This window comes from Kitasatospora sp. NPDC089509, assembly GCF_044749365.1.
GTDB lineage: Bacteria > Actinomycetota > Actinomycetes > Streptomycetales > Streptomycetaceae > Kitasatospora.
The window spans coordinates 1-113710 of sequence record NZ_JBIVHS010000004.1 but is presented as its reverse complement, the minus strand read 5'-3'; the positions used below and the strand labels follow the sequence as shown (position 1 = coordinate 113710).

Below are 113710 nucleotides of genomic sequence, written 5' to 3'. Positions count from 1 at the left end.
CCTCCCGGGAGGTGTCTCCGTAGGTGGTGATCTCGACCAGCTCGACGGGGCGGCCGGTGAGCCTGGTCACCTCGCGGGCGACCATGCCCGACTGGGCCATGGCGAGCGCGCTGCGCCGGGTGCCGAGCCGCAGGGCGGCGGCCGGAGCCTGCTCGGTGAGCGGTTGACCATTCATGAGGTGATCGTCCCGGTGGTACTCGTGGGATGGCTGACGGTTCATCTGGTGCCCCCGCCCGAAGGCTGGGGCGGACCGCCGACGGGCGTGCCCGACACGGCGTGCACGGCCGCCGGGTCGAGGTCGAACAGCTCGCGCAGGGCGTCCGCGTAGGAGGCCCCGCCGGGCTCGGCGGCCAGCTGCTTCACCCGGACGGTCGGAGCGTGCAGCAGTTTGTCGACGACGCGGCGGACGGTCTGGGTGATCTCGGCGCGGGAGCGTTCGTCCAGGTCGGGCAGCCGGGAGTCCAGCCGGCCCAGCTCGGCGGCGACCACGTCGGAGGCCATCGACCGCAGCGCGACCACGGTCGGCGCGATCCGGGCGGCCCGCTGGGCGGCGCCGAAGGCGGTCACCTCGTCGGAGACGATCCGGGTGACCTGGTCGACGTCGCCGGCGCCGGGGCTGGCGGCGTGCGCGTGGGAGAGGCTCTCCAGGTCGACCAGCAGGGCGCCGGCCAGCTCGTGCACGGCGTGGTCGACGTCGCGCGGCATGGCCAGGTCGAGCAGGGCGAGCGGCTGGGGCGAGGTGCGTACGGCGACCGCGGCGGCCACGTCCTCGGCCCGGACCACCACACCGGCCGCGCCGGTGCAGGAGATCACCAGGTCGACGTCGGCCAGCGCCTGGGGCACCTTGGCGAGGTCCAGGGTGCGGGCCACGTCCGGGCCGAGGATCTCCACCAGGCGCTCGGCGCGGGCCGGCGTCCGGTTGGCGATCAGCAGGTCGGTGACCCCGGAGCGGACCAGGGTGGCGGCGGCCAGCGAGCTCATCGAGCCGGCCCCGACCACCAGGGCGCGCTTGCCGGCGATCTCGCCCGCGCCCGCGGCGACCTGCTCCAGGCCGAAGGTGACCAGCGACTGGCCGGCCTTGTCGATGCCGGTCTCGCTGTGCGCCCGCTTGCCGACCCGCAGGGCCTGCTGGAACAGCTCGTTCAGGTCGCGGCCGGCGGTGTGCTCGTCCTGGGCCTTGGCCAGCGCGTCGCGCAGCTGGCCGAGGATCTGGCCCTCGCCGACCACCATCGAGTCCAGGCCGCAGGCCACCGAGAAGAGGTGGTGGACGGCGCGGTCCTCGTAGTGGACGTACAGGTGGGAGGTCAGCTCCTCCAGGTCCACCCCGCTGTGGTGGGCCAGCAGCAGCGACAGCTCGGCGACGCCGGCGTGGAACTTGTCCACGTCCGCGTACAGCTCGATCCGGTTGCAGGTGTTGAGCAGCGCGGCCTCGGCGACGGTCGAGGACGCCGCCGCGTCGTGCAGCAGCCGGGTCGGGACCTCACCGGTCAGCGCGGCGCGCTCCAGCACGCCGACCGGTGCCGTCCGGTGGCTCAGTCCGACGACGAGAAGACTCATGCCCGCCCCCCACGGCGTTCGGTGTTCATGCGGGCATCACCGCGGACAGCTCGCCCTCGCCGCCCTTGGCGGTCTTGCCCTTGACCGACTGCTCGGCCTGGTCCTTGTCCTTGGCCGCCGGCTCGGCGCCGGTGCGGCCCTTGCCGCTGCCGCCGGCCGCCCGGCGCAGCTTGGCCGCGGCCGCGCGGACCGGGCCGGGGGCGCGCTCCAGCACCGACTCGGCGCGGTCGGGCTCCTCGCCGGCCTTGCGCTGCTCGTGGAAGGCCAGGATCTGCAGCTCGATGGAGAGGTCCACCTTGCGCACGTCCACGCCGTCCGGGACGGTCAGCACGGTCGGGGCGAAGTTCAGGATGCTGGTGACGCCCGCCTCGACCAGCCGGTCGCAGACCTGCTGGGCGGCGCCGGGCGGGGTGGTGATCACGCCGATCGAGACGTGCTGGCTCTCGACGATCGACTCCAGCTCGTCCATGTGCCGCACCGGGAGCCCGGCGGCGGTGGAACCGACCACGTTCGGGTCGGCGTCCAACAGGGCGGCGACCCGGAAGCCGCGCGAGGCGAAGCCGCCGTAGTTGGCGAGGGCGTGGCCGAGGTTCCCGATCCCGACGATGACGACCGGCCAGTCCTGGGTCAGACCGAGCTCGCGGGAGATCTGGTAGACGAGGTACTCGACGTCGTAGCCGACGCCGCGGGTGCCGTAGGAGCCGAGGTAGGAGAAGTCCTTGCGCAGCTTGGCCGAGTTCACGCCGGCCGCGGCGGCCAGCTCCTCGGAGGAGACGGTCGGCACCGAGCGCTCGGAGAGCGCGGTGAGGGCCCGCAGATAGAGGGGGAGCCGGGCGACGGTCGCCTCCGGGATGCCCCGGGCGCGCGCGGGGCGACGCGCGGCGCCCTGGTCGGGCGTCTGCGAACTGCTCTGTGGTGATCGGCCGATTGCCACGGTGCTCCTGTGGGTGAAGCTGGGCTTTGGCAGCCAGGCTAAGCGTTTGTGAACGTGTGCACAAAGATGGTGTCCGTTTTGTCCCCGCACAGTGATGCGCATCACGCCGTCGAACCCATAGCACCGGCCCGGGTCAGGACCAGCTCCGGGGCCGTGGAACCGGGCAGCCAGGGCCCGTACGACGCCTCCCGGCGGAGCAGCCGGACGGCCGTGCCGGACGGACGGGACCGGGCCCGGCCCAGCCGCGGCCAGGGCACCCGGGCGGCCTCGCGAAGCGGGCCGGTCCAGTCGTCCGGCGGGCAGGACGGGACCCCCACGCAGTGCCGCAGCAGTTCCGCCGTCACCCGGGCGTCGCCCAGCGCGGTGTGCGCCGGGTACCAGCCGAGACCGGCCGCCTCCACACAGGCCGCCAGGCCGTGGCTGCGGGCCTCCGGCAGGTGGGCCCGGGCCAGCCCCATCGTGCACAGCAGCGGGACGGGCGGCAGCGGCACCCCGATCCGGGCGAACTCGCGGTCCAGGAAGGCGTGGTCGCAGCTGACGTGATGGCCGACCAGCACCCGGCCGGCCAGCAGCTCCAGCAGCCGGGGGGCGATCTCCCGGAACCGCGGGGCGCCCTCGACGTCGGCCTGGCGTATCCGGTGCACATGGGTCGGGCCGACCGGGCCCAGCGGGTCCAGCAGGGTGGCGAACTCGCCCTCGGGGCGGAGCCGCTCGTTCAGCAGCACCACCGCGACCTCGACCACCCGGTGCCGCCACGGGCTGCGGCCGGTCGCCTCCACGTCCACCACGGCGAACCCCCGGGAGCCGGGCAGGGCTTCGGGCGGACCGGGGGTCGGGCGGGGAAGCATGGCGGCACTCCTCGTGTGCTCAGCCCCCCACGGGCGCAAACGCGTTCGATCGTAAGCCGACCACGGCGCGCCGCCCCAAGCCGGAACGGAGTGTCTTTGGCAACGATTCGGCGAACCGCCCCCGCCGGTCGGCGGGGGCGGTGGTGCACGAACGGAGGTCGGCCGGACGGGGTCTAGGCGCCCAGGGCCTTGCGCAGGCGCTTCTCGTCGACCCGCCAGAAGTCGTGCTGCCGACCGTCGATCAGGGTGACCGGGATCTGCTCCCAGTAGCGGCGGTACAGCTCCTCGTCCAGGGTGATGTCCTTCTCCTCGAAGGTCGCGCCCAGCTCGGCCGTCACCCGGAGCAGCACCTCCCGGGCCTCGTCGCACAGGTGGCAGCCGGGCTTGCCGACCAGGGTGACGGTACGGTCGGCCGGCTCGGGGCTCTTACGTCGCAGCAGTGGGCTCACCCCGCCATTGTGGCGGGGCCGACGGATCGGCTGTTCACCCCACGGGCACGGCTCCGTCACGGCCGCTCCCCGCCCGGCTGGCTATGCTCGATGACATGGCCGTGCTCCGAAGGCTCACCCAGTCCAGACGCTCCACCACCGAGCGGAGCGCCCTGGCAGGCGAGGCCGCCGCCGCGGCGGCCGAGGCCGCACTGCGCGCCCCCGCCCTGGACGCCCCCGCGGCCCCCGCCCCGGAGGCCCCCGCGACACCCGAGACCGAGGCATCGGAGACCGCGACGCCGGAGACCGAGGCGTCGGCGGGCAGGCCGGGGAAGGCCCCCAAGGCCCCGGCCGGGAACCACACCCCCGACCCGGACGACCCGCGCGCCGCCGCCTTCTTCGACTGCGACAACACCATCCTGCGCGGCGCCGCGATCTTCTACCTCGGCGTCGGCCTCTACCGCCACGGCTTCCTCACCCGCCGCGACATCGCCCGCTTCGCCTGGCAGCAGGCCCTCTTCCGGGTGCAGGGCACCGAGGACCCGGACCACATCTCGGACGCCCGGAACACCGCCCTCGGCATCGTCGCGGGCAAGCCCACCGCCGACCTGGAGGCGATCTGCGAGGAGGTCTTCGAGCAGGTCGTCGCCGACAAGATCTGGCCCGGCACCCGCGCCCTGGTCCAGATGCACCTGGACGCCGGTCAGCGGGTCTGGCTGGTGACCGCCGCCCCGCTGGAGGTGGCCCGGATCATCGCCCGGCGGCTCGGCATGACCGGCGCGCTGGGCACCGTCGCCGAGGCCCGGGACGGCCACTACACCGGCCGACTGGTCGGCGACCTGCTGCACGGCCCGGCCAAGGCCGCCGCGGTGCGCGCGCTGGCCCGGCACGAGCGGCTGGACCTCGACCGCTGCGCCGCCTACAGCGACTCGGCGAACGACATTCCGATGCTCTCGCTGGTCGGCCACCCGTACGTGGTGAACCCGGACGGCGCGCTGCGGCGGCACGCCCGGGCGCAGGGCTGGCGGGTGCGCGACTTCCGGACCGGGCGCAAGGCGGCCCGGGTGGGGCTGCCGGCGGCGGCCGCGCTCGGGGTGCTGGCCGGTGCGACGGCCGCCGGGGTGGCGCTGCAGCGGCGTCGTCGGCGCGGCTGATCCCGGCCGACCCGGGGGTCCGGGGCGCCCCGCGCCCCGCCGCGCGCCCGCCGCGCCCCATCCGGGGAACCGTTTCTGCCTTCTCCCCCGCGCGGGTGAGAAAGCGTCAATCAGGGGCCTGACCTGGCCCCTCGTACGAGCGAACTCCCCGCCCCGACACGGCCGTCCGGGCTCGCTGACAGAACCTGTCACCCGGTGACCGGTTCTGATCGTTCGCCAGGCCGGGAAAGTCAGGGGTTGCGGAGCCCCAAGGCTGGGAAACCGCCCGCAGTACCGCCGAATTGGTCACCCTGGGCGCCCGAACGGTCACGTTGAGCCGGATGAACGATGACATCTCCGGTCAGTGTCAGCCGAATATGCACAACAAATGGATCCCAAACGACCACTTCGACCACACGGTGTAGCTGTCATTGCACAAAGCGTTATTCTCTCCTGGATGCACGTCACCCATGCATCCCGCTCGAACGGATGTCATGGGGAGTGCTCTCCGCGCAGGCGGAGGTGATCCGTCCACAGTTCTGCCTCTGGGAGTCCCGTGTACCCACCCGTCCGGAACGACGCGCCTGCACCCTCCCGCCCGTCGTCCGCGCCCCTGCGTCCCCGCACCGGCCTGCGCGGTCGGCCGGCCGAGCGGCAGATCTCCACCGGCCTGGACCTGCTGCGCACCCTGCTCCGCAGCCAGCTCGCCATCTCACCCCAACTCGTGCCCGCCGGTGTGCCGTTGGGCCACCAGCACGGCCCCGGCCTGGCGCTGCGCACCACCGCCGCCGGCTCGACCGGCACCGGTTCACGCGGCCGCACCGGCAGCACCGGAGTCGGCCGCGGCCGCACCCGCACCGCGCCGAGCCCCGGCTACGAGACCGAGCACAACCCGATCATGGAGCTGGTCGAACGGGCCCAGGCCGGCGAGAGCGACGCCTTCGGCCGGCTCTACGACCACTACGCGGACACCGTCTACCGCTACATCTACTACCGGGTCGGCAGCCGGGCCACCGCCGAGGACCTCACCAGCGAGACCTTCCTGCGCGCGCTGCGCCGGATCGGCACCTTCACCTGGCAGGGCCGGGACTTCGGCGCCTGGCTGGTCACCATCGCCCGCAACCTGGTCGCCGACCACTTCAAGTCCAGCCGGTTCCGGCTGGAGGTCACCACCGGCGAGATGCTCGACTCCAACGAGTGCGAGCGCAGCCCGGAGGAGTCGGTGCTGGAGTCGCTCTCCAACGCCGCCCTGCTGGACGCGGTGCGCCGGCTCAACCCCCAGCAGCAGGAGTGCGTCACGCTGCGCTTCCTGCAGGGGCTCTCGGTGGCCGAGACCGCGCGGATCATGGGCAAGAACGAGGGTGCGATCAAGACCCTCCAGTACCGCGCCGTCCGCACCCTGGCCCGGCTCCTCCCGCCCGACGCCCGGTGAGGCGGCGGTGACCGAGGGGGCGATAGCCCGGCGGTCCGACGGCCCGTCACCACGCCCGCCCGGCCGACACGTCCGGGTGAACGGTCGGTCCGATGATCAGCCGTGCGTAACCGACCGCCCGCACCACTCGTTGGCCAGCGTGCAAGCCCCCACCAGGCGTACGGTCAAGCCGAATTGCGACCGGTCACCCGATGGAGTGGCTTTGGCCCGCCGGGGCAACCGTCCGGCAGGCCGGGGTGTCGACAACGACGAAGGGAGGTGTGGCCCGTGACGGCAAACGTGCTGGAGCACCGGCGGGCGAAGGCCTTCGCCGAGGCGCTGGAGGCCCACCAGGCGGAGCAACGCCACGCGGCCGGCGCCGAATCGGCCAACGCCGCTACCGGCGAGGTCGGTTCGATGGCGATGGCCGAACTGGTCGGTCTGGCCGACGCGCTGGGGGCACTGCCCGGACCAGCCCTGGACCAGGAGGTCCGGACGGTCCAACGAGCCCAGCTGATGGCCGCGTTCGAGCAGGCCTTCGCCGGCGGACCGGGCGCCGCGGTGCCCCGCCAGCGACGCCACCGGGCGATCCGGACGGCGCCGCGCGGCCGGTGGAGCCGCCGCTTCGCGATCGGCGGGCTGGTCGCCGGACTCGCGGTCGGCAGCCTGGCCGGGGCCGCCGCCGCCAGCTCCAACGCCCTTCCCGGGGACACGCTGTACGGCATGAAGCGTGGCCTCGAAGGGCTCCGGCTGGACCTCGCGGACAGCGACTCGGAGCGCGGTGAACTGCTGCTCGGCAACGCGGCCACCCGGCTCGGCGAGGCCAACGCCCTGGTCGGGCAGCCGGGTTCGGCCACCGGGCTGAGCCCGGACACGGTCGCCCGGGTCCGCCGCGCGCTGGACGACATGCACGCCGACGCCCTCAAGGGCCGCGACCTGCTGCGCTCGGTCTACCGCAGCAACGGCTCGTTGGACCCGATGCGCGCCCTGGCCGGCTTCGCCCACGACGAGGACGGCCGCTGGAGCGAGCTGCAGGGCCGGCTGCCGGTCCAACTCACCGACCAGGCCAGCCTGGTGAACCAGCTCTTCGACGACATAAGCGAGGACGTCGCGCCCCTGCGCCTGGCCCAGCCCCCCGCCAAGAGCGGCGGCCCGGCCGGCACCGGAGCGGGCGACGACTCCTCCGCCACCACCGGCGGCTCCCCGGCCGACCCCGGGACGAACGGCGCCGCCCCCGGCTCCGCGCAGTCCCAGGGCGGCACCGGCGACACCAGCCGTCCCGGCGGCCCCGACCGCGCCCCGGCCGACCCCGGCGCCGGCAGCACGGCCGGCAACGGGTCCAAGGGCGGCGGCCTGCCGAGCACCCTGCCCAGCAGCGCCCCGGACGCGGTCAACGGTCTGGTCGGCAACCTCACCAGCGGGCTCACCGGTGCCGGCCGTCCCTCGCCGAGCGCCGACGCCGTCCCGCCGCAGGTGCCGCAGCAGCCGTCCGGCCCGCCCAGCACGCCGAGCGGCGCCCAGCAGGGCGTGGACGTGCCCCCGCTGATCCCGGGCCTGCTGCCCGGACTGCGGATCCTCGGCGGCAGCTGAGGAAGGTCGTGACGGGGCCCCGGCGGAGCGTTCCGCCGGGGCCCCGTCACGACCTCAGCAGACCAGCCGGATCAGCGGACCAGCCGGATCGGAAGACGCTGGATCAGAAGAACACCGACCGCCGCTGCACCAGCAGTTGGTACAGGGTGTGCTGGATGGTCTCGCGCACCTCGTCGGCCAGGTCGAAGACCAGCATCGGGTCGTCCGCCGCCTCCGGCGGGTAGCCGTCGGTGGCGATCGGCTCGCCGAAGCGGATCGTCCACTTGGTCGGCAGCGGCAGCATCCCGACCGGCCCCAGCCACGGGAAGGTCGGCGTGATCGGCACGTACGGCAGGCCGAGCAGCCGGGCCAGCGTCTTGGCGTTGCCGATCATCGGGTAGGTCTCCTCCGCCCCGACGATCGAGCACGGCACGATCGGCACCCCCGCCCGCAGCGCCGAGGAGACGAAGCCGCCACGGCCGAAGCGCTGGAGCTTGTAGCGCTCGGCGAACGGCTTGCCGATGCCCTTGAAGCCCTCCGGCCAGACCCCGACCACCTCGCCGCGCTCCAGCAGCGCCTGGGCGTCCTCGTTGCAGGCCAGGGTGTGACCGGCCTTGCGGGCCAGCTCGTTGACGCCCGGCAGCACGAAGACCAGGTCGGCGGCGAGCATCCGCAGGTGCCGGCGGCCCGGGTGGTGGTCGTGGACGGCCACCTGGGTCATCAGGGCGTCCAACGGCAGGGTGCCGGAGTGGTTGGCGACGATCAGCGCACCGCCCTCGGCCGGGATGTGCTCGACCCCCTGGACGTCGACCCGGAAGTACTTCTCGGCCAGCGGGCGCAGCAGCGAGAGCAGCACCTCCTCGGTGAGCTCCCGGTCGAAGCCGAACTCGTCGACCTCGTAGTCGCCGGTGATCCGGCGGCGCAGGAAGGCCAGCCGCTCGGCGGCCCGGCCCTCCCAGCCCTTGCCGAACAGCCGGGTGGCCGCCGGGCCGAGCTGCCCGGACAGCGCCCCGCCGACCGCGCCGGCCAGCCGGTCGGCCAGGGCGGGCGCCTCGGGCGAGGTGTAACTGGGGGCGGACTCGATCGGGATGACCTTGGCCTCGCCCGGCACGTTCTCGGCGGCGGCACTCATCGCGGGTTCAGCTCCTCGGGCGGTGGGGACGGTGCGGTACGGCGGTCGCCGTGCCGGCGGCCGGTTCCGGGCCGAGCAGGGCGGTCAGCCGGTCGGTGACGGCGGCCAGCCGCTCGGGCGGCAGCAGGCCGGGGCCCAGCGCGTCGGCGAAGTCGGCGAAGGCCTCCGGGGTGGTGAACGCCGGGCGGTAGCCGAAGGTCTCCCGCAGCCGCGTGGTGTCCACCACCCGGCCGTGGGTGAGCAGCCGCAGCTGCTCCGGCGAGACGTCCACCAGTCGGGTCTGCCGGGCCAGCGCGGCCATCCAGCTGACCGCGGGCAGCAGCAGCGGCAGGGTGGGGCGGCCGAGCCGGCGGGCGCACTGGGAGAGCAGCAGCACGCCCTCGCCCGCCACGTTGAGGGTGCCGGTGTTCACGGTGCCCGGCACGGGCTCGTCCGCGGCCCGGCAGAGCACCGCGACCGCGTCGTCCTCGTGCACGAACTGCAGCCGGGGGTCGTAGCCGAGCACGGTCGGCAGCACCGGCAGCGCGAAGTACTCGCTGAGCGGGGTGTCGGCGCCGGGGCCGACGATGTTGGCGAAGCGCAGCACCGTCACCGCGACGTCCGGGCGGCGCCGGGCGAAACCGCGGACGTACCCCTCGACCTCGGCCGCGTCCTTGGCGAAGCCGCCGCCGGGCGGGTCCTTCGGCTGGATCCGCTCGCTGAACACCGCCGGGTCGCGGGGCGCGGAGCCGTAGACGCCGGTGGTGGACTTCACCACCAGCCGGCGCACCCCGGGCGCCTTCTGGCAGGCGCCGAGCAACTGCATGGTGCCGATGACGTTGGACTCCTTCACCGCGGAGCGGTTGGTGGAACCCAGTCCGGTGGCGCTGACGCTCAGGTGCACCACGGTGTCCACCCGGTGCTCGGCGATCACCCGGGAGACCGCGGGCCGACGCAGGTCGAGCTGGTGGAAGGTGTACGGCGCGACGGGGCCGTCCGGCTCCTCGACCGGCAGCCGGGGCGGCTGCACGTCCACACCGACGACCCGGTCCACCCCGGGGCGCCGGCGCAGCTCGGCGGCGAAGCGGGCACCCAGATGACGGGCCACGCCGGTGACGAGCACGACCACACCCACGGTGCTGCACCCCATTCCCTCGACCGAGCGGCCTGCGTGCACCGTACCGCGCCGCCCGACCGGGCCGTAAAACGACACCGCCCGCCCCGGGCCACGAGGGCCGGGACGGGCGGTGGAACGTCTGAACCCCGCGAGGGCGGGGCCAACGAGTTCTTCCTGCGCCGCTGAACGCGAGTCCGCGGGTGACCCCCGCGATGGCGGGGCCGAGGCGCAGGCTCAGACGTTACTTCTTGTTACGACGCTGGACCCTCGTGCGCTTGAGAAGCTTGCGGTGCTTCTTCTTGGCCATACGCTTGCGACGCTTCTTGATGACAGAGCCCACGGAACAACCCTCGCTCACTGAGACTCTCGTCCGTGAGAGACGGAGTCCATACGACTGACGTGAGGGCCTAGCCTACCGTCCATGGCCGGAAGGCCGTAATCGCGCTCCCCTCAGCCGGAGAACTCACGGGAAATCCGGGGCGAACGGGGGCGGATCCACGGCTGTGGAACCACCCCCGCCCGCCCGTCGGCTACGCGCTCTCCAGCCGCACGTAGGACTCCTTGAGGTACTCGTGCACCGCCTGCTGGGGCACCCGGAAGGACCGTCCGACCCGGATGGCCGGCAGCTCTCCGCTGTGCACCAACCGGTACACGGTCATCTTGGACACCCGCATGACCGCGGCGACCTCGGCCACGGTCAGGAAGACGACTTCCTGCAGGGGACGCTCGACGGAACTCATGACCATCACCCGACCCTTACCCGTGTGCAAGGCACCGGCTTCCCCTCCGGTGACTCCACCGGCACACGTGTATCCCCAGAGTAGTTATGGGTGGTACCAGTGGGAAGAGGGGAGGTGCAGTCCTCGTACGGTGAGAGATAGGACCGTTGCAGTACGTAGTCGGTCGGCGGATCGCACCAGTGGGCGTACGCACGGCCCGCCCGGCGACCGGCGAAACGGCGGATTCAGGCCAGTAGACCGTGGTGGGGGAACACCGCGCGGCGGCTGGCGAGGATGGCCTGATCGAGTCGGTCGGCCGGATCGTAACCCGAGTCGAAGTCGCGCCAGGACGGGCGGGCGCCGTCGGTCATCCGCAACGGGGCGGGCCGGCGGGTGCGGCGGTGGACCTCGGCACGCCAGCTCTCGGGGGTCTCGGTGGCCGGGTCGACGGGGCGGCCGGCCGCGGTGGCGACCAGGTGGGTCCAGGTCCGCGGGACGACGTCCACCACGGCGTAGCCGCCCCCGCCGGTGGCCACCCAGCGGCCGCCGGTGAGCCGGTGGGCCAGCTCGTGCAGCTCCTCGGCGATCAGCCGCTGGGCGTCCACGGTGACGGCGAGGTGGGCGAGCGGGTCCTCCAGGTGGGTGTCCGCGCCGTGCTGGGTGACCAGGACCTGCGGGCGGAAGGCGGCGAGCAGTTCCGGCACCAGGGCGTGGAAGGCGCGCAGCCAGCCGGCGTCGCCGGTGCCGGCCGGCAGCGCCAGGTTGGCGGCCGAGCCGGGGGCGTCCGGGCCGCCGGTCTCGGTGGGCCAGCCGGTCTGCGGGAAGAGCGTGGCCGGGTGCTCGTGCAGCGACACGGTGAGCACCCGGGGGTCGTTCCAGAAGGCCTCCTGGACGCCGTCGCCGTGGTGGACGTCCACGTCGACGTAGGCGACCCGCTCGGCGCCGAGTTCGAGCAGCCGGGCGACGGCGAGGGCCGGGTCGTTGTAGATGCAGAAGCCGGAGGCCTTGCCGGGCATCGCGTGGTGCAGCCCGCCGGCGAAGTTGACGGCGTGCGGGGTCTCGTCGCGCCAGACCGCCTCGGCGGCGGCGACCGACTGACCGGCGATCAGCGCGGAGGCGGTGTGGACGGCCGGGAAGGACCAGTTGTCGTCGGTGCCGAGGCCGTGCCGGGGGTCGGACTGCTCGGGGTGCGCGCCGGCGTGCTTGACCGCCTCGACGTACTCCCGGGTGTGCACCAGGTGCAGGGTGGAGTCCCCGGCGGGCGGCGCGGAGCGGACCGTCACCCCGGGTCCGGAGGCCAGGCCGAGGTCCTCGACCAGGCGCATGGTGAGCGCCAGCCGGGTCGGGTCCATCGGGTGGCCGGGGCCGAAGTCGTAGGCGGTGACGGCCTCGTCCCAGAAGAGGTGCAGGCCGCAGGGGGTGTCACGCTCGGCTTCGGGCATGACCTCCACCGTAGTGGGTGGCGGCGCCCGGGCTCGCCGAGCCCCCGTCGTCACCCCGCGGCGGCGGTGGCCGGAACCGGCGCGGGCGCGAAGCGCTCGGCCAGCGGCAGCACGGCGAGCACCAGCAGCATCGGGGCGAGCAGCGCCCAGCGGTACGAGCTGGCGTCCGCGACCGCGCCGACCAACGGCGAACCGATCAGGAACCCCACGTAGTTGAAGAGGTTGAGCCGGGCCACCGCGGCGTCCGAGTCGGCCGGGAAGAGCCGGCCGCCGGCCGCGAAGACCTGCGGGATGATCGCGCAGATGCCGAAGCCGAGCACGGTGAACGAGGCGATGCCCGCCCAGGGCGCGGGGGCCACCGCGGCCAGCCCGAAGCCGAGCGCGGCCAGCGCCGCACCGCCGCGCACCACCGGGACGGCGCCGAAGCGCTGCACCGCGCGGTCGCCCAGGGCCCGGCCGAGCAGCATCGCCACCATGTAGCCGAGGTAGGAGAGCTTGGCCAGGTCCTCGCGGCTGCCCAGGCCGTCGGTCAGGTACTTGACGCTGTAGTTGGAGACCGAGGCGTCCGCGATGTACGCGAAGGCCATCGCCAGGCACAGCGGCAGCAGCGGGCGCCAGGGGATGGACCGGGCGGCGGCCTCGGCGGCCTCCCGGACGGCGTCGCCGAGTTCGGCCGGGCCGGCGAAGAACCGGCCGGTCAGCACCGCGAGCGGGGCGACCACCGCCGCGGCCGTGCCGAACAGCACCGGCAGCCCCAGGTCGTAGTGCGAGCCGAGACCGGCGACCGCCGCGCCGAGGATGCCGCCGAGGCTGAACGCGGCGTGGAAGCCGATCATGATGGAGCGGCCGTAGCGGTGCTGGAGGCCCACCCCCAGCATGTTCATGCTGGCGTCCAGCGCCCCCACCAGCAGCCCGAACGCGCCCAGTGCCAGGGCGAGTTGCCACAGCGCGTCGCCCAGCCCGACGCCCGCCAGGCTGAGGCAGACGGCCGGCTGGACGACCCGCAGCACCGCCCGGGCGCCGGTGCGCTTCACCAGCTGCTCGGAGAGGATCGAGCCGACCCCGGCCAGGATCGGCACCGCGGCCAGGAAGACCGGCAGCAGCCCGTCGCTCAGCCCGTACCGCTTCTGGATCTCCGGGATGCAGGTGACCAGCAGCGCGAAGGTGGTGCCCTGGAGCAGGAAGCTGACGGCGAGCGCGGCCCGCCCGACCCTCAGGCCGGGCGGGACGGTCGGGGACACGACGCTCATGCGGGACCTCGCTACTGGCCGGTAGAACGATGTTGGCCGAGAGCGTAGGGGCTGCGCCGCCTTTGCGGGAGGGGTCGTGCAGCGATCATTTCCCGCCGGAGGCCAGCTCCCGGGAGCGGTCCCGGGCCGCCTCCAGGGCGCCCAGCAGTGCGGCCCGCACCCCGTGGTTCTCCAGCTCGCGGATGGCCGCGATGGTGGTGCCGGCCGGGGAGGTGACCGCCTCGCGCAGCTTCACCGGGTGCTCGCCGGAGTCGCGCAGCATCACCGAGGCGCCGATCGCGGACTGCACGATCAGGTCGTGCGCCACCTGCCGGGGCAGGCCGAGCAGGATGCCCGCGTCCGTCATCGCCTCGACCAGGAAGTAGAAGTACGCCGGACCGGAGCCGGACAGCGCGGTCGCCGCGTCCTGCTGCGACTCCGGCAGCCGCAGCGCCTTGCCCACCGAGCTGAAGATCTCCTCGGCGCGCGCCAGGTGCTCCTCGCGGGCGTGCGAGCCGCCGGAGATGACGCTCATCCCCTCGTCCACCAGCACCGGCGTGTTGGGCATCACCCGGACCACCGGGGTGCCGGCCGCCAGCCGCTCCTCGAACCAGGCGGTCGGGACGCCGGCCGCCGCCGAGATCACCAGCCGGTCGGGGGCGATGTGCGGGGCCAGCTCCTCCAGCAGGGTGCCCATGTCCTGCGGCTTGACCGCCAGGATCAGGGTGTCGGCCAGCTTGGCGGCCTCGGCGTTGGAGACGGCCACCACCCCGTAGCGGTCGGCGAGTTCGGTCGCGCGCTCCGGTCGGCGGGCGGTCACCAGGACGTCCGACGGGTCCTTGCCGGCCCGCAGCAGACCGGAGAGCAGGGCCTCCCCGATCTTGCCGGTGCCCAGGAAGGCGATCTTCTGTCCGTGCGCTGCGCTGCTGCCCATGGTCCGCTCCTTGCCTCGGTACTGCGGTCATCCTCGCACCGTGCGGCGGCCGCCGGCAGGACCGTCCGCTCCGTGATCGCCCGGGGACGGCGACCCCTCGCCCCTAGGGAGAAAACTCGGGGGTTTCCCCTATGGCCTCCGGCCCCGCCCGGGCGCACCGTGGAGTCATGGCACACGACGGAATGTCCCGACGAGAGAACCGGCAACTCGCCGTCGCCTCGGCGACGGTGGGCCCGTGGCGGACGGCCGCGGGAGTCGGTGCGGTGGTGGGTGCGACCGCCCTGGGGGTCGAAGCGATCTCCGGGAACTGGTCACTGAGCATGCTGGCCGGACCGGCCGGCTGGGCCCTGTTCTTCTTCTTCCTGGTCGGCAGCGTCGGCGGTCAACTGCGCCGCGACACCGCCGACCGGCGGCTGCGCCGCTGGGCGGAGGCGCACCCGTGGCAGTCCGCCCTCCCGGTGGCCGGCGGACTGCTGGTGCTCAACATGCTGGCGCAGCTGTTCCTCGGCGACGCCGGGCTGTTCGGCGCCTTCTTCGTCTCGCTGCTCCCGGCCGGCATCCTGCTGGCGATCGCCGGGGTGGTGGGCTCGGTGAAGCAGGCCCGCGGCAAGGGTCAGGACCACTGACCGGGGCACGTTTCCGGACAAAGGGGTGGTGAACTCACCTGCCGCGCACACGGGTTCACCACAAGGTGTGCCCCCGATCAACGAATCGTCACACCCCGTCGGCATACTGGCGCGATGCCGATAGCCGAAGATCCGGAACCGCGCCCCTCCGAGGGCCGTGAACCGGACGGGTCCGACCCGTCCGGAGCGGGCGGGAAGGACCCGTTCGCCGACCTCGTCCTGGACGACGAGTTCGTCAAGGGCGCCACCGTCAAGGAACAGTCCGGGCGCAGCAGGATGCTGTCCGCCCGGTGGAAGCACACCCCGCCGGTCGACCCGGGCGGCCGCCGCTCGGTCAACGACGGCCCGCCGCAGGCCAAGCGCCGGTTCGGGCGCAAGCCCAAGCCCCAGGTGGTCGACCCCTGGGGCAACGTCCGGCAGGCCAAGCGCCGACGCGCCCTGGAGTGGCGCACGCCGCTGTTCGTCGTGCTGACCCTCGCCGTGCTGCTGGCCGCGCTCAACATCGACGGGCTGCGCGACTGGCTGCACACCGGCGGCTCCTCGGCCGCCCACGTGCCGGTGCCGACCGTCGCCCCGGAGACGGCCAGGCCGACCACGGCCCCGCCGACCGTTCCCGCCGACCAGCCCACCGTGGCCCACCCGTGGGCGGGCTCCCCCGCCGAGGGCTGGCCGAACGGCGCGGACGCCTTCGTGCTGCCCGAGGCCAAGGCCACCGGGGTCTTCTCCGCCGACCAGGTCGCCGACCAGCTGCAGCTGGTCAAGGACTACCTGACCGCCGGCAACCTGGACCCCAAGGTGGTCGCGGGCGGGCGGCCGGAGGCCGCGCTCGCGATGCTGCAGCGGGAGGAACGGGACGTCGCGGCCAACGCCCTGGACAACCCGTCCCAGAAGAACGACCCGACCAGCTGGTTCAGCCGGTTCGATCCGCGCGACGCCGTCCCGGTGGGCGACGTGGTCAAGGTGCAGGGCCGGATGACCTTCGAGGGGGACGGCGACAAGGGCGTCCTGGTCCACACCGACTTCAGCTACGTGTACCCGCTGCGCCCCGGCCCGGAGGCCGCCAAGCGGGCCGCCACGCCGGCGCCGCCGGCCGGCTCCCCGAAGCCGACCGAACCGGCCGCGCCCCGGGGCGGCACGGCCAAGCCGGTGGGGCTGCTCACGCCGGTCGACGACGCGCCCGCGGACACCTGGACCACCCGCACCATCGTGCGCCGGGTGGACACCTTCCGCTTCTACGACCCGGGCCGCTACTCGGTCAACCCCAAGAAGCTCGCGTTCGCCGGCCAGCAGACCGACCCGGCCAACTCCGCCTGCGACGTCTACGACGGCTTCTTCCACCCGCAGTTCGCGCAGTTCGACCAGCTCCGGCCGGACACCCCGGGGCCCCGGTCGACCGGTCCGGCGGAGGACCCGTACGACCGCAGCAAGGACATCCCGAAGGCCGAGGGGTGCGGCACGGTCAGCCGCACCTGACGGTCAGCGCTTGCGCTTCCCGCCGGGCCGGCCGCTGCGGCCGGTCCGGCGCTTCTCGTACTGCTCGACGGCCCGCTGGTGGGCGGCCCGCTTGACCCCCTCGCCGGGGGCCTCGACCAGGCTGCGGGCGAAGTAGGCGGCCAGGCTGCCGGCGCCGCCGATCAGCCAGACCGCGCCGAGCGACTTGTCCTCGGTCATCCAGCCGGTCAGCTGGTCCTTGCCCTCGGTGAGCACCTTCCAGGTGCGCCGGACGGCCAGCAGCGAGCAGACCGCGATGGCGGCGGTCAGCAGCCCGTTCAGGAAGCCTCCGCTGGAGGAGAGCGCGACGCCCTCGACGCCGAAGCGCAGCACCAGCACGGCGGCCGCGGTGGCGGCCAGGGAGCCGACCGAGACGGCGACCCGGCGCAGCCAGTAGCCGTTGTCCCGGTTGAACCAGGAGGTGCCGAAGAAGCGGATCGGCTCCGGCTCGGGGGCGCCGACGGGCTGGGGGGCGGGGGTGGGGGGCTGCTCGCTCACGCCGTCGATTATCACCCGGGCGCGGGATGCGGCGGAGGAGCCGTCCCGGGGGCCGGACCCGGCGGGTACGACGGAGGAGCCGTCCCGAACGGCGGGGCGGCTCCTCCGGTGCGTGCGGGCGGGGTCAGCCGAGCTTGCTGACGTCCCGGACGGCGCCCTTGTCGGCCGAGGTGGCCATCGCCGCGTAGGCCTTCAGCGCCTGGCTGACCTGGCGGTCGCGGCCGACCGGCCGGTAGCCGTGCCCGGCCTCCAGGGCGCGGCGGCGCTCGGCGAGGACCTCGGCCGACACCTCCAGGGAGATCGTCCGGGCCGGGATGTCGATGGCGATGGTGTCGCCGTCCTCGACCAGCGCGATGGTGCCGCCGGAGGCCGCCTCCGGGGAGGCGTGGCCGATGGACAGGCCCGAGGTGCCGCCGGAGAAGCGGCCGTCGGTGATCAGGGCGCAGGCCTTGCCGAGGCCGCGGCCCTTGAGGAAGGAGGTCGGGTAGAGCATCTCCTGCATGCCCGGGCCGCCCTTGGGGCCCTCGTAGCGGATGACGACCACGTCGCCCTCCTTGATCCGCTTGGCGAGGATCGCCTCGACCGCGGCCTCCTGGGACTCGCAGACCACGGCCGGGCCGCTGAAGGTCCAGATCGACTCGTCCACGCCGGCCGTCTTCACGATGCAGCCGTCCTCGGCGAGGTTGCCGTACAGCACGGCGAGGCCGCCCTCGACGGAGTAGGCGTGCTCGACGCTGCGGATGCAGCCCCCGGCGGCGTCGGTGTCCAGGGTGTCCCAGCGCTCGGACTGCGAGAAGGCCTCGGCGGAGCGCTTGCAGCCGGGGGCGGCGTGCCACAGTTCGACGGCCTCGGCGGAGGGCGAACCGCCGCGCACGTCCCAGGTCTTGAGCCACTCGTCGAGCGAGTCCGAGTGCACGGTGTGGACGTCCTCGTTGAGCAGTCCGCCGCGGTACAGCTCGCCGAGGATGGCCGGGATGCCGCCGGCCCGGTGCACGTCCTCCATGTAGTACGAGCCGTTGGGCGCGACCTTGGAGAGGCAGGGCACCCGGCGGGAGACCGCGTCGATGGCCCGCATGTCGAAGTCCAGCTCGGCCTCCTGGGCGGCGGCGAGCAGGTGCAGGATGGTGTTGGTCGAGCCGCCCATGGCGATGTCCAGGGCCATGGCGTTCTCGAAGGCGGCGCGGCCGGCGATCGAGCGCGGCAGCACCGAGTCGTCGTCCTGGCCGTAGTGGCGGTTGGTGATCTCGACGACCGTGCGCCCGGCCCGCTCGTACAGGTCCTTGCGGGCGGTGTGGGTGGCGAGCACCGAGCCGTTGCCGGGCAGCGAGAGGCCGATCGCCTCGGTGAGGCAGTTCATCGAGTTGGCGGTGAACATGCCGGAGCACGAACCGCAGGTCGGGCAGGCGTTCTCCTCGATGATCGCGATGTCCTCGTCGGAGACGTTCTCGTTGACGGCCTGGGAGATCGCGTCGATCAGGTCCAGCTTGCGCACGGTGCCGTCGACCAGGGTGGCCTTGCCGGCCTCCATCGGGCCGCCGGAGACGAAGACGGTCGGGATGTTGAGGCGCAGCGCGGCCATCAGCATGCCGGGGGTGATCTTGTCGCAGTTGGAGATGCAGATCAGCGCGTCGGCGCAGTGCGCGTTGACCATGTACTCGACCGAGTCGGCGATCAGGTCGCGCGAGGGCAGCGAGTAGAGCATGCCGCCGTGGCCCATCGCGATGCCGTCGTCCACCGCGATGGTGTTGAACTCGCGCGGGATGCCGCCCGCCTGCTTGATCGCCTCGGAGACGATCCGGCCGACCGGCTGGAGGTGGGTGTGGCCGGGGACGAACTCGGTGAAGGAGTTGGCGACCGCGATGATCGGCTTGCCGAAGTCCTCGCGGGCTACGCCGGCGGCCCGGAGAAGCGCCCGGGCGCCTGCCATGTTGCGACCGTGGGTGACCGTACGGGACCTCAGCTCGGGCACTGTGCTCCACTCCTTCGGGGCTCGCCGCCGGCGCCCCGCCGATGAGGAGGGTGCGGGGGCCGTTGTGGCTTACGAGCCTACGCCCGCCGTCCGGCCGGCGGACGGCGCGTCCGCGATGCGGGCAGCGGGCGGGCGGCGGGCGGGCCCGGGTGCGGACTCCCGGGCGGGCCCGCGCAGGTGCCCCGGGCGTCAGCCGGGCTTGACGGCCACGGTGAGGTTGAGGCTGAACGGCTCGACCACCACGCCGTCCGGGAACTCGGCCAGCATGGCCTCCCGTTCGGCGGCCAGCACGGGCGCGCGCCCCTCCGGACCGAGCGAGGCCAGGTAGGAGCGGGAGGTGAGGTCGGTAAGCACGTGCTCGACGGTGACCCGCCGCTCCCAGTGCAGCACCGCCTGTTCGACCACGAGGCCGGCCGGGGCGAAGTGGCTGGTGTGGCCGCTGATCCCGCCGTAGCCGTGGTAGCGGTCGGGCAGCGCGACGGCCATCCGCTCGCCCCGGGCCCGGACCCAGGGCACGGTCTCGTCGTAGACGTTCCACCAGGTGGCGAGGGCGCCGCCGGGCCGCAGCACCCGGATCGCCTCCGGGACGGACCGCTCGGGGTGGGTCCAGTGGAAGGCCTGGGCGTAGGTGACCAGGTCGGCGGAGCCGTCGTGGAAGGGCAGGTCGTCGCCGTCGCCGCGGACCAGCGGCAGGGTCGGCGAGGAGGCCAGGAACTGGGCGGCCATGCCGTCGCTGGGCTCGACCGCGACCACCTCGGCACCCCGGGCGGCCAGCAGCCGGGTCGCGATGCCGGTGCCGGCGCCGACGTCCAGCACCCGGGCGCCCTTGAGGCCGTGGCCCCAGAGCCGTTCCAGCTCGTCGAACAGTTCGTCGGGGTAGCCGGGGCGCCCCCGGTCGTACTCGGCGGCGACCGCGCCGAAGCTCACCGCGAGCTCCCGGAAGTTCCGATCCTCCGTCATCTCTCCCCCTCGGTACGGCAGTTCGCGCCCCGCTGGGCGCGGAGCTCAGCGTACGCGCGAGGGGGTCGCGAGGTGCAAGCGGGTGAAGGCGAGGGCCTCGGCGAGATCGGCCTCGCGTTCGGCGGGGGACGCGGAGCGGCGGGTGTTGACCTCCAGCACCACGTGGCCGTCGAAGCCGGTGCGGGCCAGGTGTTCCAGGAGCTCGGCGCAGGGCTGCTTGCCCCGGCCGGGGATCAGGTGCTCGTCCTTGCCGGAGCCGCTGCCGTCGGCGAGGTGGACGTGGGCGAGCCGGTCGCCCATCCGCTCGACCATCGCGAAGGCGTCGATCCGGGAGGTGGCGACGTGCGACAGGTCGATGGTGAAGTGCCGGTACTCCTCGTCGGTGACGTCCCAGCCGGGGGCGTACGCCAGCACCTCGCGGTCGCGGTAGCGCCACGGGTACATGTTCTCGACGGCGAAGCGGACGTCGGTCTCGCCAGCCATCCGGTTGATGCCCTCGACGAACTCGCGGGCGTACTGCCGCTGCCAGCGGAACGGCGGGTGGACGACGACGGCGCTCGCGCCGAGCTTCTCGGCCGCGGCCCGGGCCCGGACCAGCTTGGTCCACGGGTCGGTGGTCCACACCCGCTGGGTGATCAGCAGACAGGGCGCGTGCACCGCCAGGATCGGCAGCTGGTGGGCGTCGGAGAGCCGGCGCAGGGCCTCCAGGTCCTGGCTGACCGGGTCGTTCCAGACCATCACCTCGACCCCGTCGTAGCCGAGCTTGGCGGCCAGCTCGAAGGCGACGGCGGTGCTCGCCGGGTACACCGAGGCGGTGGACAGCGCCACCTTGGTGTCCGGGATGTGCAGGGTGGGGTGCGGGGGCAGCACCAGCCGGTCGGTGGTGCGCAGCAGCGGCGGGCGGACGGCGTCGCGCTTGGCGGCCTTGACCGAGCGGACGGACTGGACGGCGGCCTTGGCGGCGCCGGCGGCCCGGGCGGTGCGGGTCTCCTTGGGGGGCTCGGCCGGTGCCCTCCCGGCGGGAGCGGCCTGCGCGGGAGTGCTCTTCGCGGAGGTGTTCTTCGCCGGACCGTTCTTCACGGCGGCGCTCTTCTTCGCGGCGCCCCTGGCTGCGCCCTTCTTGGCGGCGGCCTTCTCCGCGGTCGTCCCGGCGGCCTTCTTCGCGGTGCGCTGGGCCGCCTTGACGGCCTTGGCGGCCTGCGCCGCGGTGGCGCCCTTGACGGCCTTGCCGAGGCCCGGCTTGCCCGGTCGGCGGCGCGGACCGTCCGGCCGCGGCTGCCCGTCGCCGGGAGCGCGGCCCTCCTGCGTTCCGTCCTCGCCCGCTGGTTGCACCACGGGAGACAGCGTAAGCGGAGCACGCCGCGAACGGGGTCGGATGCCCGGCGGAGTGACCACCGGCACGCCCCGCGGGGGCGTGCCCTACGAGGTGAGCGCCGGGCGGCGGCGGTCGGCGGGGCTGTCCATGGCGTCCAGCTCGCGCAGGATGATGCCCTCGCGCAGCGCCCACGGACAGACGTCCAGTTCCTCCAGCCCGAACAGGTCCATCGCGGCGTCGGCGACCAGCGCGCCCGCCAGCAGCTGCTTGGCCCGGCCCTCGGAGACGCCGGGGATCTGCGCCCGCTCGGCGACGGTCATCGTGGACAGCCGCGGCAGCCAGGCGGACAGCCCGCTGCGGGTGAGCCGCCGGTCCGCGTACGGGCCGGCGTCGGCGGGGGCGGCGCCGGTCATCCGGGCGAGCTGCTTGAAGGTCTTGGAGGTGGCGACGGCGTGCTGCGGCGGGCCGAGCCGGGAGACCTCGCCGACCACGCGGGCGATCTCGGCCCGGATGTGCCGCCTGAGGTCGCGCAGCCCGTCCGGGTCGGCGACGTCGCCGGGCAGCCAGTGGGCGGTCAGCCGCCCGGCGCCCAGCGGCAGCGAGCAGGCGACGTCCGGCTGCTCGTCCAGGCCGCAGGCGATCTCCAAGGACCCGCCGCCGATGTCCAGGTTGAGCAGTCGGCCCGAGGACCAGCCGAACCAGCGGCGGACGGCCAGGAAGGTGAGCCGGGCCTCGTCCTGCCCGGAGAGCACCCGCAGCTCGACCCCGGTCTCGGCGGCGACCCGGCGCAGCACCTGCTCGCCGTTGGCGGCCTCGCGGACGGCGGAGGTGGCGAACGGCAGGATGTCGACGACGCCCTTGTCCTCGGCGACCCGCAGCGAGGAGGCGACGTGCCCGATCAGCCGCTCGACGCCGGCCTCACCGATCGCGCCGGACTCGTCCAGCAACTCGGCCAGGCGCAGCTCCGCCTTGTGCGAGTAGGCGGCCAGGGGGGCGGCACCCGGATGGGCGTCCACCACGAGGAAGTGGACCGTGTTGGAACCTACGTCGAGTACACCGAGTCGCATAACTCTCCACGCTACGCGATCCGGCCCCGGCGGTGATCGGTCCTGCCGGTATTCGCGCTGGTCCCGACCGTTTTCGGTGTGGGTGCGATCGACTGCGCCGCCTCGATCGCCCGGCGGCTCGGCGGTTCAGTGACCCACCGGCGGTTCAGTGACCCACCGACCGGGCCGCGCGGCTCCGGCCCGGCGCCCGGTGCGGCAGTTGGCGTCCACCCAGCGGCGGGCCGGGCCCGGGGTGTCGGTGATCAGGCCGTCGACGTCCAGGCCGGTCAGCCGCCGCCAGGCCTGCGCGTCGTCCACCGTCCACCCGTAGACCTCGTGCCCGGCCGCGCGCTCGGCGGCGACCCGGGCGGCGGTGACCAGGCCGGACTCCAGGGCGATCCCGTCCAGCCGCAGGTCCCCCGGGGCCTCGGCGATCCCCCGGCCCTGGATCAGCACCACCGGCAGGGCGGGCGCCACCGCGTGGGCCTGGCGCAGGTGGTCGGCCGAGAAGGAGTAGAGCACCACGTGCGCCCGGCTGGCCGCCGCGATCCGGGCGATCGTGGCCACGTCCTGGGCCCGCTGCCACTTGATCTCCATCAGCAGGGTGGTCCTGCCGCCGGCGAGGCGCCCGAGCAGCTCCGCCAGGGTCGGGACCGGCCGGGCGGCGCCGGGGCCGACGGTCACCCGCAGGGCGGCGACCTGGGCGGCGGTCAGGTCGGCGACCGCGCCCCGGCCGTCGGTGGTGCGGTCCACGGTCGGGTCGTGCATCAGCACCGGGACGCCGTCCCGGGTGGTCTGGACGTCGGTCTCCAGCCAGTCGGCGCCCTGGTCGAGGGCGGCCTCGAAGGAGGCCATGGTGTTCTCCGGCGCGGTGAGCGGCGCGCCCCGGTGGCCGATCACCACCGGGGAGCCGCACACCGGCGGCGAGGCGGCCGGGCGGGCCCGCGACGCGAGGGCGCCGGGAGGGCCGGCGGCGCCGGGGGTACCGGGGGTGCCTGCGGCGCAGCCGACCGCGAGGGCGAGGGCGGCGAGCGCTGCGAGGCGGGCGGCCCGGGTCACCACGTCGCGCTCCAACCGGCGGGTACGGCAGGCGGGTTCATGCGGTTCACGGCATCCTCCGATCCGTCCACCCCCGCCCGCACCGGGATCAGAGCAGGCCGTCCCACAACTGTTCCACGATGACGGCCCACCAGTTCTCCGGATCGCCGTAGAGCGTGCCGTCCAGCTCCGCCAGCCCCCGCTGCAGGGCGTCCACCGCAGCGCCCGCGGCGACCGGGTCCAGCCCGCGCAGGGTCGGCCACCAGCCGGCGAACAGCTCCAGGCAGCGGAGGAAGGAGCGCAGGTCGGCGTTGCAGTGCCGGGCGGTCGCGTAGTCGGGGTCGACGGCCCGGACGGTGCCCCGGCTCGCATCGAGGGTGATCAGCGCCCACCCGTCCGTCCCCAGCACCGACTGCCCCGCCAGCGCCGACCGTTCCCGCTCGGCCGCCCGGTCACCGCGGCCGAGCGCCGCCAGGTGCGCGGCGAGCGGCGGCAAGGCGGCGCCCGGCCGGGAGCCGTCCGCGATCGCCGTGACGCCCGGGTGACGCAGTGCGAAGAACCCGTCCACCGCCTTCGGCACCCCGACCGCCAGCAGCAACGCGGCCGCTTCCCCGGGCAGTTCGGCCCGCGCCAGGTCCGCCGGGTCGAACCGCTGCACCCCCGCCGGGCCGAAGCGCCCGGCCAGCCGCTCCGCCAGCACGGCGTCCGGCTCCGCCGGCAGCGGCGGCACCGCCCGGGGGAACGGCACCCGGTTGCGGACCGGCCCGTCCGCCTCGACCGGCAACTCCCGTACGGCGGCCGCCCGGTGGTCGAAGCGCGGCCCGTACGGCAGGTCGAACTCCAGCCGGACGTGCGGCAGTTCGGCGGCCAGTGCGTACGCCCAGTAGCCGCCGGGCAGCGCGGCCGGCCGCAGGTCGGTCCGCACCGCCAGCACGTCCTCGGCGGCGACGCCCCGCTCCCGCAGCCACCACCAGCCGCGCAGCGCCGGGTGCGGCAGGCCGGGGGCCGAGCGCAACGCCAGCGCGGCGGTCCCGCCCGCACCGTCCCGGTACGTCAGCTCGGCCCGGGCACCCCGGCCGGTGACCGGCGGCCCGGTCGGGTCGTACCCGCCCGCGCCGACGAAGTCCCGGTACAGCACGACCACTTCATCCACCGGCACCGACGGCCACACCGTGCACCGCCCGCTCTCCCGGTCCACCACGGCACACCCGGCCCCCACCTCCTCCGGCGCCCGCCGCCGCCCCGTCCGCGGATCCACCGCCACCCCCGGCGGCTCCGCCCACACCACCCACCCGAGCTCGAACTCGTGCGCACGCACCCGCCGCACCGCCCCGACCCCCTGCGGCAGATCCCCGTTCAGCCACCGCTGCCCCGCCTCCACCGCCTGCGCCCGCGAGATCACCCGTCCACCCCCGTCTCCCGACTCCGTTCCTCACCATCCAACCCCGTCCGGCTACCGGTGCAGTCCGTCGGAGGAGGACACTGGTAGCGGCCCCGCCCGATGAAAGCCTCCGGAGGAACGGTGAGCGCAGCACCCCTGCACGGCCACCACGACAGCCACCAGCCCATCGCCCGCACCCAGGACGCCGTCGCCGCCGCGCTCCCGCCGGCCCAGCGGATGGAGTTCTACCGGGAGATGGGAGAGGCCGACGACGAGACGATCGGCGGCGTCCTGCGCCGCTGGTGGCTGCGCGCCCAGCTCTACCGCGACCCGGAGGGGGACCGCATCCACGCCGCCATCCAATCCGGCACCGCTCCCGGCAGCCCGGCGTCCGAGGTCCTGCGCCGGCTCGGTGCCGAGTGAGCGACCACGTCGAGGCACCGCGACGAGGTCGTTCCGACACGGTCACCAGGCCGCCGCCAGGTCCAGGGGGCGGCCGTCCGGAGTGAGGGCGACGGCCCAGAGGCCGTGGGTGGCGGGGTGGAGGGGAGCGGGGCCGCGGCGGGCGAGTTGGTGGTCGAGGTAGCTGACGGTGTCGCGGTGGTTGACGGCGTTCCAGGCGTGGGGGCGGCCGTAACCGTCGAGGGTGAGGAGGACCGCCTGGGCGCCGTGGCCGGCGCGGCGGAGTTCGGCGGCGAGGCGGGTGAAGGCCTGGCCGCCGTCGCCGAGGTCGTGGAAGGGGGCACCGAGTTCGCGTTCGGCGCGGTCCCGGCCGCCGCGTTCGCCGGCGGCGCCCTCGGTGGGGATGCGCGGCGCGGCGCAGGTGGGGCGGCCGGTGTAGGTGTCGACGGCGGAGAGGGCGATCTCCAGGCTGTTGTTGGCCCGGCCGGGTTCGCGGTGGCCGCCCGCGTTGACGGCCTCGGCCCAGTCGCCGGCGGCCGGGTCCGGGTGACGGACGGGCAGGCCGTCCTCGTCGCGCGGGGCCCGGCGTTCGAGTTCGGCCTGGTGCTGGGGGTCGACCGGGCCGAGCCCGCCGGGCAGGCCGTACGGGCGGCTGTCGGCGATGGTGCGCGGCCGGGGTCCGAGGTCGTCGGCGAGCGGGCCGCGACGGGCGCGCAGGGCGAGGTGGAGGGCCGTCGCGTGGGCGGTGGCGACCGGGACGGCGCCCCAGAGGAGGGTGGGGTCGGTGACGGCCGCGGCGGTGTCCCGGCGGCGGCCGTCGCCGTGCTGCGGCTCGGGTCGGCCGGCGACCGGGGCGATCGGGACGGTCCCGACGACCGGCGGCTCCGGCGGGGCCGGGAACGGCGCGGTGACCGGGTGCGGGGCGGCACCCACGGGGGTGCGGGGCGCTCCGGGGGGCTGCACGGGACCGCCGGGCACCGGCGATCCGACCACCGGCGTTCCGACCACCGGGGCGCCGCCGCCGGGCGCGCCCGTCCCGATGCCGCCGCCGAACGGCGCCCCGATCGGCCCGGGGTACCCCGGGGCCCCGCCGCCGACCGCGAGCGGGCCGGGCCCGACGGTGCCGCCCACCGGGTAGCCGCCCGGGTACGCCGGGGTCCCGAACTGCCCGGGACCGCCGCCGGCCGACGGCACCGCAGGGGCGGGCGTGGGCGGCGCGACCACCGAGTCGGTCCGTACGGTCACCGGCCCGCCCCCGCCGCCGGAGTCGCGGCCGGGCGCCTGGAGCGGGTAGTCGTCGTCCGACCGACTCGCCGCCACCCGGACCGCAGGCCGGTCGTCCCGCCCGGGCGGCGCCCAGTCGGCGGCGACCGCAACCGCGGCCCGGTGCGGGCCGGGGCCGTCGAACCCCGGCCCGGCCAGGGCGGGGACGACCGCCGGATCGGCCACCGTCACGACGGCCGACGGGGCCCCGGAACCGGAGACGGCGGAAACCGAGACGGCGGGGGCGAGCGCGGAGGAGTCGACCGTGAGCGCGGCGGGGATCGCCGACGCGGCCGGGTCCATCCCCGGCTCCGCACCGGACGCCTTCGGATCGGTCAGGTCGGCGAGCGGCAGCCCGTGCAGTTCCCGGCCCGCCCGGTCGGTGACCACCGGCTGCCCGTGCTCGTCCAGCCCGACGGCCAGGTCGGCGATCCCGACCACCGGTCTGCCGTCCGGCCCGGTCACCACGAGCAGTCCGCCGGCGTCGGCAACCACCGTGCCGTCGGAGCGCAGGATGACCGGCTTGCCGTCCGGGCCGAGGACGGGCTGCCCGTGCTCGTCGAGCTCGACGCCGAGGCCGGGCACGCCGACCAGGGGCTTGCCGTCCCGCCCGGAGAGCACGACCAGCCCGGTGCCGTCGCGGCCGAGCACCCCGGGCTCGCCGAGGGCGGCGGGCAGTCCGGCGGCGAGCGGGTCGAAGCCGCCGCCGGTGCGGTAGGAGGCCGGGGTGACGCCGGGCCCGGAGGCGGTGCCGAGGCGTAGCAGGGCGACGGCGGACGGGTCCTTAAGCGCGGTGGCCAGGGCGTCCTTCATGGCGCGGCCGAGTTCGGTGAGCAGCCCGGCGATCTTCAGTGCGGCGGCCTCCACCGCGACGGCCCCGACGCCCGCGGCGACCTGCCCGGCGGTGGCGGTCCGCACGTCCTGCGCGAGGCCGACGCCGGACTCCTCCGGTCCGCCGAACACCCCGGTCCGCCCGGTCCGCCCGACGTTCCGAGTGGCCGGGGTCGAGGCCGGGCCCGGGCCCGGGGCCGGGGCGGCCTGCTCCTCGGCCCGCGCGAGCTCGGCGGCCAGGTTCCGCAGGGTGGCGATGATCTCGGCCTTGGCGCCGTCGACGGCGTGCGCGGCGGCGTCGAAGGCGGCGGCGACCAGCCCGACCGCGGTGTGGGCGTCCACCAGGCGGCCCTTGCCGCCGTCGTCGAGCGTCCGCCAGTACGCGGTGAAGGAGTCGACCGCGTGGCCGGAGTTGTCGGCGGCCACCCGCCGGACGGACTCCGCGCCGCGGCGGGTGATCCGCTCGGCCTCGGCGGCGAACTCCCTCCAGTGCCCGGCCGCCGTGCGCAGGGCCTCCTCGTCGGCCTGCGGCCAGGGCTGGCCGGTCCTGGCCAGCAGCGGGACCAGGTCCTCGGGCAGTTTCCGGGACACGCGCCCCTCCCCCTCCGCGTCGCCTTCGAGCCGGCCGATCAGACCGACATGTCCTTGGGGACGGCCGGGACCGCCCCCGGGGTTGCCACGGCCCCGGACGACGTGGCAACCCCCGCCGTCCCCCCGAAGCCGTCCGCGGTCGTGGTGTCGGTGTCCGTGGTGCGCTCCGCCATGGTGTGCAGCCCGGCCCCGACGCCTCCCAGCTGACCGGCCAACGCCCTTAGCCCGCCCAGGAGTTCACCGCGCGCCGGACCGTACACGGCGGCGAAGGCGCCGCCCGGCCGGTCGGCGCCCCAGGGGGCGCCGAGCGCGGCGAGGTCCTTCTCCAGGGTGCCGACGGCCTTGCCCAGCTCCCGCCCGAGCTTCTCGAACTCCCGTCCCTCGCCGTGCAGTTCCCACGGCTTGAGGACGAACCCGGCACCGTCGTGGTCGGACGCCCCGGTGCTGCCGTCTGCCATCCCCGTACCTCCCCGTAGCGGACCGCCCGCCATCCTAGGGAGACCCCTCCCCCGCCCGCACCGACGGCACGCACCTCTTCACCCCGTCTCCACCGCACCCGGTCGGCACGCCCCCGGCGGCGCCCACCGGCCCGTACGCCCCCGGGAAGCTCTACCCTTGCCGGGTGGCACCAGCAGAAACCTCCAAGAAGAAGGCCAAGGCGAAGCCCGAGGCCTCCCCCGCCCCCGTCGACCTCGCGATGCCGACCCTGCGCCGCGAGATCCCGCGCGACGAGGTCCCGCTCGACTTCCCGCGCGCCTGGGTCGAGTTCGCCGACCCCGCCGACGAGGAGCAGGTCTTCCGCTGCGACCTCACCTGGCTGACCTCCCGCTGGTCCTGCGTCTTCGGCCAGGGCTGCCACGGCATCCGCGAGGGCCGGGGCGAGTCGGACGGCTGCTGCACGCTGGGCGCCCACTACTCGGACGAGGACGACGAGAAGCGCGTCCTCGGGCACGCGGCCCGGCTGACGCCCGAGCTGTGGGAGAACTTCGCCGCGGGCACCGACGCCAAGGGCCGGATCAGGAACGACGGCGGCGTGACCATGCTGGACGAGGACGGCGACCGCCAGACCCGCCGGGTCAACGGCGCCTGCATCTTCGTGAACAGCCCCGACTTCGCGGGCGGCGCCGGCTGCGCCCTGCACGCGCTCGCCCTCAAGGAGGGCCGGGAGCCGCTGGAGACCAAGCCGGACGTCTGCTGGCAGCTGCCGGTCCGCCGCACCTACGACTGGATCGACCGCCCGGACGACACCCGCTACCTCCAGGTGTCGATCGGCGAGTACGACCGCCGCGGCTGGGGCCCGGGCGGCCACGACCTGCACTGGTGGTGCACCGGCGCCCCGGCCGCGCACCAGGGCGCCGTGCCGGTGTACGTCAGCTACCGCCCGGAGCTCACCGAGCTGATGGGCAAGGCGGCGTACGACGTGCTGGCCGGGCTGTGCGAGGAGCGGATCGCCACCAAGGGCGACCGCAAGGTGGCCCCGCACCCGGCCGACCCCGCCCGGCCCAAGAAGGACAAGCCGGGCAAGAAGGACAAGTAGCGGCCCGATCCGGGCCGGGGACCGGCAAGAAGGAACCGGCACGTGGGGACCGGCAGGAAGGCCCGGTGGCGGCCTACTTGTCGATGTCCCCGACCACGAAGAACGTCGACCCGAGGATCGCCACCATGTCCGCCACCAGCGTCCCCGGCAGCAGTTCGGTCAGCACCTGGACGTTGTTGAAGGACGCCGAGCGCAGCTTGAGCCGCCACGGCGTCTTGTCGCCGCGCGAGACCAGGTAGTAACCGTTGATCCCGAGCGGGTTCTCGGTCCACGCGTAGGTGCTGCCCTCGGGCGCCTTGAGCACCTTGGGCAGCCGCAGGTTGACCGGGCCGGGCGGCAGGGTGGCGAGCTTGTCGAGGCAGGCGTCGGCCAGGTCCAGCGAGTTGAGGGTCTGCTCCAGCAGGCACTCGAAGCGGGCCAGGCAGTCGCCCTCCTCGCGGGTGACCACGGTGAGCACCTGCCGCAGTTCCTCGGATCCGTACGCGAGGTAGGGCTCGTCGCGGCGCAGGTCGAGGTCGAGGCCGCTGGCCCGGGCGATCGGGCCGCTGACCCCGTACGCCTGGGCCTTCGCCTTGCTCAGCACGCCGACGCCGGCGGTGCGGGCGCGGAAGATCTCGTTGCCGAGGACGAGGTCCTCGAAGACCGGCAGCTGCGAGCGGACGGTGGCGACGGCGGTGCGGACCCGGCCGAGCCAGCCGGCCGGGAGGTCCTCCTTGAGGCCGCCGACCCGGTTGAACATGTAGTGCATCCGGCCGCCGGAGGCCTCCTCCAGCACGTGCTGGAGGTCCTCGCGGCCGGTGAAGGCGTGGAAGATCGGGGTGATCCCGCCGAGTTCCAGCGGGTAGGAGCCGAGGAACATCAGGTGGTTGAGCACCCGGTTGAGCTCGGCGAGCAGGGTGCGGATCCACACCGCCCGCTCCGGGACCTCCATGCCGAGCATCCGCTCGACGCCGAGCACCACGCCGAGTTCGTTGGAGAAGGCGGAGAGCCAGTCGTGCCGGTTGGCCAGCATGATGATCTGCCGGTAGTCACGGGCCTCGAACAGCTTCTCCGCGCCCCGGTGCATGTAGCCGATCACCGGCTCGGCGGTGATGATCCGCTCGCCGTCGAGCAGCAGCCGCAGCCGCAGCACACCGTGGGTGGCCGGGTGCTGCGGGCCGATGTTGAGCACCATGTCGGTGGTGCCCGCCTCGCCGGTGAAGTTCTCGGCTCCCGCCCCGATGCCGACCGTGGTCTCCCTCATGACGACAGAGTCTGCCATCCCGGCAGCGGCTCCAGGCTCGTCGGTACCGACATGCGGACGGCCTGCACCAGCCACCCGAAGGCGCCCAGCCCGCCCGGGTCGGTGAGCTCGGCCGCCTCCCCCGCACCGCCGAGCGCCCGCAGGTAGGCCGCCGGGTCGGTGGAGGCGAGCGCCAGCGGCGGGCGTCCGCCGCTCACCCCGAGCGCGCGCAGGGCCGCGCGCTGCGTCGTCCACAGGCTGTGGAGACCGGGCACGGCGACGGCGTCCAGCGCGACGTGCGCGGTCACGTCGCAGGAGCCGTCCGGCACCGGGGCGACCTCCCGGCCGTCCCGGAACCCGGTGAAGGTCCCGAACTGCGGCCGCCGCCCCGCCGTGTGCCCGTAGTCGACGGCGACCGCCAGGCCGCGCTCCAGCCCGGCCACCGCCCGCGCCCAGGCGGCGTCCCGGGGGGCGCCGAACTCCACCACGTCCCCGGGGTCGCCGACCGGCCACCAGCGTTCGGCCCAGGCCGCGTCGGCCGCCGAGACCGGATCGCCCAGGCGCTCCTCGCCGGTCGCGGTGTCCACCTCCTGGTAGCGCAGCACCCCGTCCCCGTCCACCTCCCCGACGTCCAGCGGCACGTTGTCCAGCCACTCGTTGGCGAACAGCAGCCCGGTGACGCCGCGCGGCGGTTCCGTCGTCCACAGGGCTGTGGACGGAAGTCCGGCGGGCCGCGCCGCGAGCTCCACGCCGTACGGGCGCAGCCGGGCCAGCACCTCGCCGGGCAGTTCGGCCAGCACCCCGGTCAGCAGTTCCCCCCGCCCGGCCCCGACGTCGACCAGGGCCAGCTCCTCCGGACGGCCGAGGGCCTCGTCAACCTCCAGCAGCAGCCGGGCCACCGCACGGGCGAACCGCGGCGAGGCGTGCACCGAGGTCCGGAAGTGCCCGGCCGGCCCCTCCGGCCTGCGGTAGAAGCCGCCGTCCTGGTCGTACAACGCCCGTTCCACGGCGGGGGCCCAGCGCATCCACGTCATGGGGCGGGACGCTACCGGGACCGGACGTACCCCTCCCAACCGGCGCCGTCCCGTCTCCGACCTACGGAGTAGGACGGATCGCCCTACCGGCGGACCTGGGCACCTCACCCGACTGCCTAGGCTGGAGACGTGCATCGACTCAACGCCTGGCTCCGCCGTCACCCCATGGTGGTCGACGCCGTCTGGGCGTCGATGATCCTCCTCCTCGGCCTGGTCCCGAGCGGCACCGGGGACAACTGGCCGTACACCCCCCAAGTCGTGATCGCGGTACTGCTGCCGCTGCTGATGGTCTTCCGGCGGCGCCACCCCGACGTCACGGTCGCCACGGCCGCCGGCCTCGGGCTCGGCCAGGTGCTCGCCGACGTCGAACCGGGCGCCTCCTCGCTCGCCTACCTGGTCTTCGCCTACACCGGCGCCGCCTTCGGCCAGAAGTGGACCTCCCGGCTCGCCCTGGTGGCCGGCCTGGCCGCCGGGCCGCTGGAGTTCTGGCGGCTGCACCCGACCAAGACCGTCTCCACCGGCTCCGGGCACTACGTCTCCCGCCCGTTCGGTTTCGGCGAGGCGCTGCTGTACGCCCTGCTGATGAGCACCCCGTTCATCCTCTGCTGGGCCTGGGGCCGACTGACCCGGGTGCGCCGCGCCTACCTGACCGAACTGGAGGACCGCGCGGCCCGGCTGGAGCGCGAGCGGGACGCCCAGTCCAAGGTCGCGGTGGCGGCCGAGCGGGCCCGGATCGCCCGCGAGCTGCACGACGTGGTGGCGCACAACGTCTCGGTGATGATCGTCCAGGCCGACGGCGCCGCCTACGTGCTCGACAACTCCCCGCAGCAGGCGAAGGAGGCGCTCGGCACGATCGCCTCCACCGGGCGCCAGGCGCTGGTCGAGATGCGCCGCCTGCTGGGCGTGCTGCGCACCGCCGACACCGCCGAGGAGTACGTCCCGCAACCGGGCGTCGAGGAGCTGCCGGACCTCCTGGAGCAGGTCCGCACCGCCGGGCTGCAGGTGGACTACGCGACCTCCGGGCACCCGCGCGAACTGCCGCGCGGCGTCGAGCTGACGGTCTACCGGATCGTCCAGGAGGCGCTCACAAACGTCCGCAAGCACGGCGGCCCCGATGTGCACGCCCGGGTCGCGGTGGACTTCGGCGAACGCGAGCTGGCCGTCCTGGTGGAGGACGACGGCCGCGGCAGCACCGACGAACAACTGGCCACCGGCGGCGCGGACGGTCTGGGCCACGGCCTGATCGGCATGCGCGAGCGGGTCGGCATGGTCAGCGGCAGTCTCGACGTGGGCCCCCGCCCCGGCGGCGGCTTCCGGATCCGCGCCGTCCTCCCGCTCAAGGCGGCGCACTAACCCCCCGCCCCCCTTAGGAGCCACCTTGACCATCCGCGTGATGCTCGTCGACGACCAGGAGCTGCTGCGCACCGGCTTCCGGATGATCCTCCACTCGCAGGGCGACATCGAGATCGCCGCCGAGGCGGGCGACGGCGCGCAGGCCCTGGAACAGCTGCGGCACACGCCGGTGGACGTGATCCTGATGGACGTCCGGATGCCGCGGCTGGACGGGGTGCAGGCGACCCGCCGGATCTGCCTGGCCGAGGACGGCAGCCCGCTGCCGAACGCCCCGCACGTGCTCATCCTCACCACCTTCGACCTGGACGAGTACGCCTTCGCCGCGCTCAAGGCCGGTGCCAGCGGCTTCCTGCTCAAGGACGTCCCGCCGACCGAGCTGGTGGCCGCGATCCGCGCGGTGCACGGCGGCGACGCGGTGGTCGCCCCGACCACCACCCGCCGGATGATCGACCGCTTCGCCGAGGTGCTGCCCACCCCGCAGAACGCGCCCGGCTCGGACGTGCTGGGCCCGCTGACCGAGCGCGAGCGGGAGGTGTTCCTGCTGGTCGCCCAGGGCCTGTCGAACGGCGAGATCGCGGCCCGGCTTGTGCTCTCGGAGGCCACCGTGAAGACCCACGTCGGCCGGATCCTGGCCAAGCTGGCGCTGCGCGACCGGGTCCAGGCGGTGGTGCTGGCCTACGAGGCCGGGCTGATCCGGGCCGGGGCCACCGACTAGGGCCTGTCCGGGGCCTGGGCCCGGGCCGGGCCCGGCGGCGCCCGTACACTGGGGCGGTACGTCCGGTACCCGTCAGCGGACTGGAACGGTCATTCAGGACAAGGGTGGACATGGCTTCGTCCGACTTCACCGACTTCGCACCGCTCGACGACCCCAGCGACCCGGGCAACCGCCCGGCCCGGCTCGCCGTCGGCGTGGTCGGCACCGGTCGGGTCGGCCCGGCGCTGGGCGCCGCCCTGCAGCTCGCCGGGCACACCGTGGTCGCCGCCTCCGGGGTGTCCGCCGCCTCCCGCCGCCGCGCCGAGTCGCTGCTGCCGGGGGTGCGGATCGTCACCCCGCCGCAGGTGATGGCCGCCGCCGACCTGGTGCTGCTGACCGTCCCGGACGACTCGCTGGCCGACCTGGTGGCCGGCCTGGCCGCCACCGGCGCGGTCCGCCCGGGCCAGCTGCTGGTGCACACCTCCGGCGCGCACGGCGTCGGCATCCTGGAGCCCGCCACCCGGGCCGGGGCGCTGCCGCTGGCGCTGCACCCGGCGATGACCTTCACCGGCACCTCCGTGGACCTCGCCCGGCTGGCCGGCTGCCCGTTCGGGGTGACCGCCCCGCAGGAGCTGCGGCCGGTCGCCGAGGCGCTGGTGGTGGAGATGGGCGGCGAGCCCGAGTGGGTGCCCGAGGAGGTCCGCCCGCTCTACCACACCGCCCTCGCGCACGGCTCGAACCACCTGGTCACCCTGGTCGCCCAGGCGATGGACCTGCTGCGCACGGCGGGCGTCGCCGAGCCCGGCCGCTTGCTCGGCCCGTTGCTCGGCGCCGCCCTGGACAACAGCCTGCGCTCCGGCGACGCGGCCCTCACCGGCCCGGTCGCCCGGGGCGACGCGGGCACCGTACGGCGCCACCTGGCGCAGCTCAGTACGGTGTCCCCGGACATCCCGGCGGCGTACCGCGCGATGGCCCGCGCCACCGCGCAGCGTGCGCTCGCCAACGGGACGATCGACGACGCGTCGGCGGCGGCGCTGCTGGACGTACTGAACGAGGAGAAGCCCTAGATGGCACGCGGCAAGCAGTCGAACAAGCCCCAGAAGACGCCGAAGGTCCACCGGGCCGTCGTCACCCGCACCGTGGACGACTTCGAGGCCGCGTTCTGGCCGGACGAGCGTCCGGTGGACAACGCCGTGGTGATGACCATGGGCGCGCTGCACGAGGGCCACGCCGCGCTGATCCGGGCCGCCCGCAAGCAGGTCGGCCAGGAGGGCCGGGTCGCGGTGACGGTCTTCGTCAACCCGCTGCAGTTCGGCCCGTCCGAGGACCTGGAGCGCTACCCGCGCACCCTGGACGACGACGTCCGGCTGGCCGAGGAGAGCGGCGCCGACGTGGTCTTCGCGCCGTCCGTCGAGGAGGTCTACCCGAACGGCGAGCCTCAGGTGCGGATGGCGGCCGGCCCGATGGGCGAGCGCTTCGAGGGCGCCACCCGTCCCGGCCACTTCGACGGCGTGCTGACCGTGGTCGCCAAGCTGCTGCACATCACCGACCCGGACTTCGCGTTCTTCGGCGAGAAGGACGCCCAGCAGCTGGCGCTGATCCAGCGGATGGTCGCCGACCTGGACTTCGACGTGGAGATCGTCGGCGTGCCGACCGTCCGCGAGGAGGACGGCCTGGCCCGGTCCTCGCGCAACCGCTACCTCTCCGAGGAGGAGCGCGGCCGCGCCCTCGTCCTGTCCGAGGCCCTGTTCGCCGGCCGGGACGCCGCCGCGCAGGGCCCGAAGGCCGTGCGCGAGGCCGCCTCGGCCCTGCTGGACGGCGCCGACGGCGTCACCCTCGACTACCTCGCCCTGATCGACCCGCACGACTTCTCGGAGGCGGCGGACGACTTCCAGGGCGAGGCGGTGCTGGCCGTCGCCGCGAAGGTGGGCTCGACCCGCCTGATCGACAACGTCCGCATGATCGTCCGGTAGTTCCGGCAAGTCCGGCGACACCGGCAGCAAACCCTTCCGGCATGCACTCACAGGAGGCGTGACCACATGCTCCGCACCATGCTCAAGTCCAAGATCCACCGGGCCACCGTGACCCAGGCCGACCTGCACTACGTCGGTTCCGTCACGGTGGACGAGGACCTGCTCGACGCCGCCGACCTGCTCCCCGGCGAGCTGGTCCACATCGTCGACATCAACAACGGCGCCCGGCTGGAGACCTACACCATCGCCGGCCCGCGCGGCACCGGCGTGATCGGCATCAACGGCGCCGCCGCCCGCCTGGTCCACCCCGGCGACCTGGTCATACTCATCGCCTACGGGCAGATGGACACGGCCGAGGCCAAGGGCTACCAGCCGAAGGTGGTCTTCGTGGACGAGCACAACCGGGTCACCGGCCTGGGCGGGGACCCGGCCGAGGCCCCGGAGGGCAGCGGACTGCTGCGCGGGGACGCGGCGTACCGTGACGAGGACGGCGCGGCCACCGCGGCCACGCGCTGAAGGAGCCCCTGAGCCATGTCCGCTACGCACCGCCTCACCGCCCCGGCCCCGGGCTGGACCGCCACCACCGACGTGGTCGTGGTCGGCTCCGGCATCGCCGGCCTCACCGTCGCCCTCAACGTCCGCAAGGCCGGCCTGCGGGCCATGGTGGTCACCAAGGCGGTGCTGGACGAGGGCTCCACCCGCTGGGCCCAGGGCGGCATAGCCGCCGCCCTGGGCGAGGGGGACACCCCGGAGCAGCACCTGGACGACACCCTGGTGGCCGGCGCCGGCGTCTGCGACGAGGAGGCCGTCCGCACCCTGGTCACCGAGGGCCCGGACGCCGTCCGCCGGCTGATCGCGGTCGGCGCCGCCTTCGACCGCGGCGAGGACGGCGAGATCCTGCTCACCCGCGAGGGCGGCCACCACCGCCACCGGATCGTGCACGCCGGCGGGGACGCCACCGGCGCGGAGGTCTCCCGCGCCCTGGTCGCCGCCGTCCGCAGCGACCCGGACCTCGAACTGATCGAGCACGCGCTCGTCCTCGACCTGCTGACCGACGCCGAGGGCCACACCGCCGGCCTCACCCTGCACGTGATGGGCGAGGGCCAGCGCGACGGCGTCGGCGCCGTCCGGGCCCGCGCGGTGGTGCTCGCCACCGGCGGCCTGGGCCAGGTCTTCTCCGCCACCACCAACCCGGCGGTCTCCACCGGCGACGGCGTGGCCCTGGCCCTTCGGGCCGGCGCCGAGGCCGCCGACCTGGAGTTCGTCCAGTTCCACCCGACCGTGCTCTGGCTCGGCCCGGACGCCGCGGGCCAGCAGCCGCTGGTCTCCGAGGCCGTGCGCGGCGAGGGCGCCCACCTGGTGGACGCCGACGGCGTGCGCTTCATGGTCGGCCAGCACGAGCTGGCCGAGCTCGCCCCCCGCGACATCGTCGCCAAGGCGATCACCCGGCGCATGCAGGAGCGCGGCTCCGACCACATGTTCCTGGACGGACGGCACTTCGGCGCCGAGATGTGGGAGAACCGCTTCCCCACCATCCTGGCCTCCTGCCGCTCCCACGGCATCGACCCGGTCACCGAGCCGATCCCGATCGCCCCGGCCTCCCACCACGCCGCCGGCGGCGTCCGCACCGACCGGCACGGCCGCACCTCCGTCCCCGGCCTGTACGCCTGCGGCGAGGTCGCCTGCACCGGCGTGCACGGCGCCAACCGGCTGGCCTCCAACTCGCTGCTGGAGGGCCTGGTCTTCGCCGAGCGGATCGCCGCCGACCTGGCCGAGCGGCACGCGGCGGGCGAGCTGCCCGAGCGCACCGTCGACGTCGCCGCCGCGCGGGCCGCCCGGCCGGTGCCGCTGCCGGCCTCCGAGGCGCGCGCCGAAATCCAGCGGCTGATGTCGCGCGGCGCGGGCGTGCTGCGCTCGGCCGCCTCGCTGGCCGACGCCGCGGCCGGGCTGGCGCTGCTCGCCGAGCAGGCCCGCGGCCACGTGGCCGAGGAGAAGCCGGCCGACCCCCGGGTGGAGACCTGGGAGGCCGCCAACCTGCTGCTGGTCGCGACCGCCCTGGTCGCGGCCGCCGCCCAGCGCGAGGAGACCCGCGGCGGGCACTGGCGCGAGGACTTCCCCGAGCGCGACGACGCCCACTGGCGCCGCCACCTGATCACCACCCTCGCCGCCTCCGGCGACCCCGTCAGCACCCCTGAGGAGCAGTAGAACCATGACCCACTCCCACGAGGAACTCCCCCTGGCCGACCAGGGCGGCTGCGGTGACGGCTGCGCCTGCGGCGACGGCGAGGGCTACGAGACCGGTCTGGACCCGCAGCTGGCCGAGCTGCTGGAGGAGGCCGGGCTGGACCCGATCGAGGTCGAGGACATCGCCACCCTGGCGCTGGCCGAGGACCTGGCCGGCGGCGAGGACGTCACCTCGGTGGCCACCGTGCCCGCCGACGCCGTGGCGACCGCCGACTTCACCGCCCGCCAGGCCGGCGTGGTCTCCGGCCTGCGGGTCGCCGAGGCCGTCGTCTCGCTGGTCTGCGAGGAGGAGTTCGAGGTCGAGCGGCACGTCCAGGACGGCGACCGGGTGGAGGCCGGCCAGGTGCTGCTGTCGGTCCGCTCGCGCACCCGCGACCTGCTGACCGCCGAGCGCAGCGCGCTCAACCTGCTCTGCCGCCTGTCCGGCATCGCCACCGCGACCCGGGCCTGGGCGGACGCCCTGGCGGGCACCGGCGCGGTCGTCCGGGACACCCGCAAGACCACCCCGGGCCTGCGCGCGCTGGAGAAGTTCGCGGTGCGCTGCGGCGGCGGCGCCAACCACCGGATGTCGCTCTCGGACGCCGCCCTGGTGAAGGACAACCACGTGGTGGCGGCCGGCGGCGTGGCCGAGGCCTTCCGGGCCGTCCGCGCGGCCTACCCGGAGCTGCCGGTCGAGATCGAGGTGGACACCCTGGAGCAGATCCCGCCGGTGCTGGAGGCCGGGGCGGACCTGATCCTGCTGGACAACTTCACCGTCGAGCAGCTGAAGGAGGCCGTCGCGCTGGTGGCCGGCCGGGCGAAGCTGGAGGCCTCCGGCGGACTGACCCTGGCCACCGCGCGCGAGGTCGCCCAGACTGGTGTCGACTACCTGGCCGTGGGCGCGCTGACCCACTCCTCGCCGGTCCTGGACATCGGCCTGGACCTTCGCGCCTGACCGTCAGGTCGAGAGCAGTCCCGTCCCGACTCGCAGAAAGCGTCCTCGTGCTCCTCACCATCGACGTCGGCAACACCCAGACCACACTCGGCCTGTTCGACGGCGAGGACGTGGTGGAACACTGGCGGATCTCCACCGATCCGCGCCGCACGGCCGATGAACTGGCGGTGCTGCTGCAGGGGTTGATGGGCAACCACGCCGCGGCCAAGGACGCCGTGGTGGAGGGGCTGGCGATCTGCTCCTCCGTCCCCGCCGTGCTCCACGAGCTCCGCGAGGTGACCCGCCGTTACTACGGCGACGTCCCCGCGGTGATCGTGGAGCCCGGGGTGAAGACCGGGGTGCACGTCCTGATGGACAACCCCAAGGAGGTCGGCGCGGACCGGATCGTCAACGCGCTGGCCGCCAACCACCTGTACGGCGGCCCGTGCATCGTGGTCGACTTCGGCACCGCGACCACCTTCGACGCCGTCAACGCCCGCGGTGACTACGTCGGCGGCGCGATCGCCCCCGGGATCGAGATCTCGGTCGAGGCGCTCGGCGTCCGCGGCGCCCAGCTGCGCAAGATCGAGCTGGCCCGCCCGCGCAACGTGATCGGGAAGAACACCGTCGAGGGCATGCAGTCCGGCATCCTCTACGGCTTCGCCGGGCAGGTCGACGGTCTGGTCGAGCGGATGGCCCGGGAGCTGTCCAAGGATCCGGACGACGTCCAGGTGATCGCCACCGGCGGCCTCGCCCCGCTGGTCCTCGGCGAGGCCACCAGCATCGACGTGCACGAGCCCTGGCTGACCCTGATCGGCCTGCGCCTGGTGTACGAGCGCAACCGCCCGAGCTGAGCACCCGCCGGGGCCGTCCGCCCGGCCGGAGCACCCGGCCGGGCGGACGCACGGAATTCCACGCGACGTTACCGACAAATCGGATATTCGTCACGTAGTGTCAGTCCATGCCTACGCCACACGGATCGCGCGGCGGCATGGCCTTCAGCGCCGACGAAGTCCGCGTGCTGCGCCGAGCCCTCGCCCAAGCCCTGCACCCCGCCGTCCCCGTCCACCTCCAGGGACCCGACCGGACGGCGCTCGCCGGGCCGGGCGCCGAACTGTGGGCCGAGGACGTCCAGGACGCCCTGCACCTGACCGAGGCGATCGACGAGGCCGTCCAGGAGGGCGGCCGACTGCGCGCCTTCCTGCTCGCCGACCTCTGCCGCTACCGCGCCGCGCTGCCCGGCACCGCCGCCGGCTACCTGGAACGGCTGGAGGAGGCGGTGACCGACGGCTACCTGCCCGGACCGGAGGACCTCACCGCGCTGCGCGGGCTGACCCGCCAGCCCTGCGGCCACGGCGAGCGGGCCCGCCGCTCCCGGCTGGCCGGGCGCTGCCACGCGCTGGCCGAGGCCGCCGTCCGCGAGCGGCTGGCGCTCACCGCCGGGCACCCGCGCCACCTGGTGGCCGTACCGAACCCCGCCGCACCACCTAGCAGTCACCCCACCCCTGTAGGAGGACGGACCACGATGAGCAGCACCGACTCCCGGGACTCCCGCCCGGAGCAGCCCGCCGCCGCGCAGACCCCGCCCCGCCCGCACCGGATGCCCACCCCGGCCGAGCTGTTCGGCCGCCGCCCCAAGCCCCCGGCCCACCCGGCCCCGCCCGCCGACGGGGCCCCGGAGGAGATCGAACTCCGCACCGGCACCGGCTGATCCGGCCCCGCCGCCGAGGGGAGACCGTCGCCACGGTCTCCCCTCGGCGCATCCGGGCGCGGAGCACGGTGTACGGCTGGCTACCCTTGTGGGGTGAGCGATCAGAGCCTTGTTCCCGCGACCGACGACCTTCCCGAGCAGATGCGCGTCCGGCGCGAGAAGCTGGACCGGCTCCGGGCGGCCGGCGTCGACCCGTACCCGGTCGGTTTCCCCCGCACCAGCACCATCGCGGACCTGCGTGCCAAGCACCCGGACCTCGAACCCGACACCGCGACCGGCGAGCGCGCCGGCATCACCGGGCGGGTGATCCTCTCCCGCACCGGCGGCAAGCTCTGCTTCGCCACCCTGCGCGACGGCACCGGCGACCTCCAGGTGATGTTCTCCCTGGACAAGCTCGGCCCCGAGCGGCTGGCCGCCTGGAAGGCCGACATCGACCTCGGCGACCAGGTCGGCGTCGAGGGCGAGGTGATCACCTCCAAGCGCGGCGAGCTGTCCGTGATGGTGGACCGCTGGGAGCTCACCGCCAAGTGCCTGCGCCCGCTGCCGGACAAGCACAAGGGCCTGACCGACCCGGAGGCCCGGGTCCGCCAGCGCTACGTCGACCTGATCGTGAACCCCGAGGCGCGCGAGATCCTGCACCTGCGCAGCAAGGTGGTCCGCTCGATCCGCCGCACCTACGAGGACCGCGGCTACATCGAGGTCGAGACCCCGATGCTGCAGCCGGTGCACGGCGGCGCCAACGCCCGTCCGTTCAAGACGCACATCAACGCGTACGACATCGACCTCTACATGCGCATCGCCCCCGAGCTGTACCTCAAGCGGCTGGTGGTCGGCGGCGCCGAGAAGGTCTTCGAGATCAACCGCAACTTCCGCAACGAGGGCGCGGACTCCACCCACAACCCGGAGTTCACCTCGCTGGAGTCGTACGAGGCCTACGGCGACTACGACACCCAGGCCGAGCTGATCCGCGCGACGATCGTCAACGCCGCCCGGGACGCCCTGGGCACCACCGTGATCAAGGGCCTGGACCCGCACGGCGTGGAGCACGAGATCGACCTGGCCGAGCCGTGGGAGGAGGTCAGCGTCTACCCGGGCATCTCCGCCCACCTGGGCGTCGAGGTCACCCCGGAGACCACCGTCGAGGAGCTGCGCAAGCTGGCCTTCGACCACGACATCCCGTTCGAGAAGAACTGGGGCCACGGCCAGATCGTGCTGGAGATGGTCGAGCGCCTGCTGGAGGAGAACGCCGTCCGGCCGACCTTCATCAAGGACTACCCGACCGAGGTCTCCCCGCTGACCCGCCAGCACCGCTCGGTCGCCGGCGTGGCCGAGAAGTGGGACCTGGTGATCTTCGGCACCGAGATCGGCACCGCCTACTCCGAGCTGATCGACCCGGTCGAGCAGCGCGCCCGCCTCACCGCCCAGTCCCTGCTGGCGGCCGGCGGCGACGTCGAGGCGATGCAGGTGGACGAGGACTTCCTGCGCGCCCTGGAGTACGCGATGCCCCCGACCGGTGGCCTCGGCCTCGGCGTGGACCGCCTGATCATGCTGCTGACCGGCAAGAACATCCGGGAGACGGTGCTCTTCCCGCTGGTGAAGCCGGAGCCGAAGGCTTCCGCCGCGACGGCGGAGAAGACCGAGGAGGAGTGACCTGATGGACTACGTCAGCGCGATCGTGCCGCCGCTGGTCATGGCGATCGGCTTCGGATTCCTGGTGCGGGCCATCATCCGCAGCCAGGGCGGGGCCCAGAAGGCCAAGGAAGACATCGACTGATCCGACTGACGTCGTCAGCCGCCACGCACCACCCGCGCCGCCATTCCCGATTCCCGGGGGTGGCGGCGCGCCGGTTTGGCGCACTTCACAAGATTTGCCCCATTCACTCCCTATCCTGGCGGCACTATGGTCCGGCAACTCGGCGAACTTGAGAACGCCATCATGACCCGGGTGTGGCGGTGGAACCGACCGGTGACGGTTCGCGAGGTTCTCCTGGATCTGCAGTCGGAACGGGAAATCGCGTACACCACGGTGATGACCGTCCTGGACAAGCTGCACAGAAAGGGCTGGTTGCGTCGCGAGCGGGTCGGCCGGGCCTATCGATATGAACCGGTCTCCTCGCGTGAGGCGTACACGGCGGCCCTGATGAACGACGCCTGGGCCACCGGTGACAATCCCGCGGCGGCCCTGGTGCACTTCTTCGGCCTGATGTCGCCGGAGCAGCGCGAGGCACTCCGGGACGCCCTGCGGGTGGCGGCGTTGTTCCCGTCCGATCCGGCGGCGGATCCGCCCGCCGGGGATTCCGCCGGGGACGGCCCGGATACCGGCGGCGCGGATACCGGGGAGACCGCGCCCGGCGCGACGCGATAACGTCCCGCCATGGAGGTCACCATCCGCCGCGCGCGGACCACGGACGTACGGGCCGTACGCGGGCTCATCGACGCCTACTCGCGCGACGGCATTCTGCTCGACAAGCCCACAGTCACACTGTTCGAATCCGTCCAGGAGTTCTGGGTCGCGGAACGCGACGACAACGGCGCGGTGGTGGCCTGCGGCGCCCTGCACGTGATGTGGGAGGACCTCGCCGAGGTCCGCACGCTGGCGGTCCATCCGTCCTGCCGGGGCTTCGGGATCGGGCATCTGCTCTTGGAGAAGCTGGTGCAGACGGCGCGCTGGCTGGGTGTCCGTCGGATTTTCTGCTTGACGTTCGAGGTGCCGTTCTTCGCGAAACACGGTTTCGTCGAGATCGGGGAGCTTCAGGAAACCGATGATGGTACGACAGATCCGGCGGCGATCGCTACGGACGTCTATGAAGAACTTCTCCGCTCGTACGATGAAGGTGTCGCGGAGTTCCTCGACCTGGAGCGGGTGAAGCCCAACACGCTGGGCAACTCGCGCATGCTGCTGCACCTCTGAGCGGCTCCGTGCCGGTCAAGGGTTTGTGTTTTCCGGAGAAAGGCGCTTTCCTTTCCTTAGGCAATGGGTCGTTTAGCGGAAAGGGAAGCCCGTGGCACAGAGGGTGCAGGTCATTCTTGAAGACGATCTCGATGGCGGTTCGGCGGACGAGACGGTGACGTTCGCGCTCGACGGCGTTGCCTACGAGATCGACCTGAAGAGCGCCAACGCGGACAAGCTCCGCGGTCTGCTGGCGCCCTACCTGGAGAAGGGCCGCAAGCAGAGCGGCCGACTCGCCGGCCCCCGTCGTCCGGGCCGCGGCCCCGCGACGCGTCCGGCCGGCAGTGCTCCCGACACCGCGAAGATCCGCGCGTGGGCCAAGGAGCAGGGCATGGACGTCAACGACCGCGGCCGGGTGCCGAGCACCGTCCGCGAGGCCTACGACAGGGCCAACGCGTCCTGACCCCGGCGCCACCGGCCCGCCGGAGCGGATGCGGGGCCCCGGCGGCCGTGCACGGCGCCGACGACACACGCGCGGGGCGCGGAGGGAACACCTCCGCGCCCCGCGGCGCGCACCCGGACGACCACGGCACCGCCGGTGCCGTGGCCCGGGGCGGCCGGACCGGCCGGGGCGGTGGGCTCGGGCGGCGGAACAATCACGAGCTGTGCAACGCTGTAGGGGCGAAGCGGTAACGCGGACACCCCCGGGACGGCGTACGACCACTCCGGTCGCCGTTGAACCACCGCCACCGCGGCCCGACTTCTCGCCAGGCGAACACCGCCACCGCGGAAACTGCGCGAGAACCGCCCCGATACCGGGTATGAATGCAGGTGGACGGGTTCTTCGACCCGTCCAGGGGCAGCGTGTGCGACCGGCCGCAGGGGGTCCGGCTCCGCCCCGGCGGCTCTTGTTCGCCGATGGCGTAGCGGATTCCGGTGCATCCGGCCCACCTGTGGGAACACCGATTCCCAGCATCAGGTTGGGATTGGTGTCGGCTGGTCGCGCAGCATCTCGCTCCTCTACCGGGGAGTGAATCCGTGGGCCGCGCCGCTGAGCGGGACTAGCATGCGGAAGGACAGGGCGGGGACGGACCCCGAACTGCCCGACCGCTCTGAGGAGCGATAAACGATGTTCGAGAGGTTCACCGACCGCGCGCGGCGGGTTGTCGTCCTGGCTCAGGAAGAAGCCCGGATGCTCAACCACAACTACATCGGCACCGAGCACATCCTCCTGGGTCTGATCCACGAGGGCGAGGGCGTCGCCGCCAAGGCCCTGGAGAGCCTCGGGATTTCTCTTGAGGCCGTACGCCAGCAGGTCGAGGAGATCATCGGCCAGGGCCAGCAGGCCCCGTCCGGCCACATTCCCTTCACCCCCCGGGCGAAGAAGGTCCTGGAGCTGTCGCTCCGGGAGGCCCTGCAGCTCGGCCACAACTACATCGGCACCGAGCACATCCTGCTCGGCCTGATCCGCGAGGGCGAGGGCGTCGCCGCCCAGGTCCTGGTCAAACTGGGTGCCGACCTCAACCGGGTGCGCCAGCAGGTCATCCAGCTGCTCTCCGGCTACCAGACCAGCGGCGGCAAGGAGTCGGCCACGGCCGGCGGGCCCGCCGAGGGCACCCCGTCGACCTCGCTGGTCCTGGACCAGTTCGGGCGCAACCTCACCCAGGCCGCCCGCGAGGCCAAGCTCGACCCGGTCATCGGGCGCGAGAAGGAGATCGAGCGGGTCATGCAGGTGCTGTCCCGCCGCACCAAGAACAACCCGGTCCTGATCGGTGAGCCCGGCGTCGGCAAGACCGCCGTGGTCGAGGGCCTGGCGCAGGCGATCGTCAAGGGCGAGGTCCCGGAGACGCTCAAGGACAAGCAGCTCTACACGCTGGACCTGGGCGCCCTGGTGGCCGGCTCGCGCTACCGCGGTGACTTCGAGGAGCGCCTGAAGAAGGTGCTCAAGGAGATCCGCACCCGCGGCGACATCATCCTGTTCATCGACGAGCTGCACACCCTGGTCGGCGCGGGCGCCGCCGAGGGCGCCATCGACGCCGCCAGCATCCTCAAGCCGATGCTGGCCCGCGGCGAGCTGCAGACCATCGGTGCCACCACCCTGGACGAGTACCGCAAGCACCTGGAGAAGGACGCCGCGCTGGAGCGCCGCTTCCAGCCGATCCAGGTCGCGGAGCCCTCGCTGCCGCACACCATCGAGATCCTCAAGGGTCTGCGCGACCGCTACGAGGCCCACCACCGGGTCTCCATCACGGACGCCGCCCTGGTCGCCGCCGCCACCCTGGCCGACCGGTACATCTCGGACCGCTTCCTGCCGGACAAGGCCATCGACCTGATCGACGAGGCCGGCTCCCGAATGCGCATCCGCCGGATGACCGCGCCGCCGGACCTGCGCGAGTTCGACGAGAAGATCGCCGACGTGCGCCGCGAGAAGGAGAGCGCGATCGACGCGCAGGACTTCGAGAAGGCCGCGTCCCTGCGCGACGACGAGAAGCAGCTCCTGCAGGCCAAGGCCAAGCGCGAGAAGGAGTGGAAGGCCGGCGACATGGACGTCGTCGCGGAGGTCAACGAGGAGCTCATCGCCGAGGTCCTGGCCACCGCCACCGGCATCCCGGTCTTCAAGCTCACTGAGGAGGAGACCTCGCGTCTGCTCCGCATGGAGGACGAGCTGCACAAGCGCGTCATCGGCCAGAAGGACGCCATCAAGGCGCTCTCCCAGGCCATCCGGCGCACCCGTGCGGGCCTCAAGGACCCGAAGCGTCCCGGCGGTTCGTTCATCTTCGCCGGCCCGTCCGGCGTCGGTAAGACCGAACTGTCCAAGACGCTCGCCGAGTTCCTCTTCGGCGACGAGGACGCGCTGATCGCGCTCGACATGTCCGAGTTCTCCGAGAAGCACACCGTCTCCCGGCTGTTCGGCTCCCCGCCCGGATACGTGGGCTACGAGGAGGGCGGCCAGCTGACCGAGAAGGTCCGCCGCAAGCCGTTCTCGGTCGTCCTCTTCGACGAGGTCGAGAAGGCCCACCCGGACATCTTCAACTCGCTGCTGCAGATCCTGGAGGACGGTCGCCTGACCGACTCCCAGGGCCGCGTGGTCGACTTCAAGAACACCGTCATCATCATGACGACCAACCTCGGCACCCGGGACATCTCCAAGGGCTTCAACCTGGGCTTCGCGGCCACGGGTGACTCCCAGAGCGGGTACGAGCGGATGAAGGCGAAGGTCGGCGAGGAGCTCAAGCAGCACTTCCGCCCCGAGTTCCTGAACCGCGTCGACGACATCGTGGTGTTCCACCAGCTGTCCGAGGACGACATCATCAAGATCGTCGACCTGATGATCGACAAGGTGGACGAGCGGCTCAAGGACAAGGACATGGGCCTGGAGCTCAGCGTCGAGGCCAAGAAGCTGCTGGCCAAGCGCGGCTACGACCCGCTCCTGGGCGCCCGTCCGCTGCGCCGCACCATCCAGCGCGAGATCGAGGACCACCTCTCCGAGAAGATCCTCTTCGGCGAGCTGCGGGCCGGCCACATCGTGGTCGTCGACGTGGAGGGCGAGGGCAAGGAAGCCAAGTTCACCTTCCGCGGCGAGGAGAAGTCGGCCGTCGCGGACACCCCCGCCGAGGTCGCTTCGTCCGGTCCGGACCTGACGAAGTAAGAGCAACATTTAACAGACAACTTCACAGCCACCGAGCCCCCGGCGTTCGCGCCGGGGGCTCGGTGCGTTCCCGCCTCCCGCACCCCGCCCCGGACCTGGGACGTTGCCGACGGGCCGTCAGCTGACGTGAAATCGGCGAGCATAGCGCCGTGCCCATGTCAGGGTCAAGGTCTATCTTTTCCCGCCCCACTTCGGTCAAATGACGTCCACCTGTCTTTCATATTGGTTTACCGGGCCTTGGCCAAGAGTCGGCTCGGTCGGGGAGGGCGTCACAACGTTGAAGACCACCAGGAGAGCCGCAGCGGTCGCCACCGCCGCGGCGGTCATAGTCACGCTCGGCGCGGGTCTGTTCCCGAGCAGCGCCGTCGCGGCCGGCTCGGCGCCGGTCCCGAGGGACCCCGCCGACGCCGTCCAGTCCGTCACCACCGAGCACAACATCCCGGGCCCGCTGACCGCCAAGGTCGAGGCCGAGAAGAAGGCCGCCACCGAGCAGCTGCTCAACGGCACCGCCCAGGTCGAGCAGCACAACGGCAGCACCAGCGTGAAGCTCGGCAAGGACAAGTACGTCGAGCTCGCCCGTGAGCGCACGGACAAGATCTTCACGATCCTGGTCGACTTCGGCGACCAGGTCGACAACACCACCAAGACCGCCGACGGCAAGGTCAAGTACGGTGGCGAGCCCGGCCCCAAGCACAACGAGATCGCGGCGCCGGACCGGGCCACGAACAACTCGACCGCCTGGCAGGCCGACTACAACCAGCAGCACTACCAGGACCTGTACTTCAGCAAGGACAAGCCCTCGCTGAAGACCTTCTACGAGAAGCAGTCCTCGGGCCGCTACTCGGTCGACGGCGTGGTCTCGGACTGGGTCCGGGTGCCGTGGAACGAGGCCCGCTACGGCTCGGACTACTGCGGCTCCAACGTCTGCTCCAGCGCCCAGGACCTGATCCGCGACGCCGTCGACATCTGGTACAAGGACCAGGTGGCGAAGGGTCAGACCGACGCCCAGATCAAGGCGACGCTGGCCCAGTACGACCAGTGGGACCGCTACGGGTCGCACCACGACGGGAACTTCAACCAGCCCGACGGGTACATCGACCACTTCCAGATCGTGCACGCCGGTGAGGACAAGTCGGCCGGTGGCGGCAAGCAGGGCAGCAAGGCCCTGTGGGCGCACCGCTCGTACGTCTACGGCAACCTGACCGGCCAGGCCGGTCCGGACAACAACAAGCTCGGCGGCGTCCAGGTCGGCAACACCGGCTTCTGGATCGGCGACTACACGATGCAGCCGGAGAACGGCGGCCTCGGCGTCTTCGCCCACGAGTACGGCCACGACCTCGGTCTGCCGGACCTCTACGACACCGCGGGCAAGGGCATCGACAACTCGGTCGGCTTCTGGTCGCTGATGTCCTCCGGCTCCTGGCTCGGCGAGGGCAAGGACAGCATCGGCGACATGCCGAACGACCTCGACGCCTGGAGCAAGTACCAGCTCGGCTGGCTGAAGGCCGACCGCGCCAAGGCCGGCACCGAGTCGACCCACCACATCGGCCCGGTCGAGTACAACACCAACCTGCCGCAGGCGCTCATCGTCGACCTGCCGAAGAAGAGCATCACCACCGACATCAACAAGCCCTTCGGGGGCAACAACGAGTGGTGGAGCGGCAGCGCCGACAACCTGAACGTCACGCTCACCCGGGACATCGACCTCACCGGCAAGACCAAGGCCAGCATCAACGCCAAGGCCTGGTACGAGCTGGAGCAGGACTTCGACTACGCCTTCGGTGAGGTCTCCGCCGACGGCGGCAAGACCTGGACCGTGGTGGACGGCACCTGGAACGGCGCCGCGCTGCCCAAGGAGAACGGCCGCCCGGCCCTCAGCGGCCTGACCGCCGCCTGGGGCGACCTGTCGTTCAACCTGGACGCCTTCGCCGGCAAGAAGATCCAGTTCCGCTACCACAACACCACCGACGGCGGCCTGCACTACCGCGGCTTCGCGGTGGACAACATCGCGGTGGTCGCCGACGGCGCGACCGTGTTCAGCGACGACGTGGAGAACGGCGACAACGGCTGGACCGCCGCCGGCTTCACCCGCTTCGGCGGCTCGTACACCAAGGACTACGCGCAGTACTACATCGCGGAGAACAAGCAGTACGTGTCGTTCGACCAGACGCTGAAGACCGGCCCGTACAACTTCGGCTCGGCCGCCAAGCCGAACTGGGCCGAGCACTACTCGTACCAGCCGGGCCTGCTGATCTGGTATTGGGACGAGTCGCAGACCGACAACAACGTGAGCGCCCACCCGGGCCACGGCCTGGTCCTGCCGGTCGACTCGCACCCGACCCCGATGAAGTGGTCCGACGGCACCCTGATGCGTCCGCGCATGCAGGGCTTCGACTCGACCTTCGGTTCGCGCCGCGTCCCGGCGCTGACCCTGCACAAGGCCGACGTCGAGACGGTCATCCCGAAGTCCAAGGGCGTCGACGAGTTCAACGACCTGAAGTCCTGGTGGTCGAAGGACAACCCGTACGCCGGTGTCGACGTCCCCAAGACGGGCACCAGCATCGAGGTCGAGAACGAGTCCGCGAACTACCTGGAGACCTGGATCCGGGTCCGCCCGGTCGACAACTGATCGCACCCGGTGTGATGGCAGTTTGACCCCAGCCTCCACGGCCGGCCCGCCCCCGCTTCCCGCGGGGGCGGGCCGGCCGCTTTTTCGGGCATCAAACCCGGTTCACGGGTGGCGATCGTCACAGCGATTCGCCGCGGTACGACCGGGCCTAGTAGTCGGGCGGGCGGGACGACGGGGCGGATCGGGCCGGTCGTGGACGATCCGATCGCATGATCATTACTCCGTCGGCTTGAATATCCGGCGCCACGATGACTACACGCCGTAGTACGTCACGCCGTTTGGGACTCCGCTCGGTGACCGTTACACCTGAGTGGTCCCCCGCTCAGCGAAGCGCCCGATCGGGCGCTTCGTGCTGCCCCCGTCCGACCGTGAGGTACGCCGGCGATGTCCACCGTTCCGCCCGTGGGACCGGCCCTGCGCCGGCTCGCCGTCCGTGCGACGGCCCAGGCGGCCGTCTGGCAGCCGCGGATCGGCCAGGCCGTCCGCAGCCGTGCCGTGCCGCCGCTGCGCCTGCTGGCCACCCCCCGACACGCCACTCTGCCGGGCAGCCGGCAGCGCACCGAGCGCGACCACGCGGTGGTCTCGGCCGGGTCCGTCGCGGTGCTGCTCGCGGGCGCGCTGCTGGTGGCCGCACCGGGCAGCGCCTCGGCGCAGACCGTGCTGCCGACCACCCCGGGCAGTTCGGCCTTCACCGCCCCGCGGGCCGAGGTGCCCAACCCCGGACTGGTCCAGGTGGCCGGGCCCAGCCCGTACAAGCTGCCGGACGACGGCGCCTCGGCGCAGGCCTTCGTGGCGGTCGCCCCCAACCTGCTGCCGTTCGACCCGCCGGCCCCGGAGCCCGGGACCGCCGATCCGGCCGCCCCCGAACCCGCCGCCGACCCCGCCGAGGCCCAGCCGGAGGCCGCCCCGGCCCCGGCGCCCGCGCCGGACTGGTCGGCGCCGGTACCGGACGCACCGACCAGCAATCCGTACGGGGTGGCCAACTCCGAGTACGCCGCCGGGTACCACACCGGGGTGGACTTCGCGGTGTCCCCGGGCACGCCGGTGCTCGCGGTCGGCGACGCGACCGTGGTCTCGGCCGGCTGGGACGGCGCGTACGGCAAGGAGGTCGTGCTGCGGCTCGCCGACGGGCACTTCGCCCAGTACGCCCACCTGTCCGCGCTCTCGGTCTCGGCGGGCCAGCAGGTGTCGGTGGGCCAGCGGATCGGGCTGTCCGGGAACACCGGCAACTCCACCGGGCCGCACCTGCACTTCGAGATCCGCACCAGCAACCGCTACGGCGCGGTGATCAACCCGATCGCCTACCTCTCCGGGCACGGCGTCACGGCGTTCTAGGGCCTGTCCACCGGACAGGCCCTGGCCCCCGGCACCTCAACTGGTGCCGTCGGCCCGCTCACCGATCCGGGCGCTGATCTCCAGCGCGACCTCCCGGGCCGCCTCCAGCGCCTCGTCCATCTCGGCGTGCGGCATCTTCTCGCCCCACACGTTCAGGGCGTCGCCGCAGTCGGCGTCGTCCTGCTTGAGCAGGAAGAACGCCGAGTGGGCGGTGAACAGCGCCATGGTGGCCCGCAGCCGGTCGCGGAACTGCGCCTCCGGTCCGTGCACCAGCTGCATCATGGTGATCACGCGGTCCCGGAAGGCCAGCCCGGCCGGGGACTCGCGCAGCGCGGGCTGGTTCTCGTGGAAGAACCGCAGCAGCGGGGCCCGCTCGGCCATCCCGTCCGCGTAGCGGCGGATCAGCTCGTCGCGCATCTCCGGGCTCCAGGCCTGCTCCCGGCCCCACGCGATGATCTCGTCGATCGGCGCGGCCATCCGCTCGACGATGCCCAGGACGATGTCGTCCTTGGTCTTGAAGTGGTAGTAGAGCGCGGCCTTGGTGACGCCCAGGCGGTCGGCGATCTCGCGCAGCGAGGTCTGCTCGTAGCCCTGCTCCGAGAAGAGCTCCAACGACACCTCGATGATGCGAGCCCGGGTGTCGCTGCGGGGGCTGTGCGGAGTGCCCATGGCCTGCCTCATGACTGCGTCGGTGACTACTTGCTGCGGACCCCGGGATGGCGTCCGCCCCGGGTCCATTCTCCCTGCCCAGGCGGCCGGTATCGAAACTGGCTTGACGACCGGCTAGGAAACAACTTACCGTGCCGACGATCGATAAACTAGCCGGGCGTCAAGTAAGTGAGCCGCCACCCGGCGGGACGCCCCTCCGAAACACCCCTCCGGGAGACCCACCCCATGTCACAGTCCAAGACCGCCGGCCAGGCACCGGAGGAGAAGACGGCCGAGGAGGAACAGCCGCGGTCGCCCCGCGAGATCCGCCTCGTGATGGTCGGCTTGGTCGTCACCATGCTGCTGGCCATGCTCGACAACCTGATCGTCGGCACCGCCATGCCGACCATCGTCGGCGACCTCGGCGGTGCCGAGCACCTGTCCTGGGTGGTCACCGCCTACACCCTGGCCACCGCCGCCTCCACCCCGATCTGGGGCAAGCTCGGCGACCTCTACGGCCGCAAGGGCGTCTTCCTCACCTCGATCGTGATCTTCCTGGTGGGCTCGGCGCTGTCCGGCCTGTCGCAGAACATGAACGAGCTGATCGGCTTCCGCGCCGTGCAGGGCCTCGGCGCCGGCGGTCTGATGGTCGGCGTCATGTCGATCATGGGCGCGCTCGTCGCGCCGCGTGACCGCGGCAAGTACCAGGGCATGTTCGCCGCCGTGATGGCCCTCGCCACCATAGGTGGGCCGCTGGTCGGCGGGTTCATCACCGACCACCTGAGCTGGCACTGGACCTTCTACATCAACCTGCCGCTCGGCGTCATCGCGCTCGCCGTGGTCGTGGTGACCCTGAAGCTGCCGAAGGTCCGCAACACCGCCCGGATCGACTACCCCGGCGCCGTGCTGCTCACCGTCGGCATCACCTCGCTCGTGCTGATCACCACCTGGGGCGGCCAGCAGTACGCCTGGGGCTCCAAGGAGATCCTCGGCCTGGCCGCGCTCGCCGTCGCCTCGCTGATCGCCTTCTGCTACGTCGAGCAGCGGGCCCAGGAGCCGATGCTGCCGCTGGGCCTGTTCCGGAACCTGAACTTCACCCTGGTCTCGATCATCGGCTTCGTGGTCGGCTTCGTGATGTTCGGCTCGACCGTCTTCCTGCCGCTCTACCAGCAGATCGTCCAGGGCGCCTCGGCCACCAACTCCGGCCTGCTGCTGATGCCGATGATGTTCGGCATGCTGGTGGTCTCGCTGGTGGTCGGCCAGGCCGTCACCAAGACCGGCAAGTACCGGATCTTCCCGATCATCGGCACCATCGTGATGACCGGCGGCATGATCCTGCTCTCCACCATGGGCACCGAGACCAGCAGCTTCACCTCGGCCTGCTGGATGGTCGTGCTCGGCGCCGGCATGGGCTTCCTGATGCAGATCACCATGCTGGTCGCGCAGAACAGCGTCGAGCTCAAGGACATGGGCGTGGCCAGCTCCACCGCCACCCTGTTCCGCACCATCGGCGGTTCCTTCGGTGTCGCGCTGTTCGGCGCCCTGTTCAACAACCGGGTGAAGGACACCATGACCGCGCGGCTGGGCGACCACGCCTCGGCCGGCGGCGGGGCGAAGGACCCGGGCCAGATGAGCCCGGTCGAGCTGCGCAAGCTGCCCGAGGTCGTCCAGGACGCCTACCACCACGCGGTCTCCAACGGCCTGCACACCGTCTTCCTGTGGGGCGCCGGGGTGGCCGTGATCGCCATCGCCGCGGCGGTGTTCCTGCGCGAGGTGCCGCTGCGCGGCACCGGCAAGGACGAGAAGCCGGCCGAGGTCTCGCTGGAGGCGGCGGCCGTCTGACGGTCCCCTCGGCCGTCCGACGGCCCTTCGTACGACGGTGCCCCCGGGAGAGCTGCTCTCCCGGGGGCACCGTCGTTCAGCGGGCGCCGTCGTTCACTGGGGCAGGCGGTAGACGCCCTGCTCGACGGGCTCGACCAGGCCGTCGGCGACCAGGCCGTCCAGCGCCCGGGCGCGCTGCACCGCGTCCGGCCAGACCGCGTCCAGCCGGGCCTGCGGCACCGTGCCGTGCGCCTCGCGCAGGACGGCCAGCAGCTTGCCGCGCACCTGGCGGTCGGTGCCCTCGTAGGACTGGCCGCGCCGGGCCGGGCCCTCGTACGGCGGGCGGCCGGCCCGCTGCCAGGCGCAGACCGTGAACAGCGGGCAGTCCCCGCACTCCGGGCCGCGGGCGGTGCAGACCAGCGCGCCCAGCTCCATCACGCCGACCGCCCAGGTGGCCGCCGTCGCGGCGTCGTCGGGCAGCAGCGTCGTCGCGGTGCGGCGCTCGGCGGCGGTGGTCGCGGTGGCCGGGTACTCGACGCCGGTCACGGCGCGGGCGAAGACCCGGCGGACGTTGGTGTCCAGCACCACGTGCCGCTGGCGGAAGGCGAAGGAGGCGACCGCGGCGGCGGTGTACTCCCCCACCCCGGGCAGCGAGAGCAGCGTGGCGTGGTCGTCCGGGACCTCGCCGCCGTGCTCGTCGGTGATCGCCACGGCGGCCGCGTGCAAGCGCAGCGCCCGACGCGGGTAGCCCAGTCGGCCCCACATCCGGACCGCCTCGCCGGGCGCGTCGGCGGCGAGGTCGGCGGGGGTGGGCCAGCGGGTCATCCAGGCCTGCCAGGCGGGCAGCACCCGCTTCACCGGGGTCTGCTGGAGCATGAACTCGCTCACCATGACCGCCCAGGGCGTCGCGTCGGGGGTCCGCCAGGGCAGGTCACGCTTGCTGGCCTCGTACCAGTCGATGACGGTCGAGTGCAGCAGCGGCAGGGGCAGCGGCGGCGCGGGGGCGGCTTCGGCGGCGGTGATGGCAGTCATGGCCCTTCGATCCTCCCACGGCCGCGGATCCGGCCGAAGTGGAGGGAGCTACTCCGGATCGACCGGATCAGTCGGCTGCCGGCCGGGAAATCAGCCTTTCGGGGCTCCCTCGAACGGATCAAATGGCGGATCATGTGAAAGAAGGGGCGACTGTGCGGTGTTGGTGAGTCAATCACCACACGGAGTCCCATAGAGTTTGATCGTGCCCTCTCTGCGTCAACCCGTGGGACCGTTGCCGGCCTCGATCTACTGGCGTCGGCGCGTCGTCGTGCTCGTCGCCGTCGCGGCGGTCGTCGCCCTGATCGCCTGGCTGATGTCCGATCAGGGCGGAGGCGGTGACGACGGCTCACAGAGCAAGGCCGCTCAGGCCGTTCCGTCCCAGAGTCAGACACCCGCCCAGGCGATCACGCCGGGCGCCTCGCCGAGCGGCCCCGCGGCGCACCCGGCCGGTGGCGGCTCCAGCGGCGGGCCGGTGGCCAGCGGCGGCGGCAGCGAGGTCGGCCTCAGCGGCGGCGGCACCGGTGGAGCCGGTGGCGCGGGCGGGTCCGGTGGCACGGGCGGCTCCGGCGGCGGCGCGAACGGCGGGTCCGGCGGCGCCGGTGGCACCGGAGGCTCGGGCGGTTCCGGCGGCCCCCCAGCGGTGAACACCACCGAGGTGATGGCGCTTCCGGTCTGCTCCTCCTCGCAGGTCGCCCTGGAGCTGGCGGGCACCCAGAACTCGTACCAGCCCAAGGACAAGCCCAAGCTGGCCCTAACGGTCAAGAACTCCTCCGGCGCCAACTGCCGGGTGGACCTGGGCCGTACCGCCTCCGTGATCACGGTCAGCAGCGGTGGCAACAACGACCGGGTCTGGTCCTCCGGCGACTGCCCGCCCGACAAGGGCAACATCTGGGTGCAGATCCCGGCGAACGGCAGCCAGACCGAGACCTTCACCTGGGACCGCAGCCGCAGCAAGCCGCAGTGCGCGACCGCCGACCAGACGGCGCCGGCGAACGGGACGTACGTGGTGCTCGCCGAGCTCACCGGGCTCTCCGGGGACAAGGTGTCGGCCCGGACCTCGATCCGACTGGACGGCTGAGCGACCGTCAGTTCCGTACGGAGCCCCCGACCGCCGCGGCGGTCGGGGGCTCCGGCGTTGTGGAGCTCCGACTCGGCGCGCCAGACATGGGACGGCCCCCGGGGAAGCGTTTCTCCGGGGGCCGTTGCCGCTCTGCGCCGCGTGCGGTCAGACGTAGCGCTCCAGAATGGACGATTCGGCAAGCCGGGACAGGCCCTCGCGGACCGAGCGGGCCCGGGTCTCGCCGACGCCCTCGACCGTCTGGAGGTCGTCGATGCTGGCGGCGAGCAGCTTCTGCAGGCCGCCGAAGTGCTCGACCAGGCGCTCTATCACCGTGTTGGGCAGGCGCGGGATCTTCGCCAGCAGGCGGTAGCCGCGCGGGGACACCGCGGAGTCCAGGGACTCCGGCGAGCCGGAGTAGCCGAGCGCCTTGGCGACCGTCTGGAGGTCCAGCAGCTCGGCGTGGGTGAGCGCCTCCAGGTCGGCCAGCACCTCGGTGACCGTCCGGCCCTTCTTGGCGGCGCGCTCCGGGAAGTAGTCCCGGGCGACCAGTTCGCGCTCCGGCTCCACGCCCGCGATCAGCTCGTCCAGCTGGAGCGAGAGCAGTCGGCCGTCGATGCCGAGCTCCAGCACGTAGCCGGCGATCTCGGTGGCGATCAGCCGGACCATCTCCAGCCGCTGGGCCACGGCCGTGACGTCCCGGACCGTCACCAGGTCCTCGATCTCCAGGGCGGAGAGCGTGCCGGCCACCTCGTCCAGGCGCAGCTTGTAGCGCTCCAGGGTGGCCAGCGCCTGGTTGGCGCGGGAGAGGACGGTGGTGGAGTCCTCCAGCACCCGGCGGGTGCCGTTGACGTACATGGCGATCAGCCGCATCGAGTGCGAGACCGCGACCACCGGGTACCCCGTCTGCCGGTTGACCCGCTCGGCGGTGCGGTGGCGGGTGCCGGTCTCGTCGGTGGGGATGGTGGAGTCCGGCATCAGGTGGACGCCGGCCCGGACGATCTTGGTGATGTCCTTGTCCAGCACCACCGCGCCGTCGAGCTTGCACAGCTCGCGCAGGCGGGTCGCGCTGAACTCGACGTCCAGCACGAAGCCGCCGGTGCACAGGGACTCGACGGTCTTGTCGAAACCCAGCACGATCAGGCCGCCGGTGTTGGCCCGCAGGACCCGTTCCAGGCCGTCACGAAGCGCGGTACCGGGCGCGATGGCGGTGAGGGAGGCCCGCAGCAGGGCCTCCTCACGGGAGGCCTTGTCCGCCCCCCGGTCGCTGGCTGCCACGTGACTCCTCCGGTCGACCCCGTGCCGCGCGCCTCGCGCCGTGCGCCGGTCCGCGGTCTGTTGCTCTGTCGCTCAGTACCGCTTCGGTACTGCCTTCTGGCCAATGAGACTGGGGAAAGTCTAACTGCGTGCGGCTTCGGCAGGGCTTGGGTCAGCGCAGTTCGTCGGAGTCGAGCGGCTCCCAGCCGTCCATCAGCTCGTCCGGGTACGCCGGGACCCGGGCGGAACGGGGTGCGGGCGGGGCCGACGGAGCCTCACCACGGGCTCCGGTACGGGCCTCGGCGCGATCGTCGGAGCGCGACTCGGAGCGTGCCTCGGCACGCGGTTTGGCGGCGGCCCGGCGGCGGCCCGGGATGGCCCGCAGCGCCTCGCCGATGTCGGCCACCTCGACCACCTTCATGCCCGGCGGCACCTTGCCCGGGTCCGGCGGGACCAGGGCGTGGGTGAAGCCCAGCCGGTGCGCCTCGGCCAGCCGGCGCTGCACACCCGTCACCCGCCGCACCTCGCCCGCCAGACCGACCTCGCCGATCGCCACCAGGTTGCTGGGCAGCGGGGTGTCGGTGGAGGAACTGGCCACCGCGAGCGCGACCGCGAGGTCCGCGGAGGGCTCGGTCAGCTTCACCCCGCCGACCGTCGCGGTGTAGATGTCCTGCTTGCCGAGCTTCACCCCGCCGTGCCGCTCGACCACGGCCAGGATCATCGCGATCCGGGGCGACTCCAGGCCCGAGGTGGTGCGCCGCGGGGAGGGGATCTGCGAATCCACCATCAGCGCCTGCACCTCGGCCACCAGGGGGCGCTTGCCCTCCAGGGTGACGGTGAGGCAGGTGCCGGGGACGGGCTTGTCACGCCTGGTCAGGAAGAGGCCGGACGGGTCGGCCAGGCCGACGATGCCCTCGTCGTGCAGCTCGAAGCAGCCCACCTCGTCGGTGGCGCCGTAACGGTTCTTGACCCCGCGGATGAGCCGCAGCCGGGCGTGCCGGTCGCCCTCGAAGCTCAGCACCACGTCCACCAGGTGCTCCAGCAGGCGCGGGCCGGCGATCTGGCCGTCCTTGGTGACGTGACCGACCAGCAGGGTGGCCATGCCGCGCTCCTTGGACGCCCGGATCAGCGCGCCGGCCACCTCGCGGACCTGGGCCGGGCCGCCGGGGGCGCCGTCCAGCTCGGCGGAGGCGATGGTCTGCACCGAGTCCAGGATCAGCAGGCCGGGGTTGACCGCCTCGATGTGCCCGAGCACCGCGCCGAGGTCCTGCTCGGCGGCGAGGTAGAGGTGCTCGGAGAGGGCGTTGATCCGGTCGGCGCGCAGCCGGACCTGGCCGGCCGACTCCTCGCCGGTGACGTAGAGGGTGCGGTGCCGGTCGGTGGCCGCCTTGGCGGCGACGTCCAGCAGCAGGGTGGACTTGCCGACGCCGGGCTCGCCGGCCAGCAGCACCACCGCACCGGGGACCAGACCGCCGCCGAGCACCCGGTCCAGCTCCGGGACGCCCGTCGAGCGGGCCGTCGCGACCTGGCCGTCCACCTGGGCGATCGGGCGGGCGGGGGCGCTGACCGGGCCGGCGGCCGTGGTGCGGATCGGCACCGCGCCGTACTCCTCGACCGTGCCCCAGGCGTTGCACTCCGGGCAGCGGCCGACCCACTTGGGCAGCTGGTTGCCGCACTCGGTGCAGCGGTAGGCCGGGCGCGGCTTGGCGGTGGTCTTGGAACGCGGAGGCATGCGGCCCACGGTAGCGGCTGGGTGTGACAGCCGTGGTCCGCGACGGAGTGCCCCGGCGGGGGCGCGCCGGTGCGGGGCGGGCGCCCACACAGATGGGCGATGTTGTTACCCGAAAGAAGTACATACGCGGTGAATGGCGGGGTCGGGCCGCCCGGTGTCCCTACCGTCGGACGGGTGACAACGCGAACTGTTGGGCCCGTCGGGGCGCCGGACGCCGTGCTCGCGGCGTACGACCGGCAGGTGGACGGCCTGTTCACCTACTGCCTCTCGGTGCTCTGCGAGCACGACGCGGCCGCCGACGCCCTGCGCGAGGTCCGCGAACTGGCCGGACGGCACGGCGCCCGGCTGGCCGAGCCCGGACTGGTGCGGGCCTGGCTGTTCTCGCTGGCCCGGTACTGCTGCCTGCGACGGCTGGCGGACGGCGGCACGGGCGCCGGGACGGAGCCCGGGGCGGGGGCGGGGTCTGGGCCTGCGGCGGGGCTCACGGCGGAGGTGGACGAGGTCGAGGCGGTCCGGCGGCGGCGCGAGCTGGCCTCGCTCGCCTGGCCGGAGGCGGCCGGGACGGACCCGGAGCAGCGCGAGGCGCTGGAGCTGTCCGTCCGGCACCGGCTGACCCCGCTGGAGGTGGCGGCCGTCCTGGGCCTGCCGTTCGAGCGGACCCGCGGGCTGCTCGTGGCCGCCGAGGCCGAGGTGACCCGGACCAGGGCGGCGCTGCTGGTGCTCGGGGTGGGCAGCTGTTCCGAGCTGGACCGGCTGGGCGGGGCCGGAGCGGAGTCCTGGCGGGACTGGGTGCTCGGCCCGGCGCTGCGGCGGGAGCTGGTGCAGCACGTGGTGGACTGCCCGACCTGTCGCGGGACGGCGGAGCGGGTGGCCGCCGGGGAGGCGGCGGAGGGTGCGGCCGGGCTGTCGGGGCTGCCGCTGCTGGCCGCGCCCCCGGTGGCCGGCGGGGCGGCGACCCCGGCCGGGGTGGTGGGACCGACCCCGGCCGGGGCACTGGGGCGGCGGCGGGGTGCGGCGGCGGCCGAGCCGGGGCTGCGGTTCGACCACGGCGGCTTCCCCCGGCACCGGGCGCCCGACGCGGGCCGGGGGCTGGCGGTCCGGCGGCGGGTGGTGACCACCGGGGTGCTCGCGGCCGTCCTGGCGGCGCCGGTGGTCGCGCTCTGGGCCGGGCACCGGGGCGGCGGCGGGGCGGGGACGGCGGCCTCGGTCTCGGCGGTGCGGGTGGACGGGCCCGGCCGGGACGCCGGGCAGCGGCCGCCGTGGTCGGCGGGGGCCGCGGTGGCGGCGGGAGCGGCGGCGGTCGTGGGCTCGGGGGTGCCGGGGCTGGAGCTGGCGGGCACGGGCGACCGGGGTGCGGGCGGCGGGGGCGTCGGGGGCGGCACAAACGCTGCAGAAACGTTGCTGCACGGTTCTCCGCGACTCACCCTGCAGGGGCCGCTGGTCCCGGTCCCGGCCCTCGGCGCGACCCCGCTCGGCAGCCCCGCCCTGGTCGCGGCCCCGGTCCCCCCGGCCGAACGGGCCTCCGCCCCGGGCCCGGGCGACCCGGCCCCGGCCGGACTGCTCACCGTCGAGGCCGGGGAGTACGGCAACCGGACGGTGCTCACGCTCACCAACTCCGGTACCACGGAGATCCGTTGGCACGCCGTGACGGACGCCGGCTGGCTCCGGCTCAGCCGCGACGCGGGGACACTGGCCTCCGGGCAGCGGATCACCGTGATCGTCACCGTGGACGAGGAGCTCGCGCCGGCCGGCCACTGGACCGCCCGGATCGCGCTGCCGCCCTCGGAGGCGGTGGTCACCCTGGAGGGCGGGCCGCAGGACCGGGGCGGGTCCGCGTCCTCCTCGGCGGAGCCGTCGTCGGGCGCCTCGCCCGGGCCGTCCGCCCCGCCTTCCGCTCCTTCTTCGTCGGCGCCTTCCTCGGCACCTTCCTCGGCGCCGGCCACGGCTTCACCGACCCCGGCCCCGACGCCGAGCCGGACGGACTCGCCGTCGCCCTCCGGATCACCGAGCGGTGCGCCGACACCGACGCCCACGGCGGCCCCGACCGGCGGCGCCTCCCCGCACCCGACGGGGGCGGGGACAGCTTCGGGGCACTAGCGCCGTGCTAGCGCGGGGGCCTCGGGGTGCGGTCGGCGGCGGAAGGTCAGGAGCGGTGGATCGGGGGGATCCGGTAGGTGCCGTCCAGGACCACGGGTTCCGGTCGGTAGAGGCGGATGATCGGGCGGAACTCGCCGAGGGGGGTGGGGAGCCAGTTGGCGGCGGCGGTCGGGTCCTCGGGCGGCTCGTGCTGGAGGGTGATCGTGAGGGATCCGTCCGGGTCGTGGACCAGGCCCGGGGTGCGGTCGCCGATCGAGTAGCGGTCGATCGGGTTCTCCACCAGGTAGTAGTCCGGCACCGAGTACATCGTGACGGACCAGAACGCGTGGGCCGGCGGGGGCTGTTCAAAGCGCAGGGTGTAGCTGTTGGCGCCGGTGAGCGGGCGGCCGTCGGAGTCGTCGTAGGTGGTCGCGTACGAGGCCTCGTAGGCGTGGTTGCCCCAGAGGCCGGCCCGGGCGGCGGCGGCACGGCTGAGGTAGGCGGCGCGGCGGTCGGGGATCCGCCACTCGGGGTCGTCCAGGGTGCCGGGGCCCAGGTGGTCGATGCTGTAGTCGAAGAGGTGCAGCGCGGAGCGCCATTCGCCGAGCGGGTGCTCCTCGGGCGGGCGGGTGGCGTCCTCGACCCGTTCGCGCCCGGAGGCCAGGCCCTTGGCGAGCGCGAGGGTCCACTCCGCGGCCGCCGCGCGGTACGGGGAGGCGCCGTCGTCCAGCAGGCCGAGCGGGGCGAAGCGGCGCTGGTACTCGATGTCGGGGGTGGCCGGCAGGAAGGCCTGCATCCACACCCGCAGGCGCTCGAAGAAGGCCAGCCGCTCGGGGACCTCCGGGTCGGGCTCGGGCAGTCCGGCGACCAGGCCGCCCGGCTCCAGCGGCTCCAGCTGCAGGCCGGCCTGCAGGGCCTTGACCCGGGGCAGGTCGTCCGGGCCGTTGCAGGCGAAGCGGCCGACGATCGTGCCGACGGTGGTGGGCAGTTCGATCACCCGGTCCGGATCCGGCGCGGTGCCGTGCCAGTCGGGCGGGACGACCAGCCAGGTCTGGGCGTCGGTGCCGGTGGCGCGGCTGCCGAGGTAGGCGATGTTGTCGGTCCAGGCACCGAGGAACTGCAGTACGTAGTAGGCGCCGGCGGTGTCCGGGACGTGCAGCACCTGGGGGCCCTCGGAGAGGTCGAGCTGGGCGATCGAGTAGACCGTGTCGTTGTTGACCGAGACGAAGTGGTCGCCGGGGCCGGCCAGCCGGGTGGCGTGGCTGAAGTGGTTGAACGGCGCCGCCGGGAGGGTGCCCAGGCCGCCCTTGGCGAAGCGCTCGACCATGGTGAGGCCGGCGACGAGCGGGTAGCCGTAGACATAGGCGTCGGCGGCCAGGGCCTCCAGCTCGGGCAGGTTCATCGGGGGTCCTTCGTCGGTGCGGGCGGGGCGGGATGGGACGGCGCGGGGCGGCGTGGGGCGGGTCAGCGCGGGGTGAGCGGCGGAGGCTGCCAACGGCCGTCCAGGACGGACGCCTCCGGGCCGTGGATCCGGAGCACGACGGCGAACGGACCGTCCGGGGCGGGCAGCCAGTTGGCGGAGTGCTCGGCGTCGACGGGGCGTTCGCGCTGGACGTAGAGGGTGAGGCCGCCGTCCCGGTCGTGGACTAGGCCGGGGGTGTGCCCGCCGACCGAGTAGCGGTCCAGGGGGTTGGCGACCAGCCGGTGGCCGGGGAGCGCGTACGCGGTGGCGGACCAGAAGAAGCGGGCCGGCGGCAGGGCGTCCGGGGCGAAGCGGATCAGGTGGTCGCGGTCGCCGGCGTCCGGCGGGCGGCGGCCCTCGCTGTCCGCGGCCCAACGGCCGTACCAGACCTCCTCGGTGGGCAGACCGTACGGGCCGAGCTCGGCGCCGACGGCCTGCCGGAGGAAGTCCCCGCCGAGTTCCGCGCGGGTGCCGAAGAGGCTTACGGAGTCGCGGAGTTCGGCGACCGCGCGGGTCAGTCGGGCACGGCCGTCGGCGATCCCGCGGTCGAGCTCGGCGCGGACCTCCAGCGGGAGGACGGCGGGCTCGAACTCGCCCCGTCCGTCGATCCCGAGGTCGGTCAGACGGCCGCGCAACTCGGCTTCGGCGGGCGGGAGTTCATCGGTCAGCGGGAAGAAGCCGAGCAGGAAGTCGAGGAAGGTGAGGAACTCGACGCCGTCCAGGACCTCGTCGCGCCAGACCGGCCAGACCGGCTCCGGCGCGGGGGTGGGGGCCGGGGTGCCGGCGTACTCGTGCAGCGGGCGCAGCCGGTACCGCTCCTGGACGGCCTTCAGGGCGGCGAGGTCGGCGGGGGCGGTCCCGGTGAGGCGGGTGTGGGCGAGGACGCCGACCAGTCGGGTGGCGGTGCGGATCACGCCGGTGATGCCGGGCGGGGTCTCCCCCTGCCAGTCCGGACCGGCCACCAGGTAGTCCCCGGCCTGCCGGCCGGTGGTCCGGGAGCCGATCAACCCGGCCTGGAGGGTGTCGAGTTCGTGCACGGCGAGGACGTGGTAACGCTCCTCGGCGGGGACCGAGAGCACCCAGGGCTCGGCGCGCAGGTCGAGCCAGGCGCGGGAGGGGAGGGTGTCGTTGTCGGGGGTGACCGCGTCGGTGTCGGCGGGGGTGGCCGGTCGGGTGGTGTGGCGGAAGACGCCGAAGCCGCCGACGTAGCCGGGGTCCGCGTCGTCCACGGCCTGGGCGTAGAGGGTGCGGTAGTTCCGCAGGATGGGGTGGGCGCGGATCCAGGCCTCGGCCGCGGTCGTGCGGATGGTGGCCGGATCGACGAGTGCCGGGTTGACCATGCTGTCGTTCTCCCAGGCCGAATCAGGGCAGATCGGTACATCTGGGATGCTAAGGGGGGTGGGGTGGGGTGGCATGTCGGACAGCGGGGCCGGGCGGCGGGCGGTGGGGCCGGGCGCTCTGCTCGGCGCTAACCCGGGCGTACCGGCGGGGCACCCTGGACAGGCTGGACGGTATGAGGATCCTCCTGCTCGGGGGTTCGTCCTTCCTGGGACGGGCCTACGCCGTCGAAGCACTCGCCCGCGGCCATCAGGTCACCACTTTCAACCGCGGCCGCCGCGCCCCCGACCTGCCCGGGGTCGAGGCCGTCCGGGGCGACCGCGACAGCGCCGAGGATCTCGCCCGGCTGGTCGGGGGCCGCCGATGGGACGCCGTCGTCGACACCTCCGCCCAGCAGCCGGCGCAGGCCGCGCTCTCCGCACGACTGCTGCGCGACCGGGCCGACCACTACACCTTCGTCTCCTCGGTGCACGCCCACACCGACTGGGCCACCCAGGTGATCACCGAGGACTCCCCGCTCCTCCCCTGCCCCGCCGACACCCCGCCCGACCAGCCGTTCGGCCGCGAGCTGAAGGCGGGCTGCGAGCGGGCGGTGGCGGAGGGCTTCGGCGCCGGGCGCAGCCTGGTGCTCAGCAGCGGGCTGCTGGTCGGACCGTACGAGTTCGGCGGCCGGCTGCCCTGGTGGCTGGAGCGGATGGCCCGCGGCGGGCGGGTGCTCGCGCCCGGGGACCCGGGCCGGACCATCCAGGTGATCGACGTCCGGGACTTCGCCGCCTTCGGGCTCGACCTGTCGACGGCCGGGACGACGGGACGCTTCCTCACCACCGCGCCGCCCGGGCTGCTCACCTTCGGGCAGTGGCTGGAGACCTGCCGGGAGGTCGCGGGCGCGGTCGGCACCGAGCTGGTCCGGGTGGACGACGGCCCGCTGCTCGCCGAGGGGCCGGACCGGGTCGAGCCCTGGAGCGAACTCCCCTTCTGGGCACCGGACCTACTGGACTGGGCGTACATCTGGGAGGTCGACAGCAGCCGCGCCCGGGCGGCCGGACTGCGCTGCCGCCCCTTCGCGGAGACCGCGCGGGACACCTGGAAGTGGCTGCGCACCCGGGGGCCGGTCGAGGACACCGACGCCGAAGGGCGCAAGGGCGCGCCGGGATGGCCGGCCCGGCAGGGCATCGAACCGGCCAAGGAGCAGCGGCTGTTGGCCGCGTACGGCTGAGAGGTGCGGAGGCGTCGCGGGGCGCCGGAGTGGGAAGTCGGACCGGCCGACTTCCCACTCCGAACGGGCTCAGCAGATGCGCAGCGGGGTGCGCAGCGGCCGCTCAGTGGGTGCGCAGCCGGTGCTCAGTGGGTGCGGCGGGTCACCAGCTCGGCGAGCGCCAGCAGTTCGTCGGCCGCAGCCGGCTCCGGGACGGCCGCGGCCAGCTGCGCCATCGCCGCCGCCATCCGCTCGCAGGACTCGCCCTGCGCCCAGCCGCGTCCGCCGGCCGCGTCCACGGCGGCCGCGCAGTCGGCCAACTCCTGGGCGCTGAGCGACCGTTCGAGCGCGTAGAGCTCGGCGAGCCGGGCGCCCGCGGGGGTGCCCGAGCCGAGCGCCTTGACCACCGGCAGCGACTTCTTCCGGGCGACCAGGTCCGCGCCGACCGGCTTGCCGGTGACCGTCGGGTCCCCCCAGATGCCGATCAGGTCGTCGATCAGCTGGAAGGCCAGGCCGATCTCCCGGCCGAAGCCGTCCATCGCCTGCGCCGCCTCCTCGGAGCCGCCGCCGTACAGCGCGCCCATCGCACAGGCGGCGCCGAGCAGGGCGCCGGTCTTGGCCTCGGCCATCGCCAGGCACTCGGTGAGCGAGACGTCGTTGCGCTGTTCGAAGGCGCAGTCGATCTGCTGGCCCTCGCAGAGTTCGACCACGCAGTCGGCGAGCCGGCGGATCGCGCCCCGGGCGGCCGGGTGGGCGTCCTCGGCGACCAGCCGCAGGGCGAGGGAGTGCATCGCGTCGCCGGCCAGGATGGCCTCGGTGGTGCCGAACACCCGCCAGGCGGTGGGCCGGTGACGGCGGGTCTCGTCCCGGTCGATGACGTCGTCGTGGAGCAGGGTGAAGTTGTGGACCAGCTCCACCGCGGCGGCCGCGGCGGCGGCCCTGGCGGGGGTGCCGCCGAGGGCCTGGGTGGCGGCGAGGACCAGGGCCGGGCGGATCGCCTTGCCGGAGGAGGACTCGGAGGGCGTGCCGTCCGCCTCCCACCAGCCGAAGTGGTAGCCGGCGACCTTGCGCATCGTGCCGGGCAGCGAGTCGACGGCGGCCCGCAGGACCGGGTCGACCAGCCCGCGGGCGCGGGCGAGGATGTCCGCCGCCTCGTGGCCCTCTTTGTGGTCCCGCTCCAGCGTGGAGCTCGTCATGGGTGTTCTCCCCCTGTAGGGCGCCTGTCGTGGGCCGGCCGGCCCGGTCGGGGCGGTCGGGTGGTGCTGGGGCGTGTCTGAGGCGTGGGGCGGGCCTGAGGCGGCGGGCGGCTCTGCTGCGCAGGGCGGCTCCGAGGCGGCGGGCCGGTGGCCGTACGCGCCGCAGCGCGCCGCCCGGCCGGGGCGGATCTCCCCGGTCGGACGGCGCGGATGCGCAGCGGATCCTCAGTGGGCGCGGCAGCTCAGCGCGGCGGCTCAGCGCCGGGCCGGCGGCTCAGCGCTGGGCGATGTCCACGTTCTCCAGCACGCCGACGGCGTCCGGGACGAGGATCGCGGCCGAGTAGTAGGCGCTCACCAGGTACGAAATGATGGCCTTCTCGTCGATTCCCATGAACCGCACCGAAAGGCTCGGCTGGTATTCGTCCGGAATTCCGGTCTGGTGCAGGCCGACGACACCCTGGTTGTCCTCGCCGACGCGCATCGCGATGATCGAGCTGGTGTGCCCGCCGACGATCGGGATCTTGTTGCACGGGAAGATCGGCACCCCGCGCCAGGAGCCGATGTGCTTGCCCTCGACCTCGACGGTGCCCGGGTAGAGGCCGCGCTTGCTGCACTCCCGGCCGAAGGCGGCGATGGCCTTGGGGTGGGCCAGGAACATCTTGGTGCTGCGGCGGCGGCTGAGCAGCTCGTCCATGTCGTCCGGGGTGGGCGGGCCGGAGTGGGTCTGGATCCGCTGGTCGTACTCGGCGCTCTCCAGCAGCCCGAACTCGGGGTTGTTGACGAGCTCGTGCTCCTGGCGCTCGCGCAGCGCCTCGATGGTCAGCCGGAGCTGGTGCTCGGTCTGGTTCATCGGCTGGTTGTAGAGGTCGGCGACGCGGCTGTGGACCTTGAGGATGGTCTGCGCGACGCTCAGCTCGTACTCGCGCGGCTTGAGCTCGTAGTCCACGAAGGCGCCGGGCAGGTCGTACTCGCCCTGGTGGCCGGCGGAGAGGTCGATCGCGGCCTCGCCGTGCTTGTTCTGCGCCTGCTGGAAGCCGTTCAGGTACTCCATGATCTGCAGCTGCAGCGACTCGGAGCGGTCGTGCAGCTCCTGGAAGGAGGGCCAGGTGAGCGCCATCACCGTGCCGGCCGTGGCGGCGCGGACGGTGTACGGCCAGACGCCGTCCTCCTCCTGGAGCGCCTCGTCGCCCAGGTGGTCACCGTCGGCGAGGGTGCCGACCACCGTCTCCTCGCCGTACTTGCCGGTGCCGAGGCGGTCGAGCTTGCCGTGCGCGATGAGGAAGACCTCGGTGATCGGCGCGCCCGCGCTGACCAGGACGTCCCCCGGGTTGAACTGGCGCTGCACGAAGCGGCCGGCCAGCTCCTGCAGCACCGCCTCGTCCTCGTACCCGCGCAGCACCGGCACCTCGGCCAGCGTCTGCGGGACGACCCGCACCTCGGAACCGGTCTTGACGAAGCTCACCCGGCCGCGGCCGACCTTGTGACGCAGTCGGCGGTTGACCCGGTACGTACCGCCGGAGACCTGCACCCAGGGCAGCATCTTGAGCAGCCAGCGCGGACTGATGCCCTGCATCTGCGGCGCGGACTTGGTGGTCGTGGCGAGGTTCCGCGCGCCCGCCGTGCTCAGGGACTGCTGCTGCCGGATCTCCGGTTGCGCGCCCGGAGCAGGAACACCGGCATTGGTTTCGGTCGACATATGGGGAGCCCTTCGCAAACCCGATGAAGTGTCGCCTTGCACATTCATGTTGCAGCTTCATGGTGGGCCCGTTCGGAGGCTGACCGCAATCACTCATTCGAGTGGTTCCGAATAACCGAACAAATAGTACGACTAGATCACCTGATCGATATCTGTTCGACTTTTTATTCGAACTGATCGGAATGCCGGGCCCCATCTTCCCCCATCGACCGCCCCGTCCGCGTCACCCCTTGACACCTCCCGTACGCGTCGACCCCACCGTTCGAAGCCGTCGAACAGGCCGCTAGGGTGCCCTGACCCTTCGTCAACTACGGTCCTGGAGGCGTCGCATGACCTCACCCGTACGGGTCTGGCTGAACCGCACCTACTCCGAGAACGTCTTCTTCATCGAGCAACTCCGCACCGCCGCCCGCCCGGTGGTGGTCCACGCCACCCACGCCGACCCGGACTCGCCGGTCCTCGCCGCCGCCGACCACGGCGGCCCCGAACCCGCCGACCTGCCCGCCGACGCCTACGTCGACTACGCCCTGGACTACTGCGCCCGGCACGCCGTCGACGTCTTCCTCCCCCAACTCCACCAGCTCGCCGTCGCGCTGGCCCGGCCGGAGTTCGAGGCGATCGGCACCGCCCTGCTCTGCCCGCCCGCCGACGCGATCGCGACCTTCCGGAGCAAGGCCGACGGCTACACCGCGATCGACGCCGCCGGACTGCCCACCCCGCCCCGGTGGCGGGTCCGCACCCCGGACGAACTGCTGGCCGCCGTCGACCGGATCGAGGGCGACGGGCACACCGCCTGCCTCAAACCCACCACCGGCGCGGGTGGCGCGGGCTTCCGGGTGCTCACCCGGGAGCCGTACGGCCCAACCCGGTTGCGGGGCTGGGACCACCGGGTGCAGGTCGGGCAGGTGGCGGCGGCACTGGCCGTGCCCGGGCACGACGTCGACCTGCTGGTGATGCCGTACCTGGACGGGCCGGAGGTCTCGGTGGACTGCCTGGCCGACCGGGACGGCCGCCCGCTCACCGTGGTCGGCCGCACCAAGGACGGGCGCCGCCGGGGCTTCACCACCGCGGAACGCCACCTGGAACCGGTGCGGCGGCTGGTCGGGGCGAGTGCGATGGCGTACCTGAGCAACGTCCAGTTCCGGCAGTGGGAGGGGCGGCCGGTGGTGATCGACGTCAACACCCGCCCGGCCGCCGGGCTGTACCAACTGCGGCTGTGCGGGCTCAACCTGGCCTGGGACGCGGTGCGGCTGGCGCTCGGGGAGCGGGTCGAGGCCCGCGCGGTGCCGGCGGCGTCGGTGGAGGGCGTCGAGTACACGCTGGTGTCCGGGATCCAGCCGGTGCTGCCGCGCACCGCCGCGGTACCGGCCCGGCGGGCCTGACGGGCCTGACAGGCCTGGCGGTCGGCGCGGGCACGGAAGGCATGGCGGGCGCGGTGGCTACAGCGGGCCGGTCCAGTCCAGCGTCGGCTCCAACACCCCTTCCAGGGTGAGCAGCCAGCGCTTGACCTCGATCCCGACCCGGCCGCCGCCGAAGCCGCCGATCCCGTCCGCCGCCACCACCCGGTGGCAGGGCACCAGCAGGGCGACCGGGTTGGCGGCCATCATCTGCCCGACCGTCCGGGCGGCCAGGCCGGGTTCGGTGACGTCCTCGAACACCCCGCTGCGGGCGGCCAGTTCGCCGTAGGTGACGGTCCGGCCGTACGGCACCTGCTCCCAGAGCGTCCGCAGCACCGTGCGGTGCGGTCCGGAGCTCAGGCTCCAGTCGATCGGCAGGCCCAACTCACGGGTGCGGCCCGCCAGGTAGGCGCCGATCCGCTCGGTGACGGCGTCGGACTTCGCCGGGTCGGTGCACGGCGGGGCCGCGTCCGCCCGCACCCCGTAGCCGGCCGCGGCCACGCCCAGCGGCGTCACACCGATCTGCATCGGGCCGCTGGGCAGCGGGGTCGGCACGGTCAGCCAGGACACGGACGACGACCGGGACTGCGACACGCTCGGGCCCCCACCCTCCACCGGTCCGACCGCCGGGGCTCCCGGCGGCCAGGGGGCGGGCACGCCCCACTCGCCATCGTACGGCGGGCGGGGCGGGCCACCGACCGGGCCGGTCGGGGCCGGGGCGGTCCGGGCCGGGGCGGTCTGGGCCGCTCCGGTCGGGGCCGGGGTCGCTCCGGTCAGAGCTGCCGCTTCAGCGTGCGGGCGGTCGAGGCGCACCAGTGCACCAGTTCGGAGCGGTCCGGGCTGCGTCCCTCGCACAGGACGGCGACCTGGGCGTCGGAGATCCGGTCCGGCCCCGGTATCTCCAGCAGGTACGCCAGGTCGGCCAGGACGGTGGCCAGCCGTTCCGTGGTCTCGTGGTCCAGGGTGGCCGCGGCCTGGTGGTGGCCGATGGTGAGCGAACCGGGCATGATCGAACCTCCTCCGTCACCCCCGTGCCTCCACCGTACGACCGTCCCGGCCACCCCGCCCGCCGCGGAGGCACGCACGCGTGGGCGGAGCGACCGGCGGTACTCCGGGGCCGGCCGGGCACGGTGCGCGGTGGGCCGCACCGGTGGCCGGGGGTGCGCCCCGGAGCCGTCCGAGGGGTGCGTCAGGTGTCCGGGCCTTCCTCCCAGCGACGATTCCGTACGGCCGGTACGGCCAACACTACGACCCCGGCCACCACTTGCCAGACCGACCCGAGCAACAGCACCCCGCCGGTGCCGAACCGGGCCGCGGCGGGACCGGCCGCCGCCAGCCCGAGCGGACCGAGGACGAAGGAGCCGAGCGCCCCGAAGGAGGTCAGCCGGCCCAGCAGGGCCGCGGGCACCCAGTGCTGCATCGTCGTGCCGTACAGGCTCCCGCAGACCGCCGAGCCGACCCCCGCCACCAGTGCGCCCGCGACCACCCAGGGCAGCGCCGCCCCGGCCGCCAGCGCGGCGGACGGCAGCGCCCAGAGCAGGCCGGCCGCGGTGGCCAGCGCGAGCGGGCGGCCGGGGCGACGGCCCAGCATCAGCAGCCCGCCCAGCACCGCGCCGGCCCCGTACAGGCCCATCACCAGGCCCCAGGCCCGGGCGCCGCCCAGCTCCCGCTGCGCGGTGAGCGGGCCGAGCACCAGGAACGGGGCCCAGACCAGCAGGTTGAACAGGCCCATCTGCGCGGTGGTGATCCACAGCCACGGGCGGGCGGCGAACTCCGACCAGCCGGCCCGCAGTTCGTGGACCACCGAGCCCCCGCCGCCCGCGGGTGGGCGGTCCGGGAGCCGAAGCCCGGCCAGCGCGAGGGCGCCGACCCCGTACGTCAGCGCGTCGATCAGCAGCACGGCGGCCGGCCCCCGGGTCGCGGTGACCAGGCCGGCCAGCGCGGGCCCGGCCACCGTGGACACCGAACGCGACAGGCCCAGCAGGGTGTTGCCGTCCGCCAGCAGCTCCCTGCGGCGCACCAGGTCGGGCACGATCGCGCCGAGGGCGGGCATGAACAGCCCCTCCCCGATCCCCCAGACCGCCACCAGGACCACCATCGCCCCGACCGGCGCGTGCCCGGCCGCCAGCAGCGCGGCGAACAGCGCCTGGACCAGGCCGCGCAGCACGTCCGAGCCGAGCATCAGCCGACGGCTGCCCAGCCGGTCGGCGATCACCCCGCCGGCCAGCAGGACCAGCACCAGCGGGAGGATCCGGGCGGCCATCACCCAACCGAGGTCGGTGCCCGTCCCGCCGCCGTCCAGTACCGCGAAGGCGACCGCGACCGGCGCCATCGAGGAGCCGAGGAGGGAGGTCGTGTAGCCGATGAAGAAGCGGGTGAATTCGCGCTCGCCCAGCACGGCGAGACGGTCTCCGAGCGGCCTTCGGCGGGCCCGGATCCGTTCTGTTTCCACTGCCATGGACAGCCAGTCTGCGGCGGGGCGGGAACCGGGTTCAAGGGTTTCCGGGAAAAACCTGAGCCTGGTGGCATCAATTTCTCCGGAATTCCTCACTGCCGCAGTAAATCGCTCTCCATAAGCCGATTCACCTGCGGTTTACTGCGCTCCTTGGATACCCTTGAGTGAAAGGTTCCTCGGGCATTTACTGCGGCAGAAGGCGGCGCACGTGACGGAACTCCCCCCGGTCGAGTACGGCCTCGCCGTCGAGCGCTACCTCGCCGCCTCCGGGCTCACCGAGGGCTCCCGGCGGATCTACCGGATCGCGCTGGACACCTGGGCCTGGGCACTCGCCGACCGGCCCGCCCCCACCGGCCCCGAACGCCGGCGCGCCCGCCCGCCCGTGCTGCCGCTCGCCCTGCTCGACCACCCGGACGCCGCCGCCCGGCTGCGCACCGCCGTCGCCCGACGCGGCGCCGACACCGACCCGCGCACCCTCAGCCGCGAACTCTCCACCCTGCGGGCGGCCGTGGCCTGGTGGCGCGGCCGGGGCTGGATCGACGGCGACCCCAGCGTCGGGCTGCGGCCCGGGCCGTTGCCCGGAGCGTTGCGCGGAGCGGCCCATCCCGGCAGCGGGGACGCCGCCGGAGTTGCGGTCGGGGTCGCGGTCAGGGAGGCCGGTTCGACGCCGTTGACCCCCGAGCAGCTGCGTACCCTGTTCGCCGGCCGCGCCCCACTGCGCGAACAGACCCTCTGGCACCTGCTGCACGAGTCCGGCGCCGGCATCGAGGCCGTACTGGCCCTGAACACCGACCAGTTGGACCTGCCCGGCCGCCGCACCCACCCCCGGCCCGGCCGGGCCCGGATCCACTGGGGCGCCGGCACCGCCCGGCTGCTCCCGCTGCTGATCGCCGGCCGCTCCGGCGGCCCGCTCTTCCTCACCGACCGCCGGGCCCGGACCGGCACCCCCGCCGCCGACCGCTGCCCGCACACCGGTCGCGCGCGGCTCTCGTACCGCCGGGCGGCCGAACTCTTCGGCGCCCGGGCCAGGTTGCTCGGGGAGGAGTGGACGCTGCGGCAGCTGCGGGCGGGGCGTCGGGCGGGGACCACGGCCCGGCGGGGGCGGGTCAGCGGTTGAGCCTGGTCGCCAGTCCGGCCGCGCGGTCGAGCCGGGCGTAGCCGTCGTCGTGGGCCAGCAGTTCGGTGTGGCTACCGCTGGCCGCGACCCGGCCCTCGCGCAGCAGGATGATCCGGTCGGCGTGCCGTACGGTCAGCAGGTTGTGCGAGATGATGATCGTCGTACGGCCGCTCATCAGCCGTCCCAGCGGCTCCAGGATCCGCCGCCCCGACTCCGCGTCCAGCCCGGTGGTCGGCTCGTCGAGCAGCAGCACGGGCGCGTCCCGGATCATCGCCCGGGCGATCGCGATCCGCTGGCGCTGGCCGCCGGACAGCAACCGTCCGTGCTGGCCCACCACCGTGTCGTAGCCCTCCGGCAGCCGACTGACGAACTCGTGCGCGTCGGCGGCCCGGGCGGCCGCCGTGACCTGGGCGTCGGTGGCGCCCGGGCGGCCGTAGGCGATGTTCTCCCGGATGGTGCCGTGGATGACCAGGGTCTCCTGGAGCAGCACCGCGATGTGCTCGCGCAGGTCGGCCATCGCCAGTTCGCGCAGGTCCGTCCCGTCCAGTCGGACGGATCCGCGCTCCGGGTCGTAGAAGCGCAGCAGCAGCTTGGCGATCGTCGACTTGCCCGCCCCGCTCTCCCCGACCAGCGCCACCGTCTCGCCCGGTTCGGCCCGGAAGGAGACGTCGTCCAGCGCCGCCCGGACCGTGTCCGGGTAGCTGAACCGCACCCCGTCGAAAGCCACCGCCCCGCGCACCCGGGCCGGGCGCAACGGCCGCGGCGGATCTGCCACCTGAGGGCGCTGGTCCAGCAGTTCGATGATCCGCTCGGCGGAGGCCGCGGCGGAGAAGAAGGCGTTGCTGAGTTGCCCGATCCCGTGGATCGGTTCGTAGAGGCGGGTCAACAGGGCCACGAAGACCAGGAGTTCACCGAGGGTGAGGCGGCCGTGGGCCATCTCCCAGGCGCCCAGCCCGAGCACGATCAGGCCGCCGATCAGCTCCAGCATGTCCACGATCGGGGTGAACGTCGCACGCAGCCGGGTCGCCGACATGGTCGCCCGGAAGCGGCCCAGGTTCTCCCGCATGAACCGGTTCTGCTCCCAGTCCTGCCGGTTGTACGCCTGCACCAGGGCGACGTTGCCCAGCGTCTCCTCGGCGAGGGCGCTGACCGAGCCGCTGCGCCGCCGCCGCTCGCGGGAAGCCGTCTTCACCCGGGCCGAGAAGTGCCGGGCGGTGACCCAGAACAGTGGCACGACCACCAGTGCGGTCAGCGCCAGGTCCCAGCGCAGGTAGAACAACACGCCCAGGAAGACCGCCAGTTCGGCGACGTACGCGACCGCTTCCAGGATGCCGGACAGCAGAAAGGTCTCGACCGCCTCGATGTCCGAGGTCACCCGGGACAACACGTCGCCCAGTCGGCGCCGTTCGAAGAAGCTCAGCGGCAGGTCCTGGAGGTGCTGGAAGACGTCCGCGCGCAGTTCGAGCAGGAAGCGTTCGCTGACCCAGGTCGAGGCCATCTCGTCCACGAAGCCCAACGCGCCGGCCAGCAGGGCCAGTCCGGCGTACGCCAGCGCCACCGGCAGGAACAGTCCGTACCGGTGCGGCACCAGCACGTCGTCGATGACGATCTTGAACAGCCAGATCATCGCCGCGTCGACCACCGGTCCGAGCAGGACGAGCACCAGCAACGGCACCAGCCAGCGCCGTCCCCCGCGGGTGTAGGGCCAGAACCGCCGGAAGGTCCGCCGCAACGACACCGCCGGGGCCGGAGAGACGACCGGATCAGCCCGGTCCTCTCCCTCGCCCGTATCGACGGCCAACCACTGCCGCGGTGACCACACCGGCTCGTCCTGGCCCTACGCCATCATCGGTCCGTCAGCCGTCAGTACCGGCCGTGCCGACGGCCCCGACCACGCCCACGACCACGACCACGACCACGACCACGACCGTAGTCGTCCCGGTCGTACCAGTCATCGCCGTAGCTGCGTCCGCCACGACCGCCGTAACCGCGTCCACCGCGGCCACGCCACAGCGACGGCACCAGGTTGGACAGCACACTCATGGCTGCCACCCTTCTCTCGATCGGCCCCCTGATTGATCGAACCTTCCCCGGGTCGCCCCGGTTTCTCCCCCACCGAGGGATACGGACGAGCGGGCGGGGGTGCTCAGTGCGTGCGCGGAGAAAATTCGCGAGCACCGGCCCGGCCCGCCAAGGCGCCCGTCGTCACGGGCCCGCCGATCGTCACGGGCCCGCCGATCGTCACGGGCCCGCCGATCGTCACGGGCGCCGCAAAGACCGTTACGGGCGCCGCGAAGACCGTTACGGAGCCGATGGGCGGCCGTGACGCGGCCGGGCGGGCACCGCGACACGGCGCTCCTACTGTCGCTGGCGACGCACCGGCCACCCCCGGCCGGGCGTGACGCAGACCAAGGAGAACCGCCCATGAGCAGGACCCCGCGCCGGACCCGCACCGACCGTTCGCCCGCCCGTCGCATGCTGGCGGTCTGCGCCCTGACCGGCGCCGCGCTGGTGACCGTCGTCACCGGCGGGCAGGCCTGGGCCGACGGCACCCCGCAGCCGGCCTCCGCCAAGCCGACCGCCGCCCCCGCCGACGGGTCGGCCGCCGGCGCGACCTCGGCCCGTCCGACCCCCTCCGCGGCGGCCGTCGAGCCCGGCTCCGCCGCCGCCCCCGGCGTCGTCGGCACCGCCAAGCCGGCCCACCCGGGCGCCACCGGTCAGCCCACCCCCGCCCCGGCCGGCGGCCAGCCGCAGGTCCGCGAGGTGCCGAAGGGTGCCGCCCAGGCCGGTGACGGCTCGGGCGCGACGGACGGCAACGGCCTGATGCTGGCGGGCGGCGGCGCCGTCGCGGCCGTCGGCGCCGGTGCGCTGGGCTTCGCCCTGCTGCGTCGCCGCTCCGGTGCGCGTGGCTGACACCGGTCCCGAGTCCGCCGGGCACCCCGGCGCCCTTCCCCCGCACCCGGCCGGGCGGGGAAGCGGCGCCGGGGTGCCCCGGGGGGCGGGGACCGACCGGCGGGGGACCGGCCGACGGCGCACCGACGGGCGGGGCGCCGACGGGCCCGCGGGCGACCGGCGGGGCGGCCGCGGGCGGCGGCGCGCCGCCCGGCCCGGCCCGAACGTCCTGCAGCGGACCGTCTTCGGCACGGCCGGCCTGCTCTGCCTGACCCTCGGCGTCTCGCTCGCCCTCTCCGGGCGGGACACCCCGGTGGTGCGGATCGAGACCTCCGGCCACGACCCGGCGCCCGCCGCCACCACCCCCACCACGCCGGCCGGTGCGCCGACCACCGCCGACCGCGCCCGCACCGCCTCCCCGCCCACCCGCCTGCTGATCCCCGCCATCAAGGTGGACGCCCCGGTGACCGACCTCGGCCTGAACACCGACGGCACCGTCCAGGTGCCCTCGGCCGACCGGGCCGACGAGGTCGGCTGGTACCGCAACGGCCCCACCCCGGGCGAGAACGGCCCCGCCGTCCTGATCGGGCACCTCGACACCAAGCACGGCCCGGCGGTCTTCCAGCACCTCCCGGAACTCCACCCGGGCGACCTGCTCCGGATCCGGCGCGCGGACGGCGGCACCGTGGACTTCAAGGTCCGCAGCCTGATCCAGGCCACCAAGGACCGCTTCCCCACCGACACGGTCTACGGCGACACCCCCGGGCCCGCGCTGCGGCTGATCACCTGCGGCGGGCGGATCGGCCCGGACGGCCATTGGACGGACAACATCATCGTCCTGGCGGACCCGGCCTGACCCGGCCCCGCCCGGGGCGGGGCCGGGTGGAACCACCGGTCCGGGGCGGAACCGGCGGTCGCCGCCCGGGCGACCTACCACCGGCGGAGCAGTACCGCTACAACCGGAACCACGAGAATCATGGGGACCACTGGCACCCCCGGGACCCACAGAGAGCACCGCAGCGACCACCGCACCACCGCGGACGAGGAGGACGAGCACCGACCGTGGCACCACCGTCCCCGCCCCCGCTCCGCCGCCGCCCCGGCGCCGTGTCCGCGGCCGCCCTCGCCGCCCTGGCCGTGCTGACCGTCCTCGGCGTCCTGGCCTTCGGCCGCCCCGCCCCCGGCGGCCTGCGGGACGACGGTCCGCGCTCGGCGGTCACCCCGCCGGCGTCCGCCAAACCGCTCTGGCCCGACCTGGCCACCGCCCCGCCGCCGACCACCCCGCCCGCCGCCGGCTCCACCACCCAGGCCCCGCCGCAGCCCGTCCCCGACCTGACCGTCCCCGGGCACGACCTCACCGCGGTCGACGTCCGTGCCCTCCTCACCAAGGACCCGGCGGTGAGCACGGAGGAACGGCGCGCCCTCGACTCCTGCGCCGACTGCGGGGTGCGGGCCCCGGAGTTCCGCGACCTCACCGGCGACGGACGGCCCGAGCTGATCACCGTCGTCACCACCCCCGGGCAGGTGGTGCTGCACGTCTACACCCTCGCCGGCGACCGCGTCCTGCCGATCCTGCGGGTCCAGGTGCAGCCGCAGTTCGGCGCCGCGACCGTCGACTCCGACCTGCTGCTGTACGAGTCCACCACCCTCTCCACCCGGACCACCAGCCGCTACCACTGGGACGGCAGTCGGCTCACCCTGGTCGAGCGACAGGTGGACGGCGTCGGCCCGCTCCCGTCCGCCGAACCGGGCGGCGACCAGCCGTCCGTCACCGGCGCCGACCGGGCACCCGCCCCGGCGCGCCCCACCGCCGGGCCGAAACCGGGCCCGGGCGCGGTCGTCCCGCCCGCACGCTCCGCCCAGCCCACCCCCCAGCCGTCCGCCCCCGCCGTCCAACCGGAAGCCAAGCGATGACCAGCGCAGCCGCCCCCGCCCAGCCGCACATCCTGCTCGTAGAGGACGACGAGGTGATCCGGGAGGCGACCCGGATGGCCCTGGAGCGCTACGGCTTCCCGGTCACCACCGCCGCCGACGGCCTGGAGGGGCTGGAGGCCTTCCACGCCGTCCGCCCCGACCTGCTGCTGCTGGACGTCATGCTGCCGCTGCTCGACGGGGTCGGCCTCTGCCGCCGGATCCGGGAGGAGAGCCAGCTGCCGATCCTGATGATGTCGGCCCGCACCGACCCGGTGGACGTGGTGTCCGGCCTGGAGGCGGGGGCGGACGACTACGTGGTCAAACCGTTCGAGAGCGCCGTGCTGGTCGCCCGGATCCGTACGGTGCTGCGCCGCGTCCCGGTGGCCCCGCCGACCGCCCCCGCCCCGACCGCTCCGTCGTCTACCACCCCTCCCCCGCCTGCCCCTCCGTCCGCAGCCCCGGGCGCCACCCCCGCTGCCGCCGCCCCGTCCGCCGCCCCCGCTGCCGCCACCCCCGCCGTCCGCAACCTCGACGGCCTCCAGGTGGACACCGACAGCATGGAGGTGCGGGTGGACGGCCGACTCGTCCCGCTCACCCCCACCGAACTGCGGCTGCTGCTGGAGTTCACCGCCGCGCCCGGCATCGTGCTGGAGCGCTCCGTGCTGCTGGAACGGGTCTGGGACTACGAGTGGGGCGCCGACACCCGGGTGGTGGACGTCCACGTGCAGCGGCTGCGCGCCAAGATCGGCTCCGGCCGGATCGAGACCGTCCGCGGCTTCGGCTACAAGCTGCGACGTCCCGCATGACCCTGCGCCGCCAGATCGCCACCGCCGTCGCCGCCATCTCCGTCCTGGTCGCGGTGGCCGTCGGCCTGCTGGTCCACCAGGCGATGATCCGTCAGCACGTCGACCAGGCCCGGTCCTCGGCGCTCACCGCCCTCGGCACCGCCCTGACCGACTACGGCCGCGGCATGGCCGTCCCCGGCGCCGCCCTCGACGACCCCGTCCTGCCCACCCGGCTGCACGAGCTCGCGGCCGGCGGCCGGCAGGGCTCGCTGCTCGCCACCGACGCCCAGGGCGAGGCGATGTGGGCGGCCGGCCCGGTCCGGGGCGGGGTGCTCTCCGTCCGGCTGGACTTCACCCAGGACCGCCGGGCGATCGCCGACCTGGACCGGATCATCCTGATCACCGTCGTCGCCGCGGTCTTCACCACCGTGCTGGCCGGCGTGCTGGTCGCCGACCGGATCAGCCGCCGGCTGCGCACCGCCGCCACCGCCGCCCGGGGCATCGCGGCCGGCGGCACCGACACCCGGATCGGCGAACTCGTCGACGGGAAGGACGAGGTCGCCGACCTCGCCGCCGCCGTCGACCTGATGTCCCGCACCCTGCACCGCCGGCTGGCGGACGAACAGCGCTTCACCGCGGACGTCGCCCACGAACTGCGCACCCCGCTCACCGGCCTGGTCACCGCCGCCGAACTGCTGCCGCCCGGCCGCCCCACCCAACTGGTGCAGAACCGGGTCCAGGCCCTGCGCGCCCTGGTCGAGGACCTGCTGGAGGTCTCCCGGCTGGACGCCGACGTCGAGTCCCCCGACCTCTCCGCCGTCCCACTGGAACGCGCCGTCCGCCGCACCGTCACCCTCACCGGCCTGGACGTCGCCGTCGAGATCGCCGCCGACACCACCGGCCAACAGGTCCGCACCGACCTGCGCCGGCTGGACCGCATCCTCGGCAACCTGCTGCTCAACGCCCACCGCCACGGCGCCGGCCCGGTCGAACTCCACGTCGACGGCCGCCGCATCACCGTCCGCGACCACGGCCCCGGCTACCCCGACGACCTCCTCCACCACGGCCCCCAGCGCTTCCGCACCAACGCCCCGGAACGCGGCCGCGGCCACGGCCTCGGCCTCACCATCGCCACCGGCCACACCCGCGTCATCGGCGCCACCCTCACCTTCACCAACCACCCCACCGGCGGCGCCCTCGCCACCCTCACCCTCCCGCCCGACTGACCCCCACAACGCCGGAAGGGCCGACCCGATGACGATCGGGCCGGCCCTTCCGGCATTCCAGCACTGAGCCCCCTGTCGGGTTCGAACCGACGACCCCCGCTTTACAACGGCAGGCGTTCGGCACCTAGCGTGACCTGCGACTTAGCTAGCCTGCTGGTCACCCGCCCACCGCACCGCCAGCACCCGCAACTGACCGCCACGTACCGCCCGTTCTGGCACGCCTGTGGCACGGGGCTGGTCAACGGAACGCCGAGAAGCCGGTTAGTTGAGCAGGTCTGGCCGGGTGCCTACGTACCCCTTACCCTCGGGCCAGATGACTGCGACGTCTTGGCTCTTCGCAAGTTCGAGCAGGTCTTCGCGTGGCTCACTCGGCACCAGAATGGCGCTCGACTTCACCTCGACGAAGCGGCCATAGTCGGCGAGCTGCCCGATCGCCATCCGGAAGTTTTCGCGGGTGACGCTGCCCTTGGCCTCGATCAGCAAGCCCTGAGCTGAGTCGTAGAGGTCCGTGAATAGCGGACGGCTCTCGCCCGTCGGAAGGATCATCTGTCGTACGACTTCATGTCCACGGGATCGCAGGTAGTCACTGAACGCTAGGACGAGCTTCGCTTCGCGCCGTTCAGCCTCATAGGGATCACGGCTTGGGTCCACGAAGGACTTCTCGGTCTCCTGTTGCTCGATCCCAAGGGTCTGCACCTGCGTCTGCTGGCTCTCTAGGATTCGACCCAGCTTTGTTGCTGGCCGCTGCGGCTCGATATCGAGCGGGCGGAGGCGAAACACGATCACCTTCCGAAGCGGACCGTCGCCGAACTCTGGGGCATCAGCCTGGTACCACCCGTCCGCGGCGAACTCACCTACGTACCTGACCCTGCCGCGTGCTCCTTGGAAAACACGGAGCGCTCGACCTTCGGCCTGGTGGTTCAGGATGCTGGCGTTTCCGGAAAGCATGCGCTGATCGCCGTACTGGCCTTCGCCGGTGTAGTGGAAGAGCCCGTCCGGCATCCACCCGTCGTAGTAGCCAAACTTCTCGCCGGCGACTGGGTCAGCAAAGATCATCACGTTCGGCGTCCGAGCCGAGGGGCCGATGCCACCCTGCGTCCGACCGCCGTAGACCGAGTGCAACTGCTTCCGCTCGATCTCGTCACCTGGCTGCAGGACCCACTTGCTCCCGGGCACCTCTCCCAGGCCGATGTCCGTCATGGACATGCCTCCCTTCCAGCCGCGCATCCACCACGGCGCCCCGCAGTCTACGCCGATCACGAAGGCGGGGCACAGAAATGCGAATCTGATGCCAGATTTCGGTATACGATTCGGACACAGGCCGTGCCCAGACAGGGTGCGCAGCAAGCCGCCTCCCAAGGGGGATCCATGCCCGCACACGACATCGAGCCCAACCGTCCGCCGCGTCGTCCGCTCTCGCCCAAGGCGCGCTTCTACATGGCGGTCGGCGCGGCGGGGGTGGCAACCTTCGCCATCACCCTGGCGGCACCCCCGGTCGGGGGCCCGCTGCTCGCCGCCACGGCCGTGGCGGGGCTGCTCGTGTCCTCCAAGAAGGAGTAGCGACCCAAGCGCCGCGGCCGCCCAAGCCAGACGCGCCGCAGGCCCGGAGCCGCACCTGGCGCACTCCGGGCCCCTCCCCATCACTAGCTACCAGCGAGGTCGCTCAGGCCCGCCGGCCTGCACCTCCCGTGGTGAGAGCTATCTACGCGCGACACCGGTCAATCTACGCAAGATTTAAGGGTTTTGACGCCGGCAATCTGGCGTAGTAGCTTCGGCGGTCAGCGCCTGACGGATCGTCTGTTCCCTTGGGGGGGAGCTTCCGTCGGCATGCTTGGAGGGCTCTGTGCCCAAGATCCAACTCCCTGTCATCGGCTACATGCAGGGCGGCCGTCGAATGATGACCACCGCCATGTGCGCCCCCGACCTAGTGTCCATGGTCTCTAAGCCGGCCCCCTGGAACCCGGCCAAGACCGACGCTCATGGCAACCGTCCCCGCGACACGACCCACCTCAAGGCGATCGTGAACTATCTGGAAGGTGTAGAGGACTTCGTGCTCGGCGCGGCCGTTCTTTACCTCACTTCGCGGGAAGCACACTTCGAACCGGTCAAGCTCCCCGGTGTCACGACCGACTTCGACGCCGCCCAGTTCGGCGTGCTGTCCATCGACATCTCCGCGAAGTTCGATATTGGTGACGGCCAGCACCGCATCGGCGCGTACGAGCACATCGTGCAGACCCGTGACGAGGAAGACGACCCGGTGATCACGCGCCTGCGCGATTCTGGACAGCCTCTGATCATCGTCATCGACGACGATCACAAGCGTCGCGCCCAGGACTTCGCTGACCTCCAGCGCAATGTGAAGGCGCCTACTCAGTCGCTCGGCCAGTCGATGGACCGGCGGCAGCCGATCAACCGGGCCCTGTCCGACCTGTTTGACACCGTGCCGCTCTTCGAGGAGCGCGTCGAGTATCTGAAGGACAACCCTGGCAAGCTCTCGGCCAAGCTCTTCAGCTTCAAAACGATCCGCTACGTCTCTGGATTGCTGCTGGTCGGCAACAAGTACCGCTCGCCCTCGACGATGGACAAGGCTGTCACCGACTACTTCGAGCACGGCACTGCTGAGGAGGAGCTGACGGCGTTCTGGACGACTCTCGGTGACAACCCGAGGTTCGCTGATGTCATCGACAACGAGGTGACGGCAGCTGAGGTCCGCGAGGCCACCTACCTCACCTCGGCCGGCGTGCTGTATGCCATTGCGTTCGCTGTCTTCACCGCTTCCGCGCTCATCGCCGAGCGTCTGAAGGGCGATCGGGACGAGGAGTTGGTGACCTTCCGCGAGAACGCAATCGAGCACTGTGTGCGCGCCCTGGACGACGTGGACTTTTCTCGGGTCCCGGACAAGCGCCTGGCCACGATCAGCGACATGCCGCTGACCGAGAAGGACAGCATCTTCGCTGGAAATCTGATCGACCCGATCTCCGGGAAGCTGGTGGCCGGTCGCACAGCTTGGGAAGCTGCCGCGGCCGCCCTCGCCCGACACATCGCGGCCAACGAGTACATTCGCGAATTCATCGAGGCGCAGTAGCCTGCGCCAGAGGTCCCCGTCTCCCGGCGGGGACCTCTGCTCATTCCTGCCTAATGCAGCCTTCTCCAGGGACGGAGGCCGGCGCGGCTCTTTGGGGCCAGACAGATCAGGTTGACCTCAGCCATGATTCAGCCTGAGCGGGTGGTCCCCTCCGAGGAGGGCCCGGCGGAGCCTCACGCCTTGACCCGCGCTGTCCGCCCGGCGGGCTCTCACATCGGCATCCACGGCCGCACGCTCGCGTGCGCGCCCTTGAACCAGTAGCGAAACTCGTAACAGTCACCCTCCCACCCCACCTCCTCGCCCCAACTCCCCTGCTAACTATCCCCATCCCACACACCACCCGCCTGGTCTGCACGGCGTCGGCGCTCACGCCTAAAACACGTAGACACCGTCGCTCGCTCCGGCCGCACCTCCTAGCCACTGGCTGAACTGACTTAGCTGGCCGACTCTCGCGTTCCTGCTGAGCGGTGCGTGGGCATGCTGACCCTGGTCAGGGAGGCCATGCCGGAGGGGGACGAATGACGGAGCTGGTGGTCAAGCCTTGGCGGGTGCCCGGGAAGGAACGGCTCTACGTCAACAAGACTGGCGCCCGCGGGGATTCAGTGGCCTGGCTGGACTGCAAGACCGGGGTCGTCACGGTCGACAATCCGGAGTTTGAGGCGCTCGCGCTGGCCAAGGTCGAAGAGTGGTGCAAGTCCTTCGGCAGCCACGTGCCGGCGCGCACCGTCCAGTACCGGGGAACGAAACCGCCGGCGAAGGCAGCACCCGTGCCCATGCCACAGCCTCGGGCAGAGGTCCCATTCCTTCCCTCGATGCAAGACGAAGACGACCTTGCGCGGAACCTGCCCGGTGCCGGGCTGGAAAGTCTCGTGCGCGAGGGCGAAGAGCGGTACGGGCTACTCGTCCGGCTTGCTGCCAAGATCTCCCGCCAGCGCCTCGGTGATTCGAGCACACTCCGCGGCCTGGAAGGTGAGCAGGTCGTCGGGGCTCGGCTGGAGCTGCTTAGAGCCGCTGGCTGGAAGGTCCTGCACGGGGTGCCGCTGCCGTCCGGGTCCGACATCGACCACGTGGTGATCGGCCCGCCGGGCGTCTTCACGATCAACTCGAAGCACCACCCGGGCGCCACGGTGTGGGTCGGCGACAAGATGGTAAAGGTCAACCGCAACAGCTTCCCGTACCTGGAGAACTCGGAGTTCGAGGCGAGTCGTACCACCAAGCTGCTCACTGAGTGGTGCGGCTTCGAGGTCCCCGTTCACCCCGTCATCGCCGTCGTCGGCGCTCGAAAAATCACGCTCGGCACGGCACCGAGGGTGACGGTCATCGATGGTGAGCAGATCGCCTCGGCTCTGCCCTCCCGGCCGGCGGTGCTGTCTCCGAACAGGGTGGATCGGGTCTTCACCATCGCCCGCCACCGGCACGTCTGGAGCCAGATGGGCAAGCGCGGCAGGAAGACGGGCTGACTCAGCTCGCCTGCGGCATATCGATGAGCGTCCGGCCGTCGTGTGTCCGGACGTGCGGAGCCACGTCACCCTGGACGGCGTCGAGCAGACGGACCGCGTAGACCTCGCCCATGCGGTTGGCGATCTCCTCCGGGGTGAGCCACGCGACGGCCGTCGACTCGTCCGACAGCTGCTCGCTGCCGCCCTCGGGGTGGCACCGAAAGACCAGGGCAACGATTCCACGGGTCACGTTCTTGTAGACCCCGGTGAGCCGTTCCACCGAGACCTTGATCCCCGTCTCCTCGTACACCTCGCGGCGCACGCCGTCCTCGACGGTCTCCGAGAGCTCCAGCACCCCGCCTGGGGGCTCCCAGGTGCCGTTGTCGGCCCGCCGGATCGCGAGAATCCGGCCGTCCTCACGCACCACCGCTCCAGCCACCGACACGGAGTGGCGAGGCCGCATCAACGGCGAAGGCGAAGTACCAGCAGATCGCGGACGACTTGGCGTCGCAGATCCGGTCCGGGGTCGTGGCCCCCGGCACGGCGATCCCCAGTGAAGCCGAGCTCATGGAGCGCTACGGGGTGGCCTCCGGCACGGTCCGCAAGGCAGTCGCGGAGCTGCGGACGACACAGCTGATCGAAACGCACCACGGCCGCGGCTCCTTCGTCCGCTCCCGCCCCCCGGTGCAGCGCAAGTCCTCGGACCGCTTCCGCCGAGCGCATCGGCTCGCCGGCAAGGCGGCGTACCTCACCGAGGCCGAGCAGTCCGGCGGCAAGCCCTCCGTGAACGTGCTCTTCGTCGGACCGGTCGACGCCCCGGAAGAGATCGCCGAGCGCCTGAACGTGCCCGCCGGCTCGAAGGTGCTGGCCCGCAAGCGCCGCTACTTCCGCGACGGGACACCGACCGAGGAAGCCACCTCATACCTGCCCTGGGACGTGGTGAAGGACATCCCGGAGACGTTCGCCGAGAACCCCGGCGGCGGTGGCATCTATGCGCGCCTGGAGGAGCACGGCCACACCTTGGCCGAGTTCACTGAGACCGTCCGGGCCCGGTTGGCCACCAAGGCCGAGACGGCCGCGCTGGCGCTGAGCCCCGGCTCCCCGGTGATCCGCATCGTTCGGGACGCCGCCACCGATGCCGGCCGCGTGGTCGAAGTCTGTGACGCCGTGATGGCCGCTGACCAGTGCGTTCTCGACTACCGTTTCCCCGCTCGCGACTGACGCTCGCTCAACTCTCTCAACCCACCGCAAGATTCTTTCTCGCGGCGGGCTGACTCATATACAGGAGTCGGAAACTCTTCTATCCATCAGCTCATATACATGAGTGCATGAGATCACCTCCGTTAGAGGAGATGCACCGGGCTGCCTAATCGGCCCCGGCACTCGATGAAGGAGCCAGAAGATGCGCTTCATCCCCGTCGACACGACCGCCGCGCTGGTGATGGTCGCCCAGGCGCCCCGCCCGAAGCTCAAGAACCGCCAGACCGGCGAGATGGCCATGGACGCCGAGACCGGCGTGCTGCTGATCACCCTGGACGTCACGTTCGTGGCCAACGGTGAGGCCGACATCCTGTCCCTGACCGTGCCGCAGCCGGGCGTCCCGGACGGTCTCGTTCCCGGACCTGATCGTCCCCAATCTCGAACGCCACCTGGAGCACCACGCGGCCAAGGGGCAGGACGGCCTGTTCTTCGTCGGCCCCCGGGGCGGCAAGCTCCGCCGGAGCAACTTCCGGGACGACTGGACGGCCGCCAAGGCCAAGGCCGGCGTTTCCCCGGACATCCACTTCCACGACGTCCGGCACACCGGCAACAACCTGGCGGCCCAGAACGGGGCCAGCACCCGGGAGCTCATGACCAGGACGGGTCACAGCACCACCCGAGCCGCGCTGATCTACCAGCACATGACCAGCGACCGGGACCGTGCCATCGCCGACAAGATGGGCGAGGCCGCCCGCAAGGCGCTCGGCGGGAACAACGATCCGCCCGCGGGCCCATCGACCGAAACAACGCCTTCTACGCAGGTTGATTGACATCACCGTCCACCGGTCCCGCTGGCGTGGTTCCCACCAGCGGGACCGGCTTCTTCGCGTCGAAGACACTGCCATGGATCTGTAGCTCGCACCCCAACCTGTCGGAGCCATGATCTAGGGTCTGGCCATGACGACTAGCCTCAGCCCGATCGTTCCCGGCGACGTCCGCACTCGGGCGGAGATCCGGCAGGAGTTCGGCGGAAGCCCTCAGGGCGGCATCTGCCCCTCCGATGAAAAGGAGAGCGTTAATCTCTATTCTGATCCGACCGTCGGCGAGCAGTACGGCTACTATGACGGTTGGCTAGCAGAAGAAGATGACCAGGGCCCAGTTTTCGAATACACCGGAGCTGGACAGGTTGGCGACCAGACGTTTGATGGCGCCTTTGGCACCGGAAACCGGGCCATCCTCCGCCATGCTGAGCAGAACCGCAAGCTTCGCGTTTTCGTCCTCGCCGAGAAGCCAAAGGGCGATGGACCCAAGAAGCATCGCTATGTCGGCATCTTTAGCCTTGACCAGGCTCTCCCGTACGTCTGGCGGAAAGTGCGTGGCGATAACGACACGTTCCGCAACGTCATTGTCTTCCGGCTACGCCCAGATGGTGAATTCGAGAACTCTCCAAAGGATGCCATCCCGGCAGCCGAGGAAACTGCAGCAGAGTTCGTGCCATTTCAGCCGATCCTGGCATCAATGCTGAATTCTGGCCCGGCAACCACGGGAGCCCTCTCCCTGCCTAAGCAGCGGACCAAGCCCAAGCGAAACGCTACCAAGAAGGCGCCGCACGCGTCGACCGAAGGCGTCTTTGTCGCATCCGAGGAATTTACTACAAAGATGAGCCTGCGGGCAGCTACGGCCGCAAGCATTGCTGTTCGGCGCGAGGCTGAACTGACAAAGACTTACCGGGCTGTACTGGAGTCACTTGGGCATGAAACCGGTGCATTCCAGATCAAGGTCGAGGGAATGAGTTCAACACTTCGCACCGACCTTTATGACGCCACTGATCACGTCCTCTACGAAGCCAAGGGCTCAGGCTCTCGGGAGGACGTACGAATGGCGATTGGTCAGCTGCTCGACTACAGCCGCTACGTGAAGACGCCGACACGGCAGCATGAGCCCCACATGGTTGTACTTCTGCCTGCACCTCCCGCGGCGGACATGCAGGCTCTGCTGGCCCACCATCGGATCGGACTGGTTTACCAATCAGACGACGGCAAGTTCGTCGGCCCGGACGCTCCAGAGCTGGGCTAGCCGGCGAAGGCGTTGCTCCGCCTCGCACCCGAAGCGGAGCAACGCCCGTCAGCTACTGTGAATCCCACTTCCTGACACCGAGGCCCAATGGCGCCGCCCCAGAATACGGCACCAGATCGAGCGGGTTCATCCATGCATCCGAGAAGTGGATATTCAGATGAAGAGCCAGAGGCATCAGGATGTCATCCTCTGGCATTGCATCGACCTGCAGCAGCGAGGCCCCAGGTGATGGAGATCTGTCCAGATTTCCATTCCTCGGATCCGTCCATTGCAGATGCCCCTTTCCGAGAACCCAGACGCTGTCGGGCCACTCGATGGGGTCGCGCTTCCTGCACCACTCAATCAAGTGTCCGCCGATCGTCTCAAGATCGAGACTACCGAAGGCCACGATCATGCCTGACGTCGGAAAGAAGTCAAATGTCCTACCGTAGGCAGATACAGAACGAGGGATCAGGCCGGGAATGGGCCTGTAGGCGGTTTTACCGATTCGGCGGACCTTGGCAATCTTCTCGCAGGCGTCCAATAATTGCGCCTTGTCTAGCTTTGTCTTCACCTCAACAACGCCATACACGCATTCGTTCGGAATGATGCGGTAGCCGTTGAGGGTAGTAAATGGCGGCGTCCCTCTATCGATGAGCACAACATCGCATTGAGGCGACACCTCCCCAGCGGAAGCCACAATCTCGGCATTGTGAACCGCTTCAACGTGCGACGGCAAATAGCCTGAGAGAAACTCGCGAATAAGTGCTTCTCGCGAGGTTCCTGCCTCACCGTTGTGGTTGAAGTTCCTGGACTGCTCAAAGTCGGCGCGCATCCGCTTGGCCACGGAGCTGAGGATCCTGCCGAGCTTCTCTTGGGTCATGCCCGGATCCTAGGCTCCTCGACCTGCCTGCGACCGGCCGTTCCCGTCACCGGCCGGCGGCTTCTGGCACGCCTGTGGCACAGCCCGGGGAGGACCGCGGCAACGACGAAGGGCCAGCTCCCCCCGGATCACACCGGTGAGCTGGCCCTTCTGCCGTGTCTGGCGCTGAGCCCCCTGTCGGGTTCGAACCGACGACCCCCGCTTTACAAGAGCGGTGCTCTGGCCAGCTGAGCTAAGGAGGCACGGTGACCGTCCGCGAAGGATCACGGCGGCACCGGGGGCAGTCTACCGGGCCGGGATGGCGGGGTGGGGGGATATCCGGGGGTTGCCGGGGTGGGGCGGGCCGGCGGCGGGACGAGGGCCGGGCGGGGAGCGGGGCCGGGGCGGGGCCGGGTGGGCGTGATGGAACCGATGCCGAAATCGGGGCGGAGGGGGGCTGACAAGCGACGGAAGCGCAGGTAGCGTCGCCGGGAGTCGGTACGGGCAGTGGTTCAGACCACTGGCGGGCCGGCGGAGACGAACGCACACCCCCCTTTACTCGGATCGTCCGGCACGTTCCTGCCGGTGAAGGAGAAGAACGACGATGGCTTCTGTCACGTACGACAAGGCGACCCGTGTCTACCCCGGGGCGACCAAGCCCTCGGTGGACGCGCTGGAGCTGGAGATCGCCGACGGCGAGTTCCTGGTGCTGGTCGGTCCGTCCGGCTGCGGCAAGTCGACCAGCCTGCGCATGCTCGCGGGTCTGGAGGACGTCAACAGCGGCGCGATCCGGATCGGCGACCGGGACGTCACCCACCTGCCGCCGAAGGACCGGGACATCGCGATGGTGTTCCAGAACTACGCGCTCTACCCGCACATGACCGTCGCCGAGAACATGGGCTTCGCGCTCAAGATCGCCGGCGTGAACAAGGCGGACATCCGCACCAAGGTCGAGGAGGCGGCGAAGATCCTCGACCTCACCGAGTACCTGGACCGCAAGCCGAAGGCCCTCTCCGGTGGTCAGCGCCAGCGCGTCGCGATGGGCCGGGCGATCGTCCGCCAGCCGCAGGTCTTCCTGATGGACGAGCCGCTGTCCAACCTGGACGCCAAGCTCCGCGTCTCGACCCGCACCCAGATCGCCGGCCTGCAGCGCCGCCTGGGCATCACCACCGTCTACGTCACCCACGACCAGACCGAGGCGCTCACCATGGGCGACCGGGTCGCGGTGCTGAAGGACGGTCTGCTGCAGCAGGTCGACACCCCGCGCAACATGTACGACCGGCCCGCCAACCTGTTCGTGGCCGGCTTCATCGGTTCGCCGGCCATGAACCTGGTCGAGGTGCCGCTGGTGGACGGCGGGGTGAAGTTCGGCGGCTCGGTGGTCAACATCTCCCGCGAGGACCTGGCGGGCGCCCTCACCGAGAAGACGGTGACCGTCGGCATCCGCCCCGAGCACTTCCAGATCGTCCCGGCGGGCGGCATCGAGGGCGTCGCGGTGACCGTGAACGTGGTCGAGGAGCTCGGCTCGGACGGCTTCGTCTACGGCACCACCCAGATCGGCGGCGTGGACAAGGAGCTGGTCGTCCGGGTGCCCGGCCGCCAGATCCCGGCCCGCGGCGAGACCGTCCACGTCGTGCCGACCGCCGAGGAGACCCACGTCTTCTCCACCGGCACCGGGGTCCGTCTGGGCCGCTGACCCGCGGCGCGCCTCCCCGCGCACGGACCACTCCACGGAGCCCGTCGGACCCTTTCCGGTCCGGCGGGCTCCGTCCGTACACCCCCGCGTCAACACGGTGCAGGGACGAACCCGGACACCCTGTCACCCGATGGCGTGACGGAGGGCGATCCTGCCCGCACCCACCGCTACTCTCCTGAGGGTGAAGCAGCTTGTGCGCCGAATCGGCCAGACCGTCGCCCTGACCCTGCCGGTCGTCCTGGTGACCACCGGCACCCTCGCCGTGACCCGGGTCCCATGGGCCCCACCGACCGCGCTCGACCAGCAGGTCGTGGCGGCGTCCAGCGGCGACGGCGCCGGGATCGGGCGCTCCACCACGACCGCCGCCAAGACGGACGGGCTCGCCCCGCAGGAGTCGCTGCGGGTGGCGCTGCTGGACGAACTGCGCGCCAAGAACCCGTCGGCCGCGCTGGACCTGCTGGAGCGCTCGATGCGCGAGCAGCCGTCGCTGACCCCGTACTGCACCTCGCTGGCCACCGAGTTGGGCAAGGCCGCGGTCCGCAAGTACCAGGGCGACGTGCAGCGGGCCCGCTCCTTCGCCCGCCCGGTCTGCGACGGCTCCTTCTCGGCCGGCGTCGTCGGCTGACGGTCCGCCCCTCGACGGACGCCCCGACGGGACGCCAGACGGACGAGGAACCAGCGCGGAGCCAGTGCGAGGGCGCGACGGGCAACCGCCGAGGACGGCCCTCAAGACCCTTCCGGCGCCCTATTGTTCAGGCATGACCGCTGACTCCGGCCCCGTCGCCGACCTCGCGTCCCCGCAGTCCCAGCCGCCCCGGCCGACCACGACGCCCGTCACCCAGGCCGTGATCCTGGCCGGCGGCCAGGGCTCCCGGCTGCGCCCCTACACGGACGACCGCCCCAAGCCGCTGGTCGAGATCCCGGGCACGGGCACGCCGATCCTCGGCCACCAGCTGGCCTGGCTGGCCGCGGAGGGCGTCACCGACGTCGTGGTGTCCTGCGGCCACCTCGCCGACGTGCTGGAGGAGTGGCTCGACAAGGCCGAACTCCCGCTGCGGGTACGGACGGTGGTCGAGGCCGAGCCGCTCGGTCGCGGCGGCGGCCTGAAGTACGCAGCGAAGGCGCTGCCCCGCCCGGACGAGCCCTGGTACGCCACCAACGGGGACATCTGGACCCGCTTCAGCCTGCGCGACATGGCCGCCTTCCACCACGAGCGGGACGCCGTCGCGACGCTCGCCCTGGCCCGGCCGCGGATCCCGTGGGGCGCCGTGGAGACCGACCAGTTCGGCAACGTGCTGGACTTCATCGAGGCCCCGCCCTCGCCCTTCCTGATCAACGCCGGCCTGTACGTGTTCAGCCCGGAGTTCGCCGAGCTGCTGCCGGACGTGGGCGACCACGAGCGCACCACCTTCCCCCAGCTCGCCCGCAGCAAGCGGCTGGCGGGCTACCAGCTGCCGCAGGGCGTGTACTGGCGGGCGATCGACACCGCGAAGGACCTCACCGAGGCGGCCAAGGAGCTCGCCGCCTACCGCGACCGCTCCAACTGATCGCACGACGCGCGACGCACGACAGACGACGCACGACGCACGGCACACGACGGTCCGCGACAGTCAGGGCCCGCACACACGCTACGGCCGGGTGCTCCCCCACGGAGCACCCGGCCGTAGCGCGTCCGGCGGCCTCAGGTGGCCGTCGGCGTCCCCGGACGGGAGGACTGCCCACCGGACAGGTCGGCCAGCGGTCCGCTGCCGAGCACCGGCCCGCTGCCGAGCACCCCGCCGAGCAGCCCGCCGCCGCTGCTGGGGGTGGGCTTGGGGGCCGCGCCGCCGCCGGAGCCGCCGGGCGCCGGGGTGCGCTGGGCCGGCGCGGAGCCGGGCCCGGCGGCCGGGGCGGCCGGGGCCGGGCTGGAGCCGCCGGTCTCGGGCTTGCCCGAGTGCTTGCCGCTGGGCGTGGCCCCGGTCGGCTTGGCGGCGGGGGCGGTGGCCGGCGTGCTGGCGCTCGGCGGCGGACTGGCCGGGTGCGGGGCGGCGGCCGGGGGCGGGGTGGACGTGCCCTGGCCGCCGGGGGCGCCGGCGGGGCTGCCGGAGGGCCAGACCGGGGTGCCGTAGTCGGTCGACGGGCGGGCGGGCGCCTGCTGCCGGGCGCCGGTGCGGACGGCCGCGCCGAGCATCGAGCCGAGCAGCAGGGTCAGGCCGACCACGATCGTGGTGACCACCGCGCCGCGGCGCAGCACCCGACGGCGGAGCGCCCCGGGCGCGCCCGCGCCGATCCGGCGCCAGGCCTCCAGGTTGAGCCGTCCGTCGAGCGAGGCGAAGGGCGCCCCGGCGATCAGCAGCGGGCTCCAGGCGGCGAGGAAGATCAGGTCGGGGGTGTCGTAGACCGGGACGGCCCGCCAGCTGACGGTGAACAGCAGCGCGGCGGAGAGCAGCATGGCCGCCCCGGCGGCGAGCCGCTGCCACAGGCCGAGGACGGTCAGCACGCCGACCACGATCTCGGTGAACGACACCACCAGGCCGGAGCCGACCGGGTGGGCCATCGCGAAGGCCAGCAGCGGCTCGGCGACCTTCCACGGGTGCAGCGAGGAGAGCCAGCGCATCATCGAGCCGCGCTCGCCGCCGTCGAAGTACACCGGGTCGCAGAGCTTGCTGAACCCGGCGTAGACGGAGAGCGAGCCGAGCACGGCGCGCAGCGGCAGCAGCACCAGGCCGAGGTCGACCCGGCGGCCGGGGTACCAGGGCTGCTTGCCCTCGGCCTCGGCGGCGGAGACCTCGGGCAGTTCGCCGCTGGGGGTCCAACCGTGCGGCTGGCCGACCGGGCCGACGCCGGCGTCGGTGGCGGTGCCGGCGCCCTCGCGCGGCTGGCGGGGGACGGACCGGGCGCCGGCGTAGGCGGGCAGCACCTGGGTGTCCTCGTCGAGGGCGCCCCCGGCCGGGGAGCCGTTGGTCCGCACCGCTTCCAGCAGCCGGGTGGCGGCGAGGTCGCCGGGGGCGGCCTGGCCGGTCCAGGTGACGGCGGTGACCCGGCCCTTGCGGCGCGGCGCGCCACCGGCGGCCGCGCCGGCCAGCGCCGGGACGGCGGAGGCGGGCACGACGACCTGCGGGGTGACCAGCGGACGGCGGATCAGGCCCTGGTTGGCGTACGGGTCGCCGAACGCGGCGCCGGTGGACAGCAGTCCGGCCGGGGCCTCGATCAGCGGCGCCACCGGGGTGCCGAGCCGGAGCCGGAAGCTCGCCTGGGTGCTGCTGAGGCGCGCGGGGTCCGACGGCACCTTGACGGTGTCGAGCCCGGGGCCCGAGCCTGCGTCTATCCCGGTGCTGCCGCCGCCGAACAGGGGGCGCCGAGGTGTTCTGGTGTCCACGTCCACGCCCGTCTAACCGGGTGACGGCCGCTTAGGACACTCTCTCGGGTGGATGTCCGGCGCATACTTGAAGTGATCATGAGAAAAGCGATCGGACCCGGTCGGGCCCGATCGCTTTTCACTCGGATCGCGGAGAATTCAGAAGATCTGCTGCGAACCGGACATCCGATGTGCTCAGCGCTTGGCGCGCAGTCGCGCGGCCTCGTACAGCACGATGCCCGCCGCGACGCCGGCGTTCAGCGACTCGGTCAGGCCGCTCATCGGGATCCGCACCCGCATGTCGCAGGTCTCCGAGACCAGCCGGGACAGGCCCTTGCCCTCGCTGCCCGCGACGATCACCACGGGACCGGTCAGCAGCTCCAGGTCGCCGAGCTCGGCCTCGCCGTCGGCGGCCAGGCCGACCACCATCAGGCCGGCCTTCTGGTAGGCCTCCAGGGTGCGGGTCATGTTGGTGGCGCGGGCGACGGGCAGCCGGGCGGCGGCGCCGGAGGAGGTCTTCCAGGCACCGGCGGTCATGCCGGCCGCGCGGCGCTCCGGGATGACCACGCCGTGCGCGCCGAAGGCGGCGGCGGAGCGGACCACGGCGCCCAGGTTGCGCGAGTCGGTGACCCCGTCCAGGGCGATGATCAGCGCGTCCTGGCCGGCGTCGTTGGCCTCGACCAGCAGGTCGTCGGGGTGGGCGTACTCGTACGGCGGGACCTGCAGCACCAGGCCCTGGTGGTTCATCCCGCCGGTCATCTGGTCCAGCTGGGGCCGCGGGGCCTCCATCAGCGGGATGCCCCGCTCGTTGGCGGCCTGGAAGGCGTCGCGGACCCGGTCGTCGGTGTCGATGAACTGCTGGACGTACAGCGCGTTCGCCGGCACGTCGCCCTGGAGCGCCTCGACCACCGAGTTGCGGCCGAAGACCAGCTCGGCGCTGCCCGCGCCGCCGCGGCCGCCCCGGCCACCGGCGCCGGCCCGGCGCATGCCGGCCCGGGCCTTGGCGTCCCGCTCGCGCTTGAGGGCGGCGTTGGCGGCCCGCTGCTTGGGGTGACCCTTGCGCTCCGCCCCGGGCGGGGTCGGGCCCTTGCCCTCCAGCGCCCTCCGGCTGTGCCCGCCGGTACCGACAGACGCGCCCTTCTTCGATCCGGGGTTGCGGCGGTTCCTGCGCTGGCTGTTGCCGGCCATGGCTGTACTTCCTGTCTGTCCGGCATGCCCGGCCGCCCCGCTCGGTGCGGCGACGGCCTGCGACATGCGCTACGTCATGAGGGAGGGCCGCACCGGTCCGGTACGGCCCACCCATCACCCCGATCGTCAGATGGGGTTACTGGCTGTTGATCGTCCAGCGCGGGCCGGACGGGGTGTCCTCGATCACCAGCCCGGCCAGGCCGAGCTGGTCGCGGATGGCGTCCGCGGTGGCGAAGTCCTTGCGCTGGCGAGCCGCCTGCCGCTGGTCCAGGACCAGACGGACCAGCGAGTCGACCACGCCGTGCAGGTCCTCACCGCGCTCCGCCCCGGCCCACTGCGGGTCGAGCGGGTCGAGGCCCAGTACACCGAGCATCGCACGGACCTCGGCCAGTCGCGCCACCACGCTCTCCTTGTCGTCCGCGTTCAGGGCGCTGTTGCCCTGGCGGACGGCGGTGTGCACGACGGCCAGCGCCTGCGGGACGCCGAAGTCGTCGTCCATCGCCTCGGCGAAGGCCGGCGGCACCTCGGGCGCGGCGTCGACCTTGCCGCAGCGCTCGACGGCCCGCTGGACGAAGCCCTCGATCCGGCCGAAGCCGGCCTCGGCCTCGCGCAGCGCGTCCTCGCTGTACTCGATCATCGAGCGGTAGTGCGCGGCGCCCAGGTAGTAGCGGAGCACGATCGGCCGCCACGCCCGGACCATCGAGGAGACCAGCACCGAGTTGCCGAGCGACTTGCTCATCTTCTCGCCGGCCATGGTGACCCAGGCGTTGTGCACCCAGAACGCGGCGAAGTCGTCGCCGTAGGCCTTGGACTGGGCGATCTCGTTCTCGTGGTGCGGGAAGATCAGGTCCAGCCCGCCGCCGTGGATGTCGAAGGCCGGGCCGAGGTACTTGTGCACCATCGCCGAGCACTCCAGGTGCCAGCCCGGGCGGCCGCGGCCCCACGGGGTCTCCCAGCTCGGCTCGCCCGGCTTGGCGGCCTTCCACATCGCGAAGTCGCGCTGGTCGCGCTTGCCGGTCTCGCCCTCGCCCTCGGGCTGGCGCAGGTCGTCGAGCTTCTGGTTGGAGAGCGCGAGGTAGTCGGGGTAGGACTTCACGTCGAAGTAGACGTTGCCGTCGACCGCGTAGGCGTGGCCCTTCTCGATGAGCCCCTGCATCATCTCGATCATCTCGGGCACGTGCCCGGTGGCCCGCGGCTCGACGGTCGGCGGCAGGCAGCCCAGCGCGGTGTAACCGTCGTTGAAGGCGCGCTCGTTCTCGTAGGCGATCTGCCACCACGGCGTGCCGAGCTCGCGCTCCTTGGCGATGATCTTGTCGTCGATGTCGGTGACGTTCCGGACGAAGGTCACCTGGTAGCCGCGGTAGGCGAACCACCGCTGCATGATGTCGAAGTTGAGGCCGGACCGGATGTGCCCGATGTGTGGCGCCGACTGAACGGTAGCGCCGCACAGGTAGATCGAGACACAACCCGGTACAAGCGGGACGAAGTCGCGTACCTGGCGGGTGCTGGTGTCGTACAGACGAATGCTCACAGCGTCAAGCGTAGTGGGCGACGGGGGGTGCCCCGCGACATTAACCGGGAAACGGGCAGCGCTTTCCCCGGGAACGGCCGGACCGTTCCCGGGGGGAGGCGGTTCGCCGCCGGCGGCTAGATGCTGCCGACCACCTTGCGGGGCGTGAGCCGGATGACCACCCGGACGTCGTCCGGGCCGTCCCAGGTGTACTCGTCCACGCCGCGGTACTTGGTGGCCAGCTCGTCGATCAGCTCCCGACCGCCCTCGGTGGTCAGGGTGACCGAACCGCGCACCTCCAGGTACTCGTACGGGTTCTCCGGCGGGTTGATCACGACCGAGACCCGCGGGTCCTTCACCAGGTTGAGGTGCTTGCGACGGCCCTCGACGGTGGAGAACAGGATGTCGTCGCCGTCGCGCTTGACCCAGACCACCGAGGACTGGGGGCTGCCGTCCGGCTGGATCGTGGAGACCACGGCGAAGCTCTTGCCGTCGATCAACGCCTTGGCGCGGTCGGAGAGTTGCGCACTCATCGAAAACCTCTTCTCATCGGCGGCGGTGCGGTACGGCCCGGGGCGAGCCCCGCCCGGACCCGGACCGCACACTATCGACTCGGGGCCCCGCACATCGCGTGAACACCCGTCAACTCCCGGTTATTCCCGGCCGCCTGAAGAGATTCCGCGGGCTCCCCGTGGAGCCCGCGGTCAACGCCGTTCGTACACCAGGGCGGTGGCGATCGCGGCCAGCCCCTCGGCCCGGCCGGTCAGGCCCAGGCCGTCGGTGGTGGTGCCGGAGACCGAGACCGGCGCGCCGACCGCCTCGGACAGCGCGGCCTGCGCCTCGGCCCGCCGCTTGCCGATCTTCGGCCGCACCCCGATCACCTGGACCGCGACGTTGCCGATCTCGAAGCCCGCCGCCCGCACCAGCCGGGCCGCCTCGGCGAGCAGCGTCACCCCGGAGGCACCGGCCCACTCCGGGCGGTCGGTGCCGAAGTGGGCGCCCAGGTCGCCGATCCCGGCGGCCGAGAACAGCGCGTCGCAGGAGGCGTGCGCGGCGACGTCCGCGTCCGAGTGCCCGGCGAGCCCGAACTCGGAGTCCGGCCACTCCAGCCCGGCCACCCACAGCGGGCGGCCGGCCTCGAAGGCGTGCACATCGGTGCCGATCCCCACCCGGGGGATCAGGGGCTCAGTAGGCATCGGCGGCCCTCCGGCGGGCGAGTACGGCCTCGGCGAGCACGAGGTCCAACGGACGGGTGACCTTGAACGCCTCCTCGTGGCCGGGCACCACGACGACCGTGCCGCCGTAGCGCTCCACCAGCCCGGCGTCGTCGGTGACCGGCGGGGCGTCGGCGCCGCCGGCGGCCTCCTCGGCCAGCGCCTTGGCGTGCACCTCGACCAGGGCGGCCCGGTCGAAGCCCTGCGGGGTCTGCACCGCGCGCAGGGTGGCCCGCTCGGGCGTGTCGAGCACCGGCTCGGGGCCGCCCGGGTTCGGCTCGACCCGCTTCACGGTGTCGGCCAGCGGCACCGCGGGCACCACCGCGGGCGCACCGGACCGGACGGCGGCCGCGACGGCGTCCACCACCTCGACCGGGACCAGCGGCCGGGCCGCGTCGTGCACCAGGACGATCCCGACGTCCTCCGGGATCGCGGCCAGGCCGAGCCGGACCGATTCCTGGCGGGTCGCGCCGCCGGCCACCACCCGGATGTCCTTGTCGTCCAGCCCGTGACTGTCCAGCAGGGCGACCACCTCGGCCACCCCGTCGGCGGGCGCGGCGACCACGACCAGGCCGACCGCCCGGCTGCGGGCGAGGGCCCGTACCGCGTGCACCAGGAGCGGCACGCCGCCCAGTTCCCGCAGGGCCTTCGGGGCGCCGGGCCCCAGCCGCTCACCGCGTCCGGCGGCGGGCACCACTGCTGCTGCGACTGCTGCTGAGGCGTTCAGGTTTCACTCCTTCGGAGAAGTGGGTATGGCCTTGGCGTGCCCGGCGGGCGCGGGGCCCCTTCCGAAGAACCACTGGTCCACTGCCCGCCGCACGACTGCGCAGAAACGGTCTTGCAGGCCTGGACCGGCTCGGGTGGGGAGGCGTCGTCCGGACACGCCTCAGCGCCCGGAGTGCCACTGCACCACTCCCGGACGGTTCGTCCTGGGAGCGGCACGCCGGCACCGGGCGCTGTGGGGCGTTGGGCGGAAGCCCGACCGCACTACGAGGCGAGCACCTCGTCGAGCAGCGTCTCCGCCTTGTCCTCGTTGGTGTTCTCCGCCAGCGCGAGCTCGCTGACGAGGATCTGGCGCGCCTTCGCGAGCATCCGCTTCTCGCCGGCCGAGAGGCCGCGCTCGCGCTCGCGACGCCAGAGGTCGCGCACGACCTCGGCAACCTTGATCACGTCGCCCGAGGCGAGCTTCTCCAGGTTCGCCTTGTAGCGACGGGACCAGTTGGTCGGCTCTTCGGTGTACGGTGCGCGGAGCACCTCGAAGACCCGGTCCAGACCCTCCTGGCCGACTACATCGCGCACGCCGACGAACTCCGCGTTCTCGGCGGGCACGCGGAGCGTCAGGTCTCCCTGCTGCACCTTGAGCACCAGGTAGGTCTTGTCCACACCTTTGATCTGGCGAATTTCGATGGCCTCGATCAGCGCGGCCCCGTGATGGGGGTAGACCACCGTGTCGCCAACCTTGAACGTCATGTGACAGGACCCCTTCCGTGGCTTTCCAGAATAACACGCCTTGCGGCCCACTCGAAGGGCGTTTTCGCAGGTCAGGGCAGGTCTCGGGGCTTGACAAGGACCCCCATGACGTGCTGCGACCGATGTTCGAGAGGGGCTTCCCGCAGGTCGGAGGCGGTTCCGAGGTCCGGCGAAACCCTTGCGCAACACCCCCGCAACCATGATTGGATCTTGAGCTTTCACCCTGTTCCGAGTCGTGACCGAATCGTTATTCGATCTTGGTCGAAGCTTGTCCTCCCGCCCCACCCTCCCGTCGGTCGGCGCGCCGGATTCCGATGACCCGTCCATGTCACGGGTACCGCCGGACGGCCCCCGCGGGGCCCCTGGAGTGCGACACGGGGACCACCCCGTGAGGAGCGCATAAGTGAGGTCGATAATCTGAGACCTGACCTGTCGACACGTAACCAAGGAGTAGCCGCCGCCGTGAGCCGCAGCCTTCGACGCGGCAGCATCGCCGCAATCGCCGCCATCGCCATCGCCTCGCTGTCCTCCTGCGCCGCCAGCAACACGCCGGACACCTTGCAGGTCAAGCCCGACAACGCGGCGGCGACCCTGGGGACGGACCTTCGACTGAACAACATCGTGATCGTCACCGGGGCCGGCACCTCGGGTGACTACACCGGCCCGGCCAACGTGGTCGTCAACATCTCCAACACGGCCACCACGCCGGCCGAGCTGCAGTCGATCACCGTCGGCAACGGCGCGGCCGCCACCTTCGCCGACGCCGCGGGCGCCCCGCAGCCCAGCATCGTCATCCCGGCCGGCGGCTCGGTCGCGCTCGGCACACAGGGCGGCCCGTCCGCCACGCTCGGCTCCGCCGCCGTCCACGTCGGCGGGTTCTCCACCACGACCTTCACCTTCAAGGACGGCCAGAAGGTCGACACCCAGGCCGGCGTCAGCCCGGCCACGGGCCTGTACACGGGCTTCGGCCCGACCCCGGCGGCCGTGCCGGGCCACAGCGCCTCGCCGGCCGCGGGCGCCCCGGCCACGCCGTCCACCGGTGCCGGCACGACGGGCGCTCCGGCCACCCCGTCGACCGGTGCCACCACCCCGGGCGCCCCGGCCGCCCCGGGCGCCCCGGGCACCCTGGTCGCCGGCGGCAGCGCGACGGCCACCGCTCCGGCCGCGCACTGACGGAGCGCACCCCGCCTCCCGCGGGCCCCTGCCGGGCCCGCGGGAGGCTTCGTGCTGCCCGGGGCGCGGAACCGGGCGGGCAGGGCAGGACCGGACATGCGTGGAGGCCCCACCGGCAGTCGCCGGTGGGGCCTTCGGTCGTCTTCGCGGGCCCGCGGTTTACGGCTCGAACTTGTAGCCCAGGCCGCGGACGGTGACCAGGTAGCGCGGCGCGCCCGGGTCGGGCTCGATCTTGGCCCGCAGGCGCTTCACGTGGACGTCCAGGGTCTTGGTGTCGCCGACGTAGTCCGCGCCCCAGACCCGGTCGATCAGCTGCATGCGGGTGAGCACCCGGCCCGCGTTGCGCAGCAGCATCTCCAGCAGGTCGAACTCCTTGAGCGGCAGGTCGACCTTGGCGCCGTCCACCGTCACCACGTGCCGGTCCACGTCCATCCGGACCGGGCCCGCCTCCAGGGCGCCCGGGCCGCCGCCGTTGTCGCCCGCGCCGCCGTCCTCGCCGCGGCGGCGCAGCACCGCGCGGATCCGGGCGACCAGCTCACGGGTGGAGTACGGCTTGGTGACGTAGTCGTCCGCACCTATCTCCAGCCCGACGACCTTGTCGATCTCGCTGTCCTTGGCGGTCACCATGATCACCGGGACGTTGGAACGCACCCGGAGCTGGCGGCAGACCTCGGTGCCCGGCAGGCCCGGCAGCATCAGGTCGAGCAGGACGAGGTCGGCGCCGTTGCGTTCGAACTGCTCCAGGGCGTCGGGGCCGGTCGCGGCGACGGCCACCTCGAAGCCCTCCTTGCGGAGCATGTACGAGAGGGCGTCGCTGAACGACTCCTCGTCCTCGACCACCAGTACTCGGGTCACGATCAGGCCTCCGGGGCAAGCTGGGTTGTCTTTGTCAGGGGTTGTTCCCGCTCCCCCGTGGGGAGCGGACGGGCCGCACGGGCGGTGCGGTCCGCGGTGAGGGTTCGGTTGTCGCCGGGTCCGGCGGCGGGGCCGTCGTCGGCGAAGTCGTCGTCGAAACTGTCGTCGTCGAAGCCGTCGTCGTCCACACCGGCGGCGTCGACGCCGCCGGCCGGGCCGGCCTGCGCCTCGTCGTCCAGGTCGTCCAGGTCGTCGGGGTCGAGCCCGGCATCGGCGGTGGGGGCCTGTCCGGCGGGCAGCCGGACGGTGAAGGTCGACCCCTGGCCCTCGACGCTCCACACCGAGACGGTGCCGCCGTGCGAGGCGGCGACGTGCTTGACGATGGACAGGCCGAGGCCGGTCCCGCCGGTCTGCCGGGAGCGGGCCGGGTCGACCCGGTAGAAGCGTTCGAAGACCCGCTCGCGGTCCTTCTCGGAGATCCCGATGCCCTGGTCGGTGACCGAGATCTCGATCAGCTCGCCGTCCGCCTCACCGAGCGCGGCGGCGCTGGAGATCCGGCGGGTGGCGATGGCCACCCGGGTGCGCGGCGGGCTGTAGTTGACGGCGTTCTCCACCAGGTTGCCGAGCGCGGCGGCGAGCTGGCCGCGGTTGCCGTGCAGGTAGAGCCCGGCGATGCCGCCGGCCGCGATCAGGATCTGCTTGGCGGCGGCCTGCTGGCGGCAGCGGTCGATCGCCTCGGCGATCAGCTCGTCCACCGCGACCGGCTCCGGGTCGATCATCAGCCGGTCGTCCTGGACCCGGGAGAGGTCGATGATCTCCTGCACCAGGCTGGCCAGCCGGGCCGCCTCGACCTGCATCCGGCCGGCGAAGCGCTGCACCGCCTCCGGGTCGTCGGACGCGTCGACGACCGCCTCGGAGAGCAGCGACAGGGCGCCGACCGGGGTCTTCAGCTCGTGGCTGACGTTGGCCACGAAGTCCCGGCGGACGGCCTCCACCCGGCGGCGCTCGGTCTGGTCCTCGACCAGCACCAGCACCAGCCGGGAGCCCAGCGGGGCGACCCGGACGGAGACCGCGAGCGGCTCGGCCGCGCGGGCCGCGCCCGGCCGGGGCACCTCCAGCTCGACCTGGCGGATCTCGCCGTCCCGGCGGGTGGCGCGGGCCAGCGCCAGCATCGGGTCGACGGCGACCGCGCCGCCGCGCACCAGGCCCATGGCGTAGGCCGCGGAGCTGGCCTTGACCACCTCGTCGCCCTCGCCCAGCACGATCGCGCAGGAACGGAGCACCGAGAGCACGGTGTCGACCCCGGGGGGCAGCGGGGTCTCCGGGGAGCCGGTGCCCAGTGCCTGGTACCGGCCGTACTGCTTGCCGCTGGTGTACTTGCCCTTGGCCTGCTCGCGCTCGCTCCAGCGGAAGGCGATGGAGGCGGTGAGGCCCACGCCGAGCCCGGCTATGGCACAGGCAGCGGCAGCGGCCACATTCACGTCCATGTGGCCAGCGTAAGCGCACGGCCAGGCCGGGCCCCAAGGGCTGGATCAAGGGATCGACCACGCGTTGCCGAGAATTCACCTTCACGTAGCTGTCGATTCACCGTAGCGGCCGTGCAACGTCGCCCGACCGGCACAAAGTTGGCCATGCAGCCCGTGTGGGAGAGATCGGTGCGTCGAAGGGCGGCCAAGGTCTCGGGTGTGCGCGTACCATTCGCGCCACCAGCAGCGGTCACCCGAACGCCGGACCGATGGTCGGACGGGCTGACCGGTCGGCACCGCCACCGACACAGCTTCTGAGGAGAGAACATGCGCGACGCGTACCACGAGGAACTCGATGCGATCGGCGACAGCCTGGTCGAGATGGCCCGGCTGGTCGGCTCCGCCCTGGGCCGGGCCACCACCGCACTCCTCGACGCGGACCTGGCGCTGGCGGAGAGCGTGATCTCCGCCGACGAGAAGGTCAACGAGCTGCACCACGAGCTCGAGAACCGCGCCATCGACCTGCTCGCCCGGCAGCAGCCCGTCGCGACCGACCTGCGCATCGTGGTCACCTCGCTGCGGATGAGCGCCGACCTGGAGCGCTGCGGGGACCTCGCCCGGCACGTCGCCAAGGTCGCGCGGATGCGCTACCCCGAGTCGGCGGTCCCCGCCGACCTGCACTCCACCGTCCTGGAGATGGGCCAGCTCGCCCAGCGACTGGTGGCCAAGGCCGGCCTGGTGATCGCCACCAAGGACGTCGACAAGGCCCTGGAGATGGAGCAGGACGACGACCGGATCGACGCCCTGCACCGCGAGCTGCTGTCGCACCTGATCGACGAGCGCTGGCACCACGGCATCGAGACCGCCGTCGACATCACCCTGGTCGGCCGCTACTACGAGCGCTTCGCCGACCACGCGGTCTCGGTCGCCAAGCGCGTGGTGTACCTGGTGACGGGCGAGCACGTGGCCGAGTTCGTGGCCGCCACCGAGGCGGCGGAGGCCGCCGGGGCGGAATGACCTCCGCTCACCCCCAGGGGTGAGTAAACCTGCGGCGGGGGTGGTGCGGATGCACGGTTTTCCGGACGTCCCACCCCTGCGCGCCCGTTGACGCTTCCTCCGGACGGGGGCTTCACTCGACGGTGGGGGCACCGCAACGTGCCCGTCACTAGGAGGGAAGAGCTCGATGAAGGCCAACCCGACCCGACCGGTACTCGCCCAGCCCGCCGTCGAGCCACCCGCCCCGAAGCTGCTGCCCGTCCTCGCGGCCGGCTGCGGCTGCGGCCCGGGCTGCGGCTGCGGCTGCCAGTCCGGCGCGCCCTGCCAGTGCGGCGGCGTCGACGGCGGCTGCTGCGGCCACTGAGGCGGCCCGCCACGGAGACGTACGGACGATAGAGGTGCACGGCCGTCGGCGGCCGTGCACCTCTGTCGTGTCGGCGGTCGGGACCGCCGGACCCGTCGGGACCGTCAGAACTGGACGTCGGTGCAGGAGTAGAAGGCGTTCCCGGTGTCGGCGATCGTCCAGACCGCGACGACGACCTGGTGCCCGGTGCGCCCGCTCGGGACGGTCGCGGTGTGGCTGAGCGTGCTCGGCACCTGCTGGCCGCCGTACGGGACGGTCAGGAAGGGCGTCAGGTCGAGGCTGTCCCGGGTGATCGGCTGGGTGGCGTCGTAGCCCGGCTTGGTGAGGTAGTACTCGAAGTCGGTGGTCGCGTGCCTGGCGGTGAAGGTCCAGGTGAAGGTCAGCTGCTGGCCCGCCGTCACCGGCGTGGTCGGCCAGGCGCCGCCGTGCGGGTCGTCCAGTTCGGCGAAGCGGGAGTTGCCGCCCGCGCAGATGGTGCCGTCGGCGGGACCGGCGGACGGGAAGCCCTTCGGGCCCTCGACGCTCTGCGGCTCCCACTGGATGTCGCCGCAGTCCCAGGAGACGGCGTTCGCGCTCGCGTCGCAGAGCGCGGCCCGGCTGGGCGGCGTGGAGATGTAGCCGTGGGACTGGGCGGGGAAGGCCAGGGTGAGCGGGATCGCCAGCGCGGCGACGGCCGCCCCGACCAGATGACGTGTGCGCATGGTGCTCCTCCGTGGGGGTGGATGGAGAGTGCGCCGGGGCACAGACGCGCGCGTGGGGGATGCGGCGGCCGGGACACGGGGGGACCCTTGGCATGCCTGCGCCAGCCCGGTGCCCTCACGGTAGGAGTCGGCGCCACCGCCCGTCAATGGTCTGAACCATTTTGGGACGACCGCCGCCAGGGTTCAACTCGCCTGCGGTGCGGGCCGGTTGAACGAGAAGGCCCCGCCTCCGGCGAACCGGGAGCGGGGCCTCGTCGACAGGCGGGTTACTTCTTGCCCTGGTTCTTGACCGCCTCGATGGCGGCCGCGGCGGCGTCGGCGTCGAGGTAGCGGCCGCCCTTGGCGAGCGGCTTGAAGTCGGCGTCGAGCTCGTAGACCAGCGGGATGCCGGTCGGGATGTTCAGGCCGGCGATGTCCGCGTCGGAGATGCCGTCCAGGTGCTTGACCAGCGCGCGCAGGCTGTTGCCGTGGGCGGTGACCAGGACGGTCTTGCCGGCGGCCAGGTCCGGGACGATGGCGTCGTACCAGTACGGGAGCATCCGCTCGACGACGTCCTTGAGGCACTCGGTGCGCGGGCGCAGCTCGCTCGGGATCTCGGCGTAGCGGGCGTCACCGGCCTGCGAGTACTCGGCGTCGTCGGCCAGCACCGGCGGCGGGGTGTCGTAGGAGCGGCGCCACAGCTGGAACTGCTCCTCGCCGAACTCGGCCAGGGTCTGGGCCTTGTCCTTGCCCTGCAGCGCACCGTAGTGCCGCTCGTTCAGGCGCCAGCTGCGGTTGACCGGGATCCAGTGGCGCTCGGCCTTGTCCAGGGCGATCTGCGAGGTGCGGATGGCGCGGCGCAGCAGAGAGGTGTGCACCACGTCGGGGAACAGGCCCTCGGCGGCCAGGAGCTCGCCACCGCGGGCGGCCTCCTTCTCGCCCTTCTCGTTGAGGTCGACGTCGACCCAACCGGTGAACAGGTTCTTCTGGTTCCACTGGCTCTCGCCGTGGCGGAGCAGGATGAGTCGGTACGTCGTGTCAGCCATGGCCCCCAGCTTAGTGGAGGGCGGAAAACCCCTGGTGAGGTCCACCGGCACATGAGTAATGTGTGCTCCGCACTACTGACACTTACATGCGTCGGTCGGCGGGCCTGCCCCCGTCGTCCGGCGGACGCCTGCCCTCGGGAGCCCCCACATGCTCGTCGCCCTGGCCGCCAACCCCCGGATCCGAAGACTGGTGCACGAGACGGTGGGCGGGCTGCCGCGGCAGTTCTGGTGGCTCTGGGTGAGCACGCTGGTGAACAAGCTCGGCGCCTTCGTGATCACCTTCCTGGCACTCTACTTGACCACCACCCGGGGCTACTCGGCCTCCTACGCGGGCCTGGTGGCCTCGCTGTTCGGCCTCGGCGCGGCGATCGCGGCGCTCGGCGGAGGCGTGCTCGCCGACCGGATCGGGCGCCGGCCCACGCTGGTCGCCGCCCAGCTCGGCACCGCGCTGTCCACCGCGGTGCTCGGCTTCGTGGACGGCCAGGTGGCGATCGCCGCGGTGGCCTTCCTGGTCGGCCTGTTCAACAACGCCAGCCGGCCCGCCGTCTCGGCGATCATCGCCGACATCGTCCCGGCCGAGGACCGGGTCCGGGCGTACTCGCTGAACTTCTGGGCGATCAACATCGGCTTCGGGCTCTCCGCCGCGGTGGCCGGTCTGATCGCCACCCAGGGTTACCTCACGCTCTTCCTGCTGGACGCGCTCTCCACGCTGATCTGCGCCGTGGTGATCTTCGTCCGGATCCCGGAGACCCGGCCGGACCGCGGCTCCGAGCCCGCGCGGAACGCCGACGGGCCGGCCATCGGCCTCGGCACGGTGTTCCGGGACGGCCCGTTCATGACGGTGGTCGGGCTCAACCTGCTGCTCGCGCTGATCTACCAGCAGAGCAGCACCACGCTGCCGGTCCACATGGGCGCCGCGGGCATCACGTCCACCGAGTACGGGCTGGTCATCGGCCTGAACGGGATCCTGATCGTGGTGCTGCAGATCCCGCTCACCCGGTGGATGGAGGGCCGCTCCCGGACCGGGCTGCTGATCGCCAGCTGTCTGCTCACCGGCTGGGGCTTCGGACTGGCCGCGCTGGCCGGCTCCTCCGCCTGGCTGTTCGCGCTCTCGGTGGCGGTCTGGACCGTCGGCGAGGTGCTCAACGCGCCGACCATGATGGGGCTGGTCGCCGAGCTGTCGCCGGCCCGGGCGCGCGGGCGCTACCAGGGCGTCTACTCGCTCTCCTGGTCGCTCGCGCTGTTCCTCGGCCCGGGGATCGGCGGGGTGGTGCTGGAGCACGCCGGGCCCGGGGTGCTCTGGAGCGCGTGCGGGGTCATCGGGACGCTCGCGGCGCTCGGGCACGTGCTGCTGGGCCGCCGCGCCCGGGCGGCCGCGGCGGCGCGCACCGGGGCGGTGACGGCGGTGGAGACGGTGCCGGCGATGACGGACGCGGTGGAGCCGGTCGCAGCGGAGCCGGTCCGGCCGGACCGGGCCCCGGCGCAGGCCTGAGGCCGGTCGGCGGACTCAGTCGCCGGACGGGGCGGCCAGGTGGGAGAAGGCGGCCAGGTTGCGAGTGGACTCCCCGCGCTTGGTGCGCCACTCCCACTCGCGCCGGATCGCCGAGGCGAAGCCCAGCTCCAGCAGGGTGTTGAAGGGCTCGTCCGCGTTCTCCAGCACCGTGCCGAGCAGGTGGTCGACGGTGTCCGGGGTGAGCGCCTCCAGCGGGAGCCGGCCCGCCAGGTAGACGTCGCCGAGCGCGTCCATCGCGTACGCGACGCCGTGCAGACGGAGGTTGCGCTCCAGCAGCCAGCGGTAGAAGGCCTCGTGGTTCTCGTCCGGACGGCGGATCACGAAGGCGTTCACCGACAGGGTGTGGTCGCCGACCCGCAGTGCGCAGGTGGTGCTCAGCTTGCGGGTGCCCGGGAGGGTCGCCACCAGCGTGTACGGGTCGGTGGCGGCCGGCTCCCAGGCCACCCCGGCGTCGGCCAGGGCGGTGCGCAGGAGGGTCAGGGCCTCGTCCTTGGTGCGGGTTGCCATGGGGGTGACGTTACTCGGCGGTACCCGGCGGCCGCAGCCCGGACGGGCCCGACCGCTCGGACCCGGCCGCTCGGACCCGGTCCCTCGGACGCGCCTGAGCGGGCCCGCCCGCTCAGGCCCGGCGGCGGGCCACCGCCAGCCGCCCGGCCGGGCGGGCCAGGCTGCCGGCGTACACCTCGGCGGTGGTCGCCGCGGCGGTGTCCCAGCCGAAGGCGGCCGCATGCCGGGCCGCCGCCGCGCCGCGCCGGGCCACCAGCGCCCGGTCGGTGACGTACGGCTCCAGCGCCCGGGCCCAGGCCAGCGGGTCGTGGCCGTGCACCAGCGTGCCGGACCCGCCGTCCCGCACCGCGACCGGCAGGCCGCCGACCGCGGCCGCCACCACCGGGGTGCCGCAGGCCTGGGCCTCCAGCGCGACCAGCCCGAACGACTCGCTGTACGAGGGCATCACCAGGGCCGTCGCGGCCCGGTACCAGTCCGCCAGCTGGGCCTGGCCGACCGGCGGGTGGAAGCGCACCACGTCGCCGATGCCGAGCTGGGCGGCCAGCTTGTGCAGGCTCTCCGGCCGGGCCAGCCCGGTGCCGGACGGCCCGCCGACCACCGGCACCACCAGCCGCTCGCGCAGCCCCGGACGGCGCTCCAGCAGGGCGGCGACCGCCCGCAGCAGCACGTCCGGCGCCTTCAGCGGCTGGATCCGCCCGGCGAACAGCAGCACCGCGGCGTCCTGCGGCAGGCCAAGCCGGTCCCGGGCGGCGGCCGCCGCGCCCGGGCCGCCGGGGCGGAAGACGTCCAGGTTGACCCCGGGGTGGACGACGGCCAGCTGGTCCGGCCGGGCGGCGTAGTGCAGCGCCAGCTCGGCGGCCTCCTCGGTGGTGTTGGCGATCAGCCGGTCGGCCGCCTCGACCACCTGGGTCTCGCCGATCACCCGGGCCGCCGGTTCGGGCGTGTCGCCCACGGCCAGCGCGGCGTTCTTGACCTTCGCCATGGTGTGCATGGTGTGCACCAGCGGCACCCCCCAGCGCTGCGCGGCCAGCCAGCCGACCTGCCCGGAGAGCCAGTAGTGCGAGTGCACCAGGTCGTAGTGGCCGGGGCGGTGGCCCGCCTCCGTCCGCAGCACCCCGTGGGTGAAGGCGCACAGCTGGGCCGGCAGGTCCTCCTTGATCAGGCCCTCGTACGGCCCGGCGGTGACGTGCCGGACCAGTACGCCCGGGGCCAGCTCGACCGTCGGCGCGTCGTCCGAGCAGGTCGACCGGGTGAACACCTCGACCTCGATGTTGAGCTCGGCCAGCCGCTTGGCCAGCTCGACGATGTAGACGTTCATCCCGCCGGCGTCCCCGGTGCCGGGCTGGTGCAGCGGCGAGGTGTGCACGCTGAGCATGGCTATCCGACGCGGGCGGCGGCGGCCCGGGACGAGCGACTGCAGCCGGCCGCGCGCGGGCGCGGCGGCCTGGGCACGGCGTACCGAACGGACGGGGTGCTGGATCACCTGGCTGAAGCCTCCTCGTGTGCGGCCCGTCTCGGCGGTCCGCGTGAACGGGCCGCCGCATGTCCGGTGTGCGCTGCCCCGTCCGGGCACACATCACCACCAGTGTGCCAACCACATCGCGGGCACCGGGCATTCCCGCTCCCGCCGATCGGTCCGCCGGACCGGCATCGACGCAGGTCAGGGCGGAGGAGGACCCGCCCCGCCGACGCCGACTACCCTTCTGGGCATGGCTGCCTCCTTCGACCCCGCGACCGCCGCGCCCGCCCGCGGCCGGACCGGACGGCCGGTCGGGACGGTCACCCGGGGCACCACCAACACCAACCGGCTGCGCCGGATGGACCGCTGGATCGCCCACACCCTGGGCCGGACGCTGCGCGCCGCCGAGCGGCCTCCGGTGGCGGTCGACCTCGGCTACGGCGCGGCACCGTGGACGGCCGTGGAACTGGCCGGGCGACTGCGCACGGTGCGGCCGGACGTCCGGGTGGTCGGGATCGAGATCGAGCCGGAGCGGGTCGCGGCCGCGCTGCCGTACGCCGACCCCCCGCTGCTCACCTTCCGACGCGGCGGCTTCGAGGTGCCGCTGGACGGCGGCGCTCCGGCCCAGCTGATCCGGGCGGCCAACGTGCTGCGGCAGTACGACGAGTCGGCGGTGGCCGGGGTGTGGGAGCGGCTGTGCGCCCGGCTCGCGCCGGACGGACTGCTGGTCGAGGGCACCTGCGACGAGATCGGACGGCGGCACGTCTGGGTCGCGCTCGGGCCGGAGGGGCCCCGGACGGTCACCTTCGCGGCCCGGCTGGGCGGTCTGGGCCAGCCCTCCGACCTGGCCGAACGGCTGCCGAAGGCACTGATCCACCACAACGTGCCGGGGCGGCCGGTGCACGCCTTCCTGACCGACTTCGACCGGGCCTGGGCGGCGGCCGCGCCGTACGGGGCGTTCGGGGCGCGGCAGCGCTGGGTGGCGGCGTGCACGGCGCTGGCGGGCAGCTGGCCGCTGGTGGACGCCCGGGGGCGGTGGCGGCAGGGCGAGGTCACGCTGCCCTGGACGGCGCTGGCGCCGTAGCGGGGCCCCGCCACGGCGGTGGTGGGGCGGTCGCGGGGCGGTCGCGGGGCCGGGCCGGACCGGTCGGCGGCGCGGGGCGGACCGGTGGCCCGACGCATTCACTCGAACGAGTTATCGAATATCTCTGGCGTGTTGACGCCTCGTCACGCCACCATGGAGGCCGCCGAGCGGCGACACCACACGCCGCTCGGCCCTCGCCGTGCCCAGCCGTACGCCCTCAGCCGTCCTGCCCGAGCAGCTCCCTCCGGGCCTGCTCGAACACCCCGTACATCTCCGCCCCGAACAGCACGAACCGCACCTCCGCCAGCTCCGCGCCCGCCCCCGGGTCACCGCCGTCCAGCACCTCGGCGACGGTGCCCAGGGCGATCCGGGCCGCGTCCGCCGGCGGCCAGCCGAAGATCCCGGCCGACACCGCCGGGAAGGCCACCGTGCGCGCGCCCAACCCGGCCGCCGTACGCAGCGACTCGCGATAGCAGGAGGCCAGCAGCCCAGCCCGCTCCTCGTACTCCTCCGCCAGGTACACCGGCCCGACGGTGTGCACCACCCAGCGGGCCGGCAGCCGGCCCGCCGTGGTCGCCACCGCCCGCCCGGTGGGCAGCCCCTTGCCCCAGTGCGAGGCCCGCAGCCGACGGCACTCCGCCAGGATCTCCGGCCCGCCCCTGCGGTGGATCGCGCCGTCCACCCCACCACCGCCCAGCAGCGAGGAGTTGGCGGCGTTCACCACCGCGTCCACCTCCTGCGCCGTGATGTCACCCTCGACCAGAGTGATCCGCGTCACCGTCACCACGCCCCTTTCCCGGGCCCGTCCGGCCGCTGCCGGGCCGGGATCCGGGCCGTCATCCGAATCCGATCACCACACCGCCACCGGCGTGGCAATAACCACAACGGCGCCGGTCGGCCAGAGAAATCCCCGGAGATCACGTTATGGTCGCGAGAAGTTCCCCGACGCGCGGTGCCAGGCGGGCACTGCGGACGGACGCCGGCCGTTACGCAGTCGGGGAAAGGGAGGAACCACCGATGCCCGCAACGGGAGACGGGCGGGCACCTGGTGCCGCGGACCTGCCGGGCGCCCATGACGGTGCCCCCGTCAGCCATGCCCGTACGCGCCCGGCGACGACCGGTCCGGCCACGGCCACTCCCCCGATACCCCATCCCCGGTCGCAGCCGGTCCGCACCGGGCACGGCACCCGCCGCACCGCCCCCGCGCACGTCACCGGGACGGGGAACCGCCCGACGACCGCCGAGGCATCCGCGGACGGCGGCGCCGCACCGCTGCGACTGCTGGTCATCGAGGACGACGCCTCGGACGCCCAGCTGATCAAGGCGGCGGCCGCCGACAGCGGCACCTCGATCGAGATCCACTGGGCCCGCGGCCTCGACCAGGCCACCCACCTGCTCGCCCAGGCCTCCCCCGCCACCCGGCGCGGCCGCGCCCGCGGCACCGAGTTCGGCTGCGTGCTGCTCGACCTGGCCTCCCCGGCCGACCTGCCGCACCCCTCCGACGCCTCCGACGGCCTGGAGGGCCTGCACGAGCTGCTCCGCCGCGCCCCGCACATCCCCGTGGTGGTGCTCACCGACGCCGCCGGGGCCGAACTCGGCGCCGCCGCCGTCGCCGCGGGTGCCCAGGACTTCCTGATCAAGCACGAGACGGACGGCCCGCTGCTGGCCCGCGCACTGCGCTACGCGGTCGAGCGCAAGCGCGCCGACGAGTCCCAACGGCGCCTGGTCGAAGCCGAGTTGCGCGGCCAGGAGAACGCCCGCCTGCAGCGCCACCTGCTGCCCACCCCGCTGCTCGACGGCGCCGGACTCTCCTTCACCCGGCGCTACCGCCCCGGCCGTCGCCGCGCCCTGCTCGGCGGCGACTTCTACGACGCCGTGCGCACCGACGACGGCACCGTCCACGTCGTGATCGGCGACGTCTGCGGCCACGGCCCGGACGAGGCCGCGCTCGGCGTCGCACTCCGGATAGCGTGGCGCACCCTGGTCTTCGCCGGACTCACCGGCGAAACCCTCCTCAGCACCCTCCAGCACGTGCTGGAGCACGAGCGGCGCAGCGACGAGATCTTCGCGACCCTCTGCATGCTCGTCATCGAACCCGACGGCGGACTGAGCACCGGACTCGACGCGCTCGGCACCGGCGAGCGGGCCCGCCTCTACCTCGCCGGACACCCGGCACCGCTGCTGCTCGGCCGCGACCACACCCCGACCACCCTGCCCGCCGACCTCGCCGGGCCCGCGCTCGGCCTGCTGCCGTGCCACGACGGAGAGGCCGCCTGGCCCGCGCAGGAGCTCGAACTCCAGCCCGGCTGGCGGCTGTTGCTCTACACCGACGGGCTGATCGAGGGCCGGGTCGGGGCCGGGTCCCGCCGCCTCGGCCAGGACGGGCTGGCCGACCTGATCGCCGACCACCAGTCCGCCGGACTGACCCGGGGACGGCTGATCGACAGTGCGATCGCCGAGGTGGAGGAGCTGAACGGCGGGGCGCTGACGGACGACGTCGCGGTGCTGCTGCTGGAGCGGAATCCGGTGCAGTTGATCCTGGGCTGAGGCGGCTCGGGCGCAGGTGGACAGCCGACAGCCCGGGCGGGGTGGACCCCCCGCCCGGGCTGCGGTGTTGCTCTCGGGGCTCGGCCCTCCGGGCTCACCAGGGGCCGTAGGGGCCGGTGTTGCTCCGGCCGCCGCGGCCGCTGCCACCGGTGAGCGCCTTGATCGCGGGACGGACGTCCACCACGTAGACGATCGAGGCGACCAGGCCGGCCAGGGTGCCGATGCTGCCGAGGAAGTTCGCGCCGAACAGGAGGTCCCAGCCGAAGCTGATGCCGAGGACGGCCAGCCAGAAGCCCTTGGTCTTCTTGTCGGCCGCGCGGTAGGCGTCCTCCCGGCGGGTCGCCGCGTCGATCAGCGCGAAGAACTTGTAGCCCAGAATGGCGACGGCCATCCACCAGAACGGGTTCAGGTAGGAAAGGGCCAGGATCTGGAACACTCCGGTCATCGCGATCTCCTACGTCTCTCGGCTTGCTGCGCCCCGGCCGCCGCCCATCCTGGCACGGCGGCCGCCCGCACGGTGTGAACGTCCCACCGCCGGCGGATGTGCCCCCGGTGGCTACTCCGTGGCGCCGGGAGCGCTCTTCCGGGGCTTGGACTTCTTCGGCGCGGGGGGCTCGTCGAGCAGCTCGGCCTCGATGGGCTCGGCGGGCTCGGCGGCGTCGGAGGGTTCGACGGCCTGGGCGTCGGCCTGGGGGCGCGCCTTGTCGACCACGACCTTGCCGCGCTCGGCCAGCTCGTCGTAGGTCTCCTTGGCGCGGACGGCCAGTTCGACGGCGCGGGCCACCTGCTGGAGGGCGAAGCCCTGGGCCCGCTCCTGGAGGACCTTGAGGTCGGTCGGGAGCGCGGTGACCGCCTCGGTGACCTTGGCCGGGGCCCCGGCCAGCAGGCCCTGGGCCTCGTGCAGCTTGGCGGTGGCCATCTCCTGGGCGCCCTGACGGTCCGCCGCCAGCGCCTCGACCTTGCCCGGTACCTCGCGCAGCTTCTCGTACGCGAGGTCGCCGGCGCCGGCCAGGGCGTACAGCGGGGTCGGGTCGGTGAGGGTCTTCTTGATCTCGTCGGTGATCGGCATGGTTACCGGTCCTCCCGGTGGGTGTGCTGGATGGCCGCGCCGTCGGTCGTCGGAGTGGAGTCCGAGACGGCGTTCTCCTTGAGGAAGGCGTCGTAGACCGCGAGCAGCGCCTGCTTCTGCTGCTCGTTGATCAGCGGATCGGCCAGGATCGAGGCCCGCAGTTCCAGGCCCTCGCCCCGCCGTTCCTCCAGGATCCCGGCCTGGACGTACAGCGTCTCCGCCGAGATCCGCAGCGCCTTCGCGATCTGCTGGAGGATCTCCGCGGACGGCTTGCGCAACCCTCGCTCGATCTGGCTGAGGTAGGGGTTGGACACGCCGGCGGCCTCCGCCAGTTGGCGCAGCGAGTACTGCGCGTTGCGGCGCTGCTCGCGGATGTACTCGCCCAGGGAGGCGACGTTCAGTGAGGCCATGGGGACAGCTTGGGGGATGGTGCTTGCAATTGCAAGCAGGGTGCTAACGGATGCAAACGGGGGGGTCTGGTGGGGGGTGGGCTTTCGGGAGGGTGGGTGAGGCCGGGGGCGGGTGCGGGGGGGGGGGGTCGGGGGGGGGGGGGTTTTTGGGGTGACGCCCCG

104 protein-coding genes, 1 tRNA gene and 1 pseudogene (1 of these 106 cut by a window edge) are annotated in these 113710 nt (G+C 73.0%); 50 read left to right on the top strand and 56 right to left on the bottom strand.

The annotated features are described in order from the left end of the window. From hemC to ACIP4P_RS10140, 5 genes are all read right to left on the bottom strand, one after another. Positions 1-175, bottom strand: partial view of a hydroxymethylbilane synthase gene (gene hemC / locus ACIP4P_RS10160; RefSeq protein ID WP_400916639.1) — the 5' portion only. Its footprint begins 830 nt before the window's first position; the window shows 175 of its 1005 coding nt (coding positions 1-175); it begins with the start codon at positions 173-175; the stop codon falls past the left edge of the window. Positions 176-216: 41 nt separating this feature from the next. Continuing rightward, the gene (locus tag ACIP4P_RS10155; protein ID WP_350511456.1) at positions 217-1557 is read right to left on the bottom strand and encodes a glutamyl-tRNA reductase; all 1341 of its coding nucleotides are present in this window, start codon (positions 1555-1557) and stop codon (positions 217-219) included. 25 nt (positions 1558-1582) lie between these two features. Next, positions 1583-2485 carry a redox-sensing transcriptional repressor Rex gene (locus tag ACIP4P_RS10150; protein WP_350511522.1) on the bottom strand — a complete coding sequence of 301 codons (903 nt, stop codon included), beginning with the start codon at positions 2483-2485 and terminating at the stop codon, positions 1583-1585. A gap of 107 nt (positions 2486-2592) precedes the next feature. Further along, positions 2593-3339 (bottom strand): exonuclease domain-containing protein, encoded by a 747-nt coding sequence (locus ACIP4P_RS10145; RefSeq protein WP_400916636.1) that lies wholly within the window; start codon positions 3337-3339, stop codon positions 2593-2595. A gap of 173 nt (positions 3340-3512) precedes the next feature. After that, entirely contained in the window at positions 3513-3788 is a 276-nt protein-coding gene (locus tag ACIP4P_RS10140; RefSeq protein WP_400916633.1) for a glutaredoxin family protein, read from the bottom strand. Positions 3789-3883: 95 nt separating this feature from the next. Here ACIP4P_RS10140 and ACIP4P_RS10135 point away from each other — a divergent pair, with 95 nt between their 5' ends. The 3 genes from ACIP4P_RS10135 (at position 3884) to ACIP4P_RS10125 (ending at position 7901) form a co-directional block, all read left to right on the top strand. After that, positions 3884-4921 (top strand): HAD family hydrolase, encoded by a 1038-nt coding sequence (locus ACIP4P_RS10135; RefSeq protein WP_400916630.1) that lies wholly within the window; start codon positions 3884-3886, stop codon positions 4919-4921. A gap of 592 nt (positions 4922-5513) precedes the next feature. Further along, positions 5514-6332: an ECF subfamily RNA polymerase sigma factor, BldN family gene (locus tag ACIP4P_RS10130; RefSeq protein ID WP_400917134.1), complete on the top strand. Its 819-nt coding sequence runs from the start codon at positions 5514-5516 to the stop codon at positions 6330-6332. Positions 6333-6599: 267 nt separating this feature from the next. Further along, positions 6600-7901, top strand: coding sequence for a DUF5667 domain-containing protein (locus tag ACIP4P_RS10125; protein WP_400916629.1), 1302 nt, complete (start codon positions 6600-6602; stop codon positions 7899-7901). A 103-nt stretch (positions 7902-8004) separates the two neighbouring features. Here ACIP4P_RS10125 and ACIP4P_RS10120 read toward each other — a convergent pair whose 3' ends face one another. The 7 genes from ACIP4P_RS10120 to proC form a co-directional block, all read right to left on the bottom strand. Continuing rightward, entirely contained in the window at positions 8005-9012 is a 1008-nt protein-coding gene (locus tag ACIP4P_RS10120) for a lysophospholipid acyltransferase family protein (RefSeq protein ID WP_350511462.1), read from the bottom strand. A 7-nt stretch (positions 9013-9019) separates the two neighbouring features. Beyond that, positions 9020-10126, bottom strand: coding sequence for an NAD-dependent epimerase/dehydratase family protein (locus ACIP4P_RS10115; RefSeq protein ID WP_400916624.1), 1107 nt, complete (start codon positions 10124-10126; stop codon positions 9020-9022). Positions 10127-10349: 223 nt separating this feature from the next. Beyond that, entirely contained in the window at positions 10350-10448 is a 99-nt protein-coding gene (locus ACIP4P_RS10110) for a 30S ribosomal protein bS22 (protein WP_003948845.1), read from the bottom strand. A gap of 190 nt (positions 10449-10638) precedes the next feature. Next, on the bottom strand, positions 10639-10848 hold the full coding sequence (locus tag ACIP4P_RS10105; RefSeq protein ID WP_045699258.1) for a helix-turn-helix domain-containing protein: 210 nt from the start codon (positions 10846-10848) through the stop codon (positions 10639-10641). A gap of 224 nt (positions 10849-11072) precedes the next feature. Continuing rightward, on the bottom strand, positions 11073-12269 hold the full coding sequence (locus ACIP4P_RS10100; RefSeq protein ID WP_400916620.1) for an acetoin utilization protein AcuC: 1197 nt from the start codon (positions 12267-12269) through the stop codon (positions 11073-11075). A 50-nt stretch (positions 12270-12319) separates the two neighbouring features. Continuing rightward, positions 12320-13519: an MFS transporter gene (locus ACIP4P_RS10095; RefSeq protein WP_400916617.1), complete on the bottom strand. Its 1200-nt coding sequence runs from the start codon at positions 13517-13519 to the stop codon at positions 12320-12322. A gap of 85 nt (positions 13520-13604) precedes the next feature. After that, on the bottom strand, positions 13605-14432 hold the full coding sequence (gene proC, locus ACIP4P_RS10090; protein WP_400916614.1) for a pyrroline-5-carboxylate reductase: 828 nt from the start codon (positions 14430-14432) through the stop codon (positions 13605-13607). Positions 14433-14599: 167 nt separating this feature from the next. Between proC and ACIP4P_RS10085 the strand changes: the two genes are divergently transcribed. Both ACIP4P_RS10085 and ACIP4P_RS10080 read left to right on the top strand, forming a co-directional pair. Next, on the top strand, positions 14600-15058 hold the full coding sequence (locus ACIP4P_RS10085) for a hypothetical protein (protein ID WP_400916611.1): 459 nt from the start codon (positions 14600-14602) through the stop codon (positions 15056-15058). A gap of 114 nt (positions 15059-15172) precedes the next feature. Next, complete coding sequence (locus ACIP4P_RS10080; RefSeq protein ID WP_400916608.1) at positions 15173-16531, top strand: hypothetical protein; 1359 nt, start codon at positions 15173-15175, stop codon at positions 16529-16531. Positions 16532-16534: 3 nt separating this feature from the next. On the opposite strand, the gene ACIP4P_RS10075 is transcribed toward ACIP4P_RS10080, so the two are convergent. From ACIP4P_RS10075 to ACIP4P_RS10045, 7 genes are all read right to left on the bottom strand, one after another. Next, complete coding sequence (locus tag ACIP4P_RS10075; protein WP_350511469.1) at positions 16535-17047, bottom strand: hypothetical protein; 513 nt, start codon at positions 17045-17047, stop codon at positions 16535-16537. A gap of 124 nt (positions 17048-17171) precedes the next feature. Then, positions 17172-19016, bottom strand: a complete 1845-nt coding sequence (gene ilvD / locus ACIP4P_RS10070; protein WP_400916605.1) for a dihydroxy-acid dehydratase — start codon at positions 19014-19016, stop codon at positions 17172-17174. Between the two features lie 189 nt (positions 19017-19205). After that, on the bottom strand, positions 19206-19976 hold the full coding sequence (locus ACIP4P_RS10065) for a class I SAM-dependent methyltransferase (protein WP_400916602.1): 771 nt from the start codon (positions 19974-19976) through the stop codon (positions 19206-19208). Positions 19977-20021: 45 nt separating this feature from the next. Further along, positions 20022-20825, bottom strand: a complete 804-nt coding sequence (locus tag ACIP4P_RS10060) for a sugar phosphate isomerase/epimerase family protein (RefSeq protein ID WP_400917132.1) — start codon at positions 20823-20825, stop codon at positions 20022-20024. Between the two features lie 570 nt (positions 20826-21395). Beyond that, positions 21396-22358: a Ppx/GppA phosphatase family protein gene (locus ACIP4P_RS10055; protein ID WP_350511472.1), complete on the bottom strand. Its 963-nt coding sequence runs from the start codon at positions 22356-22358 to the stop codon at positions 21396-21398. A 126-nt stretch (positions 22359-22484) separates the two neighbouring features. Further along, positions 22485-23399, bottom strand: coding sequence for a glycerophosphodiester phosphodiesterase (locus tag ACIP4P_RS10050; protein WP_400916599.1), 915 nt, complete (start codon positions 23397-23399; stop codon positions 22485-22487). Between the two features lie 85 nt (positions 23400-23484). Continuing rightward, positions 23485-24534 (bottom strand): SUKH-4 family immunity protein, encoded by a 1050-nt coding sequence (locus ACIP4P_RS10045; protein WP_400916596.1) that lies wholly within the window; start codon positions 24532-24534, stop codon positions 23485-23487. Between the two features lie 363 nt (positions 24535-24897). Here ACIP4P_RS10045 and ACIP4P_RS10040 point away from each other — a divergent pair, with 363 nt between their 5' ends. Then, positions 24898-25179, top strand: coding sequence for a hypothetical protein (locus tag ACIP4P_RS10040; RefSeq protein WP_350511475.1), 282 nt, complete (start codon positions 24898-24900; stop codon positions 25177-25179). 42 nt (positions 25180-25221) lie between these two features. On the opposite strand, the gene ACIP4P_RS10035 is transcribed toward ACIP4P_RS10040, so the two are convergent. After that, complete coding sequence (locus ACIP4P_RS10035) at positions 25222-27843, bottom strand: toxin glutamine deamidase domain-containing protein (protein WP_400916594.1); 2622 nt, start codon at positions 27841-27843, stop codon at positions 25222-25224. A gap of 38 nt (positions 27844-27881) precedes the next feature. Further along, a complete protein-coding gene (locus ACIP4P_RS10030) occupies positions 27882-28301 on the bottom strand; it encodes a hypothetical protein (RefSeq protein WP_400916592.1) in 420 nt (139 codons plus the stop codon). A 239-nt stretch (positions 28302-28540) separates the two neighbouring features. Between ACIP4P_RS10030 and ACIP4P_RS10025 the strand changes: the two genes are divergently transcribed. After that, positions 28541-29380: a hypothetical protein gene (locus ACIP4P_RS10025; RefSeq protein WP_400917130.1), complete on the top strand. Its 840-nt coding sequence runs from the start codon at positions 28541-28543 to the stop codon at positions 29378-29380. 73 nt (positions 29381-29453) lie between these two features. Here the strand turns inward: ACIP4P_RS10025 and ACIP4P_RS10020 are convergent, their stop codons facing one another. Next, positions 29454-30623, bottom strand: a complete 1170-nt coding sequence (locus ACIP4P_RS10020) for an NADH-quinone oxidoreductase subunit D (protein WP_350511479.1) — start codon at positions 30621-30623, stop codon at positions 29454-29456. Then, positions 30620-31636 carry an SAM-dependent methyltransferase gene (locus ACIP4P_RS10015; RefSeq protein ID WP_400916591.1) on the bottom strand — a complete coding sequence of 339 codons (1017 nt, stop codon included), beginning with the start codon at positions 31634-31636 and terminating at the stop codon, positions 30620-30622. The genes ACIP4P_RS10020 and ACIP4P_RS10015 overlap by 4 nt, the downstream gene beginning before the upstream one ends. Before the next feature lie 129 nt (positions 31637-31765). On the opposite strand from ACIP4P_RS10015, the gene ACIP4P_RS10010 reads away from it, so the two are divergent. From ACIP4P_RS10010 to ACIP4P_RS09935, 16 genes are all read left to right on the top strand, one after another. Beyond that, on the top strand, positions 31766-32989 hold the full coding sequence (locus ACIP4P_RS10010; protein WP_400916589.1) for a sensor histidine kinase: 1224 nt from the start codon (positions 31766-31768) through the stop codon (positions 32987-32989). 25 nt (positions 32990-33014) lie between these two features. Then, complete coding sequence (locus ACIP4P_RS10005) at positions 33015-33704, top strand: response regulator (protein ID WP_400916587.1); 690 nt, start codon at positions 33015-33017, stop codon at positions 33702-33704. A 110-nt stretch (positions 33705-33814) separates the two neighbouring features. Then, on the top strand, positions 33815-34750 hold the full coding sequence (locus tag ACIP4P_RS10000) for a DUF2520 domain-containing protein (protein WP_350511483.1): 936 nt from the start codon (positions 33815-33817) through the stop codon (positions 34748-34750). After that, positions 34751-35656 carry a pantoate--beta-alanine ligase gene (gene panC / locus ACIP4P_RS09995; RefSeq protein ID WP_400916584.1) on the top strand — a complete coding sequence of 302 codons (906 nt, stop codon included), beginning with the start codon at positions 34751-34753 and terminating at the stop codon, positions 35654-35656. A gap of 66 nt (positions 35657-35722) precedes the next feature. Then, positions 35723-36172, top strand: coding sequence for an aspartate 1-decarboxylase (gene panD, locus ACIP4P_RS09990; protein ID WP_350511485.1), 450 nt, complete (start codon positions 35723-35725; stop codon positions 36170-36172). A gap of 15 nt (positions 36173-36187) precedes the next feature. Further along, a complete protein-coding gene (locus ACIP4P_RS09985) occupies positions 36188-37861 on the top strand; it encodes an L-aspartate oxidase (protein WP_400916580.1) in 1674 nt (557 codons plus the stop codon). 4 nt (positions 37862-37865) lie between these two features. After that, positions 37866-38834, top strand: coding sequence for a carboxylating nicotinate-nucleotide diphosphorylase (nadC, locus tag ACIP4P_RS09980; protein ID WP_350511487.1), 969 nt, complete (start codon positions 37866-37868; stop codon positions 38832-38834). A gap of 47 nt (positions 38835-38881) precedes the next feature. Beyond that, positions 38882-39667, top strand: a complete 786-nt coding sequence (locus ACIP4P_RS09975) for a type III pantothenate kinase (RefSeq protein ID WP_350511488.1) — start codon at positions 38882-38884, stop codon at positions 39665-39667. Between the two features lie 107 nt (positions 39668-39774). Then, a complete protein-coding gene (locus tag ACIP4P_RS09970) occupies positions 39775-40524 on the top strand; it encodes a hypothetical protein (protein ID WP_400916576.1) in 750 nt (249 codons plus the stop codon). Between the two features lie 93 nt (positions 40525-40617). Then, entirely contained in the window at positions 40618-42174 is a 1557-nt protein-coding gene (lysX, locus tag ACIP4P_RS09965) for a bifunctional lysylphosphatidylglycerol synthetase/lysine--tRNA ligase LysX (protein ID WP_400916573.1), read from the top strand. A 250-nt stretch (positions 42175-42424) separates the two neighbouring features. Further along, positions 42425-42889 carry a BlaI/MecI/CopY family transcriptional regulator gene (locus tag ACIP4P_RS09960; protein WP_400916571.1) on the top strand — a complete coding sequence of 155 codons (465 nt, stop codon included), beginning with the start codon at positions 42425-42427 and terminating at the stop codon, positions 42887-42889. A 9-nt stretch (positions 42890-42898) separates the two neighbouring features. Next, complete coding sequence (locus ACIP4P_RS09955) at positions 42899-43435, top strand: amino-acid N-acetyltransferase (RefSeq protein ID WP_400916568.1); 537 nt, start codon at positions 42899-42901, stop codon at positions 43433-43435. Between the two features lie 91 nt (positions 43436-43526). After that, positions 43527-43877: an Lsr2 family protein gene (locus tag ACIP4P_RS09950; RefSeq protein WP_400916565.1), complete on the top strand. Its 351-nt coding sequence runs from the start codon at positions 43527-43529 to the stop codon at positions 43875-43877. Between the two features lie 666 nt (positions 43878-44543). Continuing rightward, entirely contained in the window at positions 44544-47063 is a 2520-nt protein-coding gene (locus ACIP4P_RS09945; protein WP_350511494.1) for an ATP-dependent Clp protease ATP-binding subunit, read from the top strand. A gap of 277 nt (positions 47064-47340) precedes the next feature. Next, a complete protein-coding gene (locus ACIP4P_RS09940; protein ID WP_400916562.1) occupies positions 47341-49692 on the top strand; it encodes an immune inhibitor A domain-containing protein in 2352 nt (783 codons plus the stop codon). A 384-nt stretch (positions 49693-50076) separates the two neighbouring features. Then, positions 50077-51027, top strand: a complete 951-nt coding sequence (locus tag ACIP4P_RS09935) for a M23 family metallopeptidase (RefSeq protein ID WP_350511496.1) — start codon at positions 50077-50079, stop codon at positions 51025-51027. A gap of 36 nt (positions 51028-51063) precedes the next feature. Here the strand turns inward: ACIP4P_RS09935 and ACIP4P_RS09930 are convergent, their stop codons facing one another. Then, the gene (locus ACIP4P_RS09930) at positions 51064-51696 is read right to left on the bottom strand and encodes a helix-turn-helix domain-containing protein (protein WP_350518856.1); all 633 of its coding nucleotides are present in this window, start codon (positions 51694-51696) and stop codon (positions 51064-51066) included. 225 nt (positions 51697-51921) lie between these two features. Here ACIP4P_RS09930 and ACIP4P_RS09925 point away from each other — a divergent pair, with 225 nt between their 5' ends. Beyond that, positions 51922-53517: an MDR family MFS transporter gene (locus ACIP4P_RS09925; protein WP_350518855.1), complete on the top strand. Its 1596-nt coding sequence runs from the start codon at positions 51922-51924 to the stop codon at positions 53515-53517. A gap of 93 nt (positions 53518-53610) precedes the next feature. Here ACIP4P_RS09925 and ACIP4P_RS09920 read toward each other — a convergent pair whose 3' ends face one another. After that, positions 53611-54528, bottom strand: coding sequence for an A/G-specific adenine glycosylase (locus ACIP4P_RS09920; protein WP_400916557.1), 918 nt, complete (start codon positions 54526-54528; stop codon positions 53611-53613). Between the two features lie 202 nt (positions 54529-54730). Between ACIP4P_RS09920 and ACIP4P_RS09915 the strand changes: the two genes are divergently transcribed. After that, positions 54731-55606, top strand: a complete 876-nt coding sequence (locus tag ACIP4P_RS09915) for a hypothetical protein (protein WP_400916555.1) — start codon at positions 54731-54733, stop codon at positions 55604-55606. A gap of 147 nt (positions 55607-55753) precedes the next feature. Here ACIP4P_RS09915 and disA read toward each other — a convergent pair whose 3' ends face one another. Beyond that, positions 55754-56812, bottom strand: a complete 1059-nt coding sequence (disA, locus tag ACIP4P_RS09910; protein ID WP_188306273.1) for a DNA integrity scanning diadenylate cyclase DisA — start codon at positions 56810-56812, stop codon at positions 55754-55756. Positions 56813-57014: 202 nt separating this feature from the next. Next, on the bottom strand, positions 57015-58574 hold the full coding sequence (gene radA / locus ACIP4P_RS09905; protein WP_400916552.1) for a DNA repair protein RadA: 1560 nt from the start codon (positions 58572-58574) through the stop codon (positions 57015-57017). Between the two features lie 174 nt (positions 58575-58748). On the opposite strand from radA, the gene ACIP4P_RS09900 reads away from it, so the two are divergent. After that, the gene (locus ACIP4P_RS09900; RefSeq protein ID WP_400916549.1) at positions 58749-60671 is read left to right on the top strand and encodes a sigma-70 family RNA polymerase sigma factor; all 1923 of its coding nucleotides are present in this window, start codon (positions 58749-58751) and stop codon (positions 60669-60671) included. 46 nt (positions 60672-60717) lie between these two features. Here ACIP4P_RS09900 and ACIP4P_RS09895 read toward each other — a convergent pair whose 3' ends face one another. Both ACIP4P_RS09895 and ACIP4P_RS09890 read right to left on the bottom strand, forming a co-directional pair. Then, complete coding sequence (locus ACIP4P_RS09895) at positions 60718-62052, bottom strand: DUF1254 domain-containing protein (RefSeq protein ID WP_400916546.1); 1335 nt, start codon at positions 62050-62052, stop codon at positions 60718-60720. Positions 62053-62114: 62 nt separating this feature from the next. Continuing rightward, positions 62115-63452 (bottom strand): DUF1254 domain-containing protein, encoded by a 1338-nt coding sequence (locus tag ACIP4P_RS09890; protein WP_400916543.1) that lies wholly within the window; start codon positions 63450-63452, stop codon positions 62115-62117. A gap of 173 nt (positions 63453-63625) precedes the next feature. On the opposite strand from ACIP4P_RS09890, the gene ACIP4P_RS09885 reads away from it, so the two are divergent. Then, entirely contained in the window at positions 63626-64666 is a 1041-nt protein-coding gene (locus ACIP4P_RS09885; RefSeq protein ID WP_400916541.1) for an NAD-dependent epimerase/dehydratase family protein, read from the top strand. A 125-nt stretch (positions 64667-64791) separates the two neighbouring features. Here the strand turns inward: ACIP4P_RS09885 and ACIP4P_RS09880 are convergent, their stop codons facing one another. Beyond that, positions 64792-65841 carry a family 2 encapsulin nanocompartment cargo protein polyprenyl transferase gene (locus tag ACIP4P_RS09880; RefSeq protein ID WP_400916538.1) on the bottom strand — a complete coding sequence of 350 codons (1050 nt, stop codon included), beginning with the start codon at positions 65839-65841 and terminating at the stop codon, positions 64792-64794. A gap of 274 nt (positions 65842-66115) precedes the next feature. Continuing rightward, on the bottom strand, positions 66116-67537 hold the full coding sequence (locus ACIP4P_RS09875) for a family 2B encapsulin nanocompartment shell protein (protein WP_350518741.1): 1422 nt from the start codon (positions 67535-67537) through the stop codon (positions 66116-66118). Positions 67538-67866: 329 nt separating this feature from the next. Here ACIP4P_RS09875 and ACIP4P_RS09870 point away from each other — a divergent pair, with 329 nt between their 5' ends. Next, positions 67867-68919 carry an ATP-grasp domain-containing protein gene (locus tag ACIP4P_RS09870; RefSeq protein WP_400916536.1) on the top strand — a complete coding sequence of 351 codons (1053 nt, stop codon included), beginning with the start codon at positions 67867-67869 and terminating at the stop codon, positions 68917-68919. A 57-nt stretch (positions 68920-68976) separates the two neighbouring features. Here the strand turns inward: ACIP4P_RS09870 and ACIP4P_RS09865 are convergent, their stop codons facing one another. The 3 genes from ACIP4P_RS09865 to ACIP4P_RS09855 form a co-directional block, all read right to left on the bottom strand. Beyond that, positions 68977-69504, bottom strand: coding sequence for a methylated-DNA--[protein]-cysteine S-methyltransferase (locus ACIP4P_RS09865; protein WP_350518739.1), 528 nt, complete (start codon positions 69502-69504; stop codon positions 68977-68979). Between the two features lie 203 nt (positions 69505-69707). After that, positions 69708-69941: a hypothetical protein gene (locus ACIP4P_RS09860; protein WP_350518738.1), complete on the bottom strand. Its 234-nt coding sequence runs from the start codon at positions 69939-69941 to the stop codon at positions 69708-69710. A gap of 182 nt (positions 69942-70123) precedes the next feature. Further along, a complete protein-coding gene (locus tag ACIP4P_RS09855) occupies positions 70124-71392 on the bottom strand; it encodes an MFS transporter (protein ID WP_400916532.1) in 1269 nt (422 codons plus the stop codon). 205 nt (positions 71393-71597) lie between these two features. Between ACIP4P_RS09855 and ACIP4P_RS09850 the strand changes: the two genes are divergently transcribed. After that, the gene (locus ACIP4P_RS09850) at positions 71598-72506 is read left to right on the top strand and encodes a hypothetical protein (RefSeq protein ID WP_400916529.1); all 909 of its coding nucleotides are present in this window, start codon (positions 71598-71600) and stop codon (positions 72504-72506) included. Here the strand turns inward: ACIP4P_RS09850 and ACIP4P_RS09845 are convergent. After that, positions 72496-74244, bottom strand: coding sequence for an ABC transporter ATP-binding protein (locus ACIP4P_RS09845; protein WP_400916527.1), 1749 nt, complete (start codon positions 74242-74244; stop codon positions 72496-72498). The two genes, ACIP4P_RS09850 and ACIP4P_RS09845, sit on opposite strands and share 11 nt — an antisense overlap. A 686-nt stretch (positions 74245-74930) precedes the next feature. On the opposite strand from ACIP4P_RS09845, the gene ACIP4P_RS09840 reads away from it, so the two are divergent. The 5 genes from ACIP4P_RS09840 (at position 74931) to ACIP4P_RS09820 (ending at position 79323) form a co-directional block, all read left to right on the top strand. Beyond that, positions 74931-75419, top strand: coding sequence for a hypothetical protein (locus ACIP4P_RS09840; protein ID WP_400916524.1), 489 nt, complete (start codon positions 74931-74933; stop codon positions 75417-75419). Next, complete coding sequence (locus ACIP4P_RS09835; protein WP_400916521.1) at positions 75412-76254, top strand: class F sortase; 843 nt, start codon at positions 75412-75414, stop codon at positions 76252-76254. The genes ACIP4P_RS09840 and ACIP4P_RS09835 overlap by 8 nt, the downstream gene beginning before the upstream one ends. 206 nt (positions 76255-76460) lie before the next feature. Beyond that, positions 76461-77312 carry a hypothetical protein gene (locus ACIP4P_RS09830; RefSeq protein WP_400916518.1) on the top strand — a complete coding sequence of 284 codons (852 nt, stop codon included), beginning with the start codon at positions 76461-76463 and terminating at the stop codon, positions 77310-77312. Beyond that, positions 77309-78118, top strand: coding sequence for a response regulator (locus tag ACIP4P_RS09825; RefSeq protein WP_400916516.1), 810 nt, complete (start codon positions 77309-77311; stop codon positions 78116-78118). The genes ACIP4P_RS09830 and ACIP4P_RS09825 overlap by 4 nt, the downstream gene beginning before the upstream one ends. After that, a complete protein-coding gene (locus tag ACIP4P_RS09820; RefSeq protein ID WP_400916515.1) occupies positions 78115-79323 on the top strand; it encodes a sensor histidine kinase in 1209 nt (402 codons plus the stop codon). The genes ACIP4P_RS09825 and ACIP4P_RS09820 overlap by 4 nt, the downstream gene beginning before the upstream one ends. Positions 79324-79584: 261 nt before the next feature. Here ACIP4P_RS09820 and ACIP4P_RS09815 read toward each other — a convergent pair whose 3' ends face one another. Further along, entirely contained in the window at positions 79585-80523 is a 939-nt protein-coding gene (locus tag ACIP4P_RS09815) for a restriction endonuclease (RefSeq protein WP_400916513.1), read from the bottom strand. Positions 80524-80691: 168 nt separating this feature from the next. Between ACIP4P_RS09815 and ACIP4P_RS09810 the strand changes: the two genes are divergently transcribed. From ACIP4P_RS09810 to ACIP4P_RS09800, 3 genes are all read left to right on the top strand, one after another. Beyond that, on the top strand, positions 80692-80883 hold the full coding sequence (locus ACIP4P_RS09810; protein ID WP_400916511.1) for a hypothetical protein: 192 nt from the start codon (positions 80692-80694) through the stop codon (positions 80881-80883). A gap of 283 nt (positions 80884-81166) precedes the next feature. Next, positions 81167-82408: a DNA sulfur modification protein DndB gene (locus tag ACIP4P_RS09805; protein ID WP_400916508.1), complete on the top strand. Its 1242-nt coding sequence runs from the start codon at positions 81167-81169 to the stop codon at positions 82406-82408. A gap of 518 nt (positions 82409-82926) precedes the next feature. Beyond that, the gene (locus tag ACIP4P_RS09800) at positions 82927-83868 is read left to right on the top strand and encodes a nuclease-related domain-containing protein (protein WP_400916506.1); all 942 of its coding nucleotides are present in this window, start codon (positions 82927-82929) and stop codon (positions 83866-83868) included. A gap of 1 nt (position 83869) precedes the next feature. Here the strand turns inward: ACIP4P_RS09800 and ACIP4P_RS09795 are convergent, their stop codons facing one another. Then, positions 83870-84310 (bottom strand): NUDIX hydrolase, encoded by a 441-nt coding sequence (locus tag ACIP4P_RS09795; RefSeq protein ID WP_400916503.1) that lies wholly within the window; start codon positions 84308-84310, stop codon positions 83870-83872. Between the two features lie 38 nt (positions 84311-84348). Here ACIP4P_RS09795 and ACIP4P_RS09790 point away from each other — a divergent pair, with 38 nt between their 5' ends. From ACIP4P_RS09790 to ACIP4P_RS09775, 4 genes and pseudogenes are all read left to right on the top strand, one after another. After that, positions 84349-85068 (top strand): GntR family transcriptional regulator, encoded by a 720-nt coding sequence (locus tag ACIP4P_RS09790; RefSeq protein WP_400916500.1) that lies wholly within the window; start codon positions 84349-84351, stop codon positions 85066-85068. A gap of 401 nt (positions 85069-85469) precedes the next feature. After that, positions 85470-85694: pseudogene (locus ACIP4P_RS09785) on the top strand (tyrosine-type recombinase/integrase); the annotation flags it as partial. Between the two features lie 3 nt (positions 85695-85697). Beyond that, complete coding sequence (locus tag ACIP4P_RS09780; RefSeq protein WP_400916498.1) at positions 85698-85877, top strand: integrase; 180 nt, start codon at positions 85698-85700, stop codon at positions 85875-85877. Positions 85878-86004: 127 nt separating this feature from the next. Then, the gene (locus ACIP4P_RS09775) at positions 86005-87123 is read left to right on the top strand and encodes a hypothetical protein (RefSeq protein ID WP_400916497.1); all 1119 of its coding nucleotides are present in this window, start codon (positions 86005-86007) and stop codon (positions 87121-87123) included. A gap of 52 nt (positions 87124-87175) precedes the next feature. Here the strand turns inward: ACIP4P_RS09775 and ACIP4P_RS09770 are convergent, their stop codons facing one another. After that, positions 87176-87985 (bottom strand): DUF6602 domain-containing protein, encoded by an 810-nt coding sequence (locus tag ACIP4P_RS09770; RefSeq protein WP_400916494.1) that lies wholly within the window; start codon positions 87983-87985, stop codon positions 87176-87178. A gap of 168 nt (positions 87986-88153) precedes the next feature. After that, positions 88154-88227 (bottom strand) — tRNA-Thr (locus tag ACIP4P_RS09765). Between the two features lie 341 nt (positions 88228-88568). Here ACIP4P_RS09765 and ACIP4P_RS09760 point away from each other — a divergent pair. The 3 genes from ACIP4P_RS09760 (at position 88569) to ACIP4P_RS09750 (ending at position 91207) form a co-directional block, all read left to right on the top strand. After that, positions 88569-89660: an ABC transporter ATP-binding protein gene (locus ACIP4P_RS09760; protein WP_400916491.1), complete on the top strand. Its 1092-nt coding sequence runs from the start codon at positions 88569-88571 to the stop codon at positions 89658-89660. A 181-nt stretch (positions 89661-89841) separates the two neighbouring features. Beyond that, complete coding sequence (locus tag ACIP4P_RS09755; RefSeq protein ID WP_400916489.1) at positions 89842-90285, top strand: hypothetical protein; 444 nt, start codon at positions 89842-89844, stop codon at positions 90283-90285. A gap of 133 nt (positions 90286-90418) precedes the next feature. After that, a complete protein-coding gene (locus ACIP4P_RS09750; RefSeq protein WP_350517600.1) occupies positions 90419-91207 on the top strand; it encodes a nucleotidyltransferase family protein in 789 nt (262 codons plus the stop codon). Between the two features lie 134 nt (positions 91208-91341). Here the strand turns inward: ACIP4P_RS09750 and ACIP4P_RS09745 are convergent, their stop codons facing one another. From ACIP4P_RS09745 to ACIP4P_RS09715, 7 genes are all read right to left on the bottom strand, one after another. Continuing rightward, entirely contained in the window at positions 91342-92928 is a 1587-nt protein-coding gene (locus ACIP4P_RS09745; RefSeq protein WP_400916485.1) for a DoxX family membrane protein, read from the bottom strand. Positions 92929-93192: 264 nt separating this feature from the next. Beyond that, positions 93193-94185 (bottom strand): 23S rRNA (guanosine(2251)-2'-O)-methyltransferase RlmB, encoded by a 993-nt coding sequence (rlmB, locus tag ACIP4P_RS09740; protein WP_350517598.1) that lies wholly within the window; start codon positions 94183-94185, stop codon positions 93193-93195. Positions 94186-94321: 136 nt separating this feature from the next. Then, on the bottom strand, positions 94322-95716 hold the full coding sequence (gene cysS, locus ACIP4P_RS09735; RefSeq protein ID WP_400916481.1) for a cysteine--tRNA ligase: 1395 nt from the start codon (positions 95714-95716) through the stop codon (positions 94322-94324). 116 nt (positions 95717-95832) lie between these two features. Beyond that, positions 95833-96228, bottom strand: coding sequence for a PPOX class F420-dependent oxidoreductase (locus ACIP4P_RS09730; protein WP_400916478.1), 396 nt, complete (start codon positions 96226-96228; stop codon positions 95833-95835). 171 nt (positions 96229-96399) lie between these two features. Further along, positions 96400-96891, bottom strand: a complete 492-nt coding sequence (ispF, locus tag ACIP4P_RS09725) for a 2-C-methyl-D-erythritol 2,4-cyclodiphosphate synthase (protein WP_400916476.1) — start codon at positions 96889-96891, stop codon at positions 96400-96402. Beyond that, entirely contained in the window at positions 96881-97636 is a 756-nt protein-coding gene (ispD, locus tag ACIP4P_RS09720; protein WP_350517628.1) for a 2-C-methyl-D-erythritol 4-phosphate cytidylyltransferase, read from the bottom strand. Before ispD ends, ispF begins: the two co-directional genes overlap by 11 nt. A gap of 260 nt (positions 97637-97896) precedes the next feature. Beyond that, complete coding sequence (locus ACIP4P_RS09715) at positions 97897-98379, bottom strand: CarD family transcriptional regulator (protein ID WP_030244332.1); 483 nt, start codon at positions 98377-98379, stop codon at positions 97897-97899. 462 nt (positions 98380-98841) lie between these two features. Here ACIP4P_RS09715 and ACIP4P_RS09710 point away from each other — a divergent pair, with 462 nt between their 5' ends. Further along, positions 98842-99552 carry a DUF461 domain-containing protein gene (locus ACIP4P_RS09710; RefSeq protein ID WP_400916474.1) on the top strand — a complete coding sequence of 237 codons (711 nt, stop codon included), beginning with the start codon at positions 98842-98844 and terminating at the stop codon, positions 99550-99552. Between the two features lie 159 nt (positions 99553-99711). On the opposite strand, the gene ACIP4P_RS09705 is transcribed toward ACIP4P_RS09710, so the two are convergent. Both ACIP4P_RS09705 and ACIP4P_RS09700 read right to left on the bottom strand, forming a co-directional pair. Further along, positions 99712-100407, bottom strand: a complete 696-nt coding sequence (locus ACIP4P_RS09705; protein ID WP_031069385.1) for a response regulator transcription factor — start codon at positions 100405-100407, stop codon at positions 99712-99714. A 2-nt stretch (positions 100408-100409) separates the two neighbouring features. Next, a complete protein-coding gene (locus ACIP4P_RS09700; protein WP_400916472.1) occupies positions 100410-101894 on the bottom strand; it encodes a sensor histidine kinase in 1485 nt (494 codons plus the stop codon). A 306-nt stretch (positions 101895-102200) separates the two neighbouring features. Between ACIP4P_RS09700 and phoU the strand changes: the two genes are divergently transcribed. Continuing rightward, positions 102201-102890 carry a phosphate signaling complex protein PhoU gene (gene phoU, locus ACIP4P_RS09695; protein ID WP_400916469.1) on the top strand — a complete coding sequence of 230 codons (690 nt, stop codon included), beginning with the start codon at positions 102201-102203 and terminating at the stop codon, positions 102888-102890. Between the two features lie 166 nt (positions 102891-103056). After that, positions 103057-103233 carry a hypothetical protein gene (locus ACIP4P_RS09690; protein WP_350517591.1) on the top strand — a complete coding sequence of 59 codons (177 nt, stop codon included), beginning with the start codon at positions 103057-103059 and terminating at the stop codon, positions 103231-103233. Positions 103234-103337: 104 nt separating this feature from the next. On the opposite strand, the gene ACIP4P_RS09685 is transcribed toward ACIP4P_RS09690, so the two are convergent. Continuing rightward, complete coding sequence (locus ACIP4P_RS09685; RefSeq protein ID WP_400916465.1) at positions 103338-103934, bottom strand: lytic polysaccharide monooxygenase; 597 nt, start codon at positions 103932-103934, stop codon at positions 103338-103340. A 266-nt stretch (positions 103935-104200) separates the two neighbouring features. After that, positions 104201-104959 carry a phosphoglyceromutase gene (locus tag ACIP4P_RS09680; RefSeq protein WP_400916464.1) on the bottom strand — a complete coding sequence of 253 codons (759 nt, stop codon included), beginning with the start codon at positions 104957-104959 and terminating at the stop codon, positions 104201-104203. A gap of 148 nt (positions 104960-105107) precedes the next feature. On the opposite strand from ACIP4P_RS09680, the gene ACIP4P_RS09675 reads away from it, so the two are divergent. After that, positions 105108-106451: an MDR family MFS transporter gene (locus ACIP4P_RS09675; protein ID WP_400916461.1), complete on the top strand. Its 1344-nt coding sequence runs from the start codon at positions 105108-105110 to the stop codon at positions 106449-106451. A 15-nt stretch (positions 106452-106466) separates the two neighbouring features. Here ACIP4P_RS09675 and ACIP4P_RS09670 read toward each other — a convergent pair whose 3' ends face one another. Together ACIP4P_RS09670 and mshA are read right to left on the bottom strand one after the other, a co-directional pair. Beyond that, the gene (locus ACIP4P_RS09670) at positions 106467-106979 is read right to left on the bottom strand and encodes a YbjN domain-containing protein (protein WP_400916460.1); all 513 of its coding nucleotides are present in this window, start codon (positions 106977-106979) and stop codon (positions 106467-106469) included. A gap of 112 nt (positions 106980-107091) precedes the next feature. After that, positions 107092-108462 carry a D-inositol-3-phosphate glycosyltransferase gene (gene mshA / locus ACIP4P_RS09665; RefSeq protein WP_400916457.1) on the bottom strand — a complete coding sequence of 457 codons (1371 nt, stop codon included), beginning with the start codon at positions 108460-108462 and terminating at the stop codon, positions 107092-107094. A gap of 226 nt (positions 108463-108688) precedes the next feature. Here mshA and ACIP4P_RS09660 point away from each other — a divergent pair, with 226 nt between their 5' ends. Continuing rightward, complete coding sequence (locus ACIP4P_RS09660) at positions 108689-109522, top strand: class I SAM-dependent methyltransferase (RefSeq protein WP_350517586.1); 834 nt, start codon at positions 108689-108691, stop codon at positions 109520-109522. A 217-nt stretch (positions 109523-109739) separates the two neighbouring features. Here the strand turns inward: ACIP4P_RS09660 and ACIP4P_RS09655 are convergent, their stop codons facing one another. Then, on the bottom strand, positions 109740-110300 hold the full coding sequence (locus tag ACIP4P_RS09655) for an O-acetyl-ADP-ribose deacetylase (protein WP_350517585.1): 561 nt from the start codon (positions 110298-110300) through the stop codon (positions 109740-109742). A 239-nt stretch (positions 110301-110539) separates the two neighbouring features. On the opposite strand from ACIP4P_RS09655, the gene ACIP4P_RS09650 reads away from it, so the two are divergent. Continuing rightward, on the top strand, positions 110540-112069 hold the full coding sequence (locus ACIP4P_RS09650) for a PP2C family protein-serine/threonine phosphatase (protein WP_400916452.1): 1530 nt from the start codon (positions 110540-110542) through the stop codon (positions 112067-112069). Between the two features lie 94 nt (positions 112070-112163). On the opposite strand, the gene ACIP4P_RS09645 is transcribed toward ACIP4P_RS09650, so the two are convergent. From ACIP4P_RS09645 to ACIP4P_RS09635, 3 genes are all read right to left on the bottom strand, one after another. Next, positions 112164-112514, bottom strand: a complete 351-nt coding sequence (locus tag ACIP4P_RS09645; RefSeq protein WP_350517583.1) for a DUF2516 family protein — start codon at positions 112512-112514, stop codon at positions 112164-112166. A 111-nt stretch (positions 112515-112625) separates the two neighbouring features. Beyond that, entirely contained in the window at positions 112626-113138 is a 513-nt protein-coding gene (locus ACIP4P_RS09640) for a hypothetical protein (protein ID WP_400916450.1), read from the bottom strand. 2 nt (positions 113139-113140) lie between these two features. Then, positions 113141-113548 carry a helix-turn-helix domain-containing protein gene (locus ACIP4P_RS09635; RefSeq protein WP_400916448.1) on the bottom strand — a complete coding sequence of 136 codons (408 nt, stop codon included), beginning with the start codon at positions 113546-113548 and terminating at the stop codon, positions 113141-113143. Between the last annotated feature and the right edge of the window lie 162 nt (positions 113549-113710).

Coding starts and splice junctions, on each gene's coding strand:
- ACIP4P_RS10085 (WP_400916611.1), top strand. CDS start 14,600: ATGGCACACGACGGAATGTCCCGACGAGAGAACCGGCAACTCGCCGTC.
- ACIP4P_RS10015 (WP_400916591.1), bottom strand. CDS start 31,636: ATGACGTGGATGCGCTGGGCCCCCGCCGTGGAACGGGCGTTGTACGAC.
- nadC (WP_350511487.1), top strand. CDS start 37,866: ATGACCCACTCCCACGAGGAACTCCCCCTGGCCGACCAGGGCGGCTGC.
- ACIP4P_RS09945 (WP_350511494.1), top strand. CDS start 44,544: ATGTTCGAGAGGTTCACCGACCGCGCGCGGCGGGTTGTCGTCCTGGCT.
- ACIP4P_RS09670 (WP_400916460.1), bottom strand. CDS start 106,979: ATGGCAACCCGCACCAAGGACGAGGCCCTGACCCTCCTGCGCACCGCC.
- ACIP4P_RS10155 (WP_350511456.1), bottom strand. CDS start 1,557: ATGAGTCTTCTCGTCGTCGGACTGAGCCACCGGACGGCACCGGTCGGC.
- ACIP4P_RS09795 (WP_400916503.1), bottom strand. CDS start 84,310: ATGCGGCCTCGCCACTCCGTGTCGGTGGCTGGAGCGGTGGTGCGTGAG.
- ACIP4P_RS09680 (WP_400916464.1), bottom strand. CDS start 104,959: ATGGCTGACACGACGTACCGACTCATCCTGCTCCGCCACGGCGAGAGC.
- ACIP4P_RS09815 (WP_400916513.1), bottom strand. CDS start 80,523: ATGACGGACATCGGCCTGGGAGAGGTGCCCGGGAGCAAGTGGGTCCTG.
- ACIP4P_RS09825 (WP_400916516.1), top strand. CDS start 77,309: ATGACCAGCGCAGCCGCCCCCGCCCAGCCGCACATCCTGCTCGTAGAG.
- ACIP4P_RS09925 (WP_350518855.1), top strand. CDS start 51,922: ATGTCACAGTCCAAGACCGCCGGCCAGGCACCGGAGGAGAAGACGGCC.
- ACIP4P_RS09810 (WP_400916511.1), top strand. CDS start 80,692: ATGCCCGCACACGACATCGAGCCCAACCGTCCGCCGCGTCGTCCGCTC.
- ACIP4P_RS09770 (WP_400916494.1), bottom strand. CDS start 87,985: ATGACCCAAGAGAAGCTCGGCAGGATCCTCAGCTCCGTGGCCAAGCGG.
- ACIP4P_RS09675 (WP_400916461.1), top strand. CDS start 105,108: ATGCTCGTCGCCCTGGCCGCCAACCCCCGGATCCGAAGACTGGTGCAC.
- ispF (WP_400916476.1), bottom strand. CDS start 96,891: ATGCCTACTGAGCCCCTGATCCCCCGGGTGGGGATCGGCACCGATGTG.
- ACIP4P_RS09895 (WP_400916546.1), bottom strand. CDS start 62,052: ATGAACCTGCCCGAGCTGGAGGCCCTGGCCGCCGACGCCTATGTCTAC.
- ACIP4P_RS10055 (WP_350511472.1), bottom strand. CDS start 22,358: ATGCGACTCGGTGTACTCGACGTAGGTTCCAACACGGTCCACTTCCTC.
- ACIP4P_RS09800 (WP_400916506.1), top strand. CDS start 82,927: ATGACGGAGCTGGTGGTCAAGCCTTGGCGGGTGCCCGGGAAGGAACGG.
- ACIP4P_RS09750 (WP_350517600.1), top strand. CDS start 90,419: ATGACCGCTGACTCCGGCCCCGTCGCCGACCTCGCGTCCCCGCAGTCC.
- ACIP4P_RS10065 (WP_400916602.1), bottom strand. CDS start 19,976: ATGACGGAGGATCGGAACTTCCGGGAGCTCGCGGTGAGCTTCGGCGCG.
- ACIP4P_RS09880 (WP_400916538.1), bottom strand. CDS start 65,841: ATGACGAGCTCCACGCTGGAGCGGGACCACAAAGAGGGCCACGAGGCG.
- ACIP4P_RS10120 (WP_350511462.1), bottom strand. CDS start 9,012: ATGAGTGCCGCCGCCGAGAACGTGCCGGGCGAGGCCAAGGTCATCCCG.
- ACIP4P_RS10080 (WP_400916608.1), top strand. CDS start 15,173: ATGCCGATAGCCGAAGATCCGGAACCGCGCCCCTCCGAGGGCCGTGAA.
- ACIP4P_RS10020 (WP_350511479.1), bottom strand. CDS start 30,623: ATGAGGGAGACCACGGTCGGCATCGGGGCGGGAGCCGAGAACTTCACC.
- ACIP4P_RS10000 (WP_350511483.1), top strand. CDS start 33,815: ATGGCTTCGTCCGACTTCACCGACTTCGCACCGCTCGACGACCCCAGC.
- ACIP4P_RS09650 (WP_400916452.1), top strand. CDS start 110,540: ATGCCCGCAACGGGAGACGGGCGGGCACCTGGTGCCGCGGACCTGCCG.
- ACIP4P_RS10030 (WP_400916592.1), bottom strand. CDS start 28,301: ATGGCAGACGGCAGCACCGGGGCGTCCGACCACGACGGTGCCGGGTTC.
- ACIP4P_RS10105 (WP_045699258.1), bottom strand. CDS start 10,848: ATGAGTTCCGTCGAGCGTCCCCTGCAGGAAGTCGTCTTCCTGACCGTG.
- ACIP4P_RS09715 (WP_030244332.1), bottom strand. CDS start 98,379: ATGACGTTCAAGGTTGGCGACACGGTGGTCTACCCCCATCACGGGGCC.
- ACIP4P_RS09860 (WP_350518738.1), bottom strand. CDS start 69,941: ATGCCCGGTTCGCTCACCATCGGCCACCACCAGGCCGCGGCCACCCTG.
- ACIP4P_RS09760 (WP_400916491.1), top strand. CDS start 88,569: ATGGCTTCTGTCACGTACGACAAGGCGACCCGTGTCTACCCCGGGGCG.
- ACIP4P_RS09855 (WP_400916532.1), bottom strand. CDS start 71,392: ATGGCAGTGGAAACAGAACGGATCCGGGCCCGCCGAAGGCCGCTCGGA.
- ACIP4P_RS09970 (WP_400916576.1), top strand. CDS start 39,775: ATGCCTACGCCACACGGATCGCGCGGCGGCATGGCCTTCAGCGCCGAC.
- ACIP4P_RS09820 (WP_400916515.1), top strand. CDS start 78,115: ATGACCCTGCGCCGCCAGATCGCCACCGCCGTCGCCGCCATCTCCGTC.
- ACIP4P_RS09920 (WP_400916557.1), bottom strand. CDS start 54,528: ATGACTGCCATCACCGCCGCCGAAGCCGCCCCCGCGCCGCCGCTGCCC.
- ACIP4P_RS10095 (WP_400916617.1), bottom strand. CDS start 13,519: ATGAGCGTCGTGTCCCCGACCGTCCCGCCCGGCCTGAGGGTCGGGCGG.
- radA (WP_400916552.1), bottom strand. CDS start 58,574: ATGCCTCCGCGTTCCAAGACCACCGCCAAGCCGCGCCCGGCCTACCGC.
- ACIP4P_RS09700 (WP_400916472.1), bottom strand. CDS start 101,894: ATGGACGTGAATGTGGCCGCTGCCGCTGCCTGTGCCATAGCCGGGCTC.
- ACIP4P_RS09730 (WP_400916478.1), bottom strand. CDS start 96,228: ATGAGTGCGCAACTCTCCGACCGCGCCAAGGCGTTGATCGACGGCAAG.
- ACIP4P_RS10145 (WP_400916636.1), bottom strand. CDS start 3,339: ATGCTTCCCCGCCCGACCCCCGGTCCGCCCGAAGCCCTGCCCGGCTCC.
- ACIP4P_RS09955 (WP_400916568.1), top strand. CDS start 42,899: ATGGAGGTCACCATCCGCCGCGCGCGGACCACGGACGTACGGGCCGTA.
- proC (WP_400916614.1), bottom strand. CDS start 14,432: ATGGGCAGCAGCGCAGCGCACGGACAGAAGATCGCCTTCCTGGGCACC.
- ACIP4P_RS09875 (WP_350518741.1), bottom strand. CDS start 67,537: ATGTCGACCGAAACCAATGCCGGTGTTCCTGCTCCGGGCGCGCAACCG.
- ACIP4P_RS09640 (WP_400916450.1), bottom strand. CDS start 113,138: ATGCCGATCACCGACGAGATCAAGAAGACCCTCACCGACCCGACCCCG.
- ACIP4P_RS09645 (WP_350517583.1), bottom strand. CDS start 112,514: ATGACCGGAGTGTTCCAGATCCTGGCCCTTTCCTACCTGAACCCGTTC.
- ACIP4P_RS10100 (WP_400916620.1), bottom strand. CDS start 12,269: ATGCCCGAAGCCGAGCGTGACACCCCCTGCGGCCTGCACCTCTTCTGG.
- ACIP4P_RS09840 (WP_400916524.1), top strand. CDS start 74,931: ATGAGCAGGACCCCGCGCCGGACCCGCACCGACCGTTCGCCCGCCCGT.
- ACIP4P_RS09885 (WP_400916541.1), top strand. CDS start 63,626: ATGAGGATCCTCCTGCTCGGGGGTTCGTCCTTCCTGGGACGGGCCTAC.
- rlmB (WP_350517598.1), bottom strand. CDS start 94,185: ATGGCCGGCAACAGCCAGCGCAGGAACCGCCGCAACCCCGGATCGAAG.
- ACIP4P_RS09985 (WP_400916580.1), top strand. CDS start 36,188: ATGTCCGCTACGCACCGCCTCACCGCCCCGGCCCCGGGCTGGACCGCC.
- ACIP4P_RS09935 (WP_350511496.1), top strand. CDS start 50,077: ATGTCCACCGTTCCGCCCGTGGGACCGGCCCTGCGCCGGCTCGCCGTC.
- ACIP4P_RS09960 (WP_400916571.1), top strand. CDS start 42,425: ATGGTCCGGCAACTCGGCGAACTTGAGAACGCCATCATGACCCGGGTG.
- ACIP4P_RS09660 (WP_350517586.1), top strand. CDS start 108,689: ATGGCTGCCTCCTTCGACCCCGCGACCGCCGCGCCCGCCCGCGGCCGG.
- panD (WP_350511485.1), top strand. CDS start 35,723: ATGCTCCGCACCATGCTCAAGTCCAAGATCCACCGGGCCACCGTGACC.
- ACIP4P_RS09870 (WP_400916536.1), top strand. CDS start 67,867: ATGACCTCACCCGTACGGGTCTGGCTGAACCGCACCTACTCCGAGAAC.
- ACIP4P_RS10135 (WP_400916630.1), top strand. CDS start 3,884: ATGGCCGTGCTCCGAAGGCTCACCCAGTCCAGACGCTCCACCACCGAG.
- ACIP4P_RS09690 (WP_350517591.1), top strand. CDS start 103,057: ATGAAGGCCAACCCGACCCGACCGGTACTCGCCCAGCCCGCCGTCGAG.
- ACIP4P_RS09685 (WP_400916465.1), bottom strand. CDS start 103,934: ATGCGCACACGTCATCTGGTCGGGGCGGCCGTCGCCGCGCTGGCGATC.
- panC (WP_400916584.1), top strand. CDS start 34,751: ATGGCACGCGGCAAGCAGTCGAACAAGCCCCAGAAGACGCCGAAGGTC.
- ACIP4P_RS10025 (WP_400917130.1), top strand. CDS start 28,541: ATGCCGACCCTGCGCCGCGAGATCCCGCGCGACGAGGTCCCGCTCGAC.
- ACIP4P_RS09930 (WP_350518856.1), bottom strand. CDS start 51,696: ATGGGCACTCCGCACAGCCCCCGCAGCGACACCCGGGCTCGCATCATC.
- ACIP4P_RS09890 (WP_400916543.1), bottom strand. CDS start 63,452: ATGGTCAACCCGGCACTCGTCGATCCGGCCACCATCCGCACGACCGCG.
- ACIP4P_RS09635 (WP_400916448.1), bottom strand. CDS start 113,548: ATGGCCTCACTGAACGTCGCCTCCCTGGGCGAGTACATCCGCGAGCAG.
- phoU (WP_400916469.1), top strand. CDS start 102,201: ATGCGCGACGCGTACCACGAGGAACTCGATGCGATCGGCGACAGCCTG.
- ACIP4P_RS09775 (WP_400916497.1), top strand. CDS start 86,005: ATGACGACTAGCCTCAGCCCGATCGTTCCCGGCGACGTCCGCACTCGG.
- ACIP4P_RS09780 (WP_400916498.1), top strand. CDS start 85,698: ATGACCAGGACGGGTCACAGCACCACCCGAGCCGCGCTGATCTACCAG.